This is a genomic window from Amycolatopsis sp. 2-15 (assembly GCF_030285625.1).
GTDB classification, from domain to species: Bacteria; Actinomycetota; Actinomycetes; order Mycobacteriales; family Pseudonocardiaceae; genus Amycolatopsis; species Amycolatopsis carbonis.
Genome location: NZ_CP127294.1, coordinates 3,478,277 through 3,591,070, shown reverse-complemented (window position 1 = coordinate 3,591,070; position 112,794 = coordinate 3,478,277). Strand labels below are relative to the sequence as shown.

Sequence of the window (112,794 nt, the reverse complement as noted above, 5' to 3'; positions counted from 1 at the left end):
CTGAGTGTGGAAGAGGCAGCTCGCATCGACGGCGCCGGACCGCTGCGCACCTTCTGGTCCGTGGTGCTGCCGATGTCGAAGCCGGCGCTGATCACCATGACGATCCTGGCGTTCCAGGGTTCCTGGAACGAGCTGCCGCACTACATCGTGTCGCGGCAGGACCCGGCGCTGAACACGCTCACCACCGGCGTCGCCTCGCTCGTGTCCGGCGAGCTCGGGCAGGGCAACCAGTTCCCGCTCAAGCTCGCCGCCGCGCTGCTGATGACGGTGCCGGTGGCGATCGTGTACTTCGTCTTCTCGAAGCGCTTCACGCGAGGCACGTACGAGGGTGTCGACAAATAGCTAGGGCATGGTCCACGGCTGCTGCGGTAGCACGTGCCCGGTTTCCAGCAGCGACTTGAGGTTCGCGAGCACGGCCGGCCAGCCGCGACCGACGTCGCGCTTGGCCTGCTCGTCGGGCAGGTCCTCGTGGGTCACGGTGAGCCGCACGATCGCGTCGTACTGTTCGATGTCGTACGTCGCCCGCGACGGCGGAATCTCCGGGTTGCCCACGTCGTACCAGCTGGTCACGAGCCGCTTCGGCGGCACGGCCTCGAGCACGTCGCCGTAGACGTCGACGGTCCCGGAGCCGTCGAGCCGCACGTGCTCCCAGCGCGAGCCGACCTGCCAGTCGGATTCGTTGCGGTGGCCCCAGAACTGCCCGGTGAGCTCGGCGTCGGTGAGCGCGTGCCACACCTTCTCCGGCGTGCTCTCGATGTAGGTGACGTAGACGTAACTCGGCTTGTCGGTCATGGCTTCCTCTGCTCGGCGTTTGACGGCGCTCAGCGCGCGCAGCCGGGGGCGCTCGAATTTGTCCACCCAGCGTTCCTGCATCTCGTGCAACGGGACCGGATTGAGGTAGTGCAGCTTCTCCCGGCCACGGCGCACCGTGCTGACCAGGTTCGCCGCCTCGAGGACGGACAGGTGCTGCGTGACCGTCTGGCGCGTCATGTCCAGGCGGGCGCACAGCTCGTTGAGCGTCTGCCCGTTGTCCTCGTGCAGCTGGTCGAGCAGGTAGCGCCTGGTCGGGTCGGCCAGCGCCTTGAACACCGCGTTCAAATCCGATTGCACACCTACAGTAATGCAGTCGGATGACTGCATGTCAAGCCCTCGGGCATACTGACCTGGTGAAGAGCGTGGTCAAGGCCTGGACAGTGTCAGCGACCGGCAGCGGGCTGCCGTCGACCCTGCACGCGGTGATCACGCGTGGTGATCCGCTGGCGGCCACGCGCGCGGCGGGCACGTTGGTGCCCGCCGGCAAGGCCGGGCTGGTGCGCGGCGCGCTGGTCCACGGACTGGTGTCCGCCGGCTGGACGGCCGCGCTCGCCTACGTGGACCGCCGCCGGCCGCTCTCGGTCGCCGAAGGGGTGGCCGCGGGAGCGGCCATCGCGGTGCTGGACCTGGAGATCGTCGGGCGGCGCAACGCGGCGATCCGGGCGTTGCCGCGCGGGGCACAGTGGCTCGACCACCTGGCCTTCGGCGCGCTGACGGCCGTGGCGCTCAGAGCAGCTCGGGCAACAGCTGCGGGTCCGCCATCTCCGCGTCGAACGGGAACATCGGCCGCTCGATCCCGGCGTGCCCGAGGCGCAGCAGGTCTTGGTCGACGCCCCCGGGCGTGAGGGCGAGCAGCCAGTCGGCGGCCATGTCGTACAGCTCCGGTTCCAGGTAGCCGATTTTCACGATCACTACATCGGCTTCGCGCGGGCGCAGGCCGAGGGCGAGGAAGTCGGATTCCAGGTGGTACGGCTTGCGCCGCGCGGTGACGATCACGCGCAGGCCACTGACCGCGAACACCACCGCCGTGCCCGCGACCGGGTCTTCTGCGTCGATCGCCTCGACGCGTGCGGTCACCGGCACCGGGCCGTGCGGACCGGAGTCGACCTTTCCGCCCAGCTCGACGGAAACCGTCGCGCCGACGCCGGCTTCGACCGCCGTGGCGACGGCTTCCGGGTCCACGATGGCGGCGTAGAGCGTGGTCAGGTCGGAGTCCACCATGGCCGGAGTGCGCAGGAGGACGTCGAGGCTCCAGGACGTGTCTCCGGCGCCACCGGCGGTCGGGTTGTCGCCGGAGTCGCTGACGAAAAACGGCCGCGCGGTCGAAGCGACCGCCTGCTCCAGGCATTCGGCCAGGGTTCCGGTCGGGGCGACGAAGGCGAAGTCGCGGCGAGCGTCCCAATAGGACTTGGCGAGCCGCTCGGCCTGGGTGGCGATGACTTCCTCGTCGTCACCGCTCACCACCACGGCGGCCTGGCAACGGGGTTCGTCGGCCCAGGCGTAGCCGACCCAGATGGCGGCGTCGAGCACGCCGTCGAGCGCTTCGACCTCGTCGACGGCGGCGTAGACACTCTTGGCCGGTTCGAGGCGGGTACTGGTTTTCTCGCCGGGCAGAAGCACCGGCACCTGCACCCACGCCTTCTTCGGCTTGCCCCCGTGCCGCAGGCGAGCGGCGAGGTTACGGGCCGCGCGCTCGCGCGTGTCCCACGCGTCGGTGTGCGGGGCCTTGCGGTAACAGGTGATCAGGTCGAGCGCCGTCGCCAGCGCCCGCGAGACGTTGCCGTGCAGGTCCATCGACGCCGAGATGAGCACGTCCGGACCCAGGATCGCGCGGATCTCCGCGGCCAGCGCGGCTTCGACGTCCGTCCGGCCGACGACACTCATCGCGCCGTGGATGTCGAAGAACAACCCGTCGAGATTCCCCGCCGCGCGCACCCGGTCCAGGATCTCCCCCGACAGCTCCGCGTACGCCTCTTCGGTCACCGCGCCACCGGGTAGCGAACGGGCGTGCACGAGCGGCACCCACTCGACGTCGTCGGTCCACGAAGGACGGTCCTCGCGCAGGAACGGGTAGCGTGCCAGCAGTTCTTCGCCCCGGGTCACGTGGAAGTCGGCCACGGTAGAGCGGTGCGGGGAGAACGTGCTCGACTCGATGGCGATCCCCGTGATCCCGATCCGCACCTTCGTCATCGTTTGCTCCGTATCGCTTCGTCGAAGACCTCGTCCAGCACCAGCGCGCCCGCGCCGTACAGCCCGGCGTCGGGGCCGAAGCGCACCCGATCGATGCGCAGCTCCCTGGTGGCCAGGGGAAGACAGCGCTCGTAGAGCGCGCCGCGCACGGCCGCCACGAACGCCTCCGAACCCGACAGCGCGCCGCCGAGCAGCACCTCGTCTGGGTTGCCGAAGTTCACCACGGTGGCCAGCACCTCGCCGAGCTGCAGGCCCGCGCGCCGCACCGCCGTGGTCGCGTCGGGGTGCCCGTCCTCCGCCGTCGCCATGACCTGCGCGGTGCTGTTCACGTCGACGCCCTGCTCGCGCAGCTGCGCCACGAGGGCCGCGCCGCTCGCCACCGTCTCCAGGCAGCCGCGGTTTCCGCAGGTACACGGCCGATCCCCGGCCGCGGGCACGCGCACGTGGCTGATGTCGCCCGCGACGCCGGCGCGGCCGCGGTAGAGCCGGCCGGTCACCACGAGCCCCGAGCCGATGCCCGTGCCCGCCTTCACCACGAGCAGCGTGCGCCCCGGCGGCCCCGCGACGGATTCGCCGAGCGCCTGCAGGTTCGCATCGTTGTCCACCGTCACGGGCAGGTCGAAGTGCTCGCGCAACGCGTCGCGCACCGCGAACCCGCGCCAGCCCGGCATGCGGGAGGGCAGCGTGATCGTGCCCGCGCCGACGTCGACCGGCCCAGGGAACGCGACGCCGATGCCCAGCTGCCGGCCGGGGCACCGCGCCTCGGCCGCGACTTCCCGCACGGTGTCGGCGAAAGCCGCGACGACCTCCGCCGGTTCGCGGTTGATGTCCAGCGGCCGCTCGGCCACGTGCAGCAGGTTGCCCGCGATGTCGAGCGCGCCGATGCGCACGTGGCGCGAACCGACGTCGGCGGCCCAGACGTGGCCGAACCCAGCGTTGACCGACAACAGCTTCGGCCGCCGACCACCCGCGGAGCTGCCTTCGCCGGACTCGACGAGCACCCCGGCGGAGATCAGCGCCTGCGTCCGGACCGACACCGTCGACTGCGGCAGACCGAGCACGCGCGCGAGGTCCATCCGCGAGACGGCGTGCTCGTGAGCGACGAGCCAGAGCAGCCGCAGCAGACCGGCGGGGTCCTGGGCCACGGCTGTCACCTACTTATTTCATGTCTGATGTAACTGTCCGGAAACTTGCCCCCGAAATCACCTCTTGGCAATTTCCAACACGCATGCGACATTACACGGCAACCAAGAACACGCCCAATCCCTCGACATCGACTTACACCAAGGATGTTGGAAGTGATGCGGATGGCTCGACACCGGTGGCGCGCCGCGCTCGGGGTCACACTCGTCGCCGCGCTGGTGCTCTCCGGCTGCGCGACGAGCCGCGAGCAGCACGGCGGCGGTGCGGGCAAGCCCGTGACCGGCGGCACCGCGCGGTTCGCGCTGCCCCCGTCGGCGACCCCGAACTGGATCCTGCCGATCTCGATCCCCGGCTACGGCGCGAGCTACAACGGCGTTGTCCGGGCCGAGCTGTATGTGCCGCTGTACAACTACGACGGCACTTCCGGCTCGGTCACGCTCGACGATCCGTCCAGCGCGGCCAACACGCCGACCTATTCCGCCGACGGCAAGACCGTGACGATCACGCTCAAGCCGCTCACGTGGTCCACCGGCGATCCCCTGACCAGCCGCGACGTCGAGTTCTGGCTCAACCTGCTGCGCGCGGGCAAGGACAACTGGGGCAAGTACTCCGAAGGCCTGATGCCCGACAACATCAAGGCTTTCCACACCATCGACGACCACACGTTCACCCTCACCCTCGACAAGCCGTACAACGCCGACTGGTTCACGGCCAACCAGCTCAGCCTGGTCGTGCCGATGCCGCAGAAGGCGTGGGACCGCACGAGCGCGGCCGGGCCGGTCGGCGACTTCGACCGCGACCCCGCCGGCGCCAAGCAGGTCTTCGACTTCCTGGTGGGACAGGCGAAGCAGCTGGGCACGTACTCGACCAATCCACTGTGGAAGGTCGTGAACGGGCCGTTCACGCTCGCCGGGTTCACCGCGTCCGGCCAGGTGACGCTGAACAAGAACCCGAAGTACACCGGCCCGGACCCGGCGAAGCTCGACACCGTGCAGTTCCTGACCTTCACCAGCTCTTCGGCCGAGTACAACGTGCTGCGCGCCGGCGGCGTCGACTACGGCTACGTGCCGACCTCGAACCTCGGCCAGCGCCCGAAGCTGGAGGCGCAGGGCTACCGGATCGAACCGTGGAACGGCTGGTCGATCACGTACTCGCCGTTCAACTTCGCCAACCCTCAGCTGGGTGCGGCGTTCAAGCAGCTGTACGTGCGCCAGGCCCTGCAGCACGCCGTGGACCAGGACGCCATCACGTCGGTGATCTGGCGCGGCACCGCTCGCGTGGACTACGGCCCTGTGCCGCAGGACAACGACGTGAAGTACCTGTCCGCACGGCAGAAGACCAACCCGTACCCGTTCGACCTCGCCACGGCGCGCAAGCTGCTCACGGACCACGGCTGGAAGCCCGGCTCCGACAGCGTTCTCGAGTGCGCGGCGCCCGGCACCGGACCCACCCAGTGCGGTGAGGGCGTCAAAGCCGGCACGCGCCTGTCGCTCACCATGCTGACCGAGTCGGGCTCCGACGAGACCGACGGGACGATGCAGGAGCTGCGCTCGGAGCTGTCGAAGATCGGCGTGGAGATGAAGATCAACGCGCAGCCGCTGAACACCGTGCTGGCCAACGGAACCGCGTGCAAGCCGGAAGAGGCGTCGTGCTCCTGGCAGCTGTCGTACTTCGGCACGCAGGGCAGCTGGTACTTCCCCGCCAACCCGAGCGGTGAGGACCTGTTCGCCACCGACGCGGGCACGAACTTCGGCGGCTACGCCGACAAGCACGCCGACGACCTGATCACCGCGACCAACCTGGCCACGGGCAATCAGCCGATGCTCGACTACAGCACCTACCTGACCGAACAGCTGCCGGTGCTCTGGCTCCCCAACCCGCCGTACCAGGTGTCCGCGATCGACACCGCGCTGCGCGGGGTGAACCAGGATCCGCTGGCCGGGCTGCAGCCGCAGCGCTGGTACTGGACGAGGTGAGGACATGACCCGCTACCTCCTCAAGCGGCTCGTGCTGGCCGTGGTCGTGGTGCTGCTGGTCACCGTGGTCACGTTCGTGCTGCTGCACCTGCTGCCCGGTGGTCCGGCGCGCGGCGTGCTCGGCGTGCAGGCCACGCAGGAGCAGATCGACGCGTTCAACAAGGCCCAGGGTTTCGACCAGCCGCTGCCCGTGCAGTTCTGGGACTACCTGGTGCGCCTGCTTCACGGCGACCTCGGCGACTCGTACACGCAGAACTCCCCCGTCTCGACACTACTGACCGAGCGCGTACCGAAGACGCTGCTGCTCACCGCGATCTCGACACTGCTCGCGATCGTCGTCGCGCTGCCCGTGGGCGTGTGGCAGGCGGTGCGGCGCGGCAAGGCGGCGGACCACGTGGCCACAGGGGTGACGTTCCTGCTCTACGCGACGCCGGTGTTCTTCCTGTCACTGGTGCTGATCATCGTGTTCGCGCAGGTCCTCCCCTGGTTCCCGGCGCAGGCCGCGCAGGGCGACACGATCGGTGAGCTGCTCTCGCAACCCGGCTCGCTGGTGCTGCCGGTGGTGGCGGGCATGGGCGCGGCGCTGGCCGCGTTCAGCCGGTACATGCGAGCGTCCACTCTGGACAACCTCGCCGAGGACTACGTGCGCACCGCCCGCGCGAAGGGCACGCCGGAGCGCACGATCATCTGGCGCCACGTGTGGCCGAACTCGCTGACGTCCGTCGTGTCCATGCTCGGCTACTACGTGCCGGTGGTGTTCAGCGGTTCGCTGGTGGTGGAGTCGATGTTCAACTACCCCGGTGTCGGCCTGCTGTTCTGGACGGCCGCGCGCAACGCCGACTTCCCCGTGCTGCTCGGGGTGGTGCTGGTGATCGCCGTGGCGACCGTGATCGGCTCGCTGCTCGCGGACGTCGTGCAGCTCGTGATCGATCCGCGCGTGCGGGTGAAGGGAGCGCGGTCGTGACCGTCCTTTCGCGAGTGTTCGCGCGGCGCACGGCCCTCGTCGGTGCGATCCTGCTGCTGCTGGTGATCCTGTTCTGCTTCTTCGGCCCGCTGCTCTACGGCACGGACCAGTCGCACACCGACCTCTCCGCCGCGCGGCTCGGGCCCGGCAGCGGGCATCCCCTGGGCACCGACGACCTCGGCTACGACGTGCTCGGCCGGCTGATGGTGGCCGGGCGGACGTCGCTGATCATCGGCGTGCTGGCCGGGCTCATCGCCACCGCGATCGGCGCGGTGTGGGGCGCGCTCGCCGGCTACACCGGCGGCTGGCTCGACACGGTGCTCATGCGCGTGGTCGACACCGGCGTGGCGATCCCCGCGTTGTTCCTGCTGCTGGTGGCGGCCACGCTGGTCACCCCGAGCGTCGGGGTGCTGGCGCTGATCATCGGCTGCGTGTCGTGGCTGGTGCCGGCGCGGCTGATGCGCGCGGAGACGGTGAGCCTGCGCGAACGCGACTACATCCGCGCGATCACCGTGCTCGGCGCGAGCCGCACGAGGGTGGTGTTCCGGCACGTGATCCCCAACGCGATCGGCACGGTGGTGGTGAACGCGACGTTCCAGATCGCCGACGCCATCCTGCTCGTGGCCTACGTGAGCTTCCTCGGCCTCGGCGTGCCCGCGCCGGACACCGACTGGGGCGCGATGCTGTCGAAGGGCATCACCTACACGTTCGACGGCTCGTGGTGGCTGATCCTGCCGCCGGGCATCGCGATCGTGCTCGTGGTGTGCGCGATCAACTTCCTGGGCGACGGACTGCGCGACGCGTTCGCGGTGAAGGGACGGCGATGAGCGAGCCGGTGCTCGACATCCGAGACCTGCGGGTGTCCTATGGGGACGGTGACCCGGCGGTCGACGGGCTGTCGCTGACGGTCGAGCCGGGTGAGATCGTGGCGGTGGTCGGCGAGTCGGGCTCGGGGAAGAGCACGGCCGCGCTCGCGGTGCTGGGGCTGCTGCCCACGTCGGCTTCGGTGTCCGGGGCGATCGAGCTGGCCGGGCAGAACGTGCTGGAGCTGCACGGTGAACAGCTGCGGAAGCTGCGCGGCCAGGGTGCGGGCATGGTGTTCCAGGAGCCGATGACGGCGCTCAACCCGTTGCTGCGCATCGGTTTTCAGCTCGCCGAGACGATCCGCAACCACGACCCCAAGCGGCGCCGGCACAAGTACTACTACCCGCGTTGTGTGGAGCTGCTGAAACGCGTTGAGGTGCCGGAGCCCGAGGCGCGGCTGAAGCAGTACCCGCACGAGCTCTCCGGTGGGTTGCGCCAGCGCGTGATGATCGCGATCGCGCTGGCAGCGCGGCCCAAGCTGATCATCGCGGACGAGCCGACGACTGCGCTGGACGTCACCGTCCAGCAGCAGATCCTGGACCTGCTGAGGGACATCCGGGACACCGAGGGCACGGCGACGCTGCTGATCACCCACAACATGGGTGTGGTGGCGGACGTCGCCGACCGCGTGCTCGTGCTGCGGTCGGGCCGGCTGGTGGAAGAGGCATCGACGGCGGAGCTGTTCTCCTCACCGCAGGCCACGTACACGCGTGAGCTGCTGGCCGCCGTGCCGCGGCTGGGCGCGGGCGAGCACGCCGACGCGGTGGCCGCGCCGGAGAAGCCGGTGCTGGCGTTGACGGACATCGTGGTGGAGTACGGCGGGAAGCGGGCCGTGGACTCGGTGTCGCTGAGCGTCGGGCCGGGCGAGATCGTGGGGCTGGTCGGGGAATCGGGTTCGGGCAAGACGACGCTGGGCAACTGCGCGCTGGGCCTGGTGACGCCGAAGTCGGGCCGCGTCGAGGTGCTCGGCGGACCGTTGCCACGCGGTACCGGGCGTTCGGCGCGGGCGGTGCGGCGGCAGATCGGCGCGGTGTTCCAGGACCCGGCGTCTTCGCTGGACCCGCGGATGACGGTCGGCCAGACCGTGGCCGAGCCGCTGGTCATGCACACCTCCGCCGGCCGGTCCGAGCGGCGGCGCCGCGTGCGCGAGCTGCTCGACGCCGTGGAGCTGCCGGAATCGCTGATGGAGCGCTACGGCCACGAGCTGTCCGGTGGGCAGCGCCAGCGCGTGAGCCTCGCGCGGGCGCTCGTGCTGGGCCCGAAGCTGCTGATCGCGGACGAGCCGACGAGCGCGCTCGATGTGTCCGTGCAGGCCGTGGTGCTGGACGTGTTCAAGCGGCTGCACGAGGAGTTCGGGTTCGGCTGCCTGTTCGTGAGCCACGACCTGGCGGTGGTCGACAGCCTGTGCGACCGCGCCGCCGTGCTGCGCGGGGGCGAGCTGGTGGAGCAGGGGCCGGCCGCGCGGGTGCTGCGAGAGCCGTCGCACGCGTACACGCAGGCGTTGCTGCTGTCCTCGCCCGTGCCGGACCCCGCGGTGCAGCGGAGCCGCCGGGACGCGCTGACGGACGTGGATCCCGCGGCGTGAGCGAAGTGTGGGCCGGGGTCGACATCGGCGGGTCGAAGACGCTCGTGGTCGTGTGTGCTGCCGACGGCCGGGAGGTGGCGTCGGCGTCGGTCGATTCGGGTGCGCACCTCGGTGGTGCGGCGATCCTGGACCGGGCGGCCGCGCTGGTGTTGTCGCTGGCGCCCGGCGAGCTGGCGGGGGTCGGCGTCGGCGCGGCCGGTGTCGTCGAGCCGGAGACCGGGACGATCGTGGTCACCGGCGACTCGTTCACGGGCTGGGCGGGCACGGCCGTCAACGCGGGGCTGTCCGCCCGGCTCGGCGGCGTGCCGGTGGTGACGGAGAACGACGTGAACGCGTTCCTCCTCGGCGAACTGTCCACAACGGACCGGCACGTGCTCGGCGTCGCGCTGGGCACAGGTGTCGGCGGCGCGTTGTACGTGGACGGCGCCCTGCTGCACGGTGGCGGAACCGGCGCGGGCGAGATCGGCCACGTCGGCACCTACGGGCCGGCGCCCTGCACCTGCGGGCAGACCGGGCACCTGGAGGCGTACGCGTCCGGCCGGTCCCTGGCCCGCCGCTACACCGAGGCGACGGGCGTTTCCCTGCGCGCCGAGGCCGTCGCGGCCGCCGCTTTCGCCGGCGACGAGGCCGCGCTGGCGGTGTACACCGACGCCGGGCGCTTCCTCGGCGAGGCGATCACGCACGCGTGTGGCCTGCTCGGCATCGCGACAGCCGTGGTCGGCGGTTCCGTGACGAACTCGTGGCCGCTGCTGGAGAAGCCGATGCAGGAGGCGCTGACCGAGCACCCCCTGCTGTCGGGTTCTCCCGTCGAGGTGCGGCTGGCCCGGCGTGGCGCGAAGGCCGTGGCGCTGGGCGCGGTCTCGCTCGCCCGTTCTCCGCGGGCCTAGCGAACCTCGGCTTCCTCGCCCGGCTTGAGCAGGTGCAGCCGGGTCGGCGTGCCGGCGAACGCCTCCGCCAGCGTGTCGGCGCCCTGCGTGAAGTGCCCCCAGCCCTGAAAGTGCAGAGGCACCACGTCGGCGGCCCCCAGGATCTCCGCGGCGTCGGCGGCGGCCGCGCTCGGGAGCGTGAGGAAGTCGTCGATCAGCGGCGTGCGCGCCCCGCCCGCGAACAGCACGGCGATCGGCACCGGCCCGACGCGATCGGCGATCTCGCGGACCAGCGCCAGCGAAGCGTTGTCGCCGCTGACGTAGACCGTCGGCAGGCCTTCCGCGGACAGCAGGAAGCCGGTGACCTCGCCGACCTTGGACTCGGCTCCTTCCGGCCCGTGCAGCGCGGGCATCCCGGTCACGCGCACGCCGCCGACCTCGACGTGCTCCCAGTTCGGCAGCGCCCGGGCCGTGCCGCCCAGACGCTCGGCCCCGGACGTCGTGGTGAGGACGAGCGGCGCCGTCTCGAGGTACGCGCGGCCACCGTGGTCGAGGTTGTCCGAATGCTGGTCGTGCGAGAGCAGCACGGCGTCCACGGCGCCGACCTCGGCGGGGCTCGCCACCGGCCCGGTCGTCTTCACGAGCACGCGGTTGCCGATCGGGTACTCCCCCGGCTCGTCGAACGTCGGGTCGGTCAGGAACCGCACCCCGCCGTAAGTGATCAGCGACGTGGGTCCGCCCAGGTGGCGCAGCGAGAAAGTGGTCATGCCGCCATCCTGCCCCGGCGCACCGACGGGCGGTGAGTGGCAGTGAAGCCGTTCACCGATGAGATCCTGCCAGCTACGGTGGAGCCGTGCGGAAGATCGCGCTGGTGCTGTTCGACGGGGCCCGGCTGTTCGACACGGCGGTGGTCGACGAGGTGTGGGGCGCGCGCAGCGGGCCCGGTGCCGAGCTGCGCCGGTGCGCGGCCACGAAGGAGCCCGTGGAGCTGGCGGGCGGGGCTGTGCTGAAACCCGAGCGGACGTTCGCGTGGTTGCGCACGGCGGACGTCGTCGTGGTGCCGGGCCTGGCGAACGTCGACGCCGAGCCCGCGCCGGAGCTGCTGGCCGCGTTGCGCGCCGCGCACCGGGCCGGAGCGCAGGTGGCGGGATTGTGTCTGGGCGCGTTCGTGCTGGGTGCGGCCGGGTTGCTGGACGGACGACCGGCCGCCACGCACTGGCGCTTCACGAGCGAGCTCGCGCGGCGGCATCCGTCCGCCCAGGTCGACCCCGGCGTGCTGTACGCGGGCGGCGCCGGCGTGTGGACGTCGGCGGGCGTCGCGGCCGGCATCGACCTGTGCCTGCACCTCGTGCGAATCACGCAGGGCGCGGACGTCGCGGCGGCGATCGCCCGGGCCATGGTCACGGCGCCGTTCCGCTCGGGTGGGCAGGCGCAGTTCATCACCGTGCCCACGCCGCCCCGCGACGAGGAACCGCTGGCCGCCGTGCGGGAACGCGCGATGCGGGAGCTGAGGCGACCGCTGACGGTCTCCGAACTGGCGAGCTGGGCGGCGATGTCCGAGCGCACGTTCGCGCGCCGGTTCGTGGCCGAGACGGGCACTACGCCGGTGCGCTGGCTGCTGGATCAGCGCATCGCCCGGGCGCAGCAGCTGCTGGAGAGCTCCGACCTTCCGGTCGCCGCGATCGCCGGCTGTTGCGGGTTCGGCTCACCGGTGTCGTTCCGGCAGCACTTCACCCGCCACGTCGGCGTCGCGCCCAGCCGCTACCGCACGGATTTCCGGCCGGCGACGGCGTCAAGCGCCGCGAGCAGTACCGAAGTTCTGAACCGCGCCCACGAACTGGTCCGGAGCAAGTTTCACGACAAGTGACCACCTCGTCACCAAAAGTCGCCGACCTGAGGGAACCCCGAACCGGAGGTATGGTCTGCTCGTCGGCATAGGGAGGCGCCGACCGGGGCTGTGCGATGTAGCACACGGTGGGCTCGAAGCCTGCTGACATACGCCCACTTGGTCTATACCATTCAAATGTCAGTGATCCACTACCCTGCGGTGGTCCGGGATCACGGCGGCGCAGCCCACGAGGGGGACCCCATGCCCGCCATCAGGCGAAACATCGTGCCGCTCAGGTACTCCGACCCGAGCGTGGTCGCTTACGTCCGCAGTCCGACCGACTGGCTCGTGTCCAACTGCGGCTGGATCCGCGGCCGGTCCGGCGTGCTGCTGGTCGACACGTGTGGCACTGAGCGGGACACGCTCGACCTGGTCAAGGACGTCCGCAAGTACTCGACCGTCGAAATGCCGCTCACGCTCGTGCTCACCCACGCCCACGGCACGCACCACAACGGCGCCGGCGTGGCGTTGCGCAACGGCGGGCGCATCCTCGCCGCCGAGTCGGCCGTGTCCGCCGTGCGGGCGGGGCCGCAGCGGTACGAGGACACGTTCGACTACAAGAACTGGGGCACGCTCGAAGCGCCGAAACCCGAGGCCGTGCACGCCGTCACCACGCCGCGCGAGGTCGACCTCGGCGGGGTGGTCGTGGAGGTCGTGCCGTTCCCCGGCGTCGCGCACACCGACGGCGACCTGGTGGTGTTCGAGCAGAAGACCGGCACGCTGTTCACCGGCGACCTGCTCTCCGTCGGCTCCACGCCGATGGCGCTGCACGGCTCGATCCCCGGCTGGCTCGACGCGCTTTACTGGCTGGACAAGACTTTCCCGACCGTCCGCACGTTCGTGCCCGGCCACGGCGCGCTCAGCCACCCCGGCAGCTTCCCGGTCGCCGTGCTCCGCACGTATCTCAACTGGCTGCTCGACGCGACCACCCCGGAAACCCCCGACTTCGCCGAGCTGGCCACGATCGCCCGCCGCCGCTGGCCGAACTGGAGCAATCCCGAACGCCACGTCGGCAACCTCATGCGGGCGCACGCCGACCAGCACGGCCGTCCGCTTCAGGAGAAGACGGCATTGCGCGCGATCCTCGACGCGGTGGGCGGGAAGATCGACCTCGACGCGCGGCTGGGCCGGTAAGCGCTAAGACCCGGTCATCCGCCGCCGCAGCCCCGAAGGCGTCACCCCGTACTCCGCCCGGAACGCCCGCGAAAGCCACGGCTGGTCCGTGATCCCCCAGCGCGCCGCCACGGCCGCGATGCTGCGCCCCGCCAGCAGCGGGTCGGTCAGATCGCGCCGCACGGCCTCGAGCCGCAGCTTGCGGACGGTGCCACCGAACGTCTCGCCCGAGTCCTCGAACAGCCGGTGCAGCGAGCGCGGCGACATGTGCAGAGCCACGGCCACCGCGGCCGGCGACAGGTGCGGGTCGGGCAGGTGCACGCGGACGTGGTCGAGCACGCGCTCGCGCAGTGCCAGGTTCGCGTGGCCCGCCGGGAGGCCGGCGCCGCTGCCGAGCGTGGCCGCGAGCAGCGCCACGGCGGCCTCACGCAGGCGTACCGGTGAGCCGTCGGACAACTCCTCGCGCTGGTCGAGCGTGCTGCGCAGGCAGGAGGCGAAGACCTGGCCCACGCCGCTGCCGGTGATGAACGGGCGCTCCATCATCGCCTCGAGAGCGGAGTCCGGCAGGCCGAGCGCCTGGCGCGGAAAGGTCATCACCGCGCAGCGAAACGCCCCGCGCATCGTCAGCTGGTACGGCCGCCGCAAGTCGTAGAGCGCGAAGTCGCCCACCTCCAGCGGCACCCGCCGCCGGCCCTGCTCCACGAGCGCGCCGCCGCGTTCGATCAGGCAGATCTTCAGCAACTCGACGGTGCCCGTCCGGACCGTGCGGGAGGTGCGGCGAACGATCTGCGTGGTGCCGCGGACGTCGTAGATCCCGACGTCACCGAGCTGCACCGCGTCGAGAGTGCCGAGCGGGAGCAGGCCGTCCTGGCGTTCGGCGTACAGCCCGGCGAAAGCCCCGGCGAGCTCGTAACTCCACGCGTCGGCCTGCGAGCTTCGTCCCATCAGCATCTTCCAGGTCGTTCTGGGTGCAGTCGAGCCAGCATACGCCGAGGAACAACAACTCTGGCGCGCTACGACAACTGTTGTGTAGAGCTTCGGTCCACCCTGTGGTTCGCGCCGCAACGGGGCGGCGCTGAAGTGGCCGAGGAGTTTTGCAGGTGAAGCACGTACACGACGCGCTGTTCATCGGCGGCGAATGGATCGCACCGTCCACCGACGCCACCATCACCGTGCTGTCGGCGAGCACGGAGGAAGCCATCGGGCAGGTTCCGGAAGCCGGACCCGCGGACGTCGACAAGGCCGTGGCCGCGGCTCGTGCCGCGCTGCGCGACCCGCAGGGCTGGGCCCACTGGGAGCCGGCGAAACGCGCAGACCTCCTCGACCGCTTCGCCGCGGTGATGGCGGAGCGCAGCTCGGAGTTCGCCCAGCTGGTGAGCGCCCAGAACGGCATGCCGATCGTGAGCCCCGCGATGCAGGCGGAGACCGGTTACCCGGCCGGGCTCCTGCAGATGTAGGGCGGGATCATCCGCGAGCAGCCCGTGGAGGAGATCCGCCAGGGCGCGTTGGGCGGCAAGGCCGTGGTCCGCCGCGAACCGGTCGGGGTCGTCGCGGCGATCGTGCCGTGGAACTTCCCGCAGACGCTACTGTTCTTGAAGCTCGCTCCGGCGCTGGCGGCCGGCTGCTCGATCGTCGTCAAGCCCTCGCCGGAGACGGTGCTCGACACCTTCCTGCTCGCCGAGGTCCTCCAGGACCTGGACCTGCCGCCGGGGGTCGTGAGCATCGTGCCGGGTGGCCGCGAGCTCGGTGCGTACCTGGTGAAGCACCCCGGCGTGGACAAGGTCACGTTCACCGGCTCGACCGTGGCGGGCCGCGCGATCGCGTCGGCGTGCGGGGAATTGCTGCGCCCGGTCACGCTGGAGCTGGGCGGCAAGTCGGCCGCGATCATCGTCGATGCCGCGGACGTCGCCGGGAGCGTCGAGGGCCTGTTCGGGGCCACGATGATGAACAACGGCCAGACCTGCTTCCTCGGCACCCGCGTGCTCGCGCCGCGCAGCCGCTACAACGAGGTCGTGGACGTGCTCACGGACATGGCCTCGGGCCGTGATCGGCGACGCGCTCGACGAGCGCACCACGATCGGCCCGATGGTCAGCTCCGCCCACCGCACCCGCGTGGAGGGCTACATCGCGAAGGGCAAGGCCGAAGGCGGCCGCGTGACCACCGGCGGCGGCCGCCCCGACGGCCGCGACGTCGGCTGGTTCGTGGAGCCGACGATCTTCGCCGACGTGGACAACTCCGCCACGATCTCACGCGAGGAGATCTTCGGGCCCGTGCTGTCGGTGATCCCCTACGCCGACGAGGCCGACGCCGTGGCCATCGCCAACGACTCCGACTTCGGGCTCGGCGGCACCGTCTGGACCACCGACCCCGACCGCGGCATGGCGGTGGCGCGCCGGGTCGAGACGGGCACCATCGGCGTCAACACCTATCTGCCCGACCCGGTCGCGCCGTACGGCGGTGTGAAGGCCAGCGGTATCGGCCGCGAGCTGGGCCCGGAGGCGCTGGGCAACTACCAGCAGTTCAAGACGATCTACCGCGGCGCCTGACGCCACAACCGAGCCGGCCACCCCGGGATCGCGCCGGGGAGGCCGGCTCGGTGTCGCGGCTCTCGGCAAAAGCGGTCAGCCGAGGTACTTCTTCAGGTCGTCGAGCACGTGGTCGGCGCCGATCGGGCCGAGACCGAGGAACCACACCTCGTCGGAGACCCGAATGGCGTGCTGCGACTTCACGGCGCTCAGACCGGCCCACAGCCCGCTGCTCGTCACGGCCTTCTCGTCGGCGTTCGGGCCCGCGCCGTAGCTGGAGTAGAAGATCCAGTCGCCGTTGGCCTCGTCGATGCGCTCACGCGAGATCTGCTTGGCCAGCTCGTTGATGTGCTGGTTGTCCGGCCGCTGCAGGCCGACGTCCTTGAAAATCACACCGATGAACGACAGGTCGCCGTAGATCCGGATGCCCGTGGAGTGGAAGCGCAGCAAGGAGATCTTGGGGTTGCCCTTGATCCCGGCCTTCACCTCGTCGGCCTTCTTCTGGTACGCGTTCAGCGCCGCCACGGCCTTGTTCTCCTGGCCCAGCGCCGCGCCCACCAGCAGCAGGTTCTCCTTCCACGGGAAGCCCGGGCGGATGCTGAACACCGTCGGCGCGATCTTCGACAGCTGCGGGTACAGGTCGTTGGCGCGCAGCTTGCTGCCGAGGATCAGGTCCGGCTGCAGCGAAGCGATCTTCTCGAGGTTGAGGTTGTCGGTGTTGCCGATCGTCGGGATGCCCTTGGCGCGGTCTGCGAGGTAGCTCGGCACCCCGGTCTGGCCGGCGGTGGTGGCCATGCCGACGGGCGTGACGCCCAGCGCCAGCACGTCGTCGAGCTCACCGCTGTCGAGCACGACCACGCGGGTGGGCGCCTTCTCGATCTTCGTCTGACCCAGCGCGTGGGTGACCGTGCGCGGGAAGACGCCAGGGCCGACGTCGGCCTTCAGCTTGGCGGTCTCGGTGTCGGCGGTGGAGAACAGGCGGCCGCCGGTGGCGACGTCCTTGTCCCCCACACCCGAGGTGGTCGTGTTGGCGGGCTGGCTGCACGCGCCCAGGAGCGTGGCGGCGGCGAGGACGCCGACGACCTTGGTCCATCTGGCCATCGTGGGATGTTCCTTCCTAGGGCTGGGTGGTGGGGGCAGCGGCGCGGTGGCGGCCGATCGGGACGACCATGGGGGTGCCGGACACGGGATCGGCGATGATCCGGCAGGGCATGCCGAACACGTCCTCGACGAGCTCGGCGGTGAGGATGTCGCCGGGAGCGCCCTCGGCGGCGATCGACCCGTTTTTCATGGCGATGAGGTGATCGCCGTAGCGGGCCGCGAGGTTGAGGTCGTGGAGCACGATCACGACGGTGGTGCCGTCGTTGTGGTTGAGGTCCGCGAGCAGGTCGAGCACCTCGACCTGGTGGCTGATGTCGAGGAACGTCGTGGGCTCGTCGAGCAGCAGCAACGGAGTGCGCTGCGCGAGCGCCATCGCGATCCACACGCGCTGGCGCTGCCCGCCCGAAAGCTCGTCGACGGGCCGGCCGGCGAGCTCCACGGTGTCGGTGGCCAGCATCGCGCGCGCCACGGCGTCGTCGTCCTCGTCGTTCCAGCGGCGGAACACGCCCTGGTGCGGGTAGCGGCCGCGGCCGACGAGGTCGGCGACCGTGATGCCCTCCGGCGCCGTCGGCGACTGCGGCAGCAGGCCGAGCACCCGCGCGACGTCCTTGCTGCGCAAGGAGGAAATGCGCTCGCCGTCGAGGAACACCGCACCGGCCGAGGGTGCGAGCAGGCGCGCCAGGCCGCGCAGCAGCGTCGACTTACCGCACGCGTTGGTCCCCACGATCATGGTGACCTTGCCCTCGGGGATGCGCACCGAGAGGTCCTTCACCACGGTCACGGGCCCGTAGCCGAGCTCGAGACCTTCGGTGTACAGGGTGGGTGTCGTCGGTTTCACGCGCCTTCTCTCTCAGACTCGGCCGGCCCGGTTCGCCGTGGCGAGGAGGTACAGCAGGTACGGCGCGCCGACAGCCCCGGTCACGACACCCACCGGCAGCTGCGTGCCGAGCAGGTGCTGCGCGACGAAGTCGCCGAGCAGCGTCACGAGCGCACCGGTGAGGGCGGGCGCGACGAGGCCGACGCGGGCGCCGCCCACGAGCCGCGTCGCCACGGGGTTCGCCACGAACGCCACGAAGCTCACCGGTCCGGCCGCCGCCGTGGCGAACGCAGCGAGCGCGGTGGCGACGAGGAGCAGCAGCAGGCGCATGCGTTCCACGCGCAGGCCGAGCCCGGCCGCGGTGTCGTCGCCCAGCTGCAACCCGGTGAGCGCGCGGCTGAGCAGCAGCGCCGCCGGGCCGAGCACCACGAGGGCGATCGCGAGCGGCACGACCTTGTCCCAACTCGCGCCGTTGAGGTTGCCGGTGAGCCACACCAGCGCCTGCTGCGCCAGCGTCACGTCGGCCCACGTCATCAGGTACGACACGATGCTCGCGAGCACCGCGCCGACCCCCACGCCGATGAGCACGAGCCGGTAGCCGTTCACGCCGCCGCGGCGCGAGAGCACGTAGATGATCACGCCGGTGAGCAGCGCGCCGACGAACGCGGCGGCCGAGAGCACCGGACCCGACACACCGAACAGAACCAGGCAGATCACCGCGGCGGCGCTGGCCCCCTGTGTCACGCCGATCACGTCGGGGCTGGCGAGCGGATTACGCAGCAGGCGCTGGAAAAGCGCACCGCCGAGTCCGAACGCGACACCCACGAGCACCGCCGCCACGGCGCGCGGGAGCCGCAGCTCCGTGACCACGTAGGCACCGGCACCGGTCCCGTCGCCGAAGAGGATGCCGGGCAGCTGTCCCAAGGGGACGTTGAAGTCACCGACGGCCAGCGACAACGCGAAAACCGAGACCAGCAGCACGAAGACCACGATCGACACGAGCCAGACCCGCGCCGCACCCCGGCGGCGGGCGGCCGAGACCGCCTTCAGCGCGTCGGGGAGCGCCTGCGGCGGCTTCACACCTTCACCAGCTTCCGGCGCCGCACCAGCACGATGAACACGGGCGCGCCGATCACGGCGGTCACGATGCCCACCTGCACCTCGGCCGGGCGCGCGATCACGCGGCCGATCACGTCGGCCACGAGCAGCAGCAACGGCGCCAGCAAAGCGGAATACGGCAGGAGCCACCGGTGGTCGGGCCCGGTGATCAGCCGCGCGACGTGCGGCACGGTCAGCCCGACGAAGGCGATCGGGCCGGCGATGGCCGTCGCCGATCCACAGAGGACGACCACGGCGAGCGCGCAGATCGCCCGCGCCACAGCCACGTTCTGCCCGAGCGCACGGGCGACGTCTTCGCCCAGCGCCAGCGCGTTGAGCATCCGCGCCGCCACCAGCGCGAGCACCACGCCGACCACGATGAACGGCACGGCCTGCGTGATCGTCGACGCGTCGCGCCCGGTCAGCGAGCCCACCTGCCAGAAGCGGAACTGGTCGAACGTGGTGGTGTCGGTGAGCAGCAGCCCGCTCGTCACGGACTGCAGCGCCGCCGTCACCGCCGCGCCCGCGAGCGCCAGTTTCACCGGTGTGGCACCGACTCGGCCGAGCGCGCTGATCCCGTAGACGACCACCGCGGCGGCGGCCGCGCCGGCGAAACCGAACCAGACGTATCCGGTGACGGTAGTGATACCGAGCGTGCTGATGCCCAGCACCACGAACAGCGCGGCGCCCGCGTTCACCCCCAGCAGGCCCGGATCGGCGAGCGGATTGCGCGTGGCGCCTTGGATCACGGCTCCGGACAGTCCCAGTGCGACACCCGCGAGCACACCCACGAGCGTGCGCGGCAGCCGCAGCTCGTGCACCACGAGGTGATCGGGATTCGCGGCGTCGTAGTGGAACAAGGAGTCGAGGACGGTGCCGAACGACAGCCCGCGCGATCCGACGGCGATGCTCAGCACGGCGGCGAGCACGAGCGCCACCAGGAGCACCACGAGCCCCGCCGTCAGCGAGAGTGTTCTCGGGCGGGCTCTCTCGGCCACAGTCGGTTACCTTCACTCACAGGACATTTAGGCTTGGCTACCCTACCCCGGGCGCGGCGCCGCTGTCGTGTGGCCATCACCACGGTCGTCCCGTGTCATCAGTGCTACACCGCCGGGTGATTTCACCATGCTGGGCGAAACTTCCCCGCGAACGCCGAAAGGGGTCCGTCACCGCGGTGACGGACCCCTTTCACGGCAAGCTCAGCTCAGGCGTTGGCCTTCTTGCGCGGCGCGCGCTTGCGGGCCGGCTTGGCGGGAGCCTCTTCGACCTCGTCGATTTCGTCTTCACGCTCTTCGTAGGCCCGCACGATCTCCGCGGGAGCCGGCCCCGGTCGGAGACGTTGAAGCCGTTGGCCTCGGCCCACTCCCGCATGAGGCGGTTGCGCTCCCGATCGGCGGCGGACGACGTCGCCCTCGGCGCCTGCCCCGCGGCCATGCGCACCTTGCGCCCGCCGACACGGCGGGACGCGGTGACGTAGCGCGCCAGCTCATCGCGAAGCGCGGCGGCGTTGTCTTCGGACAGATCGATCTCGTAACTCACACCGTCGAGGCTGAAGGGGACGGTCTGATCGGCAATGCTGCCGTCGATGTCGTCCACCATCTCGACGTGAACCTTCTGCGCCATGGTTCGTCGTTCCTTCACCTTCTACAGGACGTGCCTGGGGGAACCCTATCGTGTCGACTAATGTCGCGCGGTGCTGGACACCCATTCCTCTCTGGACAGCGCGTACTCGACATCGCCGTGTTCCGCGCCTTCCAGGTATTCCGGCCACTCGAGGAAGAAGGTGCGCACGAGCCCGAGCCCCGCCTTCTCAAGCACCCGCCGGGAACGGGTGTTGACCGCCATCGTCGTCGCGACGACCCGCGCGGCACCGAGTTCGGCGAATGCCTTGCGGAGCACCGCTTGCAGCCCTTCCGTCGCGAACCCACGCCCCCACACCGCGGGCCGCAGGCGGTATCCGACTTCGGTACCGCCGCGGTCGAGACCGCGGCTCGTGGCCGGCCGCACCGAGAACCACCCGGCGAATTGGTCCGTCTCCGCAATTACGGCCGCGAAACAACCGTGTTCCGCGGGCAACGTCCGGTATTCCGCCAGGATCTCCGGAAGTGTCTCGCACTCCACGACTTCGCGCGCGATGGGCCGCCCGTCTTCGACGAAGCGCATCACCACGGCATCACCGTGCAGAGCGGCGAGCGCGCCGGCGTCTGCGGGCGTGAACCGGCGCAGCCGCAGTCGCGGCGTTTCGGTCCACGTCGACATGGCGGCGATTCGATCAGTGCGGGGGCCCTCGGCGCAAGGGGCATTCCCGGGTTGTGACCTGGCGGCGGAAATCGCCACCGGAATGGCACTGCCCGCACGGCTGCCTTCGCCGTGCCGCACTGCCCCCGTGACGGCCGAAGGCCACCGGGTTCGGAAACCCGGTGGCCTTCGGAACTGGGTACTACTGGTGTTCGGTCCTACGCGGTGTTCAGTGGTGCCCGTTCTTGACGACTGCACCCGTCTTCGGGTCCAGCGGGAGCTTGCCCGCCTGCGGCCACCAGAAGTTGAACATGTTCCACAGCCCGCCGGCGCGGGAGTCGAACGACGAGCCGCCGACACGACCGGTGAACCAGTTGTCCTCCACGAACTGCAGCACGGAGGTCTGGTCGGTGCGGGTGTGGTCGACGAAGTTCACCTTGCTGTAGGGCGAGATGACCTGCAGCGGCAGGCGCGGGCCATAACCGCAGCGGTCCGCGGTCGTGCCCAGCTTGGTGCTGGTGCCGGTGCAGACCGACTGGTCCTGCGCGGCGTCCTTCGACCCGTTGATGATCGTGGACTTCTGGTGGTCGTACCAGCCGTCCGAGTCGTCGTAGGCGAGGACGATCGCGGTGGACCGCCACTCCGGCGACTGCTGGATCTTGTTGATTTCGCTGACCACGAACTGCTGCTCGTCGAGCGGGTCGGAGTTGGCCGCGTGGGCGTCCTCGTAGGCCGGGGCCTTGAGGAAGCTCACGGCGGGCATCGAGCCGGCCTTCAGCGAAGCGTCGAAGTCGGTCATGTCGTACTGGTGGTTGGCCTGGTCGGTCTGACCGATGGCCTGCACCGAGGTCGGCGGCAGGTGCTTCGGGTTCGACGTCGACTTGTAGTACTGGAACGGCTCGTGGTGGGGGCTGTAGTCCACCACGGGGATGCCGCCCACGTTGTTGTGCTGCGCACCGCAGACCGCGAACCCGTTCTGGGTGCCGGTCGGCTTGAAACCACCCTGGAACCAGCCCCAGGTCACGTGGCGCTGGTTCAGCATGTCACCGATGTTCTTGCCCTGCATCGAGGCGAGGTTCTCGGTGGCGGTGTGGTTCTTGTCCGAACAGTCGTCGTATGCCGGGTCCGGGTCGTTGATGACCGTGCCGATCCCGTTCTTGTCGGGGGAAACGACGGCGTACGAGTCGGTGGTCGGCTGGTGCGTCACCGAGGTGAGCGCCTGCGCCCCGCCCGTCTGGCCGGAGATCAGGTTCAGCGCACCGGGGGACGACGGGCCGAAGGTCGTGTTGTAGGAGTTGTCGCTCATCGCGTAGTTCTGAGCGTAGTTCCACAAGCCGGTGACGGTGTTGCCGTCGTAGTAGTCCATGACCAGGCCCGGCTCGCCGAAGAGAATCGGCTGCCCCGTGCACTTGTCGGTCTCGGTCTTCTCGACGAACTTGTCCATCTTGCCGCCGTTGAACGCCGCCTGCTCAGCACCGTAGCTGTGGTTCTGGTCGCAGGTCAGCGCCTGGCCGGGGGAAAGGCGCTTCGGGTCGTAGGCGTTGGGGTTGTTGGTCAGCAGCTTCTTGTCGAGGCCGTTGACCTTCGGGGTGTTGCGCGCGGCCTTGAACGGCGTGCCGTCCTGGTTGGTCGCGTTGGGGTAGGTGCCGAAGTAGTGGTCGAACGAGATGTTCTCGCCGAAGATCACCACGACATGCTTGATCGGGGTGAGCGTCGGCAGCCACGACGCCGGCAGCGTGTGCAGCGCCTGGGCGTCGGCGGTCGACGCCGCGGAGCCGGTGACGATCGCCAGCGCGGCGGCCGAAGCGAGCGCTCCCGCGCCGATCAGCCGGCGTGAACGGCGACGCCGTCTGCCGATTCCTTTGTCCACTGGGGAATCCTCCTGATCTCGGTGACCTTGTGGTGGGAATTGCACTTTCGGGAAAACGGTCAGGCGAGCAACGCCCGGCCGTAGTGGTCGTCGGGACCGGTCACCCCGGGCAGCGCCAGGAAGTACCCGCCGCCGAACGGGGAGATGTAATCGACCAGCGGCTCGTCGACGAGCCGCTTCTGGACCGCCTCGAACTGACGCTCGAGGTCCTGCTGGTAGCAGGTGAAGATCAGGCCCATGTCCAGGTTGCCGTTGGTGTCCACGCCGCGGTCGTAGTTGACCGCGCGGCGCAGGATCCGGCTGGAATCCGTCTCCGGCTTCCGGGGGTTCGCCTTGCGAATGTGGCTCGTGAGCGGGATGACGGTGCCGACGGGGTCGTCGGCGTACTTCGGCACGTCCTGCTCGTCGGCGCCGTCCAGCGGCGCGCCGGTGTCGCGGCGGCGGCCGAACATGTTCTCCTGTTCGGTCAGCGACACGCGGTCCCAGAACTCGACGAGCATCCGGATCAGCCGCACGACCTGATAGGTGCCGCCCTTGGTCCACGCGGGCTCGCCGCTGCCACCGCCGAGCCAGACCAGCTTGTCGTACTCGGCGTCGGTCGGGTTCGAGGTGCCGTCCTTGAAGCCCATGAGGTTGCGCGGGGTGCCCGAAGGCCGCGGCTGCGAGGCGAAGCCGTTGATCTTCCAGCGCAGCTGCATGCCGCCGCGGGTGGCGCGGGTGATGTCACGCAGCGCGTGCAGCACGGTGTCGGTGTTGTCTGCCGAGAGCACGAGCGACAGGTCGCCGTGGCACTGGGCGGCGTCGAGATCGTCGTTGGGGAACATCGTCATCGGCTTGAGCTTCTTCGGCTTGAGCGCCGCGAGGCCGTAGCGGTCGTCGAACAGCGACGAGCCCACGCCGAGCACCACGCCGAGGTTGCCCGCCGGCACGACCGGGCCGAGCACGCCGGAGTCGGCGGGCGGCGCGGTGATGCCGAGCGCCGCGGGGGCGCCGCCGGTGGTGAGGAAACGCGCCCGGTCGGTGATCTCCTTGAACAGGTCCGTGAGCTCGGCCTTGTTGTCGGCGACGACGTCGAACGAGGCCACCACGCTCTGCGCGGGCGGCTGGCGCACGATCGCGGCCTGGCGGTCGCCGTGGAACGCGACGGAACCGGCGCCGGTGTCGGCGGCGCTCGCGGCGACCGAGCCGACCCCCACGCCCGCGGCGGCGGTCAGGCCGGCGCCGACGACGGTGCGGCGCAGGAACGTCCGGCGGGAGGACTCTCCGGGCTTGGCGGGCTGGGCGGGCTTGGTGGGCTTGGCGGTCACGAAACCCTCCGGGGTTCGGCGATGGCCGCGATCGGGGCGAGCCGCTCGGTGAGCTCGCTGACGTCGGCGTTGATCTTCTGGCGTTGCGGCGCGGTGAGCGCCGAGACGGGCGTCCACGAACCGTCGGGCTTGCAGGCGCCGTCGAGGGTGGTTTCGGTCCGCTGCATCCAGCTGTCCACACCGGACAGCTGCGGGTAACGCGGGGCGAGGACCGGGCGCAGGACGTCGAGCACGGTCTGCACGCCGTCGAGGTTCGCCCGCGTGGTGGCGAGGTTGGTGCCGCTGCCGTAGTCGGTCTTGGCGGTGAGCTCGAACTGCAGGGCGTTCTCCACGATCTCGTGGGCGCGCAGGCCGAGGTCGTTGGAATCCACCTGGCTCCGGGGGAAGGCGGCGCGCAGGTCCTGCACGTCGGAGGCCAGCTGGTCGACGACGCCGCCGAGCGAGCCCATGTCCTCGTTGTGCCAGAGGCCGTACTCGAGGCGGTGGAAGCCGGTGAAGTCCGGGTCGGACGTGCCGCCGGGCAGGCCGGCGGTCGTGCCGTTGATGGCGCCGTCGGAGTCGCCGAACGCGTCGTAGGCGGCGCCGAGGCGCTCGTAGGTCAGGTGTGCGGTGAGCCAGGTGGACTCGCTCGCGCCGCGGTCGCCACGGTGCACGGCGTCCTTGAGCGCGCCGACGTCGGTGGCCAGCGTGTCGAGGCCCTGGGTCACCTTGGCCTCGTAGACCTTGAGCGGTTGCAGGAGGTCGTTCTGCGTCACCGCCGCAACACCCGGGCCGCGCTCGGCGCCGCCACTGACGGTCGTCGTCGGGCCCACGATCGCGGAGGAGTCCTCTGGCAGGCACCGGAAGGCGTACGATCCGTTACCGAGTGTCACCGACATGGGCCGGGTCGTCCCCGTGCCGAGCCCCTCGACCTCGCCGTAGATCACCCCGCTCTTCGGGTCGATCAGATCGACCTCCGACGTGACGGCACCGGTGTTGTGGAGGTTGAAGATTTGCGGGCCCGCCTTGGGGTCCGTCCAGCCCTGACCACAGGCGGAGCGGGAGATCTGGATCTCCGGATCCTGCGCGGACGCCCCGTCCGGCCAGACCGCGAAGGCGATTCCCACGGCAGCAGCGACAACCACGACACCCGCGGCCCCCACCACCCAACGGGCACGTACAGACCCCGGCACGCGCACACTCCTGCCACTCGTTCGGACTACCGGGAGGGAATTATGCGTGCGGAACGTGAAGAAACAGGGGGTCGAGACCACCTCCCGCCCGGGAATTCACCAGGACTTCAACCAGAAACCGATGAAATCGGATATAAGGATCAAAGTTCCGGGCGGCGTTAAGTCCCGTTCGACACTTATGGTGGATTCCTGAGGCAGGCGCGGACGGCCGTGGTCGCTGTGTCTTTGGCCTCGGCTCCGCCGAGGCGCGCGAGATCGCCGCGAAGCCGGCGATCTCGCTGGTGGGTCGCCTCCGTGGGGGGTGAGTGAAGCGGTATCAGGAGTCTCGCTGTGGAGCTCGAAGATCTTCCACAACGTTCCCGCCGCGGCAGACCCGTTCCTGGCCCGGGCGCGGCTGCGGCGGGTGCTCGGTTCGGAGGCGGTGGCCGCGGCATTCGCGGAGCTGTTCACGGGCAAGGCGGCGGACTTCTGAAACTCGTTGCGCGCGTGTCGCGGACGCGGTTGGCTCGGGAGGTGACCCGGCGGCCGCCGTGGAGTTCCTGGTCACGGTTTTCGCGGCCACCACCATGCCCACGCCCGGCCCGGCGGAGGTGCGGCTCGGCGACGCGCTCGTGCTGGTCTCCGGTGTCTCGGCGGAGCGGGAGGCGTTCCCGGCGTTCTTGTACGTGTACGTGGCCGACGTCGCGGGCACGTACGCCCGAGCACTGGCCGCCGGAGCCACGTCGGTGGAGGAGCCGCGCGAGACTCCGTACGGCGATTTTCGTGCCATGGTGCGGGATCCGTCCGGTAACGTCTTCCAGCTCGCCGCGAGAAAGGCCTGAGGAAATGAAACCCGACGAGCTGCGGCGCCGCTTCGAAAAGCTCACCACCGCGCACCTCACGGACGGGTGCATCCGCGCGCGGCTGCAGGTGCGTTGCGCGCCGGCGGGTACGCGGGGTGCGGTCGGTGGGCGCGTGGCCGGGCGGGTGTTGCCGGCGCGGCACGCGGGCAGCGTGGACGTGTTCCTGGAGGCGCTGATGGGCGCCGAGGAGGGCGACGTGCTGGTGGTGGACAACGGCGGGCGCCTCGACGAGAGCTGCGTCGGCGACCTCGTGGCGATCGAGGCCGCGAAGGCGGGCGCGGCCGGCATCGTGATCTGGGGCCTGCACCGCGACACCGCCGACCTGCGGGTGATCGGGCTGCCCGTGTTCAGCCTCGGCTCCCTGCCGACCGGACCGCTCACGCTCACCGACCGCGCCGCGAACGCGCTGGAGTCCGCGCGCGTCGGCGAGTGGGAGGTGACGACGGACGACCTGGTGTTCGGCGACGACGACGGCGTGGTCTTCGTGCCCGCCGCAGAGGCCGACGACGTGTTCCGCCTCGCGGAGTCCATTCGCGACACCGAGCGGCGCCAGGCCGAGCTCATCCGCGGCGGCAAGACGCTGCGCGAGCAGGTGCGCTTCGCCGAGTTCCTGCGCGCCCGCGAGGCCAACCCCGCGCTGACCTTCCGCGAGCACCTGCGCGCCGTCGGCGGGGCCATTGAGGAGTGAGCGCCCGGTCGCCCTGGTCACCGGCGTCGGCCGGCGCGCGGGCATCGGGGCGGCCATCGCCGAACGCCTGTCCGCCGACGGCTGGCTCGTCGCGTGCACGCACTGGCAGGCCTACGACGCCCGCATGCCGTGGGGCCCGGATCCGGTCCAGGTCGGGGATTTCTCGGTGGAAGCGGACTTGGCCGATCCGTCGGCCGCGGCCTGGGTGTTCGACCGCGTGGCTGCTTCCCTGGGCGAGGCGACGGCTCTGGTGCTGGCGCACTGCGAGTCCGTCGACTCCGGTTTCCTCGACACGTCGCTCGAAAGCTTCGACCGGCACTTCGCGGTGAACACGCGCGCGAACTGGCTGCTGATGCGCGAGTTCGCGATGCGTTTCGCCGGACCCCACGGCGCCGGCCGCATCGTCGCCCTGACCAGCGACGCCGTGGTCCACAACGTCCCCTACGGCGCCAGCAAGGGCGCCCTCGACCGCCTGATCGTCGCCGCGGCCACGGAACTCGGCCCCCGCGGCATCACCGCCAACGCCGTCAACCCCGGCCCCACCGACACCGGTTGGATCGACGGCCCCCTGAGCACCACCCTCCGCACCCGCACGCCCCTCGGCCGCCTCGGCACCCCACTCGACTGCGCCAACCTCGTGTCCTTCCTCTGTGGCCCCGACGGCGCCTGGGTCACCGGCCAGCTCCTCACCTCCAACGGCGGCTTCTCATGACCACCAAGCTCCTCGCCTACGCCTGGGTCCCCCGCGGCGCCACAGTCCTCCTCCTGCGCCGCGCGCCCGGCACGTTCCTCGGCGAGCACTGGGAGCTCCCCGGCGGCACGGCCGAGCCCGGCGAAGCCCCGGAGACCACCGCGGTCCGCGAGGTGGCCGAGGAAACGGGCCTGCGCGTCCACCTCCTCGGCGAACGCGCCCGTCTCTCATGGCCCGACCTCGACGGCCGCCCGCTCACGATCCATGCCCGCGTCTACAACGCCACCGAACCCACCCCCGGCACGGTCACCCTCAACCCCGCCGAGCACGTCGACTTCACCTGGGCCACCCCGGAAACCGCGGCGGACCTGCGTCTCTCGCCCCACGTCCGCCGCCTGTTCGGCTAGGCCACGCCTGTACACCAGCACCCCAATGCGGCGTTCGGTGCGTCGGAACGGCGGCCGGCGGCGGAGCTAGGCCGCCGCGGCGTGGTCGCGGGCCAGGCGTTCCGCGAGGCGGCGCAGCAATGGCGCCGCGTTCGTCATGCAACGCGACGGGTCCGGTTCGAGGTCCGTGAGGGCGTGGACGGCGGTGAAGCCGGCCGCGCGCCAATCGGCCGGGGGCAGCAGGCAGCGGCCCGCCACGGCGACCGTCGGGACGCCCGCGCCCATGGCCGCACGCAGGACACCGACGGGGGCCTTGCCGTGCAGGGACTGGGTGTCCAGGGAGCCCTCGCCGGTGATGACGAGGCGGGCGTCGCGGACCGCTGCGGAGAAGCCCAGGAGGTCGAGCAGCAGCGAAATCCCCGGCCGCATCCGAGCGCCCAGCGCCGCCAGCGCCGCGAAGCCCACGCCGCCCGCCGCGCCGGCGCCCGGGGCCGAGGCGGACGAAGGGCCCAGCACCGAAGCCCACTGGCGCAGCCCGGCCTCGAGCACAGCAACGTCCGAAGGGCTCGCGCCCTTCTGCGGCCCATACACCGCCGCCGCGCCCGAAGGACCCAGCAGCGGGTTGTCCACGTCACACGCCAGCTCGATGTCCACAGCGGACACCCGAGATAAGTCCACAGTAGACACGGAATCCAGACCGATCCCGCCCGAAGGCACCGCAGTGCCGGAAGAATCCAGTACCCGTGCCCCCAGTGCCGTCAGCATCCCGGCGCCACCATCCGTGCACGCACTCCCGCCGACGCCCAGCACGATCCGCGAAGCGCCGGCCGCGCGGGCCGCCGCGATCAGCTCCCCCGTGCCGTAACTCGACGCGGTCAGCGGCGCCGGCAACCCGCCCGGCAGCCGATGCAGCCCGGAAGCCTCCGCCAGCTCCACCACGGCAACCTCCCCCCGCAGCGCGAAGAACGCCGTGATGCGCCGCCCCGTCGGCCCGGACACACGCACCGGCACCCGGCGGAACCCGGCGGCGACGGCGGCAGCCACCGTGCCGTCGCCGCCGTCGGCCACCGGGAGCTCGACCACCGGCTCGTCGCGGGACACCGCGAGCAAACCGGCGGCGACCGCCGAAGCGACCTGCGCCGCCGTGAGCGAACCCTTGAACTTGTCGGGCGCGACCAGCACCGTCATGACCGAGACCGGAACGCCCGCCAGTCACCGATCTCGGTGATGTCGCGCAGCTGCACGTGGGACGTCTGCGGCCGGCGCAGCAGCATCGCGAACGCCGAACTCCCGTCCGCCAGCTCGATCACGCCCAGCTCCAGTTCGGGCGGTTCCGCGGGCAGCACTCGATCCCGCAGCGCGTCCAGGGACACCTCGTACACCTCGCCCGCCACGGCCCCTCCACCGTGGGCGACCGGGACCAATGCCGGACACTGGCCGCCCACGGAGTAGAAGCGGTACTTCGGCGCGGTGGTCGTCGAGGCGACAAGAGGGGCGCCGTCGAGCAGGTGGTGCAGCGGTTCGCCGCGCATGGCGCCGCCGTTGAGGAACATCAGGGTCACAGCAAGTCCCTTCGTACGAGCTACAATACGGCCTTGACGACGTCGATTCCGAAGTAGACGGTGAACACCAGCGCCAGCACCGTCAGGATCCAGCCGGCCTCGCGCCACTTGCCCTTGCACGTCTTGATGAGCACGAACGCGATCAGACCCGCGCCGACGCCGTTGGTGATGGAGTACGTGAACGGGATCAGCCCGACCGTGAGGAACACCGGGATCGTGTAATCACTGTCCTGCCAAGGGATGTTGCGGCACTGCGCCACCATCATCCCGCCGATCACCACGAGCGCCGGCGCCGCGGCCTGCGCCGGGACGATGCCCGCGATCGGCGTGAACAGCAGCGTCGCGGCGAACAGCGCGCCGGTGACCACGCTCGCGAGCCCGGTCCGGGCGCCCTCGCCCACGCCGGCCGCCGATTCGAGGAACACGGTGTTGGGCGAGGAACCCGAGAGACCGCCGGCGATCGCGCCCGCGCCGTCGACGAACAGGATCCGGCCCATCCGCGGCACGCGGCCGTCCTTCGACAGCCCGGCCTCCGCCGACACGCTGGTGATCGTGCCCATCGCGTCGAAGAAGCCGGAGAGCACGAGGGTGAACAGGAAGATCGTCGCGGTCAACGCACCCGCTGAAGCGAAGCCGCCGAACAGGTCGATGTGGCCCAGCAGCCCGAAATCGGGTACCGCCACCACGTGGCTGGGCAATGTCGGGGTCGTCAGGCCCCAGTTACCCACGCTCAACCCGTCGTGCAGCACCACGGCGAGCACAGTGGACACCGCGATGCTGATCAGCACCGCGCCCGGGACTTTGCGCGACATCAGCACCGTCATCAGCAGCAGGCCGAAGCAGAACACCGCGATCGGCCAGCCATCCAGGTGCCCGTCGAAGCCGAGCCGAACGGGCACAGTGGACTCGGCCGAGTCCGGCGTCCGCGTGACGAACCCGGCGCTGACCAGGCCGACGAGCGCGATGTAGAGCCCGATGCCGACGGTGATCGCCATCTTGAGCGGCGCCGGGATCGCGTTCATGATCCGTTCCCGGATCCCGCTCACGGCCATCAGCACGATGCAGACGCCTTCGAGCACCACGAGTCCGAAAGCCTGCGGCCACGTCATCGCCGGCGCCATCTGGAACGCGACGATGCCGTTGATCCCGAGCCCCGCGGCCAGCGCGAGGGGCGCGTTGCCGACGAGTCCCATGAGGATGGTCATCACCGCGGCCGCCAGCGCGGTGGCCGTGGTGACCTGGGCGGCGCTGAGTTTCGCGCCGGTGATGTCGGCGGAAGCGCCGAGGATGAGCGGGTTGAGCAGCACGATGTAGGCCATCGCGACGAACGTGGTGATACCGCCGCGCACCTCGCGGCCCACGGTCGTGCGCCGGGCCGTGATGTCGAACAGTCTGTCCGTGATGGACTTGCGAGCTGGTCCTGGAGCCGGGGTCACAGCGTCGTCGATGTGTACCTGGGTCATGCGTCGTCCCCTTGCCGGTGGGTGTGCTCGACCGCGCTCCGCAGTCGGCGGGGCGTGGTGAGCCTGACGAGTTGTTTTTTTGTGGTGCTCCGGTCAGCACCGGGATGTGCCCGGGTACGGGCTTCCGGTGTCGGGCGAAACGGGGCCGGACCGGGGAGAACCGCCGGCCCGAGCGCCTAGTAGTCGACGCGGTCCGGCCGGTCCAGCCAGGCGTCGAACGGGGCGAAACCGTCCTTGAGGGACAGCCGGGAAACGGGTACTTCCCAGGTTTCGCGGGGCTTTTCGAACAGTTCGTAGAACGCGCGGTCGTCGAACCCGGCTTTGGCCGCGTCGTGGCGGTCGGCCGCGAAGACCACGCGGTCCACCCGCGCCCACAGCGCCGAGGCCAGGCACATCGGGCACGGTTCGCACGAGGACACGAGCACGCAGCCGGTGAGCTTGAACGTGCCGAGCGCCTGGCAGGCCGCGCGGATCGCGACCACCTCGGCGTGGGCGGTCGGGTCGAGCGAGGGCGTGACGCGGTTGACCCCGGTCGCGATGATCTCGCCGTCCTTCGCGACGAGCGCGCCGAACGGGCCGCCGCCGTCGGCGACGTTGCGGGTCGCGATGCGCACGCTTTCGGCGAGCCACTCGCGTTCGGCGTCGATGGACAGAGTCATTTCGCTTGTTCTCCCAACGTTTTCAAGTACCGGTGATGTGCTCGGGCCGGATCGGGACCCGCGGCAGTTCGAGGCCCGTCGCCGCGCGGATGGCGTTGGCGACCGCCGGCGTCGAGGAGATCGTGGGCGGTTCGCCGACGCCGCGCACACCGTAGGGCGCGTGCGGGTCGGGCCGCTCCAGCACGGCGATGCGCATCGGCGGCATGTCCAGCACGGTCGGGATGAGGTAGTCGGTGAACGACGGGTTGCGCACCTTCCCGTCCACCACCTGGATCTCCTCCATCACGGCCAGGCCGAGGCCCTGCGCCGAGCCGCCCTGGATCTGACCGATCACCGCGTCGGGGTTCATGGCCTTGCCCACGTCCTGCGCGCAGTCGAGCTGCACGACCTTGACCAAGCCCAGCTCCACGTCGACGTCCACCACGGCGCGGTGCGCCGAGAAGCCGTACTGCACGTGGGCGTCGCCCTGGCCGGTCTCCGGGTCGAGCGGATACGTCTTGCGGTGGTGGAACTCCCGCGTCTCCTCGACGATCTCCTCGCCGAGAAGGTCCACAAGCGACGCGACGACCTCACCGTCGGCGGCCACGATCTTGCCGCCGGCCAGCGACATCCCGGTCGCGGAGCGGCCCAGCCGGCGTTCGGCCAGCGAATACACCGCGTCGGCCACCGCTCGGCACGCGTTGCGCACGGCACCCCCGGTCACGTACGTCTGCCGCGAAGCCGAGCTCGACCCCGCATCGCCGACGCTCGTGTCGGCCGGGTGCACGGTCACGCGCGGCACGCCGAGCTCGGTGCGCGCGATCTGCTGCTGCAGCGTCACGAGCCCCTGCCCCACCTCGGCGGCGGCCGTGTGCACCATCGCCACCGGCTCGCCGCCGAGCACCTGCAGCCGCACGCGGGCGGTCGAGTAGTCGTCGAGGCCCTCCGCGTAGGAGATGTTCTTGATGGTCACGCCGTAGCCGACCCCACGCACCACGCCTTCGCCGTGGGTCACATTGGACGCTCCGCCGGGCAGGTCGCGGATGTCCGCGTCTTCACCCCGTTCCGGCGGCAACGGCATGTCCTTCAGCCGCTGGATCAGCTCGGCCACGGGAGCCGGGAAGTCGACGAGCTGACCGGTGACGTTCGTGGAGCCCTCGCTCATCGCGTTGCGGATCCGCAGGTCCGCCGGGTCCATGCCGAGCGCCGCGGCGAGTTTGTCCATTTGGGACTCGTACGCGTACGTCGGCTGCACCGCGCCGAGGCCGCGCATGGCGCCGCACGTCGGGTTGTTGCTGTACACGCCCCAGCCCTCGATCTTCGCGTTGGGCACGTTGTACGGGCCGACGGACAGCGTGGTGCCGTTGCCGACCACCACGGGCGTCTTCGACGCATACGCGCCGCCGTCGAAGTACAGCCGGGCGCGGACGTACACGAGATCGCCTTCGCGCGTGGCGCCGTGCTCGTAGTACATCTTCGCCGGGTGCCGGTGCACGTGGCCGAAGAACGACTCCTCGCGGTTGTAGACCATCTTCACCGGCCGCCCGGTGCGCAGCGCGAGCAGGCACGAGTGGATCTGCATCGACAGGTCCTCGCGCCCGCCGAACGCGCCGCCGACGCCGCTGAGCGTCAGCCGCACCTTCTCCGGCGGCAGGCCGAGTGCCCGCGCGGTCTGCTTCTGGTCCACGTGCAGCCACTGCGTGGCGAGGTAGAGGTCCACGCCGCCGTCGTCGTCGGGCACGGCGAGGCCGGACTCCGGACCGAGGAACGCCTGGTCCTGCATGCCGATCTCGTAGACGCCGGACACGACCACGTCGGCCTTCGTTTCCGGGTCGCCTTTGACGATCCGTTGGTAGCGCACGAGGTTCCCGCCGGGGTGCAGCTTCGGCAGGGTTTCGTCGTGGGCCGCACGCTCGGGGTCGGTGACCGGTTCGAGCACCTCGTACTCGACCACGATGTGCTTGAGCGCCTGCCGCGCGATCTCCGGGTGGTCGGCCGCGAGGATCGCCACCGGCTCGCCCTGGTAGCGCACGCGGTCCTCGGCCAGCGCCGGCGTGTCCTGGTACTTGAGGCCGTAGAGGTTCTCGCCGGGCACGTCCTCGTGCGTCAGCACCGCGTGGACACCGGGCTGCGCCAAGGCGCGGGAGACGTCGAGGCGCACGATCCGCGCGTGCGGATGCGGGCTGCGCAACGTGGCGCCCCACAGCATGTCCTCGTGCCACAGGTCCGAGGAGTACGCGAACTCGCCGCGCACCTTGAGCGTGCCGTCGGGCCGCAGCGGGCTCGTGCCGATGCCGCCGGTGACGGTGTCGGCCGGCTCCTGCGGCGACCGGGCCGGGGCCGGGCGCGTCATGCGTGCTCCTTCCGCGCAGCCGCGAGCCGGACCGCGTCGAGGATCTTCTCGTACCCGGTGCAGCGGCACAGGTTCCCGGCCAGGGCCTCGCGGATCTCGGCGTCGCTCGGTTTTTCGGTGCGCGCCACGAGATCGTGGGCAGTCACCAGGAGCCCGGGCGTGCAGAAGCCACATTGGACGGCCCCGCACTCCACGAAGGACTCCTGGATCGGGTCCAGCTGCTCGCCATCGGCGAGCCCTTCGACCGTACGCACCTCGCGCCCCTCGGCCTGCCCGGCCGCGACCAGGCAGGCACACGCCGGCACGCCGTCGAGGTACACCGTGCACGAGCCGCACTCGCCCTGCTCGCACGCGTTCTTCGAGCCGGCGAGGCCGAGCCGTTCGCGCAGCACGTAGAGCAGGCTTTCGCCTTCCCAGACGTTGTCCGCCTGGCGCGGCTCGCCGTTGACGATCACGTTCACGCGCATTCCGTGCGCCTCCCTCCGCAGTATTCGGTCCAGGCCCAGCCGAGCGTCCGCCGCGCCAGCACCGACAACGCGTGACGGCGGTAGTCGGCGCTGCCACGCACGTCGTCGATCGGCGCGGCCGCGGTGGCCACCAGCTCGCCGAAGCGGCGTTTCACCGAGTCGGCGAGCGCGCGCGGCCGGTCCCACTGGTCGTCGGCCGCCAGCTCGCCCGCGAGGAACTCCTCGGCGTCGAACGCGCGGCGCGGCGTCGGGGCGGCCGAGCCGACGCCCGTGCCCACGCGGCGTTCGGCCGGGTGCACCGCGAGGCCGAACGCGCAGACCGCGATCACCATCGCGTTGCGAGTCCCCACCTTGCTGAACTGCTGCGGCCCGCTCGCCGGTGCCAAGTGGACGGCCGTGATCAGCTCGTCTTCTTCGAGCACATTTCGCTTCACGCCGACGTAGAAATCCTTCGCCGTCACGCGCCGGGTGCCGCGCGTCGACGCGATCTCCACTTCCGCGCCGGCAGCGAGCAGCGCCGGGTGCGCGTCACCCGCGGGCGACGCGGCACCGAGGTTGCCGCCGACGCTGCCGCGGTTGCGGATCTGCGGCGAGCCCACCGTGCGGGCCGCCATCGCGAGACCGGGCAGCCGGTCGCCCAGCTCCGCGATGATCCGCGTGTACGGCGTCGCGGCGGCGATCCGGAGCCGGCCTTCCTCGACGTCGTAGCCGTACAGCTCGCCGACGCCGTTGAGGTCGAGCAGTGCCGACGGGCGGCGGTGGTCGAAGTTGATCTCCACCATCACGTCGGTGCCGCCCGCGATCGGCACGGCGTCGGGGTGCGCCGCCTTGGCCTCGAGGGCCTCGGCGAGCGTGGTCGGGCGCAGGAACTCCACTTCGGCCTCCGTCTCCGTCTGTTGCTCAGGACCAGGCCGGCCCGGCGGCCGGCGCGTCGTCGCGCAGCACGGTGCCCTCGATCAGCCCGTAGGGCCGGTCGGCGGCGTGGAAGATCGCACCGGGATTGTCGAGACCGAACGGCGACAGGTCGGTGAGGAAATGGTGCTTGTTCGGCAGCGACAGGCGCACCTCGACGATCTCGGGCACGGTCTCGAGCACGCGCGAACCCATCGCGTAGAGCGTCTGCTGCAGCGACTGGCTGTGTGTTCCGCCAAAGGCGTCGAGCAGCGAGGCCAGGGCCGTGTCGTACGCGCCCGCCCAGTCGACGTCATCGCCGGCGAAGCGCCAGCTCGCGTTGACGGCCGTGGCGAGGATGCGGTCCTTGGTCTCCGGCAGCGTCGTGTAGCCATCGCGAGGGAAACCCCAGAACTCCGAGCCGGTGGTGTTGAGCACCGTGAGGTCCTCGACGCCGCCGAGCACCCAGGCCTGCTCGCCGTCGTAGTGCACGGTCGTGGTGCGGGTGCCGCCGCCCGAGCGGGCGAACGAGTGGTGGGCGGGCTGCCCGCCGACCGTCAGCCGCTGCCACGGGTACGACTCCACACGGACGCGGGCGCCGTGGATGCTCTCCTGCGAGGTGACGAAGTGGCGCGCGAGGCGCAGCGCGTAGTCCTCGATCTCGCCGACGCCATCACGGGCGAACGCGAACACCGTGTTCTTCTGCGTGTCGGTGGCCAGCACCTTGTCGTTGGCGCCGGTGAGGTGGGTGTCGCTCATGTCGCCGGACAGCGAAACGCTGACGTTGAGGTCGGTGATCCGGTGCTCGTCGCCTTCGCGGTCGACGCGCACGACCCGGTTCTCCGCCTTTCCGTAGCGGTTGTCGCCCAGAACGATCGCCATGGTGTTCCTTCCCTTCGCTCGTCGGTCAGTACACACGCCGCGACGTGGCGCGGACCACGGCAGATCCACCGAAACCGGGTGGGCGTCGAGGGTGGTTTTTCGTAGGTTCCTCCAAACGACGGCGGCCTCGGCGTGTGCGCTACTTGAGCCGGAAGGAGGTGCCGCGTGCGGCTGGGTGCGCTGCTGGACACGCCGGAGCTCGGGCTGACCCTGCTCACCGGCGAGTCGGCGCTGGATCGCGAGTTCGGGCGCGTTTTCCAGGCGACGCTGCAGGACCCGACGCGGTACCTCAGCGGCGGGGAGATCGTGCTGTGTGGCATGCGCTGGCTGCCCGGGCCGGTCGAGGCCGAGGATTTCGTCGGCGTGCTGGCGGCGGCCGGCGTCGTCGCGCTGGGTGCCGGGACGGCGGAGGTCGGCGGGCCGGTGCCCGAGCACCTCGTGGAGTCGTGCCGGCGGGTCGGGCTGCCGCTGTTCGAGGTGCCGCTGTCGGTGTCCTTCGCGACGGTGACCGAGCGCGTGATCCTGGGCCTGGCCGCCGAGCGTTCCGCCCCCGCGCACGACTCGCACCGGCGGCTGGTCGCCGCCGTGACCAGCGGCGTTGGTCTTCCCGCCCTGGTTTCCGCGGGCGCCGCCGAGCTGGACGTGGACTGCTGGGTGCTGAGCGCGACCGGCCGGCTGATCGCCGGCACGGGCTCGCCGCCTTCCGATGCACGGCGTTCTGTGCTGGCCCGGCGTTTCCTGCGCGCCGAACGCCTGCCGTTGACCGTGCCCGGCGACGACGGCCCCGTCACTTTGCTCGCCGCCGCCAGCCGCTCGGGCCACCGCGTGGCGAGCTGGTTCCTGGTGGCCTCCGGCGACATCGGACGATGGGCTTCGGCCCGGCGCGAACTCGCGCTGGAGCTGGCGCCGTTGATCGGGCTGGAGCGCTCCCGCGTCGACGAAGCCAAGCGCATCGAGAACCGGGCGGCCGAGCCTCTGCTGCGCTTGGCCCTCTCCGACGACGCTTTCCCGGCCTCGCTGTCCGCGCGGCTCGCGGCACTGGACTTCCCGCCGTCGGCCCAGCTGGTGACCCTCTCGGCCGCAGTCGACGGCGGTGGTCCAGGCCTCACCCAGGTGCTGGTGGAGGAGCTACTGGCCTCGGTCCCCACCCCCACGCTGGTAGCCACCGTCGACGGCGAGACCTTCGGCCTGTTCCCGGCCCACGACCGGCTCGGCCGCCTCGCCGAGACCCTGCGCGAGTCCGTCCGCGCGGTCGAACCGGCCCTCGGCTCCGCTCGCCTGTCCGTGGGCCTCAGCCGCGCCCCCGACGCGGCCGGCCTGCGCTCTGGCCTCCAGGAAGCGCGGCACGCCCGCACGCTGGCCGCCCTTTCGCCGGGCCGCGCAGCCGTGCTGGCGGGTGACGAGGTGGCGTCGCACCTGCTGCTGCTGGCCGCCGTGCCTGACGATCTGCGCCGATCTTTCGGCGAGAAGGTGCTGGGGCCGGTGCTCGCTTACGACGCCGCTCACGGCTCGGAGCTTCTGGCGACCTTGAAGGCGTTTCTGGAGCACTCCGGCTCATGGACCCAGACGGCGGGGGCGCTGCACCTGCATGTGAACACCCTGCGGTACCGGATCTCACGGATCTCGGAGCTGACGGGCCGGGATCTGGGGCGGTTCGCGGATCGGGTGGATCTTTATCTGGCGGGGTGTTTCACGCAGGACTGGGGCTGGTCGTGATCAGCACTTCCCGCTCCCAGACGCGCTGGGTGTGCAAGCGCCAGTAGTGCTCGGCGATGGCGTCCGGGTCGAACGCCGTGCCTTTCTCCACGGTGCCGCCGACGGTGACCGTGGCGAAGTGCAGCGTGGGGTACTGCTCGGCGAACAGCGCCGTCACCGTGCGGAGGCCGGCTTTGCCCAGCGAAAGGCTGCTGTAGGCGGCTTTCGGCTCGGGCATGCCGCCGGTGGTGAGGAAAGTCCCGTGGCCGCGCTCGGCCATCTTGGGCGCGAGGTGCGCTGCGGCGGTGTAGGCGCCGAGGACGTTGACTCGCCACAGCTCGAGGTGCTCCTCCGCGGCGAGCTCCCCCGGCGTGTCTCGGCGGATGGCCGCGGCGTTGTAGACCACGGCGTCGGGCAGCCCCTGGTCTTCGTTCACCGCGTCGAGCGCCCGACGCAGAGACTCCTCGTCTCCCACGTCGGCCAGGTGGGTCACGGCGCCGACCCCGAGGTCCTTGGGCCGCCGCGCCACCGCCGCCACGCCGAACCCCTCCCGCGCGAACCGCCGCGCGACCGCCGCCCCGATCCCCGGCCCCGCCCCGATCACGACGATTCCTGCCATGAGTCGACCGTAGCGCGAGGGTTCTCACCTGCGAAAACAGCGGATCACCTTGCCGAGCTGATCCAAGAGCTACGGACGGCAGCACGTAAGGCTGCCGACGAATCCCAATTCACCGACCAGTTGGTTGGTACCCTCGCCGGATGGCGCGCGACGCGGAACAGACGAAGCAGCGGCTGCTCGAAGCCGCGATCAGCGAGTTCGCGGCATACGGGATCGCGGGGGCGCGGGTGGACCGGATCGCCGCCGCGGCCGGGTGCAACAAGGCGATGATCTACTCGTACTTCGGTAGCAAGGAGGGGCTGTTCGACGCCGCGTTCGATGAGCGGACGGGGGCGTTCTTCGAGGCGGTGCCGTTCGACGCCGGGGATCTCGCCGGGTACACCGGGCGGGCGTTCGACTACTTCGACGAGCACCCCGAGACATTGCGGCTCTCGACGTGGTACCGGCTCGAGCGGTCGGACGCCGAGCACCTCGCGGCCATCACCGAGGTCAACAACGTCCGGCTGCGGGAAATCGGGCGGGCGCAACGCGAAGGCGAGATCTCCGGGCACTTTTCGCCGGTGCAGCTGCTCGTGCTGATCCAAGCGCTTTCCGCGGCGTGGCACAGCACCAACCCGGAACTGGGGCCGCACCTGCCGAGCGCCCGCGCGGGGAGGCGGCGGACGCTCGTCGAAGCGGTTCAGGGATTGCTTGCACTGAAATAGCCGGCGCTGCTTTTCCCGCGAATCAAAGAAAAAACAACGGTGCCGGCCAGAACGAGAGACGCCGAGGCCGAGAGCGCCAGTAAGAACCAAGGCGCGGCGAACGGCGGAATTCCCGCGAAGGCCTCGATACCGATCACCGCGGTGAGCACGGCGTCGGCGGCCACGGCGAGCCAGACGACGCGCAGGCGGGCCCGCTCGGGCAACGCGGTGAAGCGCAGCAGCCACGCCAGCCCGGGCAGTACGAGGATCGCGTGCATCGCGACGGCGTGCAGCGGTTTCAGCGAACCCGCGCTGGTGTAGGCCAGCTCAGGTGACCCGCCCCTGGCCTCGACGACACCGCGGGCGATCATCACCGCGCCGGTGGCGAGGGCGACCATCAGCACCAGCAGGCCGAAGCGCACGGCGACCAGCATGCTCGGCGCCGGCTTTCCCGACAGCAGCTTTCCCGACAGCAGAGTGCCCGGCGAACGGAAAGCCGCGGCCGTGAAGCCCAGCGCCGTCACCACGATCACGCCGCCGCCGGCCGCGAGCGACATCGAGACCACCGTGTCGAAGCCGGTCTCGAAGTTGAAATGCGACGGGACCCCTCGCCACGCCTGCATCGTCACGAGCAGGACCTCCGCCACGCACGCAGCGAGGAACGCGCCCAGCAACCCGGCGCGCGCCCGCGGCCGCAACGTGAGGTACGACGTCGCCCACGCCACCGACGCCAGCGTGAGACCGAACGACAACCCGAACGTGACCGCTTTGCGCAGCGACACCGGCCCAACCCACGTGCCGCCGCTGGCCAGCAGCACCACCGCGTTCACGACGCCGCTCGCGAAGAGCACCGCCCCCACCACGTACGCGACGCGTTCCGCGCGCCTGCCGTCCCGCCAGATGCGGCTCACGGCGTCCATCACCGGCTGAGTCATGACGTCAGTTTGGTGCTGTGACAACGTTTCGTCGTCGGCTCGGTGTCGACACCCGCGTACGCAGATTTACGTACGCCGTCCACTGGGAAAACGCGAAAAAAGAGTACGTAAAGAACCCATTGCAATTCCGGGATAACGCGTGGGCGTCGCCACTCGGCAGGAGGATGCGACCGCCCTGAGTGAGTTCTACTCTGAAGACATGTACATAGCCTTGCTCGCCTACACGGCGCCTCGAAACGAAGTCGACTACGCACTGGCAGAACACGCGGAGTGGCTGCGCACGCACTTCTCCCGCGGATTGTTCCTGGTTTCCGGAAAAGGGGACACCGAGCACGACCAGGTCATCCTCACCCGTCCGTGTGTGCGCGGCAAGCTGGACGCCGTGCTCGCCACCGACCCGCTCGTCGTCCAGCACCTCGCGCACTACACCGTGATCGAATTCTCCGCCACTCGTACCGCCCACGAGTTCCACGCCATCAACGAGGCGCTCGCCTCCTGAAGTCGCCGGCCCGGGAGCAGGTGGCCTTCGGCGGTGTTGCCCGCCACCTGCCCGCCGTATCACCGTCGCGCGCTCGCCTATGATCGCGGTTACCGACGTTCCGGTACGGGAGAAGCCATGCACACGCCCGACCTCGTCTTCCGAGGCCGCCGCCTCACCAGCGATCGCGCGCTGGTGATGGCCATCATCAACCGCACCCCCGATTCGTTCTACGACAACGGCGCGACCTACCTCGAGACCCGCGCGCAGGACGCCATCCGCCGCGCGTGCGCCGAGGGCGCCGACCTCATCGACATCGGCGGCGTGCCCGCCGGCAAGGGCCCCGAGGTCACCGCGGCCGAGGAGATCGCCCGCGTGGTGCCGACGGTCGAGTGGGCGCGCGAGACGTACCCGGACCTCGTGATCAGCGTCGACACCTACCGCGCCGAGGTCGCCGACGCCGTCTGCCGCGCCGGCGCCGACATCGTGAACGACAACTGGGCGGCCTTCGAGCCGGAGATCCTCGACGTCGCGGCCCAGCACGGCGCGGGGTACATCTGCTCCCACACCAACGGCCTCACGCCGCGCACCGAAGCCGTGAAGCCGGTGTACGACGACGTGGTCGGCGCCGTGATCGACGGCACCACGGAGCTCGCGAAGCGCGCGCTGGAGCGCGGGGTGCCGCGTGAGGGGATCATGATCGACCCCTGCATCGACTTCGGCAAGAACTCCTACCAGTCGCTGGAGCTGATGCGACACACGCAGGCGCTCGTGGACACGGGCTGGCCGGTGCTGATGGCGCTGTCGAACAAGGACGTGATCGGCGAGACGCTCGACGTGCCCGTCGGCGAGCGCGTGATCGGCACGCTCGCGGCCACGGCCGTCGCGGCGCTGCACGGGGCCGCGATGTTCCGCGCCCACCAGGTCGTGGAGACTCGGCAGGTGGCCGAGATGGTGGCCAGTATCGCGGGCACGCGCCCGCCCGCGCACGTGGTGAGGTCCGTCTGATGCGTGAGATCTTCCCGGGCACCCGCGACCTGGCCGAGGCCGACCTCGAGGCGCTCTACGCCTACCGCGCGCCCGAAAAGTGGCTCGTGGTGAACTTCGTGTCGAGCACCGACGGTGCCGTCACGGTCGACGGCCGCTCGGCCTCGCTGTCCACGCCCGCCGACCGCGTGATCTACCGCTTGGGCAACGACCTCGCCGACGTCGTGCTGGTCGGCGCGGGCACCGCCCTGATCGAGGGCTTCCAGGGCATGCGCCCCGACGAGCACTCCGCCGAGCGGCGCCGCCGTCACGGTCTCGCCCCGATTCCACCGGTCGCCGTCGTCACCGGCGGTGGCTCGCTGCGCCCGGACGCCCCGGTGATCACCAACGCGCTCGTGCCCACCATCGTCATCACCCACGCCGCCACCGACCCCGACCTGCGCGCCGCCTGGACCGCCGCCGGCGCCGACGTGCTCGTGGCCGGCACGGACACCGTCGACCTTCGCTCCGCCGTCGACACCCTCGCCGCCCGCGGCCTCACCCGCATCGACTGCGAGGGCGGCCCGCACCTGTTCGCCTCCCTGCTCGCCGCCGACGCGGTCGACGAGTTCCGGCTCACGCTCTCCCCCTTCCTCGTCGCGGGCAGGGCCCCCCGCCCGACCTTCGGCGATGCCATCGACCCCGCGCGGCTCGACTTGGCTTCGGTGCTGGAGCAGGACGGAACGTTGATGCTGCGGTATTTACTGCGCCACTGATCCTCCACAGTGGACTTCAGGCCAGCAGCTCGAAATCCGCCTTCCCCAACGAAGTTCCGTTCACCTGGATCTCCAACGCGTGCGCGCCCGGGTGGTAGACGCGGGTGGTGATGACGCGGAACGAGTGGGCGCGGTCCAGGAGCAGCTCGGCGCCCGGATCAAGGACGCGGGTGGTGAGCTTGAAGACCTTCGGTGTGGTGGTGCCGTTGGCCTTGCGGTGGTGCACGACGTAGTCGACGACCAGGTTCACCGGGGAGTCGCCCGTGTTGCGCAGCGTGCCGGTGAAGCCCAGTTCGCCGCCGATGGACACCGAAGGCGCCGAGAGCACGAGACCGTCGAAGGTGATGCCGGCCGGTGGCGGGAAGCCGAGGAGCGCCAACGCACCCGGGTCGCCTTGTTTGATCAGGGTGCGCAGGCCGTGGCGGACGAGCTGCAGCGTCTGCTTCTCCTCGGAAGCGCTCATCCACCGGCCCGCGGCGGCCACCGCCACCTCGGGACGCGCGCGGCTCACGTCGTTGAGGTGGTTGGCGACCGAACGCCGCACGTACGCCGACGAGTCGCCGTGCAGCGCGTCGAGGATCGGCGCCGTGACGCCCGGCCGGGCGGTGATCGCACCCACCCGGCGCGCCCACGGCAGCAGCGGCCGCGTGCCCTCCGACGCCAGGCGGCGGACGTGCTCGGACGGGTCGGAAGTCCAGGTCAGCACCTTCGGCAGCGCCCGGTCGAGATCCGCGTCGAGCAGCGGCCGGATGGCGAACTCCGCAGTGAGCCGAGGGGTCAAGGCAGCGAGCAGATCCAATGCCGCGTCGAACGCGACCGGCCCGCCGTCCGCCAGAGCCCGCGCCGAAGCCGCCTCCGAGACGGGCCAGATCATCCAGCCGGAGAACGACTCGTCGGCCAGCGCCCGCCGCACCACGTCTTCCAGCTCGCGGTAGCCGCCCGGCAGGTCGGCCAGCAACGCGTCGCGCACGGCGTCGGTGCGTTGCCGCAGGCCCAGGCCACCCAGACGGACCCGGCGGAGCTCCCCGAACGCGACGCCCGCCGCCGCCGCCTTCATCGACGCGAGCAGCCCCCTGACGACCGCGTCGTTGAGCATCTCGTCGGCCAGCGGCATCCGCTTCTCCCTCCATCAAGCGCTACATTCGTTACGACGCTGTACCACCGCTTCGGCAGCAAGCAGGAGCTGCTCGTCGCGGTGGTCAACTTCGGCTTCACCCAGTATGTGGAGAGCACCGACAAAAACCGCGCGGAGGCCGATCCGGTCGAGCAGATCCGCGCCGGCTGGGGCCGCCACGTGGGCTACGGGCTGACCCACCCGCCGAGCCGTCGAGCGTCGGCGCGCCGGCCGTCGCGCCGACCACGTCGGGTTCCAGTGCTGGAGCTGAACCCGTTGAGGGGTTACCGGCGGCTCGCCGAAATGCGCCGACAGACCTATCGACGGCGGCTAGTCGAAGTGCCGTTGTGCGTGAACTCCCGCACGGCCTCGTCGGCCTTGTCGAACGCCGCCCGTGCCGTCGAAAGGTCCTTGGCCGCGCGGGTGGCACGTTCTTCGGCTTCGGCGAGGCGTTCGCGCAGTTCGGCCACGCGGGCGTCGGCCTGCTCGGCGATGCGTTCAGTGCGGACAAGGGTTCGTGAGGCTTCCGCGCGTTCGCGGGTCGCGGCGGAAGCCTTGCGTTGCCATTCTTCCCGGGCGGCGCGTTCGCGTTCGCGGTCCTCTTCGGACTTTTCAGGCCGGGACTTTTCCTTGGCCGGCGCGGGCTTCTTCGCGGATTTCTTGGCCGGAGCCGGAGCCGGAGCCGAAGCGAGAGCCGGAGCTGGAGCGGCCTTCTTCTTCCGCGGACCCGACCCAGCGGGCAACGACAGCCACTGATCCGCATCCTGGTGCGCCACCGACGTCAGCCGCCCGGCCAGCACGAGCCGTGCGACGTCCGGGTCCGCCACTACCGTCTCCAGCGTCTCCTCCACCTCACGCGCGACGGAGTCGCTCAGGTCCGGAGCGTCGCGCAGGACCCCGCGCACCAGCTCGGCCCGCCGTTGCGCCAGCTCTCGCAGCTGCTCACCGGCGAGGCTCGCGTGGGCGGCCCGCAGCCGGTCGCCCAGCTCGGCCAGCTCCTCCAGCGCCGAAGAGCCGTCCCGCGCCAGCCGGTTGACGAAGAAGGCCGCGGTTGTCGGCTTGCGCAGCGCCTGGATGCGGCTGGCGAGCTCGGCGTCGCCCGCCTTCTTGGCCGCACGGGCCGCGGCGGTGCGCGACGCGACGAAGTCGGCGGGCTCGCCCGCGTAGAGGTCGTCGGCGACGGAGTCGAAGTTCACCGCACCACGGAACCACACCGGTAGTCCGAACGCGACGTTTCACGTACGGTGGACGCCTCGGCAAAGCCGAAAGCCGCAGGTCAAGCGAGACAGGTCCAGGGACGGTGCCCATGACGCCATCGGGCAGGCTCGCGCTGACGGCCAGCCCCCTGGTCGCCGGCGCGCTGCAGGCGCTCCAGCGCGCGACCGGGCTGCCGGTCGCGATGGGCGGGCCCGTGTCGGCGGGCTCGCGGACCCTCGTGATCGACCAGCTGCGCGGCACGGCCACGGGCTCGCTGCAGCACCTCCGCGTCGACACCGGCGCCGGGCTGGGCGGCAAGGCTGTGGCGCTCGGGCGGCCGTCGACGGTCATCGACTACCTCAACGCGCAGGGCATCACGCACAAGTACGACCGCGCCGTCGCGCCGGAGCGGCTGCGGGCGATGGTCGCCCTGCCGGTGCGCGTAGGCGCGTCGACGCGCGCGGTTCTGTATGCGGCGACGCGTGACTCGATCACCTTCGGCGACCGGATCCTGCGCGCGGCGAGCGCTGTCGTCGCGCGGCTGGAGCGGGACATCGAGGTCGAGGAAGAAGTCCGGCGCCGCGTGGCGGCACCGCCGCTGGGCGAGCACCACGACCTGCGCGCCGAGCTCCTCGCGATCGCCGGTTCGATGCACGACGACGAGGCCCGCGCGCGGCTGCTCGAAGTGTGCGAACGCCTGCGTCCGGCCGAGGCACCGCCGGGGATCACGCTGTCGCCGCGCGAGCTCGACGTGCTGCGGCTCGTGAGCGAGGGCTGCACCAACGACGAGATCTCCGAGCGGCTCGGGCTGCTGCCCAACACGGTCAAGTCGTACCTCAAACACGCCATGCGCAAGCTCGACGTCAGCAACCGGATCCAGGCGGTGAACCGGGCCCGCGCGGCCGGTCTGCTCGGCTGAGCACCCTCTTTGTGGGGTGGCCGGGTGGACACCGCGGGGGCATCATCGCCGCACGGGCAGCGCTGCCCGTTCGACGCGAAGGGATCGGCACGTGTTCTACGACCTCGCTGTCCGCGATTTCCTCGACCGCGCGGAAACGGTGTACCCGGACCGGATCGCAGTGGTGGACGAACCCGACCAGCCCGCCGCCTCGTGGGGCGCGATCACCTACCGCGAGCTGGCCCGGCGGGCCCGCGCGCAGGCCGCCAACCTCGACGCGCTGGGCGTGCCCGTCGGCGGCCGCGTCGCGATCGTCTCGCACAACTCGGCTCGGCTGCTCACGTCGTTCTTCGGGGTTTCGGGCTGGGGCCGCATCCTGGTGCCGGTGAACTTCCGCCTCGCGCCGGCGGAGGTGCGCTACATCGTGGAGCACTCGGGCGCCGACGTCGTGATGATCGACCCGGAGCTCAAACCGCTGCTCGACTCTGTCACCGCGAAGCACGTGTTCGTGCTCGGCGAGCACGACGAGCAGATCTTCGGCGGCGACGGCGACCCGCGGCCGTGGCAGCCCGACGAATCGGCCACCGCCACGCTCAACTACACCTCGGGCACCACGGCGCGGCCCAAGGGCGTGCAGCTGACGCACCGCAACCTCTGGCTCAACGCCACCACGTTCGCCTTGCACACCACGCTCAACGACAACGACGTGCTGCTGCACACCCTCCCGATGTTCCACTGCAACGGCTGGGGCATGCCCTACGGCGTCACCGGCCTCGGCGCCCGGCACATCGTGCTGCGCAAGGTCGACGGCACCGAGATCCTGCGCCGCGTCGAGGAACACGGCGTCACGATCATGTGCGCCGCACCCGCCGTGGTCACCGCGGCGCTCGACGGCGCCGCGAAGTGGGACGGCGAGATACCCGGCCGAGACCGCGTGCGGATCGTCGTGGCGGGCGCGCCGCCGCCCACCCGCACCATCGAACGCGTGCGCGCCGAGCTGGGCTGGGAGTTCATCCAGATCTACGGCCTCACCGAGACGTCGCCGCTGCTCACGGTCAACCGCTTCCGCTCGGAGTGGGCGGACCTCGACACCCACGAGCAGGCCAAGCTCCTGGGCCGCGCGGGCGCGCCGGCGCTGGGCGTGCGCGTGTCGATCGACAACGACGGCGAGGTGCTCGTCCAGTCGAACATGAACCTCGAGGGCTACTGGGAGAACCCGGACGAAACCGCCCGCGTGCAGGCGGGCAACTGGTTCCACACCGGCGACGGTGGCCGCTTCGAGGACGGTTACCTCTCCATCGCCGACCGCAAGAAGGACGTGATCATCACCGGCGGCGAGAACGTGTCGTCCATCGAGGTGGAAGACGCCCTGAACTCCCACCCGGCCGTGCGCGAGGCCGCCGTGATCGGCATCCCGGACACAAAGTGGGGCGAGCTCGTCACGGCTCTGGTGGTCACCGACGGCACCCCCGTGACGGCCGAGGACCTGATCACGCACTGCCGCCGGCACCTGGCCGGCTACAAGTGCCCGAAGCGCGTGGACTTCCTCGACGAGCTCCCCCGCACGGCGACGGGGAAGATCCAGAAGTTCAAGCTGCGCAAGCCGTTCTGGGAGGGCCAGGACCGGCAGGTGAACTAGCCGCGCCTCACCCCCGCGGTCGCATCGGGCCGCACCGAGCGCCCCAATGCGGCGTTCGGTGCGCTCAACGCACCCAATGCGGCGTTCGGTGCGCTCAACGCACCCAATGCCGCATTGAGGCGCTGGGGCGGTGCCGGGCGAGTGCGACCAAAGCCGAGCCGTGCGCCGCGAAATCACGCGCGCGGTTCGGCCGGACGGTAGACGAGCTGCACCACGCCGTTGCCGAACACCTGCGACCGCTCCAGCGCGAAGTCCAGGTGCGGGCCGTCGGCCGGGAACAGGCGGCGGCCGGTGCCGACGACGACGGGGTGTTGCAGGAGGACCAGCTCGTCGACGAGGCCGCGGGCGAGCAGCCAGCGCACGAGCGTCGCGCTGCCGCTGGTGAGGATGGTGCCGCCGGGGGCGGCCTTGAGGTCGCGGAGCGCGGGTTCGAGGTCGCGCGGCAGCAAGGTGCTGTGCTGCCAGCCGACGGCGGTGAGCGTGGTGGACGCGACGTACTTGCGGACGTTGTTCAGGAACTCCGCGCCGGGGTCGTCCGCGCGGCCGGGCCACGCTTCGGCGAACCCCTCGTAGGTCACGCGGCCCAGCAGCATCGCGTCGGCGTCAGACAAGCCGGCGCCGACGATGCGTTCGAGCTCGGGCGTCCAGTGCGACAGCGACCAGCGGTCCGGCGCCTCGACGACGCCGTCGAGCGACACGAACAACGTGGACACGATCTTGCGCATCGGAGGGCTCCTCGTTCGGGGAGCCCCACTATCCCGGAGACGGCCGGGTCGCGCAGACAAACCGAACGATCAACCCACCTGCCGCACCAGCTCCAGCGCGCGGCCGAGCGTGGCCAGCTGAGCGTCGAGCGAATCGCCTGACGGATAGAGGCGCACCGTGTCGACGCCGGCGTCGCGCCAGACGCGCAGCCGGGCGCGCACCATGTCCTCGGTGCCGATGAGCGTGGTGCCCAGGACCATCTCGTCCGTCACCAGGGAAGCGGCGCCGTCGCGGTCGCCGGACTGCCAGCGGTCGCGGACCTCCGCGGCGACCTCGGCCCAGCCCTGGCGGCTGTAGGCGTCGTTGTAGAAGTTGGTGCTCGCGGAACCCATGCCGCCCAAGGAAAACGCTAGTTCCTTCTTCCGAGAGCCCACCATCGCACGCAGCTCGTCCTCGTCGGAGGCGAAGGCGACTTCCGCGCCCTGGCACACGTCGAGGTCGCTCCGCACGCGGCCGGACTTGGCGAGGCCGGCATCGAGGTGGCTGAAGTACGCCGCCGCGCCTTCGGGCACGAAGCTGGTGCCCAGCCAGCCGTCGGCGACCTCGCCGGTGAGCTCCAGCATCTTCGGCGACAGCGTCGCCAGGTAAATGGGGATGTCTTCATTGGGTTTGGACGAGAGCCGCATCGGCCGCGCCTCGCCGGGCAGCGGGATCTCGAAAGCCTTGCCGGAAAAGGAGACCTTCTCCCCCGCGAACGCGCTGCGCACGATCTCCACCGTCTCGCGCATCCGCGTGAGCGGCTTCGCGAACGGCACGCCGTGCAGCCCTTCCATCACCTGCGGCCCGCTCGGTCCGAGGCCGAGTGAAAACCGGCCGCCGGACATTTCGGCGAGTGTCAGCGCTGCCTGCGCCACCGCGACCGGCGTGCGCACGCCGACCTGCATGATCCCGGAGCCGAGCTGCAGCCGCGAAGTGCGCCCGGCCAGGAAGCCGAGCACCGACGGCGCGTCGGAACCCCACGCTTCGGCGACCCAGCACACGTCGAGACCGAGCTTTTCGGCCTCCAGCACGAACTCCAGCGTCTCCGCCCAGCCGGCCGACCCTTCGACCGTGGTCGCGGTGCGCATCAGCGCGCCGCCTCGACGCGGTCCTTGATCGCGGCGACGGTGGCGATCATCGCGTTCTCGAACTCGCGCATGCGCACGAAAACGATCTTCTGTTCCTTGTCCGGCATGCGGTCGATGGCGAACGACAGACCCGATCGCGCCGGCCCCATCTGCATCCACTGCGTGAGCTTCGTGCCGCCGTTCTCGGGCTCGAGCGTGAAGCGCCAGGTCGCCGTGGGCGTCTCCGGGTCCGCCACCGCCCACGCGAATACGCGCGGCTCCTCGCACTCGACGATGAACGACGTCGTCGACCACTCGCCGAGCGCGTCGTGCTTGCTGTAGCCCACGAAGGAGCCGCCGAGCTTCGGGCCGGTCGCCCCGCCGCACCACTCGACGCGCTGGAGCTCCGAGCTCATCTCGGGCATGCGCTGCACGTCGGCCACGAACGGCCACACCGCCTCGGGCGCGCCGTCGATCCACGTGGCCGCCTCGGCCGTGGGCTTGTCCGCGTACCGCGCGCCGGTCCACTCCATCGTGGTGCGCCTCCTCAGCTTCGACCGTCAAGATGCCTCTGACCACGATAGTTTCGTAATGAGACCCTCGTGTCAACGCGAGGTCGACTCAGCGCGCGGCTTCCTGCTTCGCGAAGCGCGCCTCGACGTCGGGCCGGTGCGCGATCTTCTCGGGGAAGCCGGGGCCGCGGCGCATCCGCGTGTCCTCGGCCGTGAGCGGCTCGCCGCAGTGCGCGCAGACGACCTCGGCGTGGGTGTCGTGGCCGCACTTCTCGTGGTGCGTCGTGATCGGCGGGCCGGCCTCGCCGGCGAGCCAGCGGTCCCCCCACGCCGTCATCGCGGTGAGGACCCCGAAGAAGTCCTTGCCCTTGTCGGTGAGCACGTAGTCGTAGCGCACCGGCTCGGTCTGGTACGCGACCTTCTCCAGCAGCCCCTCGTCGACCAGCCGGCGCAGCCGGTCGGCGAGGGTGTTGCGCGCGATGCCGAGCGCCTGCTGGAACTCATCGAAGCGCGTGACGCCGTAGAACGCGTCGCGCAGCACGAGCGGCGTCCACCAGTCCCCGAGCAGGTCCATGGTCCGCGCGATGGAGCACGGCCACTGCGCGAAGGAAGTCCGTTTCATGGACGGCAGAGTACGCCGTCTCAGTCTGAAACTCAGCTGTTGGAAGCTGTGATCAGGCGATTTCCACGCGGTGGCCGACGGTCACGTCCACGTGATCGGGCACCTCGTCGCTCGTCGCCGACCGAGAGCGTGCCCGCGGGCTCCACCAGCAGCACGGCCGCGCCTTCCTTCGACGACGGTTTGTGGAAGGTCCCGCGCGGGACCACGAACACGGAGCCGCGCGACAGCGTGACCACGCGCTCGCCCGCGGGCTCACGCAGGCCGATCTGGATCTCGCCGTCGAGGACAAGGAAGAACTCGTCGGTGTTCTCGTGGACGTGCCACACGTGCTCGCCGGAGAAGCGGGCGAGGCGGACGTCGTAGTCGTTGATGTTCGCGACGATGCGCGGGCTCCACACGGCGTCGAAGCCGTCGAGCACGGTCTGCAGATCGATGGGCTGGCTCATGCGATCGATCGTCGTCCTGTCGCCCGGCCACCGGGAGTGCTAGGAATAGCATATGTCGCAAGGATCCTCGCACCGCGTGGTGATGGTCGTGGACGACGGCTCGAACCCGTTCGAGATGGGCGTCGCGACGGAGCTGTTCGGCCTGCGCCGCCCGGAGCTCGGGCGGGAGTGGTACCAGTTCACGCTGGCCTCGGCGCGCGAGCACGTGGGCATACACCTGGGGATGTTCACGCTCTCGGGCGTCGCGGGGCTCGACGCGGTCGACGAGGCGGACACGGTGATCGTGCCGAACCGGCCGGACCCGCAGGTGCCGGCGGACGCCTCGGTGCTGTCGGCGATCCGGCGGGCGCACGCGCGCGGGGCACGGCTGATTAGTTTCTGCACCGGCGCGTTCACACTTGCCGAGGCAGGCGTGCTGGACGGGCTGCGCGCGACGACGCACTGGCGATGGGCTGCCGAGTTCACCGAACGCCACCCCGCCGTGCGGCTGGAGTCCGACGTCCTGTTCGTCGACGAGGGCACGGTCCTCACGGCCGCGGGCAGCGCGGCGGCGATGGACCTGGGCCTGTACGTGATCCAGCGCGACCACGGCGCCGAGATCGCCAACGCCGTGAGCCGCCGGCTGGTCTTCCCCGGCCACCGCGACGGCGGGCAACAGCAGTTCGTGGAACGGCCGGTGCCCGTGGTGCCGGACGCCTCGCTCGCACCGGTACTGGAGTGGGCCCGCGGCAACCTCGACCGCGCGCTGACCGTCGCCGACCTGGCCGCGCGCGCGGCGACCAGCCAGGCCACGCTGCACCGCAGGTTCCGCAGCGAGCTCGGCACGACGCCGCTGGCCTGGCTGACGACGGAACGCGTGAGCCTCGCCTGCCGATTGCTCGAACGCGGCGAACTGCGGCTCGACCGCGTCGCCACCGACTGCGGGTTCGGAACGGCGGCCAACCTGCGCGCCCAGCTGCGACGGCACACAGGGCTGAGCCCGTCGGAGTACCGGCGGCGGTTCGGACCGGCGGCTTGATCAGTTCTCGAGCTCGCGCAGCGCGGCGGCGATCGCGTCGCGGTGGACGGGCGGTGGGTAGGTGGCGGGGTCGGCCGCGGTGAGGGCGGTGAGGCCTTCGACCAGGGCGATGAGGCGTTTCGCGGTCCGTTCGCGGCGTGGGTGGGCCCAGCGGGGGCGGCAGGCGCCGACGAGCCGCGTCACGCGGGTGACGAACGAGCGGTTGTGCGCGCGGTGACGGGCGGCCAGCTCGGGGTCGGCCAGGGCGGCGGCGAGGAAGCCGACCCAGACGCGTGCCTCGTCGGCGGCTTCTTCGGTGAGGGTGGCGGCGTGGCAGAGGACGTCACGCAGCACCGTGGTGGGTGCGCCGCCGGCGGCTTCGGTGGCGTCGGCGCGTTCGGCGGTGCGCTGGTGCAGCAGGTCGCGCGCGTGCAGGAGCAGGGCCCGCTTGGTCGGGAACGCGTGCATGACCAGGCCCGTGGTGCAGCCCGCGCGTTCGGCGACGGCGCGCACGGTGAGGCCTGGCAACCCGTCGCCGGCCAGCACCTGCCACACCGCGCCGGAGAGCAGTTCGCGCTGGGCGCCGACGTCACGCTGTCTTGGCATGCGAGGCTCCGTTCCGTAACATCGGTTACGGTAACAGCTGTTCCGAAAACCGCTCTTGAAAACCTGGGGGTACGGGTGGTCGAGATTCTGCGTTCCGAGTGGGACGCGCCGGAGGCGGTGGCGCTGCGCGCGGCACAACGGGCCGAATTGGACACCCGGTACGCGACCAGCGATCACGAAGCCGGGCCGGTGCCAACCGCCGAAAGTATGGCTGTTTTTGTCATCGCATGGTCCGAAGGCATCGCGGTCGGCTGTGGTGGCCTGCGGTTCCTGGGGCCGGGCGTGGCGGAGATCAAACGGATGTACGTCGTGCCGGCCTCGCGCGGAACCGGCGTTTCGACGGCGTTGTTACGGGCGCTCGAAGCGGAGGCCGGCTCGCACGGCATCACTCGGCTGCTGCTGGAAACCGGCGTCCGCCAGCCGGACGCGATCCACTTCTACCAGCGGGAAGGCTACGAACCGATCCCGGCATTCGGCGAGTACGGAAGTGATCCACTGGCCCGGTGCTTCGCCCGATTACTCCATTCGGGGCAGTCGTTGGAAAACCGGTCCGCAACTCCTGTTAAGCCCCGGTGAAAATGTCTGGTCGGCCAACTACGGATTTATTGTGGATGGACGAAACCTCGCCGTCTCGGCAGATTTGGCACAGGCCCTCACAAAAGGCGGCCGTCTTCGGCTAGCTTGACGGAAGAGAGGGTTCGCAAGCGATACGGGGAGCGACGATGGGGAAACACCGGCCACGCCGGAGGTCTGTCCGCGGCAAGGCGGCAGCCGCCCTCGCCGGTGGCGCGCTCGTGGTGCTGCCGACGGTGGCCGCGTCGGGTCTTCCTGCTCCGCTCGCCGCCCCGGCCCCGACAGCCTCAGGCACCTCGCTGCCGCCGCTGGCCGTGCCGTGGGTCCCGCCGAACATCGTGCTCCCGCCGGTCGCCGTGGACGGCAGCCTGCCGCAGCCGCCGACTCCGTTGCCGCTGACCGTGCCGGGCTTCCACGTGAGCACGGGTTCGGCCACGCCGTCCGGTCCACTGGGGATTCCGGGCAGCATGCTGAAGGCGTACCAGAACGCGGCCGACATCATGTCCCGCGAGCAGCCCGGCTGCCACCTCGACTGGCAGCTCCTCGCGGCCATCGGCCGCATCGAGTCCAACCACGCGCGCGGCGGTTACGTCGACGCGCAGGGCAACACGCTCGAACCGATCCTCGGCCCGGTGCTCGACGGTTCCGGCCCGTTCGCCGCCATCCGCGACACCGACGGCGGCCGGTTCGACGGCAACGCGGCGTGGGACCGCGCCGTGGGCGCCACGCAGTTCATCCCGTCGACCTGGGCGGGCTACGCCTCCGACGGCAATGGCGACGGCGTGTCCAACCCGAACAACATCTACGACGAAACCCTCGCCACGGCACGCTACCTGTGCTCCGGCGGCCTGGACCTCTCCAGCGACGCGACGCAGCGCGTGGCCGTGCGCCGCTACAACAACTCGCAGTCCTATGTGGACACGGTCATGGCCTACGCGGCGGCCTACCGCGGCGGTGTGTCGCAACTGCCGGACAGCCAGGTCCCCATCGGCGCGCCCCCGGGCCCGGACGCCATCGCGGCCGCCGCCGGCAGCCCCCTGGGCGACCCGGCCCCGCCGCCGCCCCCGGTCGTCACGCCGCCGGGCTCCCCCACGCAGCTCCCGCCGTCGACGACGCCGAGCTCGCCCACCACGACTCCGACGGACCCCAGCACCACCCCGTCGGACTCCAGCGACACGCCGCCGTCCGACAGCTCGACCCCGCCCTCGGACAGCTCGACCCCACCTTCGGACAGCTCGACCCCGCCCTCGGGGAGCTCGACCCCACCGGCCGACTCGACGCCGCCGAGCACCACCACGCCGACCACCACCACGTCGTCGTCCAGCACGGACTCGTCCACCTCCACGGTCTCGGACACCACCCCACCCCCGGAGACGACGAGCACCACGCCGACCAGCTGATTCCCGGGCCGTGAGTGGCGGGCCGTGCCACCCACGCGTCAGGAAGCGCGAGCCTCGTCGTAGGCGTCGCGGGCTTCCTCGACCGCCGGGAGCCGGCGTTCGACCCAGTGGGCCAGGCCCCAGACCTGTTCGGCGGCCTCGCGGCCCATCGGGGTGAGCGAGTAGTCGACGCGGGGCGGGATGACGGGCTTGGCGTCGCGGTTGAGGAAGCCGTCGCGTTCGAGGGTTTGCAGGGTCTGCGCGAGCATTTTTTCACTCACGCCGCCGATTTCGCGGCGAAGCTCGCTGAAGCGGTACGAGCGTTCGAGCAGCGCGGCGAGCACGAGGATGCCCCAGCGGCTCGTCACGTGCTCCAGCACGATGCGCGACGGGCAGGTCGCGCGGTTGACGTTGGGCGCCTCGGGCAGTGCTTCGGTCATGCCATCCTCCTCATTACTCGAACACCAGTACCTTACTCTGAAGTGGGTACTTTCCGATAGAAAGTAACAGTCCTACGGTGAGCGTGGAAGTTCCACCGACCCGAAGGAAGAACATGAGCATCGTCATCACCGGCGCCACCGGACTGCTGGGCCGGCAGGTCGTCACCGACCTCCTCTCGGCCGGCGTGCCCGCGGGTGAGATCACGGCCGTGGCGCGCAGGGCGGAGAAGGCGGCCGACCTGGGTGTGCGCGTGCACGTCGGCGACTACGACCGGCCGGAGACGCTGGCCGGGGCGTTCGCCGCCGGGGACCGCGTACTGCTGGTGTCCGGCACGGAGCAGGGCAAGCGCGTCGGCCAGCACACCGCCGTGATCGAGGCCGCAAAGGCTGCCGACGTCGCACAACTCGCGTACACGGGGGTCTTCGGCGGCCCGGAAGCCGACTTCACCCTCGCCGACGACCACCGCGCGACCGAGCAGCGCATCCTCGACTCGGGGCTGCCGTACACGTTCCTGCGCAACAACTGGTACTCCGAAATGGCGGTCCCCGACGTCGCCGGCTCGCTCTCCCGCGGTGCCGTCGTGAACAGCGTCCCCGCCGACGGGCGCATCGCCACCGCGCCACGCGCGGACTACGCCGCGGCCGCCGCCGCGGTCCTGCGCACCGACGGCCACCTGGGCCTCGCCTACGAGCTCAGCGGCGACAACACGTGGACCTACGGCGAGTTCGCCGCGGAGCTCGCTCGCCTCGGCGGCCACGCGGTGGTCCATACCACTGTCCCCGGCGCGGAGTACGAAGCGATCCTCACCGGCGCCGGCGTCCCGGCGTTCATGGCAACGATCCTCGTCGATGTCGACGACGCCATCTCCCGCGGCCGCCTCGCCGGCACCCCCGGCGAGCTGGCGAAGCTGCTCGGCCGCCCGACGACACCGATCACCGAGACGATCGCGAAGCTCCTCGGCTGAAGCCACGCGGCAGCCGCCGCGGCCGAGTATCGTTCGGCGCGGCGGCGATCCCGGCGCCGCACAGACGGGCGATCGGATGCCTGGCACCGGGAGTTCCCGGCATCCGCGCCCGTACCAAGCCCGGCCATGCACCTCTCGAACCCGATCAACCGGGACACCCCGGCTAAGCTGCACGCGGTCCGAGCCCGAGGAGCGAACGTGTCCTGGAACCCCCAAGCGCTGCCCGATCTGTCCGGTCGCACCTATGCCGTGACGGGCGGGAACGCGGGGATCGGCTACTTCATCTCCGAGCAGCTCGCCGGCGCCGGCGCGCACGTCGTGATCCTCGGGCGCACCCCGGCCCGGCTGACGACCGCGGCCGACGCGATCAAGAACCACCACCCCCACGCCGAAATCAGCACGATCCGCCTGGACCTGGCCGACCTCGAGTCCGTCGCGGAGGCCGCCGACTCGCTCAACCGGCTCGGGCGCGTCGACGGGCTGGTCGAAAACGCCGGCTCCACCTCCCCCGGCCGCAAACGCCGGACGACCCGACAGGGATTCGAGCTCGCGGTCGGCACCAACCACCTCGGCCACTTCGCCCTCACCGCGCTCGCGATGCCGGTGCTCACGGCGTCCGGCGCCCGCGTCGTGCCGATGGGCAGCCTGATCACCCGGCTGCAGCCGTTCGACCTCGACGACCTGCAGACCGAACGCAAGTACTCCGAGTTCCGCGCCTACGCCCAGTCCAAGCACGCCGTGCAGTCCTTCGGTTTCGAACTCGACCGCCGGCTGCGCGCGGCCGGCTCGAAGGTCACGTGCGTAGTCGCCCACCCCGGCTTCAGCCTCGGCAGCGCCAGCCCGCGCCGCGACGGCATCACCGACCCGCAGCCCCTGATGCGCCTGTTCGCGCCCATCACCCAGGGCAAGGACCGCGGCGCCTGGCCCGCCGTCCGCGCCGCCGTCGACCCGGAAGCCACCGGGGGCCAGTTCTACGGCCCCGCCCGCGGCGGCGTCGGCCGCCCCGTGCCGAAGACGGCCGTCAAGGTCGACCGGGACCCCGACCGCGCGGCCCGGCTGTGGAGTCTGTCCGAAAAGCTGACGGGCACCACGTTCGACGTCCACTGATCAACTCGGCGGCGCAAACCCTGGCTCCGGTGCAGCATTGCAACCAACCTCGGATCGCTGCCCACGCGCCGGCGGGAATCGACCTGCGGTGCAAAGGCGCCCCACGGCTTGATCCAACAGCGCGGCCCAGAACGCCGGCCGGTTCGCAACAACGCGCCGCGCCGGAGAAACCCGCCGGAGCCCTCCGCACCAGCTGATCAAGCCGGCGGCTCGAGGCCCGAGTCGAGCGCATCCATCGCCTGGTTCAGCAACACCACCAGATCCGGGTCACTCCCCGGATACCAGCACTTGAACGCCGCCCGGTTCGCCGCGAACGCGGCCTCCACCGTGAGCCGCACGTAGAGGTCGTCCACCGCGAGGCCGGTCCGCGCCGCGATCGACTCGAGGGCGGCCTCCTCGACGAGCTTGTTGACGTGGGCGAGCCGCCCCCACAGTTCGGGATATTCGCGCAGCATCAGAGCCCGCTCGCCGAAGGTGGGGTCGGCGGAAGCCTCCGTGAAGCGCTCGGTGAAGACCGCGCGCAAGGTCGCGAGTGGACGTTCCGACGCGGGCCGCGCGGCAACGCCCGAGCGGACGCCGTCGGGGGTGAGCGCCAGCGAGAAGACCGCGGCTTCCTTGCTGTCGAAGTAGTTGAAGAACGTGCGCGCCGACACGCCGGCCTTGGCGCAGATCTGGTCGACCGTCACCTCGTGCGGCCCGCGCGAGCGGTAGAGCGCGACGGCCGCCGCGCGGATCGCCTGTCGTGTTGCTTCCTTCTTGCGCTCGCGAAGTCCCGCCTTTGTCACCTTTCTTACACTACTGCACTTTTGCAGTACTGCAAGATAATGTGACGGCCATGGCGGAAGAACTGGCCAAGCCCTCGATCACCCGCACCCTCGCCGAGAACCTTTGGTTCCCCGTTGTCCTTTTTCTCGGTTTTGCCGTGGTTTATCTCGCCGCCTTCCACCGGCCGCAGCCGCACGAGGTGCCGGTGGCCGTCGCCGACCCGGCGGCCGCGATCCGCGTGCAAAGCCAGCTCGACAAAGTGAGCCCCGATGGGTTCCACGTGGTCGCCGTGCCCGACGCGCAAGCGGCCCGCGAAGCCGTGCTCGACCGCACCACCAGCGGGGCCTTCGCACCGGACTCAACACACCCCGTGCTCTACGTCGCCAAAGCCAACGGCTTCACCCTCCAGTCACTGCTCACCCAGACGTTCACACCCCTGGCCAACGGGAAGCTCACCGTCGTCGACCTCGCGCCGACCGTCGCCGGCGACCCGCTGGGCAATGGACTGTTCTACCTGCTGACCGCGTGGAGCCTGCCGAGCTACTTCATCGTCATGATGCTGCTGCGCGCGGTCGGGCTCAGCCGCCGCGCGCGGATGCTCACGTTCGTCGGCTGGGCGGCGTTCCTGTCGGTGGCGGGCTTCCTCATCGCCCACGCCATGGACGTGATCCCGGGCGACCCGGTCGCGATCCCGCTCGCGTTCCTGGCGAGCCTCGTGGTTTCCCTGGTCTCCCAAGGCCTCGTGCCGATCTTCAAGCAGTTCTTCCCCGGCGTCGCGGTCACGCTGTTCGTCATCTTCAGCTCCGCGTCCAGCGGCGGCATCATCCCGCCGCAGATGCAGCCCGCGCTGTTCCGCGCCCTGCACCCGATCCTGCCGATGGGCAATCTTAACGACGCACTGCGCGGCGTCTTCTACTTCCACGGCACCGGCGTCGCAGGACACGTCCTGGTGCTGTGTGCCTGGCTCGCGCTCGGTATCGCCCTGAACGCGGGTCACGCGCTGCGGGTTCGCCGGCAGTCCACTACGGAAACCCAGCCGCCGGTGGAAGATCCCGTGCTCGAGATGCCGCGGCCCACGGCCCTCCCGACCCACGGCCACCGCTTCGGCGAGCTCGTGCCCATGCTGATCGGCACCGTGCGCTCCACCACCGGCGAGCGCGTCGGCGGCGCGATCCTCACCGTCACCGACGGAAAAGGCCGGCAGCTCGTGCGGACCACCGCCGACGCCGAGGGTGCCTTCGCCGTCGGCGGACTGCCTGAGCAGTTCGTGGACCTCGTGGTGACCGCGCCCGGCCGGCAACCCACCGCACGCCGGACGTTCTTCCGCGAAGGCGTTTTCCGCCGCGAAGACTTCGTGCTCGCCCCGGAGCCGGCTCTTACGCCGTCCAGCCACCGTCCACAGTGAGCGTCGAGCCGGTCGTGTATGAAGACGCGTCCGACGCCAGATACACCGCCGCACCACCGAGTTCCGGCGGCGACGCCACGCGGTTCTGCGGAATGTTCGCCAGGATCCGCTCGCCCCACTTGCTGGCGACGAGGCCCTCGGACAGATCGGTGTGGAAGTAGCCCGGCGCCAGCACGTTCACACGCACACCCTTCGGCGCCCACTCCACGGCGAGCACCCGCGACAGCGCCTCGACACCACCCTTGCTCGCGGCGTAGGCGGCGATGCGGTCGAAACCGGTGCGCGCGTGCACCGACGACACCGTGATGATCGACCCCGCACCCTGCGTGAGCATCTGCCGCCCGGCGGCGCGGGCGCAGTAGTACGTGCCTGACAGGTTCACGTCCAGCACATGTGCCCAGACGTCGTCACTACCCTGCTCGCTGCGCCGGAAGGTCGGGCTGATCCCGGCCGCGGTCACGCACACGTCCAAGCGCCCGTGGTCGGAGACGATCCGGGAAACGGCACTGTCCGCAAAGGACGGATCTGAAACCGAACCCGGCAGCACCAGAGCCCCGCCGACCTCCGCCGCCAACGACGTGAGGTCGTCCTCGGTCCGCGAGGTTACGGCCAGCGTCGCTCCGGCCGAGGCCAAGGCGACCGCGATCGCCCGGCCCAGGCCCTTGCCGGCGCCCGTCACCCAGGCGACCTTTCCCGTCAGGTCGAACTCGTTCATCCGCGCAGATTCCTTTTCAGCACCTTGCCCGACGGCGTCCGCGGCAGCTCGTCGAGAAACACCAGGTCCGCCGGCACCTTGAACTTCGCCAGCCGCTCCCGGCAGAACGCCACCAGCGCGTCCCGGTCGCGCGCCGCACCCGGGCGCAGCACTACGAATGCCTGCGGCACCTCACCCCACCGTGGATGGCCCATGCCGACCACCGCCGCCTCGACGACGTCCGGGTGCTCGTAGAGCACGCGCTCCACCTCCGGCGTCGCGATGTTCTCGCCGCCGGACACGATCATGTCCTTCTTGCGGTCCTCGACATACAGATAGCCGTCCTCGTCGAGCCGTCCGACGTCGCCGGTGTGGAACCAGCCGTCGCGGAACGCCTTGGCCGTCGCGGCCTCGTCGCGCCAGTACCCGATGCTCACCTTGGGCCCGCGCAACGCGATCTCACCCAACTCGCCGGTGGGCAGCGGCGCCCCGGCCTCGTCGACGATCCGGACTTCCAGGTGCACCACCGGCCGCCCGACCGAACCGACCTTGGCCAGCATGTGCCCCGGGTCGTTGAAGGTGTCGCCCGACACGGTTTCGGTGAGCCCGTACGCGTCGGAGAACCACGCTTTCGGGAACGCGGCGAGGATCTTCTCCACCAACGGCACCGGCATCTTCTCCCCGCCGCCGATGATGAACCGGATCGACGACGTGTCGCGCTCCAGGATGCCGGGCAGCTGCAGGATCGCGTTCATCATCGAGGGCGCCAGCCAGATGTTGGTCGGCCGTTCGCGTTCGATCGTGTCCACGACCTCGGCCGCGTCGAACTTCCGCAGCACGATCAGCGAACCGCCCGCGTGCAGCGTGCCGACGCCGGGCAGGTCGAACCCGCCGACGTGGTACAGCGGCCCGCACACCAACGTCACGTCCTGGGCGGTGATGCCGAACTCGACGAGGTGGCCGAGGTTCTTCCACGCCAGGTTCCCGTGCGTGATCTGCACACCCTTCGGCCGCGAGGTCGTGCCGGACGTGTACATCAGCCGCTGCAGGTCGTCGGCGCCGACCGACGCCGGCGTCACCGCACGGCCGAAGTTCGTGTCCACCAGGTCCTCGTACGACGTCCAGCCCGAAACACTGCCGCCGAGCAGCAGCCGCTGCTTCAGACCGGGCAACGGCAGAGCGTCCACAGCGGACTGGAACTCCGGCTCCGTCAGCAACGCCACCGCACCCGAGTGTTCGAGGATGTAGCGCCATTCCTCGGGTGAGAGCCGGTAGTTGAGCGGAAGGAACGCCGCCCCGATCCGGTTCACCGCGAAAACCGCCTCCAGGAACTCGAGGTGGTTGTACAGCAGCAGCCCGACGACGTCACCGCGGCCGATGCCCAGCTCCGCGAGCCCGGACGCCAGCGCGTCGACGCGGGCGAGCAGCTCACGGTTCGTCAAAGACCGCGAACCCTGGCTGAGCACGACTTTGTCCGGGTATCGACCGGTGTTGTGGTCGAGGATCGTGGCGAAGTTCGACATCAGCGCTCCTGTGCGTGGAAGCTGTGCAGCTCGCCTCCGGCCGATCCCCAGTGGATGGTGCTGATCATGCCGCCGTCGGCGACCAGGTCGGTGCCCGTGACGTAGTCCGCGCCCGGCCCCGCCAGGAACGCCACCACGCGCGCGATGTCGTCCGGCTCGCCGATGCGGCCCAGCGGCGTGTTGGCCACCGTGGCCGCGCGGATGTTCTCGTTGCCCAGCGTGTCGCGGTTCAGTCCGCTGTGGACGACGCCGGGACTCACGGAGTTGATGCGGATCCCGTCGGCGGCCAGCTCGGCGGCCAGCTGCTTCGTCAGCGCCAGCACCCCACCTTTCGCCGCCGTGTACGACGAAAAGCCATATCCGGTGTGCCCGGCGATCGACGCGATCTGCACGATCGAGCCGCCACCACCCGCCGCCATCGCCGGAATCACCTGCTTGAGCAGGATGAAGTACCCGGTGAGGTTCACGTCGAGCACCCGCCGCCACTCGTCCACGCTGGACTCAAGCAGCTTCTTGCGGATGATGATTCCCGCCGCGTTCACCAGCACCTTCGGCGGGCCGAACCGGTCGACGGCCTGGCGCACCGCGTCGGCCACGGCCTCCTCGTCGGTGACGTCGACCGCGAACGCGGCCGCGGCCACGGGAAGTTCCTTCGCCGTGCGCTCGGCCGCCGCGCCGTCGGAGTCGAGCAGCACGAGCGGCCGGCCGTCCTCGGCGAGGCGCAGCGCGCAGGCGCGGCCGATCCCGGAGCCCGCCCCGGTGACGACCGCGAAGCCTGTCTTGTCCACAGTGGATCTCCTTCCGCGGGGCACTCAGCCCATCGCGTAACCCCCGTTGACGTCGACTACCGCACCCGTCATGTAGCTCGCCGCAGGCGAGGCCAGGAAGGCCGCCACGCGCGCGATCTCTTCGGGCCGCGCCAGCCGGCCGAGCGGGTTGTAGTCGTCGGAATACCCCTTGCCCACGATCATGTCCGTGTCCACCACGCCCGGCGCCACGGCGTTGGCGACGATCCCGTTGCGGGCCTCGGTTTTCGCGAGCCACTTCACCACGGCGTGAACGGCACCCTTGCTGGCCACGTAGTGCGGGCCGGCGAGCACGCCGCCGACCTTGCCCGCCACGGAACCGATGCACACGACGCGCGCGTTGTGGCCACGCAGGAACGGCAGTGCGCCGCCGATGCACCACAGTGTGCCCTTGACGTTCACCCCGAGCACCGCGTCCACTTCGGACTCCGAGACCTCGTCGAGCCGCATCGTCTCGCCGTAGATCGCCGCGCACGTCACCAGCGCGTCAAGCCGTCGGCCCGGCCCCGCCGCCTCGGCCATGGCCGAGGCGGCGGCGGTGCGGTCGGTGACATCGACCACCAGTCCGGCGGCGGAACCGCCGGCCTCGGTGATCTCGGCGACGGTCTCGGCGGGATCCCGGGCGTCGAGCACCGTGACGTGGGCCCCGGCAAGTGCGAGCTCCACCGCGATCCGGCTGCCGATCCCGCGCGCCGCGCCGGTCACGACCGCGCGCGCCCCGGCCAGGGTCGCCGGGCCGCGCGGGTCGAGTACTCCGTGGCTCACGCCGACTTCTGCTCGTGCGCCGCCAGTTCCTCCATCAGCACGGGAACCCCGAGGGTGCAGGTGTGGATTCCGAGCACGCTCGTGAGCTCCAGCACCTCCATGATCTCCTCCTTGGTGGCCCCGTACCCGAGGGCGTTGCGGATGTGCTGGCGCAGCCCGGGCTCGTAGAGGTGCGTGGTGGACGCGTCGATCGCGGTGTAGATCAGCTCCTTGACCTTCGGCTCCAGCACCCCCTTGCGCCACGGCACGGCCGAAAAGTTCAGGTACGCCTCGAAGAAGTCCGGGTCCAGGCTCAGCAGCCCTTCCCAGAACGTGTTCCAGTACCCGCGCTCGGCGAGAAAGGTCTCCCGCAGCTTGTTCTGCCGGTCGACGTCAGTCCCGTTCTCGGACAACGGTTCCTCCCCTACTTCGCGGCCAGCTCGGCGCGGCGCTTGGCGGTGGCTTCCTGGTCGATCTTCAGGTTCTCCGGGTCACCGTGCGGGTCGCCGGAGATCACCACGCCGTAGTCGCGGTACGCGCCCTCGATGGTCACGTACTCGTCGCGCACGTCGCGGCGCACGCGTTCGGGGTCACGCTGCAGCGGCGAACCCCAGCCCCCACCACCGTTGGTGAGGTAGCGGAACACCGCGTTGGGCTTGGTGTGCCACACCGGCGTGCTGGCGAAGTAGAAGTACTCGCCGTCCGGATCCACGGTCTTGGTCTTCGGGTCGAGCATCCCGGCGACCGGCGTGGCGCCCGCGTAGACCTCGGGTTCGGTACCGATGAGGTCCTTGTCCTTGGTGACGTTCTTGTAGTCCGGGTGGAACACCCAGGTCGCGCCGAGCGCGCCGGCCTCGCCGCCGTAGACCCCGACACCGCTCGCGGTCTTGGTGTGCAACGGGCTCGACCAGTGTTCCGCGTCCGTCAGGTACAGCGTGTCCTTGAGCACGGCCGCACCACCACGGTTGTCGCCCGCGCCGCCGCTGTCCGGCGCGTACTCCTTGCGCAGCACCACGGCCGGCAGCTCGGACTCGATGGCTTCCGTGGCCGGGTCCAGGTTGTTGGCCTGGTAGACCACGGAGTAGCTGTCCGCGTCGCCCGCTTCCGTCGCGCCCCACGGCCCGTGCTCGCCGCCGCACTGGGCAGTGGTGACCCATGGGGTTCCGTCGGCGAGCACACCGTTGGCGTTGTGGATGTTCAGCGAGCCGTAGTCACCGCCGACGGCCTTGCGGCCCAGCGCCTTCTCCAGCGCACGGAACACCGCGAGCAGCACCGGTCCCGTGCTTTCCCAGTACAGGAACACCGCGCCGTCGGGCGGGGTGGCGCTGATGAACGTGCCGGCCGGCAGCACGATGTCGATCGGCCGGTAGGCGCCCGAGGTGAACGGCGTGGCCGGGTCGATGAGGAACTTCAGCGCGACGCCGACGGCGGTCTTCGTGTCGAGGATGCCGGCGTTGATCGACGTGCGCGCCTGCGGCGAGGTGCCCGAGAAATCGAGTTCCATCCGGTCGGCGGCCTTGGTGATCTTCAGCCGGATCTTGTATTCGACGGTGTCGTCGACGCCGTCGCAGTCGATGCCTTCCTCGGCCTCGTACACCCCGTCGGGCAGCTCCGCCAGCGCGTTGCTCATGGACTCGGCCGACACGTCGGTGGAGTAGCGGATCGCCCCGAGGTACGCCTCGGCGCCGTAGCGCTCCACGCTCTCCAGGATCAGCTTCTCGCCGAGCAGCAGGTTCTGGTAGATCGTTTTGATGTCCGGCAGCAGCAGCGCGCAGAAGCGGGCGTTGTCGAAGATCAGGTTGAACGCCGACTTCACCGGCTTGTCGTTCTTGTACAGCTGCATCGGCGCGATCACGAGGCCGTTCTCATACACGTTGTGCTTCGTGCCGGAGAAGCCCGCCGGAACCACGCCGCCCATGTCGAGCTGGTGCGCGCGCAGTGTGACGAGGGAGATCAGCTTGCCCTCGTGGAACACCGGGCGGATGAAGCAGATGTCGTTCACGTGATTGCCCGCGCGGTACGGGTCGTTGCAGATGATCACGTCACCCGGCTCGAGGTTCTCCGGGCCGTACTCCTCGATGGTGTTGCGCACGGCCTCGGACATGGTTCCGAGGAACATCGCGAGGCTGTTGCTCACCGAGGACATCGGGTAGTTCTGCTCCGGCGGGCCGGAGATCGTCGCCGCGAAGTCGTACCAGTCACGCAGGATGAGCGAGAACGCGTTGTTGAGCAGGCCGGTGCACATGTGCTGCACGATGTAGCGCATGCGGCTCGACAGGACCGACGCGGTGAAGCGGTCGGAGCCGTACAGCTCGGCGAACTGGGCGTCGTCGAGGTCCTTCAGAGAGGTCATGGTTCACGCCTTCCGGATGCGCAGCTCGCCGTAGGTCCCGACGGTCGCGACCTGACCCGGGACGAGGAACGTGGTGGACAGCGGTTCGCGGACGACCGCGGGGCCGGGAACCTGGTCGCCGACGCGGAGGTCGGCGCGCTGGTACTCGCCGGCGTCGAGGACGTCGTCGGTGAGGTAGCGGATCTTCAGCGTGCGCGTGGGCTGCAGGGTCTCGCCCGCGGCGCGCTCCGGGATCTTCGGGTACTCGACCTTGTCGGCCTTCGCGACGGCCTGGACGCGGTAGGTCACGCCCTGCACGGGCAGCGCCTCGAACTTGTTGCCCGAGCGCTCGGCGTAGGCCTCGTGGAAGTTCGCGACCATCGTCGCGACAGCGTCCGCGTCGATCGTGCCCGCGGGCACGCCGATGAACGGCGTCTCCCACGTCTGGCCGGCGAGGCGGCCGTCGAAGCTGCGGACGAACTCGATGTTGTCGCGGTCCTTCTCCTGCAGGCGTTCGCGCAGCCGCTCTTCCATGGAGTGGTAGACCTTGTCGACCTGCTCGGCCGCTTCCGAGGTGAGCAGCGTGTAGGCACTGCGGCTGTCGGCGTAGACGAGGTCGGAGCTGACGAGACCCAGCGCGGAGAACAGGCCCGGGTGCGGCGGCACGATGACTTCGGCCGCGTGCACGAGGTCGAGCACCGCCGGCAGCAGCATCGGGCCGGCGGCGCCGTACGCGACGAGGCTGTAGTCGCGCGGGTCGACACCGTGCTGGATGGCGATGTTCACGACGCCCTCGGCGATGTTGTTCACGCCGATGTTGAACGCGTAGCTCACGCGCTGCTCGAACGACAGCTTCGAGTCGAGCGCTTCGAAGGCTTGCCGGGACAGGTCCGGGTCGAGCTTCATGCGGCCGCCGGCGAACCCGTCGGGGTCGATGATGCCCATCAGCAGGCAGGTGTCGGTGGTCGTCGGCTGCTGGCCGCCGAGGCCGTAGCACGCGGGGCCGGGGTCGGCGCCCGCGCTGCCCGGGCCGACCTTGAGCTCACCGGCCGGGTTGATCGTGACGAGGCTGCCGCCGCCGGCGCCGATGCTGGAGACCTCGTTGGACAGTGCGTTCACGATCAGGTCGTGTTCGAGCTCGAACGTCGTGTTCACGAACGGCTTGCCGTCACTGACCATGCTGATGTCGCACGAGGTGCCGCCGACGTCCGCGCACAACAGGTTTCCGGCGCCGATCAGACCGCCGAAGTGGGCGCTGGACACGGTTCCCGCCGCGGGACCGGCGAACACGATGCGGAACGGGTGCTCCATCGCGACGTCGGAGCGCACGAGCTGCGCGGCGCAGTCGGCGAAGTTGAGGTCGCCGGTGAAGCCGAGGTCGCGCAGGCCGGAGTCGAGGCGCTTGGTGTACGCGTCGTACGTCAGCCGCATGAAGACGTCGACGACCGTGGTCGACGCACGCGCGAACTCCTTGGCGAGCGGGGAGACCTCGCTTGAGATCGACACCGGGATGTCGCCGAGCTCCTCGTGCACGAGCTGACGCAGGCGCTCTTCGTGATGGTTGTTCACGTAGGCGTTGATGAGGCAGATGGCCACACCTTCGACGCCGCATTTGCGCAGCACCGCGAGTTCTTCGCGGGCGTGGTCCTCGTCGAGCTGGATCAGGATGCCGCCGTCGGCGGTGAGCCGCTCGCGGATGCCGCGCCGGAGGTACCGGGGCACGAGCGGCCGGTTCGCGTCGCCGTAGGAGCGGCGCCACGCGGGGTTCGTCAGGCCTTCGACCGGGCGCCAGGTGCGGCCGATGTCGAGGATGTCCCGGTGTCCCAGCGTGGTCAGGAAAGCGATCTTCGGCAGCCGCCGCGTGATGATCGCGTTGAGGCCGTGGGTGCTGGCGTGGTTGAAGACCGCGGACGTGCTCACGCCGACCTCTTCGGCACCGCGCAGCACACCGCGTTCGGTCGTGCGCACGTCCGTGGCGACCTTGACGGTTTTGATCTCGCCATCGGCGATCGCCACCACGTCCGTGAACGTGCCGCCGACGTCTACTCCGATCATGGAACTACCCGCCTTTCGGTGATTCGTGGTCAGTTGACGTCGAGGCCGTCGGAGGTGAGGACGATGGGGCCGAGCAGCGGGCCGGTTTCGCGGCTCACCGATTCGAGCGTTTTCTGGTGCTTGACGACGGTGAACCAACCGCCTTCCGAGAGCACCGGGTAGCGGCGGAAGTCCGCTGCGGTGGAACCGGGGAAATCCCGCTCGAGGTTCACGCCGAGCGCCTGCAGATCGGCGTCGGTGACCTCTTCGCGGGGTACCGAAAGTCCTTCGGGGACGGATGATTCGACTGCGCCCATGGGCCATCACTCCGGTGTGTTGTGCCGCTGCCGAGTTTCGTGTACCAATCGGTCTAAGAAACCGTGATGGGAAGCACTGTAGGACCCTGATCGCGGCCTGACAAGCCCGGACCGGGTGAGGTGAGGAGCTTCAGTGATGACGGAACGGCTACACGTCGAAACCACCGGCCGGGTCGCGACGGTCCGCCTGGACCACCCGCCCCTCAACGCCTTCGACACCGAGATGCGCCACGCGCTGGCCGACACCGCGGCGCGCTTGGCGGACTCCGACGACGTCCACGCGGTGGTGCTGTACGGCGGGGAGAAGGTGTTCGCGGCGGGCGCGGACATCAAGCAGCTCGCGGGGTTCTCGTTCGAGGAGGTGCTCGGCTGGAACCGCGCGCTGCAGAAGGCGTTCACGCGGTTCGCCGAACTCCCGATGCCGGTTGTCGCGGCCATCAACGGTTACGCACTCGGCGGCGGCATGGAGCTCGCGCTCACGGCCGATTACCGCGTCGCTTCGGCAACCGCGGTACTGGGACAACCCGAGGTACTGCTCGGTATCATCCCGGGTTCCGGCGGCACGCAACGGCTGGCGCGCTTGATCGGCCCGTCCCGGGCGAAGGAACTGCTGATGACCGGACGGCGCGTGCGGGCTCCGGAAGCGCTCTCCCTCGGGCTCGTGGACCGGGTCGCGCCGGATCCGCTTGCCGCGGCTCTGGAGTACGCGCAGGTTCTCGCGGCCGGGCCCCGGTTCGCCATCCAGGCGGTGAAAGAAGCCGTGGACCACGGGCTGGATTCCTCGATCGCCGCGGGCCTGGCCCTGGAGCGCTCGCTCATCGCCGGCCTGTTCGCCACGCGCGACCGTGACACCGGCATGGCGTCGTTCCTGCGCGACGGACCGGGCAAGGCCACATTCGATCGCGACGCCTAGAGTGGTGTGTCTGCCAGCAGCGGAGGGGAAACATGCCGAGACCACCGGGACACGGCCCCGGCTACGAGGTCAAGCGCCAGGAGATCATCGACCAGGCCGCCGCGCTGTTCGCCAAGCAGGGCTACGCCGCCACCGGGATCGCCGAGATCGGTCAGGTCGCGGGCCTCGCGAAGGGCGCGCTGTACTACTACATCGGCTCCAAGGAGAACCTCCTGGTCGAGATCCAGGACCGCGTGCTGCGCCCGCTGCTCACCGCCGCCCGCCGCATCGCCACCCTCGACGAGGACCCGGTCCTGCGGCTGCGCCTGCTGTCCGAGACGCTGCTCGACATCATCCTCGCGCGCCTCGACCACATCTGGGTGTACGAACACGACTACCGCCACCTGCGCGGCGCCAACCGCGCCCGCCTGCTGCGCCAGCGCCGTGAGTTCGAGCGCATCGTGCTCGATCTGCTGAGCGCCGCCATGGACTCCGGCGCGTTCCGGCGGCTGGACCCGCGGCTGGCCATGCTGCAGTTCCTGAACCTGCACAACCACACCTACCAGTGGGCCCGCCCCGATGGCCCGTGGGACGCGGCGTTCCTGTCGCGGGAGTACTGCGCGACGTTGATCTCGGGGTTCTGCAGCCCCGGCTACGACGTGGCCGACCTGGAGCAACGCGTGGCCGCGTTCCGGGCGCGCGTCCCGGCCTGACCCCCGCACCCCAATGTGGCGTTCGGTGCGTTGAACGCACCGAACGCCACATTGGGGTGCTTGCGGCGAGGCGCAGTCACGCGCGGGCCGATTCGCGGACCGCCGCGGCAATGCGTTCCTTCGACGGCAGCCAGACCCGTTCCAGCGAAGGTGCGTACGGCGCCGGCGTCCCCTGCGCGCCCACGCGGATCACGGGTGCGTCCAGCGTCCAGAAGCCCTCGCGGGCGGCCACGGCGGCCAGCTCGGCGCCCACGCCGAAGTCGCCGACCGCCTGGTGCGCCACCACGAGCCGGCCCGTCTTGGCCAGAGACTGCAGGACCGTGGCGGTGTCCAGCGGTGCGATTGTTCGCAGGTCGATCACTTCCACGCTGATCCCCTCGGCCGCGAGCTCGGCAGCCACGTCAACGCAGTCGTGCACCAGCTTCGAGTACGACACCAGCGTCACGTCCGTGCCCGACCGGCGGATGGCGGCGCGACCCAGCGGAACGAGGTGCGTGGGCGGCGGCTGCGGGCCCTTCCGCCCGTACATCAGCCGGTTCTCCACGAACACCACCGGATTCGGATCGCGGATCGCGGCCCGCAAGAGGCCGTAGGTGTCCGCCGGGGTCGACGGCATCACCACGGTCAGGCCGGGAATGTGGGCGAGCAGCGCTTCGAGGCTTTGTGAATGCTGGCTCCCCGACGACTTCCCCGCCCCGAACTGCGTGCGCACGACCATGGGCAGGCTGACGGCGCCGCCGGTCATGAAACGGAGCTTCGCGGCCTGGTTCATGAGCTGGTCCAGGCACACGCCGACGAAGTCGAAGTACATCAGCTCCACCACTGGCCGCAGGCCCGCCATCGCGGCGCCCACGCCGGCGCCGATGATGGCGCTTTCCGAGATCGGCGTGTCGCGCACGCGGCCGGGGTACTTGTCGGCGAGTCCCCTGGTCAGGCCGAAGACGTTGCCGCCGGCACCGACGTCGATGCCGGCCACGAACACGGACTCGTCGTGAGACAGCTCGTACTCCAGCGCTCCGCGGATCGCGTCCATCGTGCGGAAGACCTCGCCCGTCGCCTCCGCGGGCTCGGGCACCGGTTCACGCGGGACGCCGACGTAGTGGTGCAGCGTATCCGGCGACGGTTCGTCCGCGGCGCGCGCGGCCTCGATCGCCGCCTCGATCCGGGCGTCCACCTCGGAATCGATCGGGGCGACGTCCGTGCCCAGCTCACGCAGCCGCGCGGCCAGCCGCACCAGCGGGTCGCGTTCCTTCCACTCCGCCAGTTCCTCCGGCTCCCGGTACTTCTCCGGGTCGCCCTCGTAGTGGCCGTGCCAGCGGTACGTGTCGGCCTCGACCAGCACGGGTCCGCCGCCCTCACGGAGCTCACACACCAAGCCGTCGACGAGCGACGCGACGGCGACGACGTCGTTGCCGTCCACGTGGTGGTAGTCCATCGCGTACCCCGGCGCGCGGTCGGCGAGCGACGCGCGCGTCTGCGTGGCGATCGGCGAGAACTCGGCGTACTTGTTGTTCTCGCAGAAGAAGATGACCGGAAGCCGCCACACCGAAGCGAGGTTCGCCGCTTCGTGGAACATGCCCTGGGCCACGGCGCCGTCGCCGAAGAACGCCAGCACCACACCACCCTGAGCACGCAGCTGTGCGGCCGTGCCCGCGCCGACGGCGATCGGCAGCCCGGCCGCGACGATCCCGTTGGCCCCGAAGATCCCCTTGCGCGGATCCGCGATGTGCATCGACCCGCCGCGGCCCCGGCACGTGCCGGTCTCCTTGCCCATCAGCTCCGCGAACATGCCCTCGACGTCGAGTCCTTTCGCGATGCAGTGGCCGTGCCCGCGGTGGGTGGACGTGATCACGTCCCGGTCGTCCAGCGGCCGGCACGCGCCGACCGCCGAGGCTTCCTGCCCGATGGACAGGTGCAGGAAGCCGGGGATCTCGTTGTTCCGGTACAGCCTCGACGCCCGGTCCTCGAACTGCCGGATCAGCCGCATCCGCCGGTACATCTCGGCCAATGCGCTCGGGTCACCGTCGAATGCCGTTGCCAGGTCGCTCACCCGGGTGGAAGTCATCACGCTCCTGCCCTTGCCGTTCAGCGGTTTTCTCCCCGGCCCTTGACATCGCGCCGGGAACCACGATTCTTGTACCGACTGTTCGAAAAAACAACTCCAGTTCGGAGGTGGTCGCGTGCACGCGCTGCGCTGGCACGCCAAGGGCGAGCTGCGCCTCGACGACGTGCCGGAACCGCCGGCACCGGCGCCGGGTCAAGCGGTGATCGCCGTGTCGTACTGCGGGATCTGCGGCACCGACCTGCACGAGTTCGCGCACGGCCCCAACCTCATCCGCACGGGGCCGCACCCGTTGACCGGTCTTGAACCGCCGTTCACCCTCGGCCACGAGATGAGCGGCACGGTCGTGGCGCTCGGCTCGGACGTGCCCGGGGTGACCGTCGGCACGCGTGTGGCCGTCGACCCGTGCCTGCGCTGCGGGGTGTGCCGCTGGTGCACTCACGGCGAGTACCACATCTGCGCCAAGGGCGGCTCGATCGGCCTCGCCGCCGACGGCGGGTTCGCGTCGAAGGTCACCGTGCCGGTCGAGGGCCTCGTGCCGATCCCCGACGGCGTCTCCGACGAGCTCGCCGCCCTGGCCGAGCCGCTCGCGGTCGGCCTGCACGCCATCCGCCGGGCAAACGTCCAACCGGGTGACCACGTGCTCCTGCTCGGCGCGGGTCCGATCGGGATCGCCGCGCTGCTGGCCGCGAAGCTCGCGGGCGCGGCCGGCCTCTACGTGAGCGAGCCCGTGCCCGACCGCGCGCGCAAGGCCGCCGAGATCGGCGCGACCGAGGTGTACGACCCGGCGAGGACCGACGTGCGGCGCGAAGTCTTCCTGCGCACCGGCCGCGTCGGGCCCGACGTGGTGGTGGAGGCGACCGGCCGTCCGGAGCTGGTGGAGCTGGCCGTGAACACCGTGCGCCGGGGCGGGCGCGCGGTGCTGTGCGGGATCAGCGGCGCCAGCGCGTCGCTGCCGATCACGCAGATCGTGCCGTTCGAGCGCACAGTGCTGGGCTCCCTCGGCTACAACTTCGACATCCCGCGCGTGCTCGACCTCATGGCCACGGGCCGGCTCGACGCGACGCCGATGCTCACCGGGGTGCGGCCGCTCTCCGCCGGGCGTGACGCGTTCGCCGAGCTCGAAGCCGACCGCGGCAGCCACCTCAAGATCCTGCTGAAGCCGGAGGAGCACTGATGGACTTCGACCTGCCCGAGGAAACCGTCGCGCTGAAGCAGCTCTGCCGGGATTTCGCCGCGAAGGAGATCGCGCCCTACGCCGCCGATTGGTCGGAGCGCAGCCACTTCCCCACGGAGGTGTTCCACGACCTGGGCAAGCTCGGGCTCATGGGCATGCTCGTGGACGAGAAGTACGGCGGCGCCAACGCCGGCTTCGTGTCCTATGTGGCCGCGATGGAGGAGCTCGGCGCGGCCGACCAGTCGATCGCGTCGGCGTGGAACGCGCACTCGACCATCGCCAGCCTTCCACTCGCCACGTTCGGCACTCACGAGCAGAAGGAACGCTGGCTGCGGCCGCTCGCCTCAGGAGAAGCGATCGGCGCGTTCGGCCTCACCGAACCCACGGCCGGCTCGGACGCTGCGGGAATCCGCACCCGCGCCCGACGTGCCGACGGCGGCTGGCTGCTCGACGGCACGAAGATGTTCATCAGCAACGCCGGCACCGAGATGAGCCTCGGCGTCACCGTGCTGGCCCTGACCGGCGAGAACGACAGCGGCGCCAAGCGCTACGGCACGTTCTTCATCCCCGAAGGCACCCCCGGCTACACCAAGGGCCAGCCGCTGAAGAAGCTCGGCTGGCACGCGCTCGACACGCGCGAGCTGGTGTTCTCCGGCTGCTGGGTGCCCGACGACCACCTGATCGGCGAGGAAGGCAACGGGCTGCGCCAGTTCCTGGAAGTCCTCGACGGCGGGCGCATCAGCGTGGCCGCGCTGTCGTTGTCGCTGGCGCAGAAAGCCCTCGACCTGGCGGTGCGCCACGCGGGCGAACGCGAGCAGTTCGGCCAGCCGCTCACCCGGTTCCAGGCCGTGGGGCACAAGCTCGCGGACATGGCCACGGAGATCGCGGCGGCGCGCTGGCTCGTGTACAACGCGGCGTGGCTCGGTGACCAGGGCCGCCCGTTCAGCACCGCTGCGGCGATGGCGAAGCTGTACGCGTCGGAGGTCGCGAACCGCGCGGCCAGCCAGAGCGTGCAGATCCACGGCGGCTACGGCTTCATCCGCGAGTCCACGATCTCGCGGTTCTACGCCGACGCGAAGATCCTCGAAATCGGCGAAGGCACGAGCGAGGTGCAGCGCAACGTCATCGCCCGGGCTCTGGCCCGCGGCACCGCTTGACCTGCAGCTCGATGCCGTCGAGCAGCCGGTCGAGGCCGAAGTCCCAGGCCTCGGCCGCCTGTTCGCCCGCGCCCTGGTCGAAGCCGCCGCCGAGCCACGCGCGGTTCATCGCCGGGTGCGCGGTGAGGTCGAAGTACTTGCCCCAGAAGGAAGACCGCTGGTCCCACCACGCGTCGTTCGACTGGCCGGTGCTGCGTTCGAGGTGGATGCTCTCGGCCTCGAGCGCCGCGTTGGCGTCGACGTAGGCCGTGATGCTGTTGGCGGCGGCCACGGTTTCGCGCGGCGCGAGCCCCAGACCGTCCACGGTGGACAGCACGTACTCCTGGCCGGCGAGCTGGCCCGGGCCGAGCGCCGGGCGCACCCGCGACATCTCGCGCAGCCACGGGTGGCGGCGGTGGGCTTCGCGCGTGCGCTCGGAGTAGAGCCGGATCTGCGCGCGCCAGTCACCCGTCCGGGGCTGCCCGGGGCCGGGCAGACCACGCTCGACGAGCACGTCGTCCACCATCAGGTCGACGAGCTCGGTCTTGCCGGGCACGTAGGTGTAGAGCGTCATGGTCCCGGCGCCGAGCTCCTTGGCGACGCGGTGCATCGACGTGGCCACGAGCCCGTCGGCGTCGGCGACCGTGATGGCCGCGGCCACGATCTGCCCGACGGTGAGCGTCGGGCGGCGCCCGCGCGCGGGTTCGGCGGCGGGCGTGGCACGTTCGCGCCACAGCAACGCCAGCGTGCGGTCGATCTGCTCGGCCTCCGCGGCGCGGTCGTCGCGGTTCTGCTCGACGGTCATCGTCGTTGCCCCCTGCCCCGGCGCTGATCGGTTGCCGGGATCCTACCTGCCGGTTCGGGACCTTCGACCCATCCGCGAGCGCCCGGGCGCGGCTACGCTGGGTGGGGATCGGAGGTGTTCGAGTGACCGAGCGCAAACCCCCCGGCGTGTCCTTCGGCTCGTGGGTCGACCGCCTGATCTCCGCCGCCCAGTCGCGCGGCGAGTTCGACGACCTGCCCGGCGCAGGCAAGCCGCTGCCACCCGCGACCGGGCGCGACGCCGCCACGGACTGGGCCCTGCGCCGCGCCCGCGAAGGCGACCTGGACACGGGCTCGTTCCTGCCGCCGTCACTCGCGATCCCGCGCGAAATCCAGGACCTGCCGGCGAAACTGGCGTCGGTGCGCACCGAGAAGCGCGTGCGCGAGATCGTGGAAGACCTCAACGAGCGCATCCGCGAAACCCACCGCCGGCCGCAGGAAGGCCCGCCGCTGCGCGCGAAGCCGTTGGACGTCGACGAAATCGTGGAGAGCTGGCGCGTCACCCGGTGAACGCCGAGAGCGGTGCCAGCGGCAGCGTGATCGAAGACGCGGGCGTCTTCACCTGGTAGATGCCGCCGAGCAGGCGGGGCAGCTGGGTCAGCGTCGGCGTGAGGTGCGGGGTGTCGGCCGTCGTCAGGACAACGCGGATGCGGTGGCCGGCCGCGAGCTGCGCGAACGTGGGGAACACCTCCACGTCGTAACGCGTGATTTCGTTCGGTACCACCCACTTCTCCGACTGACGGGTGTACGGGTGGTAAGGCATCAACAGCTTCCCGTCGGGGCTGTACCAGCTGCGTGCCGAGTCCGTCTCGCGTTGCGAACCGATCAACGCGCCTTCGGTGAGCGGCTTGGACGAACCGTCCGGGCCGACGTCGGTCACGGTCACCACCCACATCGTGTCCAGGGTGTTGGCCTGCGCGGAGATCGACGCGGTGATCGGCCCGGCGAGCACGCTCGGCTGTGTCAGCGGCGCGGACGTGTAGACGAGCGAACCGGGGCCGTGTTCGCGATCGAGGTTCGTGGTGTCGCACGCGGGGTTGGGCAGGAACCCGCCCAGCCACTGGGCGGTGGACCGCGTGCAGGTGCTCGACGTCGGAGTCCAGGTGATCCAGTCGGTGCCACTGCCCGAGGGCGGGCTGGTGGTCAGCGTGCCGTCGTTGGCCGAGCGCGGTGCGGTGCCAGTGCGGCCGTCGCCGAGATAGTACGTGGTCGATGATGGGCCGGTGAACGGGTACGTCGTGGTGTCGACCCACTTGTCGGTGCCGAACACGTTGGTGTGCAAGGGTTTCGTGGTGTCGGTGATCCCGGTGTCGACACCTTTGAGCCAATGGTCGTACCAGGCCAGCTCGATCGGGTGGAGGTCGATCGCGCCGGTCGGGTCGTGGTACCAGGGGCCCATCAAAAGCTGGTAGCGGCTGGTCGCCGTCTGTCCGGCGGCCATCGGCGCGGTCACGGGCCGGCCGGCCCACGCGTTCTGCAGTGCCGCGTAGTTCATCAGGGCACCGCGCTGGAAGAGGTCGTTCCAGCCGCCGACGAGGTACGCGGGAATGCCGTTCGCGACGACGTCACTCAGCACGTTGGCGGGGTTGCGCGACTGCCAGTAGTCCTCGTCGAACGCCTGCTCGCCGCAGGTGAACTCGCCCGTGAGCAGGGGCAACGTGCCCGCGCCGAGCCCGCCGAGGTGCTGCAGCTCGATGGCCAGCGCCGCCAGCAGTGCGGCGGGTGAGCCGCTGTTCAGCGCGTCGAGCACGGGCTGGGTGACCGTGCGCGGCCCGGTGAGCAGCTCCCACAGCGGCATGAACTCGGCGTTGGGCAGCCCACCCATCGCGGCGAGGTCGCGGTAGAGATCGTTGCCCGCGACGACGGGGAAGATCGCCTTCAGCGGGGAGCCAGGGCCGACGGCAGCCGCGGTGGTCAGTTGGTTGATGTCGACGTACGAGCCGCCGTTGAGCCCGACGTTGCCGTCGCTGCCGGGCAGCGCCGCGGCCCACCGGACCAAGGCGGCGCCGTCCTGCCGTTCGATCGGCGCGAACGGCACCCACTGCCCGCCCGAACCGCCGGTGCCGCGGACGTCGGAGATCACCGCGACGTAGCCGCGCTGCACGAAGTAGGACAGGTCTTCGTGCAGGTCAGCACGGCCGTACGGCGTCTGCGCGAGCAGCACGGGGAACGTACCGCGCGCGTCGGGCCGCAGGACGTCGGCCTTGATCACGGTGCCGTCGGCCATCGTGACGGGCACGTCGTTCGTCTCGGTCACGGAGTACTGGGCCGGGCCTGGTGACCAGGCGGCCGCTTGGGCCGGCGAGACGAGCTGGGTCAGGAAGAGGACGAGCAGGCCGAAGAACGCCGTCGAAGGCCGCATGCGGCCAGTCAACGCCGGCGCTGGTGGCCGGGGCACCGCCGCCGGGGTGAGCCGCCGTCGACCGTTCGTGGGCGGCAGTTTTCCGGCCAGGGCAACGGATCCGATGCGTTTTGACGACGCCGGCACCCATCGGTGGCCGTCGAGCGCCCGCCGAGTCCTACCTGTCGGCTGCAAACTGTTGACAGCAGACAGGTCGCTACCTATCGTTCTCGCATCCGAGTCCCCCCGGTTCTGCCTGGAAGGCGGAAATCATGGAAAACCGCACGTCAGCGGTCGGTGACACCGCCACCGCCGGCACGGCGGGCGTCGACCGCCGGGTCGTGGCCGCCGGTCTGGTCGGCTCGATCGTCGAGTACTTCGACTTCGGCATCTACGGCTACCTCGCGACCGTGCTCGCCGTCGTCTTCTTCGCCTCCGGTGTCGACCCCACCGCGTCCCTGCTGGCCACGTTGGCGACCTTCGCCGCCGCGTTCGCGCTGCGTCCGCTGGGCGGCCTGATCTTCGGCCACCTCGGCGACCGGCTGGGCCGCAAGCGCATGCTGGCCACCACGGTGCTCGCCATGTGCGCCGCGACGTTCGCCGTCGGCGTGCTCCCCACGTACGCGGCGATCGGCAGCACGGCCGCGTTCCTGCTGGTCACGGCCCGGTGCGTGCAGGGTGTCGCGGCCGGTGGCGAGGTCGGTGGCGCCGCGTCCTACGTCGCCGAGTACGCCCCGGCGCACCGTCGAGGCTTCCTCTGCTCCACTGTCCAGTTCGGCGCGCTCGGCGGCGCGCTGCTCGCGTCGGCCGTGGTCACGACGCTGACGACCGTGCTCACCAAGCAGCAGATGACCGACTGGGGCTGGCGCCTGCCGTTCCTGCTCAGCCTGCCGCTGGGCGCCGTCGGCGTGTGGATCCGGCTCAAGCTCGAAGACTCGAAGCAGTTCCACAACCTGGCCGCCCAGGGTGCGGTCGCGAAAGCGCCGGTGCGAGAGCTGTTCACTTCGCACCGCGGGGCGCTCGTGCGCACGCTCGGCCTGTCGATCCTGCTGTTCGCCCTGTACTACGTGGTCTACGTCTACGCGTCGATCCACTTGCAGCGCGTGGGCGGGTTCAGCCCGAAGCAGGCGTTCTGGTCGACCACCGTCACGCTGATCGTCTCGTGTGCGGCGATGCCGTTCTTCGGCGCGCTGTCCGACCGGATCGGGCGCCGGCCGGTGTTCCTCGGCGCGACGATCGCGACGCTGATCCTGACCGTGCCGGTGTTCATGGTGATGAACGCGGGTCACTACGTGCCGGCACTGCTCGCCCAGATCGTGCTGGGGCTGCCCGAATCCGCGCTGATGGCGGTGGCGTTCTCGACGTTCGCGGAGCTGTTCACCACCCGCGTGCGCTACAGCGGCATCGCGCTCGGGTTCAACCTGGCCAGCACGGCCGTGGGCGGCACCGCGCCCTACATCTGCACCTGGCTGATCGCCCGCACGGGCAGCAGCCTGGCCCCGGCCGGATTCCTGCTCGTGACAGCGTTGATCACACTTGCGGCAGCAGTGCGGATGAAGGAAACCCGCGGCACCGCGCTGCGCGACAGCTGAACCACGACAACCGAAGAAGGCAGGACATGGCGACACCGCCCCCTCTGGAACGACGCACCGACACCTACGCCGGCCGCAGCCTCGACGTGCTGCGCGCCATGGTGCGCGACGGGCAGCTGCAGCCAGGGCAGCGGCTCAACGAGGTCGAGCTCGCCCGCGCGCTCGGCATCAGCCGGGGTCCGCTGCGCGAGGCGATCCAGCGGCTGGCCAGTGAGGGCCTGCTCAACGTCGTCCCCCACCGCGGTGCGTACGTGCGCACGTTCGACGCCGACGAGCTGCGCGACCTCTACGAGCTGCGCACCGCGCTGGAGACCCACGCCGTTCGGCTCGCGGCACGGCGCGCGGACAACGAGGACCTGCGGGACCTCGACGACCTCCTGCGGGCCACCGAGGAGGTCCTGGAGTCCGATGTGGACACCGCGTATCCCGGCGAGCTCGATTTCCACCACCGCGTGGTCGCATTGTCGGGCAACCAGTCCATCCTGCGTGCCTTCGCCGACGCCAACAACCAGATCCAGCTCGCCCGGTCCCGATCCGGGCGCCAGCCGCGCCGGGCCCGCGACGCCTTCAAGGAGCACCGCGAGGTCCTGCGCGCACTCGCCGGCGGCGACGCCGAGCTGGCCGCGCGCCTGATGGACGAGCACCTGCAGCATTCGCTCGAAAACGCCCTGTCCCTGTTCGAAAACACCGTGCCCGACAGCCCGAGCGGGCTCGCGGGCCGGCTGGAAGACGAGGAGTTGTAAGTCCTGTGACAAGCTCTCTGGGTGCCCGGCTGCGCGAGCGGGTGGCGACGCGCGACCAGGCGCCGTTGCTCCTGGCAGGCGCGCCCAACGCGCTCACCGCCCGGGTCGCGGAAGAGACCGGGTTCGAAGCCGTCTACCTCTCCGGCGCCGGGATCACCAACACCTACCTCGGTGCCCCCGACGTCGGCCTGCTGTCGCTGCCGGAGCTGGCGGGCCACGTCGAGGCGACGCGCGACGCGGTCACCCTGCCGCTTGTGGTCGACGCCGACACCGGTTTCGGCAACGCGCTCGGCGTGCAGCGCACCGTGCGCACGCTCGAACGCGCCGGCGCCACCGCGATCCAGCTCGAAGACCAGGTCTCCCCCAAGCGGTGCGGCCACTTCACGGGCAAAGAGGTGATCGAAGCGTCGGAGATGGTCGGGAAAATCCAGGCCGCGGTCGACGCTCGCGCCACCGAGGACTTCCTGATCGTGGCGCGCACCGACGCCCGCGCCGTGGTGGGGCTCACCGCCGCGTGCGAGCGCGCGAACCTCTACCGCGAAGCCGGCGCCGACATCCTGTTCGTCGAGGCGCCCGGTTCACCGGAGGAGCTGGCCGAGATCACGCGGACCGTGCCCGGCCCGCACATCGCCAACATGGTCGAGGGCGGGCTCACGCCCATCCTGCCGCTGGAAGAGCTGCGCACACTGGGTTTCTCGGTCGCCCTCTACGCCAACACGGCCATGCGGGGCGCCGTCGCCGGGATGCGGATCGCGTTGCGCCACCTCAAGGAACACGGCGACACCACCGAGATCGGCGACAAGATCATCAGCTGGGCCGACCGGCAGAACCTGGTGCGCAAGCCGCTGTTCGACGCCCTCGACGAGAAGTACGCGGGAAGGACCACCGAATGAAGCCCTACGATCTGCGACTCCACGACGGCCGGGTCGTGCTGCCCGGCACCGGCCTGAGCGAGGTCGACGTGTGCGTGCGCGACGGGAAGATCGCCGCGATCTGCGCGCCGTCCGACGAGCTGCCCGCCGCCGAGACCGTCGACGTCACCGGCCGCTGGGTCCTGCCCGGCGCCATCGACGCCCACGTGCACCTGGGCCAGGACCTCTCCGTGCCCAAGACCGTGGAGGACGCCGCACTGGAGACGGCTTCGGCCGCGGCGGGCGGCGTCACCACGATGCTGGCGTACCTGATGAGCCCGCAGCCCTACGACGAGCTGTTCCCGGCCGCGCGCGACCTGATGGCCGAGCACGCGCACACCGACTTCGGCTTCCACTTCTGCGTGGTGACGCCCGAGCACATCGAGAACATCGGGCACTACGCGCGTGACCTCGGTGTGTCGAGCTTCAAGGTGTTCACCAACTTCCGCGGCAACGAGGGCGCGTACCTCAACCTGCCCGGCAACGACGACTCGTTCCTCTTCGACGCCCTGCAGGCTGCCGCCGACTCGGGCGCGATGATCGCCCAGCACGCCGAAAACATCGAGCTCGTGTGGCGGCTGCGCGAGCGGCTGAGCAAGGACCCCGACGCCGGCCTGGACGCTTGGCACGCCGTGCGTCCGCCGTATGTGGAGGCCGAAGCCGAGGGCCGGGTCGCTTACTTGGCGAGCGTGGTGGGCGCATCCAGCTACGCGGTGCACGTGACGAGCCGGGAAGCGCTCTCCGCGTTGGAGCGCCAGCGCGCGGAGTACCCCGACGTGTTCGTGGAGACGTGCCCGCACTACCTCACGCTCGGCATCGACTCCGGGCTCGGCTCGCGCGGCAAGGTCAACCCACCGCTGCGTACGCGTGACGACCGGGAAGCGCTGTGGGAGGCCGTGGCCGACGGGCGCGTCGACGTGATCGGCTCCGACCACGTGCCGCGGCATTTCAGCGCGAAAGACAAGGATCTGTGGAGCGCGTCGGCCGGTTTCCCTGGCACGGGCACGCTTTTGCCGCTGCTGCTGAGTGAAGGGCACTTCAACCGGGGTATCCCGGTGGAGCGGCTCGTCGACCTCACTGCCACGCGTCCGGCGCAGCTGTTCGGCCTGTGGCCGCGCAAGGGCGCGATCCGGATCGGCGCGGACGCCGATTTCGCCGTGGTGGACCCGAACCGGCCGAGCACGGTCGCGGCGGCGACCCAGCATTCCGGTGCCGCGTATTCGGTGTGGGAGGGCTGGGAGTCGAAGGTGAGCGTGCAGCACACCATTCTCGGTGGCGAGTTCACCGTGCGCGACGGTGCGGTGCAAGGTCCGCGCGGGCAGTTCCTCGCGCGGCGCAACAGTGGCCGTGCCGCGCTGGCTTTCGGTGCGAAGAAGGAGGTTCCGGCGTGAGCGACCGTCCGTGGTCCGACGTGATCACCGCCGACGACGAGGCTCGCTACGAGGCCGCGGGGTTCGGCAAGCCCGCCGGCTTGGGCGAGCGTCCGGCGTTGCTGATCATCGACGTGCAGTACCGCACCGTCGGGAACTCGCCGAAGCCGTTCTTCGAGTCGGTGGCCGAGGACTACCGCACGAGCTGCGGGCAGGCCGGCTGGGACGCGGTGGCGAACATCAGCCGGTTGCTGACGACGTTCCGCGCCGAGGGCTGGCCGGTGCTCTACCCTTATGTGGCCCCGAAAGCGTCGTACGATTCGGGGCGGCTCGGGGCGAAAGTGCCGTCCATCATGGACGTTCCTTTGCAGGGGTACGAGTTCGTCGCCGAGGTCGCGCCGGCCGAGGGTGACGTGCTGCTGCCGAAGCGGCACCCGAGCGCTTTCTTCGGGACACCGCTGGTGAGTTACCTGATCGACCGGGCGGTGGACACGCTCGTGGTCACCGGCTGCACCACCAGCGGGTGCGTGCGGTCCAGTGTGGTCGATGCGTTCGCGTACAACTTCCGCGTCGCCGTTCCGCACGACGCCGTGTACGACCGCACGCCGACCGTGCACCAGGCCAACTTGTTCGACATGGCGCAGAAGTACGCGGACGTCGCCAGCACGGACCGGATCCTCACCTCGCTTTCGGAGCTCTCGGCATGACGGACGTCGACGTGATCGTGGTCGGGGCCGGCGGTGGCGGCCTCACCGCCGCCCTGGCGGCCCACGACGCGGGCGCCGGCGTGGTCGTGCTGGAGAAGGCCGAGCACGCAGGCGGGAACACCGCGTTGTCCACGGGTTCCGTCCCCGGCGCCGGCACGCGCTTCCAGGCCGCGGCAGGCATCGACGACTCGGCCTCCCGCCTCGCGACGGACCTGCTCGCCCAGTCCGGCAGCCACGACGCCGACGACCTGGCCCGCCTGCTCGCCACGGGTTCGGCCGCGCTGGTGGAGTGGCTGATCGACACGCACGGCGTCGACCTGCGCTTGATCACCGACTACAAACACGTCGGCCACTCCGTGCCGCGGCTGCACGCCCCGCCTTCACGCAAGGGCCGCGACCTCGTCGCCGACCTGCTGCGCGCGGTGCGGGCGACGGACACCGAGGTGCTCGTGCACACACCGGTGGCCGCGCTGCTCCACGACGACGAGGGCCGCGTCACCGGCGTGCGCGTCTCCGGCCCGCGCAGTGGCACTTACGACATCACCTCCCATGCCGTCGTGCTGGCCGGCAACGGTTTCGCAGCCAACCGCGACCTGCTGCGCGAGTGGGCCCCGGCCATCGCCGGCTTCGAGTACTTCGGCTCCCACAGCAGCACGGGCGAATCGCTGCAGTGGGCCCTGGACCTGGGTGCCCGGCTGGGCAACCCGACGGCTTACCAGGGTTACGCGGCCGTCGCCTACCCCCACGGCTCCATCACGTCGTGGACCACGGTGGAAATGGGCGGCGTCCTCGTGAACGGCGCCGGCCAACGCTTCGGCGACGAATCCCGCGGCTACTCCGGCTACGCCGACGCCGTGCTCGGCACACCCGGCCCCTGGCACGTCGTCTTCGACACGACGATCCGCGACTACGTGGCCGGCCACGAGCAGGAGTTCGCGGAACTCGTCGCCCTGGGCGGCGCCCGCGAATGCGCGACGGTAGCGGACCTGGCCACCTTCTGCGGCGTCTCCCGTTCCGCCCTCACCACCACCCTGGCTTCCGCCGCATCGGCGGCCTCCGGCGACACCAAGGACACCTGGGGCCGCACCGATTGGGGCTTCGGCCCGCTGCACCCGCCCTACGTCGCCGTCCGCTCCGTGCCCGGCCTCTTCCACACCCAGGGCGGCCTCCTCGTCGACGCCCACGCCCGCCCGACCACTGACACCGGCCCCATCCCGGGCCTCTACGCCGTCGGCGGCGTCGCCACCGGCATCAGCGGCCACACCGGCGGCGCCGGCTACAGCTCCGGCAACGGCCTCCTATCCGCCCTCGGCCTCGGCCACCTCGCCGGCACCCACGCCGGGTCCCTGGCGCGATGAGGAGTTGCTGCGTGGTGCGGAGTCGCCCTGCGGTGTGAAGTTCCCCCGCAGTGTGAGGTCCCCCGCGGTGTGAGGTTCCCCCGCGGTGCGGAGCTGCCCCGCGGTGCGGAGTTCCCCTCCGGCGCGAAGCTGCCCTGCGGCGCGAAGCTGCCCTGCGGCGCGAAGTTCCCCCGCAGTGTGAGGTCCCCCGCGGTGTGAGGTTCCCCCGCGGTGCGGAGCTGCCCCGCGGTGCGGAGTTCCCCTCCGGCGCGAAGCTGCCCTGCGGCGCGAAGCTGCCCTGCGGCGCGAAGTTCCCCCGCCCTGCCGAACTGCCCTACGGCGCGAAGCCGCCCCGCGGGCGCGAAGTTCCCCCGCCCTGCCGAACTGCCCTACGGCGCGAAGCCGCCCCGCGGGCGCGAAGTTCCCCCGCCCTGCCGAGCCGCCCTACGGCGCGAAGCCGCCCCGCGGGCGCGAAGTTCCCCCGCCCTGCCGAACTGCCCTACGGCGCGAAGCCGCCCCGCGGCACCGAGCCGCCCTCGGATGCCATGCCGCCCTGCGGTTCCTCGCGCCCGCCCGGCCGGCCCGGTCGCGTAGCCGGGCCATCGCGAACCTCGGCTGGGAGCAGTGGAGACCTTCCGGCCGTCTCACCGTCTTCCCTACCTCACCTCTCGATGTGCACCACCTCCACCACCCCTCGTGACGCAGCCCGTAGCGAACGATTGCCCAAGACTCGCGCGATACTCCTGTGTGGACAGTGCAGCCGGCCACACTGTCCACAAGAGAGCGCCCGCACCAGGAACTAAGTGACCCACCTCCATTCGTGGCGGCCAGGCGTGAGGATTTCCGTCGCCAGGTGGGCTTGGGTGGCGGAGAGGAAACCGGCGAGGTAGGCGAGCCCGGCGGCGGTGATGATGTCGATGGTGCCGTTGCGGAGAGCGGTGAGGGTGGTCGGCAGGTGGGCAGCGAGGGCGGCGTGAAGAGCCGAGACAGCTTCGGTTTCAGCGTGGGACAGGGCTAGACGTCGGGAGATCTCGGTGGCCGTGTGAGCAGTGGAGGACTTCATGTCAAAAACTGTATCGAACACCTGATCGACAACGCAGTCGCTGAATCGGGTGGTCTCGGCGCGGTCACCGGATCAGCGGCGACAACGCGACTGACCCACTTCGAGTCGGCCACGGGACTCGACCGACCCGGTTCGGTTCGACTCGGCCAGCCCTAACAGCCCATTGGGCCGTTAGCCCACGAGTCCGGCTACTCTGGGTAGACCATGTCGAAGGGATGGCGACCGTGATGCGTCGGGTTCGTCGGGCGGCCGCCCTGGTTGCTGCGTTGCTGTTGTTGTTCGGGGAGCCCTGGTCGGTGTTCGTGCTGTTGCCGGGGTGGCCGGTGGCGGGGACGGTCGCGGGGACGGTGGTGTTCGCGGGCGCGATGGTGGCGTTCCCGGTGCTGATGTTCCAGGGCCACGGGCCGCGGCAGAGTGATGCGGCGGCGCGGGCCGGGGACGTCATGCTGGGGACCGTCTGGGTGCTGTTCACGTGGAGCGTCCTCGGGCACGTGTTGCGGCTGGCGCTGCTGGCCGCGGGTGTCGACGACCCGGCGCGCCCGCGGATCGTGGCGGCGGCGAGCCTGGCGGTGTCGGTGGTGCTGCTCGTGGTCGGCAACCGGGTCGCGATGCGAGTGCCGCCGGTGAAGGAAGTGGACGTGGTGATCCCGCGGCTGGGCGCGGGCGTCGACGGGTTGCGCATCGCCGTCATCACCGACACGCACTACGGCCCCCTCGACCGCACCAAGTGGTCGGAAAAGCTGGTCGCCGCGGTGAACCGGCTGCAGGCCGACGTCGTCTGCCACGCGGGCGACCTCGCCGACGGGTCGGTCGCCAAGCGCCGCAAGCAGGTCGACCCCCTGGGCGGCGTCCAGGCCGGCCTCGGGCGCTTCTACATCACCGGAAACCACGAATACTTCGGCGAAGCGCAGGCCTGGCTCGACCACATGGCGAGCCTCGGCTGGGACACCCTGCACAACCGCAGCACCCTCGTCGAACGCGGCGGCGACCGCATTCTCTTCGCCGGCATCGACGACCCCACCGGCGCGGCCTCCGGACTGCCCGGCCACGGCCCCGACCTGCCCGCCGCCCTCGCCGGCGCGGATCCCGACGTCCCCGTCGTCCTCCTCGCCCACCAGCCCAAACAGGTCAGGCAGGCCCGCGAAGCCGGCGTCGACCTGCAGATCTCCGGACACACCCACGGCGGCCAGATCTGGCCCTTCCACCTGCTCGTCCGGCTCGACCAGCCCACTCTCTCCGGCCTCACCCCCCACGGCCCCCGCACCCAGCTCTACAACAGCCGTGGTTCGGGCTTCTGGGGTCCGCCGTTCCGCGTGTTCGCCCCCAACGAGATCAGCCTCCTCACCCTCCGCCGCGCAGCCTGACCGGGCGAGCAACACCACGCCGGACGAGCCCTTCGGCCAGACCGGCAACCCGCCACGCGGACTGACCGGCGCGGGCCCGCCGACCCCGACCAGGCGCGCGAGCTGAACATCACCGACTCTCGACCACCCGGACCCGGCCAACGTCAGGCCGGACGAGGACTTCGGCCCGACCCCCGCGACCCACCGCGCCACCCCGACCATCCCCGCCCGCGCCGACCTCAACCCGACTACCAGGCCCGACCTGAACCCCCGGGCCGTTAGGCCAGGCAAGGACTTCGGCCCGACCCCAGGAACCCACCGGGCCACCCCGACCATCCCCACCCCCGCCGACCTCAACCCGGCCACCCAGGCCCGGCGTGAACCCCGACCGCCAGGCCAGCGCGAGCGCTTCGGCCCGACCGGCGATCGTCTCGTCACCCGGCGGGCCCGTCTTCGCAGACCGCAATCCCGGCCAAGCGCCGCCGACCGCCCTGACCCGAGCAACGCCAAGCCCCGGATAGCGCTCAGGCACGCCGCACGCGACCTCGTCACGCCCAGCCTCGTCTCACTTCACCCGCGCTGACCTCCCACCATCTCCCACCGACTAATTTTTTTGTCTTGACGACAATAACCATCGGTGACAGCCTTCTCCACGACAAACGCAATCGAGGTGCCGAGAGAAGCCCGCCATGACCACCGTCGAACAGAGACCGGCCACCCAACCGAGAAGCACCGACAAAACCCCGCTCACAGCAGGAATCGCGGCCGGACCCGTCTACCTCGTGACCGCCCTCGCCCAAGCCCTCACCCGCCCCGGGTTCGACCCCGCGCGGAGCGACGTCAGCCTTCTCGCCATCGGGCCCGGCGGCTGGATCCAAGTGGCCAACTTCGTCGTCACCGGCCTGCTCGTCATCGCCTGCTCAGTAGGGCTCAAGAGCAGGCTGATCGCCACCTTCGGCGCCGGCCTGATCGCCGCCGGGATCTTCGTGGCCGACCCCGCCAACACGGCGATCAGCTGGCACGGAGCGCTCCACATCGTCACGGCCGGCATCGGCTTCCTCGCCTTCACCGCCGCGTGCCTCGCCCGCAAATCGCTCTACTCCCGTGTCACCGGCATCGCGTTCCTCGCCGGGTTCGCCGGCGTCGCCACCGGATCGACCAGCCCGGCGGTGGTGATCGGGTTCTGGGTGGCCGTCGCGCTCGCGTTCGCCTGGCTCGCCGTGACAGCGGTCCAGACCAAGCGCACCATCAACCACTGAAGGAGGCAAAACCCATGCCCACCACGATTTCCGCCGACGGCACCACCCTCGGCTACACCCGCCTCGGCACCGGGCCTTCGCTCGTGCTCGTCGACGGGGCGATGTGTTACCGCGGCTCGACGCCCAACGACGCCATCGCGAAAGAGCTCGCCGGCCGCTTCACCGTCTTCACCTTCGACCGCCGCGGCCGGGGCGAGAGCGGGAACACGCTGCCCTACGACGTGGAGCGCGAAGTGGAAGATGTCGCCGCCATCGTCAAGGAAGCGGGCGGCGAAGCCGGTCTCTTCGGGATCTCCTCGGGAGCAGTGCTCGCACTCGAAGCGGCCCACCGCGGCTTGCCGACGAACAAGCTCGCCGTGTACGAGCCGCCGTTCGTCGTCGACGGGTCACGCAAGCCCCTCGAACGCGACTACACCGAGAAGCTCGAGCAGGCCGTCGAAAACGACAACCGGGCGGAAGCCGTCCGCCTCTTCATGCGCGTCGGCGTCGAACTGCCCGCCCCCATGGTCGCGATGATGCGCCTCATGCCGGCCTGGCCGAAGCTCAAGCGAGTCGCCCACACCCTCCCCTACGACAACGCCGTGATGGATGGTTACCAGGCCGGCCGACCCCTCCCGGAAGGACGCTGGTCCGGCATCGCCGCGCCGACACTCGTCATCGACGGCGGCAAGAGCCCCCAGTGGATGCGTACCGGCGTCTCACAGCTCGCCCAGGCGCTGCCGGGCGCCACCTACCGCACCCTCCCGGGCCAGACCCACCTCGTGAAGGCCAAGGCCCTCACCCCCGTGCTTGCGGAGTTCTTCACACCTCGCTGACACCGCGACAAGCCGTACGGCAAGCTGACCGGGTGGCCACGCGAGCGCTGATCTTCGACTTCGACGGAACGCTGGCCGACACCGAAGCCGCGGTGCTGCAGTCGTGGCAGGAAATGTTCCGCGACCACGGCACGGAGCTCCCGCTGGAGGTCTGGCACACGGTGATCGGCACGCAGAACACGGCGGCCACGATGTTCGAACTGCTGGCGCAACGCGTCGCGAACATCGACCCCGAGCAGCTGCGCCCGGGGATGCGCGCCCGCGTCCACCAGCTGCTGGAAGCCGAGGGCCCGCGCGAAGGCGTGCTCGGCTACCTCGACGAAGCCGCGAACCGGAACCTCAAGCTCGGCGTCGCGTCCAGCTCGTCCGGCACCTGGGTCCACGGCCAGCTGGCCCGCCTCGGCCTCGCCGAACGGTTCGGCTCCGTCGAGACCGGGGACCGCCACGCGGCCAAGCCGCGCCCCGACACCTACCTCGCCGCGCTGGCCACGCTCGACGTCCCGGCCGACCAGGCGATCGCCTTCGAGGACTCACCCCACGGCGTCAGCGCCGCCAAGGCCGCCGGCATCCCGACGGTCGCCGTGCCGAACGCCATCACCACCGTGCTCGACTTCGGCCACGCCGACCTGGTGCTGCCGTCATTCACAGCCAAACCGCTGGCCGAGGTCCTCGACCTGTTGGGCTAGACCACTTCGGACAGCCGGTCGAGGAACGCCCGCTGCCCCTTCACGAGCTTCACCCGCGCGGTTTCCAGCCCGAACCACTCGACGCGGTCCACCTCCGGGAACTCCTGCTTGCGCCCCGAGCGCGGCGGCCACTCCAGCTCGAAGGTTCCCGGCACGACCACCGCCGGGTCCAGGTCCGCCTCCACGGCCCACGCCGTGACGACCTTGCCCGACTGCCGCACGTCGCCCAGGGGGAGCCAGGAGCCGTCGGGCGCAGGCAGGCCGAGCTCCTCCGCGAACTCGCGCCGCGCGGCGGCCACCGGCTCCTCGCCGTCCTCGAGCTCGCCCTTGGGCAGCGACCACGCCGCCTCGTCCTTCTTCGCCCAGAACGGCCCGCCCATGTGCGCGAGCAGCACCTCGACCTCGTCGCGCCGGCGGAAGAGCAGCAGCCCGGCGCTGTGTTTGGCAGCCATCGCGACAGTCTGCCGGAACCGTCCGAAAAAAGTTTCCGCACCCGTGTCGATCCGCGGCGAGCCCGCTCGACGCATCGGCAAAAGGGAAAAACACTCGGAGGGAACCGGAAATGACCACCATCACCCGCACCCAGGCCGCCACTTCCACCGCGTCCACCGCGTCGGCCACGAAGCCGCAGCTCGTCGAGCGCGTCCGCCCGATCGTGCTGGGCCTGTTCCGGGTCGTCACGTCGGCCCTGTTCCTGATCCACGGCCTGGCCGGCTTCGGTTTCTTCGGTGGCATCGACGGCCACGGCGGGGCCATGCCGTTCGGCAGCTTCCCCGGCTTCTGGGCCAGCGTGATCGAGGTTGTCGGCGCCGTGCTGATCCTGCTGGGCGTGGCGACGCGACCGGCCGCGATCGTGCTGTCCGGCGTGATGGCCTACGCCTACTTCACCGTCCACGCGCCGATGGGCCTGCTGCCGATGCAGAACATGGGCGAGCCGGCCGCGCTGTACTCGTGGATCTTCCTGACGATCGCCTTCACCGGCCCGGGCGCCTTCGCCCTGGGCAACCTGCGCCGCCGAGCCGGGAAAGCCCGTCAGTAGCCCGCAGCCGCCAGGTCGTTGTGCTTCATCACGTGCTCCATGAGGATCGTCAGCACCTGCTTGGTGGACTCCCGCTCACGGGCGTCGCACAGCAACAAGGGAACGTCCGGGTCGAGGTCCAACGCGGCCCGGACTTCTTCCGTGCCGTAGCGGTACGCGCCGTCGAAGCAGTTCACGCCCACGATGAACGGCAGGCCGCGCCGCTCGAAGAAGTCCACCGCGGCGAAGCACGATTCCAGCCGCCGCGTGTCGGCCAGCACCACGGCGCCCAGCGCGCCCTCGGCCAGCTCGTCCCACATGAACCAGAACCGGTCCTGCCCGGGCGTGCCGAACAGGTAGAGGATCAGTTCGGAGTTGATCGTGATGCGACCGAAGTCCAGCGCGACGGTGGTGGTGGTCTTCTGCTCCACGCCCGAGAGGTCGTCGACACCTTCGGAAGCGGTGGTGATCACCTCTTCCGTGCGTAGCGGGGGGACCTCGCTGACCGACCCGACCATCGTTGTCTTGCCGACCCCGAACCCGCCGGCGATCAGCACTTTGACCGCGGTCGCGGTCAGCGCGCGCCGGGGTTCAGAGTTTCCGGATGCCATCGAGAACCGCCTGGAGTACGTGTTTGTTCGGGGCTTCGGTCGGTGGTGCCGCGGTGCGGAACAGCACCAGGTTCTGCTCGATCAGATCACTCAGCAGAACCTTCACCACAGGCAGGGGCAGGTCCACGTGCGCGGCCACCTCGGCGACCGACGTCGGTTTCTGGCACAGGCTCAGGATCTGCGCGTACTCCGGCTCGATCGCGGCCACCTCGCGCGCGGTCCGCATGGCGACCACGAGCGTGATCAGGTCCAGCCCGAGCGTGTCCGAGCGGGTGCGCCCGCCCGTGACGGCGTAGGAGCGGACCAGCGGCCCGGCCTCGTCGTCGAACCAGGACTCGTGCCGGCCGCTCATGGCGAGGTCCGCTGGACCACTCCGGCCCGCGGTGCCGCCGTGAGCACCGCGCCGACCCGCTTCACCATCAGGTTCATCTCGTACGCCACGAGCCCCATGTCCGCGTCGGCGCTCGCCAGCAGCGCGAGGCACGCGCCGCGGCCGGCGGCCGTCACGAAGAGGAACGCGTGGTCCATCTCCACCATCGTCTGCCGCACGTTGCCGCCGCCGAAGTGGCGCCCGGTGCCCCTCGCGAGGCTCTGGAACGCCGAAGCGACGGCCGAAAGGTGCTCACCGTCCTCTTCGGACAGGTTGCTCGACCGGCCGATCAGCAGCCCATCGGACGAGAGCACCACTGCCCGCTCGGCACCGGCGACCCGCTTGACGAGGTCGTCGAGCAACCAGTCGAGCTCGTTGACGCCGTTGTTGGCCATCAGTCGCGATCTCCGTACCTGTTGTCGTCGTAGTCGACTTCCGTCTCCCGGGCGCGCCGGGTGCCCTGCTGGAACGCCGTGAGGCGGTTGCGGGCGAGTTCCGGCGTGTCCTCCCGGGCGTCCTGGAGCTCGTGCGCCGGGCGGTCCTCGCGCAGCTGGGGCACGAGGTTCTGCTGACGCCGGCGCTGGGGCAGCGGCGGACGTCCGGGGGCTTCCGGCCGGTAGGGCTGCTGCGGCCGGCCGTTCTCCGGCGCGGGCCGCGGCTCGTGCGCGGGCCACGCCGGCTGGGGCGGACGAGGCGGCCGGGCGGTGCGCGGCGGAGCGGGCTGCTCGACCGGCGGCGCAGGCGGTTCGTACGCGGGCTGTTCCACCGCCGCGACCGGAGCCGCTTCGGGGCGCAACCGCGCGGCTCGCCGGCCGACGCGGCTCAACCGCACCGGGTCCTGCACCGGCTGTTCGGGCACCGGCACCAAGGCCGGTTCCTCGGCGACGTCCGGCGTCGCCTCGCTCAGCGGGGCCAGCAGATCCCTGCGCACCAGCACGATCGCGCGGGTGCCGCCGTAGGCCGACTCCCGCAGGTGCACGGAGATGCCGTGGCGCGACGCGAGCCGCGCGACCACGAACAGGCCCAGCCGGGGCTCGTCCGACAGCGCCATGATCCCGAAGTCCGGCGGGTCGGCGAGCATCGCGTTGAACTCGTCGGCCTGTTCCTTCTCCAGCCCGAGGCCCTGGTCCTCGACCTCGATCACCACGCCCTTGCCGACGACGTTGCCGCGCAGCTCGACGCGCGCCTCGGGCGGCGAGAACGACGTCGCGTTGTCGATCAGCTCCGCCAGCAGGTGCACGAGGTCGCCGACCACCGGGCCGCGCACGGCCACCGAAGGCAGCGCCGCCGTCTTCACACGCGAGAAGTCCTCGGTCTCGGCCGCCGCGCCACGCACCAGCTCGGCCAGGCCGACGGGGTTGCGCCACTGCCGGCCGGGCTGCCCGCCGCCGAGGATGATCAGGTTCTCGGCGTTGCGGCGGGCGCGCGTGGAGAGGTGGTCGAGCTGAAAGAGCGTGTCCAGCTGGTCCGGGTCCTCCTGCTTGCGCTCGGCCGCGTCGAGCACCTTCAGCTGCCGGTGCACGATCACCTGGCTGCGGTGGGCGATGTTGAGGAACACCGTCTTGGTGCCCTCCCTCGTCTTCGCCTCTTCGACGGCCGCGGCGATGGCCGCCTGCTGCGCCTTGTTGAACGCCTCGGCGACCTCGCCGATCTCGTCGTCACCGTGGTCGAGGAAGTGCCCGCCCTCTTCGAGGTCCACGGGCTCGCCCGCCCGCACGCGCTCCACCAGCTCCGGCAGCCGGACCTCGGCCGCGTCGAGCGTGTCCTCCCGCAGCCGCGCGAGGCGCGCGATGAACCGGCGCGACAGGCGCAGCGCGATGAGCACCACGATGATCGCGAGGAGCACCGCGGCGGCGCCCGCGATGATCGAGTTGGTGAGGGTGGTGTCGGCATCGGCGATCGCCGCGTTGGTGGCGGCCGAGCTCTGCGTCACGAACATCGTCATCAACGTCGTGGCGACCTGGTGCGCGGCGTCGCGCCACTGCTGCTGCGGCACCGGCAGCTGCTTTTCGCCCGCCAGGAACGCGTTTTCGACCTGGGTGACGGTGCGCCAGTCCGGCCCGGCCACGAGCTTGTCGTAGCTCGCGCGCACCTGCGGCAGCATCTGTGGCACGGACTGTTCCAGCTGCGCGTGGTAGGCGCCGATCTGCCCGATGTACGCGCGCTGATCGTCACCGCTCAGGCCGCCCGAGGCGAGCCCGGCGGCCGAGAGGGCGTCGCTGCGCTGCATCTCCTCGGCGGCGTTGAAGATCGGGATCGCCGACAGCCGCGCGAACGCGTTCTCCGCGCCGCGCGCGGCCTGCGCGAGCCCGGCGACGCCCTGCGTGAACTGGTCGATGATCTGGTTGTAGAAGGTGAACGTCTGCAGCAGCGGCAGCTGCCCCGCGTCCACCTGCTGGCGCACCTGCGGCACCTTCGAGTACAGCCCGGCGAACGTGGTGATGTTCTGCTTCACGCTCGCGGGCACGGTGTTGTCGTCGGCGAAGTTGCCTTCGAGGATCGAGCTGATCTGCGCGGCCGCCGCGTCGGTCTTGGGCCGCGCGGCCTGCAGCGCCTGACGCGCGTCGGCCTGTCCGGCCAGCAGGCTCATCGACAGCTGCCGCTCCTGCTCGGCGGCGAGGATGAACGGGATGCCCGGGCCTTCCGAGGTGCGGATCTTCTGCGCGTAATCCCGCGCCTGCAGGGCGTCGGTGATCAGGTAGCCGGCGAGCGCGACGCCGACGAGCAGGAGAGCAAGACTCGGAATCAACGCGATCGCGAGCACGCGTGACCGAATCGACGAGCCGCGGCTGCGACGAACAGAATTCTGCTTCACCGTGGTCCGTTTTCCTTCCGGCAGTACAAGGTATTCGGGTCTCCCAGGGTTTTCCCACCCGGTTCCGACCAGCCGGATCAACTCACCGTGGTCCATCGCCCGCGACGACGTTAGGCAGGCCGGAGAGCAACGTCAAGTCCGGATGCGAAACGTGATCACGTTCTGGTGAGTCACTCACAACTCCCAGCAGGGCTTTGGAAAATCCGCCACGGGATGGGTGAGCTTCGTCGCAGGAGGAATGGGCCGGACGGCGGTGCCAGCGTGACCTGCGGCGCGCTATTCGCGAGGTGAACGGCGTGTGAGGAAGCCGAAATCATTCGGTGAGGTCGATCACGGAACGCGCGGACGGTCCGTGACGATCACCCTACGCGCGGCCCTTGGCTCCACGCGAGAACGAAAAGGCGTGAAATGGACTACACGGGCCGCGGAATCGCTGCCCGCATCGGCGCGATTACCACTTTTCAGCGCCGAACGCCGTTCGGACGCGAGCCGCCGTCGCGGTGCAGGACCAAGCGCGGCACGTCGGGCCAGTCGAGGTCGTCTTCGTGGCCTGCCTCGCGAGCCGCGCCGCCGCGCCGGCCGCGGCGGACGAGATCGTGCAGAATCTCCCGGCACGCCCAGCCGAGCACGACCACGGAGCAGACCAGCACCAGCACGAGCACGGACTCCACCGGGAAGCGCACGAACAGGTCGCCGAATTCGGCGAGCAGAATTCCGATGATCACCCCGACCAGGAGTGTGCCGACATACGAAAGTGACACCTCGCGAACCCGTGCGCCGGCCATCGCCGCCCCCTTCGCCCGGCAACCGCGCCGACGTTTCCCTTGCCGCACGTGCCCGGGATCGCGCCGGTCCGCGGTACGCCCACCAGCGGAAAAGCAAGGTCCGATCATAGCGGGCAACCACGCGGAACTGCCCCGGTCGCTCACCCGAAGGGGCTATTGGTGCAGCCATTCAGCCGCGAAACCACGATTCTCCGTGAATTCGGTTCGCCTTTTCGTTCAGCTCAGCTCACGCAAGGCCGTGACGGCGCGCAGCACTTCCGCGTATCGCGTGTAGAGCGGCGCGAGCCCGAACCGCAGCACGTCGGGTGGGCGGAAATCGCCGAGCACGCCGCGTTCGTGCAACGCCGCCATGGTCCGTTGCGCGTCCGGTACGCGCACCGAGATCTGGTGGCCGCGGGCGTGGTCGCGCGGCGTCGGGACGTCGGCGCCGGGCAGCAGTTCGTCGAGGCAATGCAGGAAGAAATCGCCCAGTGCCAAGCCTTTCGCCCGTAACACGGCGAGATCGACGTCGTCCCACACGTCCAGCGCGGCGTCGAGCGCGAGCAGCGACAGGATGTCCGGAGTACCCGCGCGCGCCCGCGAAATCCCCGCGCCCGCGCGATAGCCGGCCTCCATCGCGAACGGATCGGCGTGCCCGGCCCAGCCCGCGAGCGGTTGGTCGAAGGACTCCTGCCACCGGCTCGCGACGTAGACGAACGCGGGCGCGCCCGGGCCGCCGTTGAGGAACTTGTAGGTGCAGCCCACCGCGTAGTCGACCTCGTGCTCGTCGAGCCGCACCGCGATCGCGCCGACGCTGTGGCAGAGGTCCCAGACCACGGCGGCGCCGGCCGCGTGCACGGCGGCGGTGATCGCACCCATGTCGTGCAGCCGGCCCGACACGTAGTCGACGTGGTTCACGAGCACCGCGGCTGTCTCCTCACCGCAAGCGGCGGGCAGCTCGGCGACCGGCACGCGCCGCACGGCGTGTCCGGTGAGGCGCCCGACCTGCGTGGCGACGTAGCCGTCGGTCGGGAAGGTCGCGGCGTCGAGCAGGATCTCGCCGCGGCCCGGGTTCGCGCGCACGGCCGCGACGAGCACCTTGAACAGGTCGACGCTCGTCGAGTCGGCGACCACGACCTGCCCGGGCGCGGCGCCGACGAGCGGCGCGATCCGCTCGCCGACTCGCTCCGGCGCGTCCCACCAGCCGTCGGTCCACGAGCGGATCAGCCGGCCGCCCCACTGCTCGCGGACCACGTCGGCGAGCCGCTGCGCGACGTGCCGCGGCGGGGCGCCGAGGGAATTGCCGTCGAAGTACGCGACGGCCGGGTCGAGGTCGAACTCGGCGCGCTTGGCGGCCAGCGGGTCGGCGGCGTCGAGGGCGGCCGCTTCTTCGGCGAGGGTCATGCCGGGAACTCGTCGACGAGGGTGTTCCAGAACATCAGCTCGTAGCTCTGGAACAGCCGGGCGTAGGTGCGCGCGGTGTCCGAGTCGAGCCGGCCGGCGTCGAGCCCGGCCTGGATCGCGGCCAGCGCCTGCTCTTCAATTTCCGGGACGTCGGCGGCGAAGAAGTCGAAGAACGCGCACGCGTCGTCGTCGAATCCGTAGTGCTCACGCATCCCTGCGGCGATGGCGGCGCAGTACCGGCCCCACGCGGCGAAGTTCGCGAAGATCGCGATAGCGACTTCAGCCGCTTCGCCATTCAGCGCCAGCCACGCGAAATACGCGGGGTACGCCTGACAGCCCGCGCGCGGCAGCTCGGTCCCCGGGTCGTCTCCGGCGGCGGCCGCCAACGCGTCGAGTTTTCCCAGCGCGAGCTGCTCCCCCGGCGCGAGTCCGCCGAAGAACTCGCGCGCCCGCGGTTCGTCGGTGCGCGCGGCCAGCGCGTGGAAGCTGCGCCAGTCACTGCGCACGATCCACCGTTCCTCGGCGGCGATCGCGGCGAACACCGCCCGCGGCGCGGAGCCGGACGCGACGAGCGGCACGAGCCGGTTGTCGTCGTCGCGCGGTGCGAGCTCGCGCTGGATTGCGGCCAGCAGTTCCCGAGCGGACTGATCTCGAGCGGGCACAGGCTCTCCTTCGGTGGGGGCTTCCATTCAAGCAGGATCCGCTGAAGTGGATCTTTTCCTCGGCCGGTGGGGAATCGACCGTTTTGCGTAGTTCACGGTCAGGCCCACGCAGGCCCGCAGTGGCCGCGATTCTCTATCCACACCGGCCGGGAGCCCCTACAGTGGTCGGTCACCAGCACCACCGGAGGAGGGCCAGCGTTGACCACCCCGCAGTCCGCAGCCGCACAGGCCGAGGGTCAGACGATCCCCCGCCTGCTGCACCGCAACGCCACCGAGTACGGCGAGCACCCCGCCGTCACCTCGCTCGACATCGAGGGTCACCCGACGCTGAGCTGGAGCGACTTCCGCACCGCGATCGCCGAGTTCTCGCGCGGCCTGGCCGGACTCGGCCTCGGCAAGCGCGACCGCATGCTGATCATGGCCGCGAGCAGTCCCGACCACCTGGTCGCCGACCTCGCCGCCGTGCACCTGGCCGCGATCCCGTGCACGGCCTACGCGACGCTGAGCCCGGACCAGATCCGCTACGTCGCCCGCCACAGCGCCGCGCCCGTCGTCGTCCTCGGCGGCGCTGGTGAGCTCGAGCGCTGGCTGCCGGTGCTCGATGATCTGCCCGCACTACGACACGTCGTCGTGATGGACGCGGCCACGATCCCGGCCGGCGACGAACGGTTCGTTTCGTTCGCCGAAGTGCGAGAGGCCGGACGCGCGGCGCTCGCCGAGGACCCCGCCGCGTTCGAAGCCGTGTGGCAGGCCATCCAGCCGGACGACCCGCTCGCGATGATCTACACCTCCGGCACCACCGGCGACCCCAAGGGTGTCGTGCTGTCCCATCGCAACGCCGTCCACGAAGGACTCGCGGTGCAGGGGCTGCACGACGCGCCGATGCACGCGAAGAACATCGCCTACCTGCCGCTGGCGCACATCGCCGAGCGTGAGCTGTCGATCTACATGCCGCTGCTGTGGGCCGGCCACGTGCACACCGTCGCCGACGCCGCCGGTGTCGTCGCCGCGCTCGGGCGGGTGCACCCGGAGAGCTTCTTCGGCGTGCCGCGTGTGTGGGAGAAGATGGTGGCGGGCATGAAGAACATGCTCGGCGGCGTGCCCGAGGACCGGCGCGAGGCGCTGCTCTCGGCCAACGCCCTGCTGCAGGAGGGCTACAAGCTGCGCTCCGACGGCAAGGAGGTACCGGCCGAGCTCGCCGAGCGCATCGCGAAGACGGATGAGGCGGTTCTCGCCCCTGTGCGCACACTGCTCGGTCTGGACAAGGTGCTCGTCGCCTCAAGCGGCGCCGCGGCCCTGCCGGTGGAGGTCCTGTACTTCATCGCCGGCCTGGGCGTGGAGATCCAGGAGGTCTGGGGTCTGTCCGAGACGACCGGCGCGGCCACGTCGAACAGCGCCGGCGGCTTCCGCGCCGGCACCGTCGGCAAGCCGCTCGAGGGCGTCGAGGTGAAGGTGGCCGAAGACGGCGAGCTGCTCGTGCGCGGCCCCATCGTGTTCCTGGGCTACCTGCAGGAGGACGGCTCCATCGCCGACGCGACCGACGCCGACGGCTGGTACGCCACCGGCGACATCGGCACCATCGACGAAGACGGTTTCGTGCGGATCACCGACCGCAAGAAGGAACTGATCATCACCTCGAGCGGCAAGAACGTCGCCCCCACCCGCATCGAGGGCCTGCTCAAGGAACACCCGCTCATCGGCCAGGCCGTCGCCATCGGCGACGACCGCCCCTACATCACCGCCCTCATCGTCCTCGACGACGAGATCGCCCCCGGCTGGGCCGCGGGCCACGGCATCGAGGCGTCCGGCATCGACGAGCTGGCCGCCCACGAACAGGTGCTCGCCGAGATCGAACTCGCGGTGGAATCCGCCAACAGCCGCCTGGCGCGCATCGAGCAGATCAAGCGCTACCACCTGATCACGCAGGCGTGGACCCCGGAAACCGGCGAGCTGACGCCCACGCTGAAGCTCAAGCGCCGCGTGATCAACGAGCGCTACGACGCCGCGATCAAGGACCTGTACCCGGCCGCCACCCCGGCGTCCTGATCACCGGCCCCGGGCGGTTCCGATGAACACCGCCCGGGTTGGGCCGTCAGGCGATCCGGCTGCTGTCCGTCCACTTGCGAAGCCGCGGCGGCACCCGCTTTTCGAGGCCGTAGTTCTCCAGATGCGCCGAGAACACCTCGTCAAAGGCGTTCTGCACCGTCTCCGCGTCCCACGCCTGCCGCTCCAGAATCGGCTGCTTCAGGAACGGCTGCCCCATCACATGCAGCTGCGGCCCGTTGCACCGGATCATCTGCCCGGTGATCCCCGCCGACCCGTCCCCGAGCAGGAACAGCACCACCGGCGCGATCCGGGACGGCGTCCGCTCCGGCGGGCAAGCCCTCAACGCCCGCTCCGACTTCCACACCATCCTCGTGTGCGCCACCGGGCACACGGCGTTCGCCCGGATTCCGTGCTCCTCCAGGTCCAGCGCCCACGAATACGTGAGCGAAGCGACCGCACCCTTCGAAGCCGCGTACACGCCGAGCTTGCGCTGCCCCAGCGAAGCGCCGGAGGAAATATTCACGATGGACCCGTGGATCCCCCCGGCGACCATCGCCTTGATCGCCGCCAGGCCCGTGTACATCACGCCCAGGACGTTGACCTCGACCAGCTCCCTGGCCTGCTCGACGTCGTCGTCCCACGGCAGGGCCTCGTAGTTCAACCCGGCGTTGTTGACCAGGCCGTCGATCCGGCCGAACTCGCCCACGCACAGGTCCACGATGGCCTGGGCCTGCGCCGGGTCGGCCACGCTGTGTCCACTCGCGACGGCCCGGCCGCCGTGCTGCCGGATGTTCTCCGCCGTGCGCTCGGCGAGGCCGGCTTCGACGTCGTTGACCACCACGGCCCCGCCCGCGCGGGCCACTTGCACGGCGAACGCCTCGCCGAGTCCCCGGCCGGCGCCGGTGACGACCACGGCCTTGTCCTGCATCAGCCTGTCCATAACCTTCTCCCCACTGCCCGGCGCCGGCGGGGCGAGGGATCGCTCCACCGGGCTCTTTTCCAGTGTTGGGCCATTCGGCGCACCAAACAGGGCGATCGCGACGAACGGTGGCCGTGCTGCGCCGAGCGAGTGAAGGTCGATCAGCCCTCCGGTACCTCCGGACTGGTCAGCACCGACCCCGAGTGGGTCCCGGCCACCGCCCCCTGAACGGCCCAACCGGGGAGAACGTTCGGATACTCTGTTCGCCCGCGCGTAATCGACGGCATACTGATTGTTGTCCCGTTGTCCGGGAACTGTGACTCCCTCTGGGTCGCCGTCACAGCCCAGGCAGAATGCCCACCGGACACGTTCACCCGATCGGGGAGGGGGAAGTGGTCACCCTGTGACGACCCACGCCACGCCACGGCTGACGGCGCCACTGCGGAACGTCGAATACCGCGTTCTGTGGGCGGCCGAGGCCATCTCGAGCGCGGGCGACCAGCTGGCGAAGGTGGCGCTCGCCATCCTCGTCTACAACCGCACCGGCTCAGCCCTCTGGGCCGCCGTCGTCTACGCCCTCACATTCCTCCCCGCGCTGGCGGGCGGGCTCGGGCTGTCCTTCCTCGCCGACCGCTACCCGCGGCGCGCGGTGCTGAGCGCGAGCGCCGCGGTGCAGGCGGTACTCGTGGGGCTCATGAGCCTGCCGGGCATGCCACTCGTCGTGCTGTGCAGCTTGCTCGTGGCCGTGCAGCTGGCCGCGTCACCCGCCAACGCGGCGCAGAACGCCATCACGCGCGAAGTGTTCACCGACGACGAGATCTACCTGCGCAGCCAGGACCTGCGCGGGATCACCACCAACACGGTGATGCTGCTGGGGCTCGCGGGCGGCGGGCTGCTCGTGACGTTCGTGGGTGTGTCGTGGGCGCTCGCGATCGACGCCGTGAGCTTTGCTGTCGCCTCGGTCATCGTGCGCGTGTGGGTGCACGATCGCCCGGCCGCGGGTGGCGAGCAGTCGACGTGGTTCGGGGCCACGCGGTATGTGTTCGGGCAGCGCAGACTGCGGGTGCTGATCGCGCTGTCGTGGCTGGTCGGGCTCGCGGTGGTCCCCGAAGGGCTCGCGGCTCCGCTGGCGCAGCAGCTCGGCGCGTCGTCCGCGGCCGTGGGCTGGCTGCTGGCTGCCGACCCGCTGGGGTTCGTGGCTGGTGCCTACTTGCTCTCGAAGTTCGCGTCCGCCCAGGTCAGGCTGCGCCTGCTAGGCATCTTCGCGACGACGTCGCTGGCCCTGCTCGCCCTGTTCCTGCTCCAGCCGAACCTGGTGCTGGCTCTCGTGCTCCTCGCACTGGCGGGTGCGATGGGCGCGTACATCATCACGGTCACCGCGACGTTCGCCACCTGGGTGCCGAATGAGCTTCGCGGCGGCGCCGGCGGGCTCTACCGCACCGGGCTGCGGGTCGCGCAGGGAGTCGGGGTCGCGCTGGGTGGGGTGGTCGCCCAGGTGACCGGGTCCGCGGTCACCGCCATCGCGCTCGCCGGTGTGCTCGGCGTGGCGCTGGCCATCCCCACCGCCTTCTCGTGGACCCGGGTGCGGCACGCGGTCGCGGCCGAGACCGGGGTCTGAGTCGTGGCCGGCTCATTCACCGGCCGGGGCGATCCGGTGCTGGGATCCGGATCGAAGCCTCGGGGTGCCCTGTGTTGCCAGGCATCATGTTGCCGGGCCCCGTGCTGTCGGGCTTCGTGTTCTCAGGCTTCGCGGTCACGCATCGCGGCTCTCCTCTGTTCACGCTGTCACGAACTCTTGGCTGCCGGTCACCGGAATCACGCCTCGCGGTCACGCACGGTGGAACACCTCCTGGAACTGAGAGCTGACAATTTCCGGGCAAACAGACAAGAACGATTCAGGCTTCGCGGTCGCGCATGGGGAAAACACCTCCTGGAGGGCACAGCTCAGAGACTGGCGTTGCAATTCGCATTCAGGGTTCACCAGCCATCGGGGGAAGGCACCTCCAGGTAAGAGGCGCACGGTTGGACGGAACACGAATTCAGCCCTCGTGGAGGGCTCACCGCCGGGAAGTCGGTGAGTGCGATGATACCGGTAAGCGATAACAGCACCACAGTGGATACCACCAGACCCGAACGACCCGAGAGACCGGAGGAGGCCGAGCCCGATGCCCGAGAACGGACACGCGCACGGTGAACCGACGGACTCCAAAGACGGGGTACCCACACCCTCTCATGATCACGCCCCGAAGTTCCAAGATTCTTCCGGGAAACACGCGGTGATGCACAAAAAGCGACCACTCGGTCGCAGGGGGTCGGCAAACGGTTCAGTGAGTTGATTTCCAGCAATCCCGTGCGGTCGTGGGATCTGTGGACCAAGCCGCGGGCGATGATCGTTTTCCTGTTTTCCTGGGAAGCGCTTGCCGTTGGCCTGCTGACGTTCGGGATCGTCACCGGCGGGCCCACCACCGCCCTGGACTGGGGCCGGTTCGGCATCCTGGCCGTGTGCGCCACGGTGCACATCCAGCTCACGCGCCGGCAGGAGGAGCGGCGGCGCAACCGCGTGACGGCCGTCCACATCGACCTGTCGGGGATCTGGGTGTTCCCCGGCGCGCTGCTGCTACCGATCCACTTGACGCTGCTGCTGATCGTCATCGTCCGCGTGCAGCGGTGGTTCAACTCGCGGCGCCCTCCGCACAAGTTCGTGTTCACCTCGTTCACGCACGCCGTTTCGGCCCTGGCGGCGCACGAGCTCTACCAGACGTTCGCCTCGGCGGAGCTGGAGAACCTCACGCCGAACAACTCGCTCAAGCTCTTCGGCATCCTGATGCTGGTCGGCTTCTGCTACGCGGCACTGCAGGCGATCGTCATCGGCAGCCTGCTCGCACTGGGCGGAACTTCCGCGCCGACGCTGAGCAACGTGCTGGGCACGAAGGACGACAACCTGCTGGAGCTCTCGACCATCGGCCTCGGCACGATCGCCACGATCCTGCTGGTGAACTTCCCGCCGGCGATCGTGATCCTGGTGCTCATCACCGTGCTCGGCAACCGGCTCGCCGAGATCAACCAGCTGCAGTCCGAGGCCCGCACGGACCCGAAGACCGGCATCTTCAACGTGCGCGGATGGTCCGAATCAGCCGATCGCGCCCTCGCCCGCGCCGCACGCGGCAACGAAATGGTGGCGCTGCTGATGATCGACCTCGACCACTTCAAGTGGGTCAACGACACCTACGGCCACCCCGCAGGCGACGACGTCCTGCGCACCGTGGCCCAGACCCTCGACGACATCACGCGCCCCAAGGACATCATCGGCCGCTTCGGCGGCGAGGAATTCCTGATCCTGCTGCCGGACGTGGACCAAACGGCCGCCAAGGTCGCGGCCGAACGGATCCGTCTCGCGATCGCCGAACAACAGATCGTGACCACCGACAAACGCGGCGGGCGCGCCCGCATCACCGGTCGGACCACGTCGATCGGAGTTGCACTGCTCGGGCCGAACGGATCAACGGTGGAACAGTTGCTGCACGCGGCCGACGCCGCCGTGTATGCCGCGAAGGAAGGCGGCCGGAATCAAGTCCGGTTCGCCGACGCGGATCCACCGCCCCGCGTGGCCTGAGCCCAATCACCACCCGCCCCCAATTGCGATTAATCGCATTGGACGAATCGGCCCCCTAAACCGGACGGTGAATTCAGCCGCAGCTCGCTCTCCGTGACCGGAAGTCGCGAAAAAGGGACTGTGATGCAATTCACCACCCCCCGAAATGCCGTGCCAGGCCCGAACCCGGGGAGATCCCCCACCCCTTCCGGGGGGCAGCCCCATGCCGCCACCCGGGCGGGGCTGGCACCCTTGAGCGCATGCCCGCCCCCGACGACCGGCCTCCGGCCGCCGCTCGCGTCCGCCGTCCCTGGTCGACCTCGGGCTGGCTGCTGCTGGTGCTCTTCGTCGTCTTCGGCTTCGGGCTCATCGCTTCGCGCCCGGCGTCGCCCCCGGACCAGGGACCGCCGGAGGGCGACGTGCTGGCCGCGCAGAACGCCATCGCCGCGCTGACCCACCCCGGCCCGCAGCCCACCGCGCTCGCGCTCCTGCCCAAGGACTTCACCGCCGTCAGCGGCGTGACTCCCGGCGCGCTGCAGGCGCGCGACGGGACCGTTCGCGCCGTCCACGTCGACGGCGGGTGCTCCACGCCGTGGGGCGACGACAACACCAAGTGGGACTACGCGGTGCCGTGCAAGGCCCACGACCTGGGCTACGACCTGCTGCGCTACGCGGACAAGAAAGGCCACCCGCTCGACCAGAGCGTGCGGGCCTCGCTCGACGCGCGGCTGTCGCAGGACATGCACCACGCGTGCGTGGTGAACCCGATGGGCTCGGCAGGCACCTGCCAGGTCGTCGCCACGCTCTACTCGGCCGGGCTCGTCGTGAACTCGTGGCACCAGCGCTGGGGACCGCCGGTCACCGACCCGATCGGGCCGATGGTCGCCGGCGTCCTGGTGATCGGCTGTCTGCTCGTGTTCCGGCTGCGCGGCTGGCACACGGCCCGGCGCACCACGCCGCGGCCCGCCCGCGCTGCCACCGGCCCCCCCACGCGCTGGGCCGTGCTCGGCATCGCCTCGGCCGTGCTGCTCGTGCTCGGCGAATCGGCGACGGCGCTGGCCGACTGGGCGGGCGCGCCCGAGTCCGCGTGGTGGCCGCTGACGTGGCTCGCGCAGCTCACGCCGCTGCTGTTCTTCGCGGGCGGCTACGCGAACGTCACCGGCTGGCCGGTCGAACGCGACCACGGCTACCGCCACTACCTCGCCGAACGCGCGAGCCCGCTGCTGCGGCCGGCGTTGATCTTCGCCGTGGTCGCCCTGCTCGTGCCGCTGGCACTGGAGCTGCTCGGCATCCCCGCCGGCACGAACGCGACGGTCATGCGGATCGCGCTGCACCCGCTGTGGCTGCTGGGCGTGTACCTGCTGACGATCGTCTGCGCGCCCGTGCTGCTCACGCTCTACCGGCGCACGCGCTTGTGGTCGGTGGCCGGGCTGGTGCTCCTCGTCGTCGCGGGCGAGGCCGCCGCGGCGTGGTCCGGCTCGCCGCTGCCCGGCTACGGCGCGACGCTGGCGCTCGCGCTGCTGGCACAGCAGGTCGCGTTCGCCCACGCCGACGGCGTGCGCCTGTCCCGGCCGGTGCTGGCGGGCGCCGCCGTGGCCGGGGTGGGCGCGCTGGCCACGGCCGCCTTCGCGCTCGGCGCGTCGCCGATCCTGCTGGGCAGCCCGGGAGCGCCGGCCGCGTTGTCGGCGCCGCCGTGGGAGGTCCTGCTGCTCGGCGTGACCCAGCTCGGCCTGGCGGGCCTGCTCGGCGGAGGGCTGGTGCGCGTCGCGGCGCGGCCGCGGGTCAGCCGCGCGGCCGGGTTCGTGCTGCGGGCGCCGATGAGCCTGTACCTGGCGTTCCTGGCGGGGATGCTGCTGCTGGTCGCCGTCGTCTACCTGCCCGGCCCGATCGCCGACGGACTGAGCTGGCTCGTGAAACCGCGCACCGCGATGGCGATCGCGCTCCTGCTGGTGCCGGCGGGGCTCGTGTTCTGGTGGTTCGAACGCCACCCGCGCGGCCACGGCGAACCCGCGCCGCCCCCGCCGAGACCGCGCACGGCCACCGGCTGGCGGCCGGTGCTGCTGACGAGAGCCGCCGCCGCGCTCGGTATCGGCTACGCGACGCTGGGCGTGTTCGGGCTCGCGCTGGCGCGCTTCGGTGACGTCGCCGCCGACGCCGACTTCCTCGGCCTGCACCTCGACCCCGTGCAGAGCCTCGTGCACCTGCTGCTCGGCGTGCTCCTGCTGCACACCGTCCGCACGGGTGCCACCGCGTCGGCGGGCACGTGGTTCGTGTGCGCGCTCGCGTGCGGGCCGGCGCTGATGGTCACCTCGGCCGGCACGCCGACCGTGGTCCTGCACGCGGCGACGGCGGTGTTCGCGCTGGTCGCGGCCGTTTCGTGCCTGATTCCCGGCCGCCGCGCTGCGAGCGCGACTTCTTGACGAGAAACTCGAACCGCGACACGCACACCGCCGGTCGGGCGAACGCGCCCGATGTGGCGGACCATGGGTGGTGCAGGCCACACCAGCCGGGGGAGGTGCGAACCCGCCGCAACCCCGCCCCGGCACCATGCGTCTTCAAGGTCCGGGGTACCGGACAGTGCTGAGCAGACGGACGAGCAGAAGGAGCGGACCGCGTGGATCACCCGCCTCGGAACGGGCAAGGTGGCCGACGCCCCGCCCGCCCCTGGCAGGACCCGCCGGGGAGCGCGAGCGGACGCCGGGTGCCGCCACCCGCGCGTGACCGGGCGGAACCGCGTGGCCCCCGCGACGCCGAGCATCGCCCCTCGCGGCCGCCGCAGCGCCGGTCCGGCCCGCCGCCGCGGCGCTCGAGCCGGCGCGGCTCGCACCGGGGCGCCAAGATCACCCTCGCCGTGGTATCGCTGCTGGTCATGGCCTTCACCGGCTACGCGTGGGCGTCGCTGCAGGGCCTGGTCAACGGCCTGAACTACGCCGACGTGATCAACCCGCAGTCGGGCGGCGACCAGCCCGCGGACGGCGCGCGCGACATCCTCCTGGTCGGCCTCGACAGCCGCACCGACGCGCAGGGCAACCCGCTCTCCCCGCAACTGCTCGCCCAGCTGCGCGCGGGCGAGGCCGACGGCGAGCTCAACACCGACTCGCTGATCTTCGTGCACATCCCGAACGACGGCAGCAAGGCCGTCGCGATCTCGCTGCCACGCGACTCCTACGTGAACATCCCCGGCTACGGCGAGCACAAGATCAACTCCGCATACGCCCGCGCGATGCTCCAGGCCCGCAAGGACCTGCAGCAGCAGGGCGTGACGGACCCGAAGGAGCTCGACGTCAAGGCCAACCAGGCCGGCGCGAAGGAGCTGATCACCACTGTCGAGGCGCTCACCGGCTCGACGATCGACAACTACGCGGCCATCAACCTGCTCGGCTTCAGCGACATCACGCAGGCCATCGGGGGCGTCGACGTCTGTCTCAACAACAACGTCGACGACTCCTACTCCGGCGCGAAGTTCACCAAGGGCGTGCACACGATCTCCGGGGTGCAGGCGCTGGAGTTCGTCCGGCAGCGTCACGGCCTGCCACGCGGCGACCTCGACCGAGTGGTGCGCCAGCAGGTGTTCATGGCCGGCATGGCGCGCAAGGTGCTCTCCGCCGGCACACTCACCGACCCGGGCAAGCTCAACGCGCTCATCGACGCCATCAAGAAGTCGGTGGTCCTCAACCAGAACTGGGACATCTTCAGCTTCGCCCAGCAGATGAAGGGCCTCACCGGCGGGCAGCTCGAGTTCCGCACGATCCCGGTGGAGAACGTCGCGTACAAGACGCCCAGCGACGGCGATGCCATCAAGGTCGACCCGCAGGCCGTGGAGAAGTTCGTGCAGGGCCTCGCCAGTCCGCAGCCCGGCCAGCAGGCCGCCGCGCCGCCGGCGAACGACGCGAACAAGGGCATCACCGTCGACGTCCGCAACGCCTCGGGCCGCACGGGCCTGGCCGCGAGCGTGTCGAAGCAGCTCAGCGGCAAGGGCTTCACCGCGGGCGACACGGCCAACGCGACCTCGCGCAAGACCACCGTGATCTGGGTGCCCGCCGGCGGCGAGGACTCCGGCAACGCCGTGGCCGACGCCCTCGGCACCCAGGCGACGGTGCAGGAGGACAAGAGCGTCGACGCCGGTCACGTGATGGTGTTCCTCGGTTCGGACTACCAGCCGAGCGCCGACAACGCCGGCTCCGGTGCGCCGGCCGGCTCGGCCAACGCGCCCGCGTCTTCACCCGCGGCACCCCCGCCGGCCGCCGGCGACGACCAGAAGCCGATCACGGCCAACGGCGTTCCCTGCGTCAACTGACCTGTTCAGCGCACCGCGGTTCGTCCGTTCGGAGCAGTCTGCGAAATCGTCACCAAAGACTTGGCCGAAACCGCGTAAGGAAAAGCGCACTGCCCACTTTCATACACGTGAGACGCGCACGCGTTCGCAGTCACGAGAGCGGACGCCGCGTGTGAGAGCGTGAGCAGGGCAGGGGACGAGGAAGTGGTGATCGACGCTGAGCACTACCAGCGGATACTCGGTGACGAGCTCCGCAAGCTCCGGCGCAGGCGAGGCTGGACGCGCAAGGAGCTGAACACGCGTCTGCAGAGTGAGATCTCCCTGCAGACGCTGGCGACGTACGAGCTGGGCACGCGGCAATGTTCCGTGGTGCGCCTGGTCGAGCTGTGCGTCGCGATGGACGAGCTGCCCCAGGACCTGCTGGCCAAGGTGCACCGGCGCGTGTTCGTGGAAGAGCCCGGACGCGTGCGGGTGGACCTGCAGCGAGTGGTGGCCGAGGCCTCGCCCGAACTGCTGCCGCTGCGCCGCTGGGCCGAGGACCGGCTGCGCCGCGGTGCCCCGGGAGCCGGCGCGACCACGTTGAGCTCGGGCCCGGCCGAAGTGTCACTCGACCTGCCCGCGCTCGAGCGGATGGCCGAGCTGTGCGACCTGCCGGTGGTCGACCTGATCAGCCACCTGCGCAAACTCGCGCCCGTCTGAGCCACGGGCGGAGCCGACCCGGGCCGTTTCGCCGGTCCCGGCCGGGGGCTTTCGCGTTGTCGAGGGTCGCGAAAGCCCCCGCCCTCATCCCTGACCCGAGCGCGCCCACCGCCGTCCGTGGGCTTGTTCGGCGCGCCTTCCTGCCCTCCCCACAAGCTGCGAAGGGGACTTTCGCGCCTCCTCCCCTGCCGCGAAAGTCCCCTTCGTACCCCTGCTTGCTTCAGCCGAGCAGTTCGTAGTCCTCCCGCCGGACCGTGCGCGTGTCGAGCCAGTACCGCCACGTGAAGCCGGGCCAGATGGTGCGGTTCACGCCCTTCGCGTCGAGGTACCAGCTCTTGCAGCCGCCCTGCGTCCAGATGCCCTTCGAGAGCTTGCGCTGCACGTCGGTGTTGAACGCCTCCTGCACCTGCGGGCGCGGGTCGATCGCGCGGTCGCCCGCCAGCCGCAGCGCCTGCGCGATGTAGGAGATCTGAGACTCGATCATGAACACCACGGAGTTGTGGCCGAGTCCGGTGTTCGGGCCGAGCAGGAAGAACAGGTTCGGGAAGCCGTTGACGGTGATGCCGAGGTGCGTCCGCATCCCCTCGGTCGCCCATTCCTTGGCCAGGTTGCGCCCGTCGCGGCCGACGATCTCGAGCGTGTCGAACGCGTCCGTGACGTGGAAGCCGGTGCCGTAGATGATCACGTCGACCTCGTGCTCCACGCCGGCGGCGTCGACCACGCTGTGCTCGCGGACCTCGGCGACACCTTCGGTGACCACGTCGACGTTGTCCCTGGCCAGGGCCGGGTAGTAGTCGTTGGAGATCAGCACGCGCTTGCAGCCCATGGTGTAGTCGGGCGTCAGCTTGGCACGCAGAGCCGGGTCGGCCACGGCCTGGTCGATGTTGCGCTTGGCGATCCGCTGGCCGAGCTGCATCACCCACGGCTGGCCGTTGAAGCCGATGGCGCGGGCTTCGAGCATCCAGTACAGGACGTCGCGGTAGGCGCGCTGCGCGAGCGGCACCGCCTTGAACAGGCCGCGGGCCCAGCCGGGCATGTCGTGGTCGGCCTTCGGCATCACCCACGGCGGGGTGCGCTGGAAGAGCGTCAGGTTCGCGACCTGCCCGACGATCTGCGGCACGAACTGCACCGCGCTCGCACCCGTGCCGATCACGGCGACGCGCTTGCCGGCGAGGTCGACGCCGTGGTCCCACTGCGCGGAGTGGAATGCCGAGCCGGCGAAGTTCTCGATGCCGGGCAGGTGCGGGATCTGCGGCCGGTGCAGCGCGCCGACACCCGCGACCAGGGCCTTGGCCACGAATTCGTCGCCTGACTTGGCGGTGACGTGCCAGCGGTTCTCCTCGGCGTCCCAGCGAGCGCCGGTCATCTCCTGGCCGAAGCGCAGGAAGCGGCGCAGGCCGTACTTCTCCGTGACGCCGCGCAGGTAGCTCCAGATCTCGGGCTGCGGCGAGTAGGCGCGCGACCAGCCGGGGTTCTGCTCGAAGGAGAACGAGTACATGTGCGACGGGATGTCGCAGGCACAGCCGGGGTAGCTGTTGTCGCGCCAGGTCCCGCCGACGTCGTCGGCCTTCTCGAGGATCACGAAGTCTTCGCGGCCGTCCTTGCGCAGCTGGATGGCCATGCCCAGGCCGGAGAACCCGGTCCCGACCACGATCACCCCGATCTCGGTGCGGTTGCCCATGCGCCCTCCCGTTTAGTGTTACCCGAAGTCCATCCTACTTTGAGTAGGTTACTGGCGGTAGAGTGTTCTCGTGACCACCGCGAAACGCAAGCGCGTGCCCCGGGCCGAACGCGAACGGCAGATGATCGAGGTCGCCGAACGGGTGTTCACCGAGCGCGGCTACGGGGCGGCGTCGATGGACGAGATCGCCGAGCTCGTGGGTGTGTCGAAGCCGATGCTGTACGAGTACTTCCACTCCAAGGAAGGCCTGCTGCTGGCGTGCATCCGGCAGTCGCGGGCGGCGCTGCGCGAGGTGACCGAGCAGGCGACGGTGGGCGCGGTTTCCGCCGAGGACGCGCTGCGCCGCGGGCTGCTGGCGTTTTTCGTCTTCATCCGCGAGCGCCGGGAGGCCTGGTCGCTGCTGCGGCACGAGATGGCGCTGATCGGCACGCCGGCGGCCGACGAGATCGAGCAGACGCGGCGGCAGCAGACGGACCTGATCGTGGCGGTGATGGGCGAGTACTTCGACGACGAGCTCCGCGCCGAAGCGTCGGCCGAGTTCGTGGTCGGCGCGTGCGAGCGGCTGGCGATCTGGTGCGAGCGCTTCCCGGACGTGACGCCCGAGATCGCGACCGACTACGCCATGGACATGCTCTGGTCCGGACTGTCACGACGCGCCCACTGAGGTGCGCGTGAAAATGCACGCGCATTAGGCCATTCGGTCGTCACTCAGTGCGAATCCCCTCCCGTGTCTTGTGACACAGAGTTTCTTTACGGTATCGAGAACCCTGTAGAAAGACTGATGGACAGTCGCGGGTTGCGCGGGGGCGCAGAAATCGCGTCATGAGTGTGCGGTGGCCGAGTCTCGGCCAGTGACGCATGCTGATGGCGAGAGGGGTGAGGTAGTAGTGGAGACGATCACAGCGACGTACGCGCACGAAAACGACGACTGGACGATCACCGTCAGCGGCCGTGGCGAGGAACGGACCGCGAAGGCGCCCGGCATCATCGCCGCGCGTGACCGCGCGGACCAGCTCGTCGACGAGCTCGCCCCGGACGGGCGACCCACGGTCGTGCACCTGCTCAACGGGAGCGCCCTGGAGTTCACGAGCTCGTACATGGCCGCGCGGCTCACCCTGCCGGACATCGAGCCGCTGGAGGTGCCGCCGTCGGGATCTTCGAAGCCGGCTGCCGCCGTCGCTCCTGCCGCGGCCAAGCCTCAGCTCCCGCCGAGCAAGCAGCTGCCGAAGGAAGTCGAAGACCGCAAGGCCGAGGAGACGCCCGACGTCCCCACCTCGAAGCCGACGGTCTCCCCGCGCGCCTGACGTTCCTTCACGCCGGTTTGGCGCTTTGTCGACCTTCCGCACCCTGATACGTCTGAGCGGACCCGGCTTCCCGGGCCCGCTCAGACGCGTCAGCGGAACAGCTTGCGGACCAGCAGCGCCAGGATCAACGCCCCGACGCCGATGAGCGGGTACTTGACCTTGGGGTCGTCCAGCTTCGCGCGGATGCCGTTCTTGGCCTGGTCCGCGAGCTTCTGGGGGTTGGCCTTGGTGCCCAGCTGGTCGAGCGTCGCCGCCAGCGCCGTCCTGGCCTGCTCGATCTCACGCTCGATGGTCTCGGGGTCGCGAGCCACGTGCCCTCCTCGCCGCGTCGGACTGTAGGCGCCCACGTTAGAGGACGACACCCCCTCCACCGCCACTGACCACGCCGAGCCACCCCGAACGTGGCGCGCGCTACGATTCCCCAGGCTTTCCCCGGGGCCGTAGCCCAATTGGCAGAGGCACACGGTTTAGGTCCGTGCCAGTGAGAGTTCGAGTCTCTCCGGCCCCACTCGCCCGAAGCATCGGTAGCCCGTTCGAGTCGTTTGAGCTGCGATTTTGCGACTCGAAGGGGTTACCGATCGGAACTCGCGAAGTGTGGCACCGAGCCCGCAAAGTAGACAGATCATGCCGGGTCGGCGGGTTCTGTGGTGTCTCAGCGGTCGGCGTGCTGGTTGTGCTGCAGCTCGACCAGCCGTAACAAGCCGGCGACCAAGGACGACTCCGCCTGACACGTGGTGATCTCCGGGGAGGCGTCGGTGTTCGGTGGGCGCAAGCGGCAGGAAGAACTTGAAGCGGCACAACGCGAGAACCTGTACCTGCGCGGCGAGCTCCAGCGGCTGGGCGCGCTCGGTTCGGTCGCCGTCCAGCAGGAGGTCGCCGCTCTGACGCAGCGGCTCCACGCCGACCAGGTCCGTCACCAGCAGCAAACGTCGGCCATGAACGCCGAGTCCGCCCAGCTGCAGACGCAGCTCGCGACTCTGCGGGCCGAGGTGGTCGAGACCGACGACGCCCGGCTGATGCAGGAGGTGGGGGTCTATCAGTATCGGCACGTGCTCTCCGACGCCGAGGCCTACAAGGCCGAGCTCGAACGGCTGAAGGTCGCCATGAAGGACATGACCCGGACGAAGTCCGCCGTCGAAGCATCGAGCAGCTTCCACTACAACAACTCTCTGGCCCAGGGGCGCAAGGAGTGCGGCGAGCACCACCGCGACACCGGACCGGCCGGTCGGCGAGACCGAGTTCGTCCGCGACCTCGCCGCGGCGGCGACCGGGATCGAGTTCGCCGCCGCCATCGTCGGTGCCACCGATCTGCGCGAGCCCACCGCGGCCGCCGCGCTGGACGCGCACCGGGACGCGGGCGGCGGGCGGTTCCGCGGGATTCGGCAGAGCATCGCCTGGGACCCGGATCCAGCCGTCACGCACCCGCGGCGGGAGCCACCGGCCGGCTTGTACGCGTCGGCGGCGTTCCGCCGCGGGTTCGGCTGCTCGGGCCGCGCGGCCTGACGTTCGACGCCTGGTGTTATCACCCGCAGCTGGGCGAGGTCACCGACCTGGCCCGCGCCTTCCCGGACACCCGGATCGTGCTGGACCACTGCGGCGGACCGCTGGGCGTGGGGCGGCACGCGGACGCTTTCCCGGTGTGACAACGGAACCTGGCCGAACTGGCCCGGTGCGACAACGTGGTCGTCAAGCTGGGCGGCCTGGGCATGACCAGCATCGGCCACCGCTTCTTCGCCGCACCGAACCCTCCGGACTCGGTACGGCTGGCGACCGTGCTGCGGCCCTGGGTGCACACCGTGATCGAACTGTTCGGGGCGCGACGGTGCCTGTTCGAGAGCAACTTCCCGGTGGACAAGGCGTCCTACGGCTACGGCGTGTTCTGGAACGCCTGCACCCGCCTCACCGACGGCGCCGGAGCGGACGAACGGGCCGTGCTGTTCGCCGGCACCGCCCGGGAGATCTACCGGATCCCGTCAGCCGGTGCAGCGAGCCAAACCCCGTGAGCTGCCGACGAAACCGCGCCCCCGCGACATCAGTCAGTGCGGGATGATGCTGGACACGATCGACGCCCCGGTGCGCGCGCTCGCCGACGGCGCTCCGGGTACGAATCGGCGAGGTACTCCCCTGACCGAAGCCGCAAAAGCCCACCAGCTCAGCGAAAGCGGGCACGCGCCCGGCAAGCTCGTGCTGGT

Annotated in this window: 109 protein-coding genes, 1 tRNA gene and 4 pseudogenes (2 of these 114 only partly in view); 57 read left to right on the top strand and 57 right to left on the bottom strand. The window is 70.4% G+C overall.

All coding sequences use genetic code 11. The features are described 5' to 3' along the window. Both QRX50_RS17690 and QRX50_RS17685 read left to right on the top strand, forming a co-directional pair. Positions 1–4, top strand: the 3' end of a protein-coding gene (locus tag QRX50_RS17690; RefSeq protein ID WP_285973032.1) for an ABC transporter permease family protein. It extends 407 nt beyond the left edge of the window; only the last 4 of its 411 coding nucleotides appear in the window; the start codon falls outside the window, past its left edge; its stop codon occupies positions 2–4. Positions 5–6: 2 nt separating this feature from the next. Then, positions 7–342 carry an ABC transporter permease subunit gene (locus QRX50_RS17685; RefSeq protein ID WP_285973031.1) on the top strand — a complete coding sequence of 112 codons (336 nt, stop codon included), beginning with the start codon at positions 7–9 and terminating at the stop codon, positions 340–342. On the opposite strand, the gene QRX50_RS17680 is transcribed toward QRX50_RS17685, so the two are convergent. Next, positions 343–1,110, bottom strand: coding sequence for an ArsR/SmtB family transcription factor (locus QRX50_RS17680; protein ID WP_285973030.1), 768 nt, complete (start codon positions 1,108–1,110; stop codon positions 343–345). It lies immediately after the preceding gene. Positions 1,111–1,166: 56 nt separating this feature from the next. Here QRX50_RS17680 and QRX50_RS17675 point away from each other — a divergent pair, with 56 nt between their 5' ends. Further along, entirely contained in the window at positions 1,167–1,658 is a 492-nt protein-coding gene (locus QRX50_RS17675) for a hypothetical protein (RefSeq protein ID WP_285973029.1), read from the top strand. Here QRX50_RS17675 and QRX50_RS17670 read toward each other — a convergent pair. Next, complete coding sequence (locus QRX50_RS17670) at positions 1,540–3,003, bottom strand: M81 family metallopeptidase (protein WP_285973028.1); 1,464 nt, start codon at positions 3,001–3,003, stop codon at positions 1,540–1,542. The genes QRX50_RS17675 and QRX50_RS17670 overlap by 119 nt on opposite strands. Then, the gene (locus tag QRX50_RS17665) at positions 3,000–4,148 is read right to left on the bottom strand and encodes an ROK family transcriptional regulator (RefSeq protein ID WP_285973027.1); all 1,149 of its coding nucleotides are present in this window, start codon (positions 4,146–4,148) and stop codon (positions 3,000–3,002) included. The genes QRX50_RS17670 and QRX50_RS17665 overlap by 4 nt, the downstream gene beginning before the upstream one ends. Positions 4,149–4,310: 162 nt before the next feature. Here QRX50_RS17665 and QRX50_RS17660 point away from each other — a divergent pair, with 162 nt between their 5' ends. The 5 genes from QRX50_RS17660 to QRX50_RS17640 are packed head-to-tail and all read left to right on the top strand — an operon-like array spanning position 4,311 to position 10,422. Further along, positions 4,311–6,122 carry a peptide ABC transporter substrate-binding protein gene (locus tag QRX50_RS17660; protein WP_285973026.1) on the top strand — a complete coding sequence of 604 codons (1,812 nt, stop codon included), beginning with the start codon at positions 4,311–4,313 and terminating at the stop codon, positions 6,120–6,122. A gap of 4 nt (positions 6,123–6,126) precedes the next feature. Further along, positions 6,127–7,086, top strand: coding sequence for an ABC transporter permease (locus QRX50_RS17655; RefSeq protein WP_285973025.1), 960 nt, complete (start codon positions 6,127–6,129; stop codon positions 7,084–7,086). Beyond that, on the top strand, positions 7,083–7,913 hold the full coding sequence (locus QRX50_RS17650; RefSeq protein WP_285973024.1) for an ABC transporter permease: 831 nt from the start codon (positions 7,083–7,085) through the stop codon (positions 7,911–7,913). Before QRX50_RS17655 ends, QRX50_RS17650 begins: the two co-directional genes overlap by 4 nt. Beyond that, positions 7,910–9,535, top strand: coding sequence for a dipeptide ABC transporter ATP-binding protein (locus QRX50_RS17645; RefSeq protein WP_285973023.1), 1,626 nt, complete (start codon positions 7,910–7,912; stop codon positions 9,533–9,535). Before QRX50_RS17650 ends, QRX50_RS17645 begins: the two co-directional genes overlap by 4 nt. Then, positions 9,532–10,422 carry an ROK family protein gene (locus QRX50_RS17640; RefSeq protein WP_285973022.1) on the top strand — a complete coding sequence of 297 codons (891 nt, stop codon included), beginning with the start codon at positions 9,532–9,534 and terminating at the stop codon, positions 10,420–10,422. The genes QRX50_RS17645 and QRX50_RS17640 overlap by 4 nt, the downstream gene beginning before the upstream one ends. Here the strand turns inward: QRX50_RS17640 and QRX50_RS17635 are convergent. Continuing rightward, on the bottom strand, positions 10,419–11,168 hold the full coding sequence (locus tag QRX50_RS17635) for an MBL fold metallo-hydrolase (protein ID WP_285973021.1): 750 nt from the start codon (positions 11,166–11,168) through the stop codon (positions 10,419–10,421). The genes QRX50_RS17640 and QRX50_RS17635 overlap by 4 nt on opposite strands. 86 nt (positions 11,169–11,254) lie before the next feature. Here QRX50_RS17635 and QRX50_RS17630 point away from each other — a divergent pair, with 86 nt between their 5' ends. Further along, complete coding sequence (locus QRX50_RS17630) at positions 11,255–12,268, top strand: GlxA family transcriptional regulator (protein ID WP_285973020.1); 1,014 nt, start codon at positions 11,255–11,257, stop codon at positions 12,266–12,268. Positions 12,269–12,490: 222 nt separating this feature from the next. Continuing rightward, positions 12,491–13,423: an MBL fold metallo-hydrolase gene (locus tag QRX50_RS17625; RefSeq protein WP_285973019.1), complete on the top strand. Its 933-nt coding sequence runs from the start codon at positions 12,491–12,493 to the stop codon at positions 13,421–13,423. A 3-nt stretch (positions 13,424–13,426) separates the two neighbouring features. Here the strand turns inward: QRX50_RS17625 and QRX50_RS17620 are convergent, their stop codons facing one another. Next, positions 13,427–14,353, bottom strand: a complete 927-nt coding sequence (locus tag QRX50_RS17620) for an AraC-like ligand-binding domain-containing protein (RefSeq protein ID WP_285973018.1) — start codon at positions 14,351–14,353, stop codon at positions 13,427–13,429. A gap of 149 nt (positions 14,354–14,502) precedes the next feature. Between QRX50_RS17620 and QRX50_RS17615 the strand changes: the two are divergent. Further along, positions 14,503–15,378, top strand: a pseudogene (locus QRX50_RS17615) (aldehyde dehydrogenase family protein); the annotation flags it as partial. A 67-nt stretch (positions 15,379–15,445) separates the two neighbouring features. Further along, positions 15,446–15,949 carry an aldehyde dehydrogenase family protein gene (locus QRX50_RS17610; RefSeq protein WP_285973017.1) on the top strand — a complete coding sequence of 168 codons (504 nt, stop codon included), beginning with the start codon at positions 15,446–15,448 and terminating at the stop codon, positions 15,947–15,949. Positions 15,950–16,024: 75 nt separating this feature from the next. Here QRX50_RS17610 and QRX50_RS17605 read toward each other — a convergent pair whose 3' ends face one another. From QRX50_RS17605 to QRX50_RS17565, 9 genes and pseudogenes are all read right to left on the bottom strand, one after another. Then, entirely contained in the window at positions 16,025–17,029 is a 1,005-nt protein-coding gene (locus QRX50_RS17605) for an ABC transporter substrate-binding protein (protein WP_220243623.1), read from the bottom strand. Between the two features lie 16 nt (positions 17,030–17,045). Further along, positions 17,046–17,867: an ABC transporter ATP-binding protein gene (locus tag QRX50_RS17600; RefSeq protein WP_434533281.1), complete on the bottom strand. Its 822-nt coding sequence runs from the start codon at positions 17,865–17,867 to the stop codon at positions 17,046–17,048. 12 nt (positions 17,868–17,879) lie between these two features. Next, the gene (locus QRX50_RS17595) at positions 17,880–18,926 is read right to left on the bottom strand and encodes a FecCD family ABC transporter permease (protein ID WP_285973016.1); all 1,047 of its coding nucleotides are present in this window, start codon (positions 18,924–18,926) and stop codon (positions 17,880–17,882) included. Further along, a complete protein-coding gene (locus QRX50_RS17590; protein WP_285973015.1) occupies positions 18,923–19,942 on the bottom strand; it encodes a FecCD family ABC transporter permease in 1,020 nt (339 codons plus the stop codon). Before QRX50_RS17590 ends, QRX50_RS17595 begins: the two co-directional genes overlap by 4 nt. Positions 19,943–20,148: 206 nt before the next feature. Next, positions 20,149–20,567, bottom strand: a pseudogene (locus tag QRX50_RS17585) (histone-like nucleoid-structuring protein Lsr2). A 57-nt stretch (positions 20,568–20,624) separates the two neighbouring features. Continuing rightward, positions 20,625–21,281 (bottom strand): GNAT family N-acetyltransferase, encoded by a 657-nt coding sequence (locus QRX50_RS17580; protein ID WP_353074123.1) that lies wholly within the window; start codon positions 21,279–21,281, stop codon positions 20,625–20,627. 130 nt (positions 21,282–21,411) lie between these two features. Then, the gene (locus tag QRX50_RS17575; RefSeq protein ID WP_285973014.1) at positions 21,412–23,052 is read right to left on the bottom strand and encodes a phospholipase C; all 1,641 of its coding nucleotides are present in this window, start codon (positions 23,050–23,052) and stop codon (positions 21,412–21,414) included. Positions 23,053–23,111: 59 nt separating this feature from the next. After that, a complete protein-coding gene (locus tag QRX50_RS17570; protein ID WP_285973013.1) occupies positions 23,112–24,359 on the bottom strand; it encodes a Dyp-type peroxidase in 1,248 nt (415 codons plus the stop codon). Continuing rightward, positions 24,356–25,465, bottom strand: coding sequence for an EfeM/EfeO family lipoprotein (locus QRX50_RS17565; RefSeq protein ID WP_285973012.1), 1,110 nt, complete (start codon positions 25,463–25,465; stop codon positions 24,356–24,358). Before QRX50_RS17565 ends, QRX50_RS17570 begins: the two co-directional genes overlap by 4 nt. 367 nt (positions 25,466–25,832) lie before the next feature. Here QRX50_RS17565 and QRX50_RS17560 point away from each other — a divergent pair, with 367 nt between their 5' ends. The 5 genes from QRX50_RS17560 to QRX50_RS17540 are packed head-to-tail and all read left to right on the top strand — an operon-like array spanning position 25,833 to position 28,159. Then, the gene (locus QRX50_RS17560; protein ID WP_285973011.1) at positions 25,833–26,003 is read left to right on the top strand and encodes a hypothetical protein; all 171 of its coding nucleotides are present in this window, start codon (positions 25,833–25,835) and stop codon (positions 26,001–26,003) included. A 58-nt stretch (positions 26,004–26,061) separates the two neighbouring features. Continuing rightward, positions 26,062–26,352 (top strand): VOC family protein, encoded by a 291-nt coding sequence (locus tag QRX50_RS17555; protein ID WP_285973010.1) that lies wholly within the window; start codon positions 26,062–26,064, stop codon positions 26,350–26,352. 4 nt (positions 26,353–26,356) lie between these two features. Continuing rightward, a complete protein-coding gene (locus tag QRX50_RS17550) occupies positions 26,357–27,061 on the top strand; it encodes an RraA family protein (RefSeq protein ID WP_285973009.1) in 705 nt (234 codons plus the stop codon). Further along, a complete protein-coding gene (locus tag QRX50_RS17545) occupies positions 27,051–27,773 on the top strand; it encodes an SDR family oxidoreductase (protein WP_285973008.1) in 723 nt (240 codons plus the stop codon). Before QRX50_RS17550 ends, QRX50_RS17545 begins: the two co-directional genes overlap by 11 nt. After that, positions 27,770–28,159, top strand: coding sequence for an NUDIX hydrolase (locus QRX50_RS17540; RefSeq protein WP_285973007.1), 390 nt, complete (start codon positions 27,770–27,772; stop codon positions 28,157–28,159). The genes QRX50_RS17545 and QRX50_RS17540 overlap by 4 nt, the downstream gene beginning before the upstream one ends. Positions 28,160–28,225: 66 nt before the next feature. Here QRX50_RS17540 and QRX50_RS17535 read toward each other — a convergent pair whose 3' ends face one another. From QRX50_RS17535 to pucL, 8 genes are all read right to left on the bottom strand, one after another. Beyond that, a complete protein-coding gene (locus tag QRX50_RS17535) occupies positions 28,226–29,326 on the bottom strand; it encodes a glycerate kinase (RefSeq protein ID WP_285973006.1) in 1,101 nt (366 codons plus the stop codon). Beyond that, complete coding sequence (locus QRX50_RS17530) at positions 29,323–29,700, bottom strand: allophanate hydrolase-related protein (protein WP_285973005.1); 378 nt, start codon at positions 29,698–29,700, stop codon at positions 29,323–29,325. The genes QRX50_RS17535 and QRX50_RS17530 overlap by 4 nt, the downstream gene beginning before the upstream one ends. Positions 29,701–29,720: 20 nt before the next feature. After that, positions 29,721–31,163, bottom strand: a complete 1,443-nt coding sequence (locus QRX50_RS17525; RefSeq protein WP_285973004.1) for an NCS2 family permease — start codon at positions 31,161–31,163, stop codon at positions 29,721–29,723. A gap of 176 nt (positions 31,164–31,339) precedes the next feature. After that, positions 31,340–31,822, bottom strand: a complete 483-nt coding sequence (locus QRX50_RS17520) for a nucleoside deaminase (protein WP_285973003.1) — start codon at positions 31,820–31,822, stop codon at positions 31,340–31,342. Between the two features lie 22 nt (positions 31,823–31,844). Then, positions 31,845–34,154, bottom strand: a complete 2,310-nt coding sequence (gene pucD / locus QRX50_RS17515; RefSeq protein WP_285973002.1) for a xanthine dehydrogenase subunit D — start codon at positions 34,152–34,154, stop codon at positions 31,845–31,847. Further along, positions 34,151–34,621, bottom strand: a complete 471-nt coding sequence (locus QRX50_RS17510; protein WP_285973001.1) for a (2Fe-2S)-binding protein — start codon at positions 34,619–34,621, stop codon at positions 34,151–34,153. The genes pucD and QRX50_RS17510 overlap by 4 nt, the downstream gene beginning before the upstream one ends. Next, positions 34,612–35,496 (bottom strand): FAD binding domain-containing protein, encoded by an 885-nt coding sequence (locus tag QRX50_RS17505; protein ID WP_285973000.1) that lies wholly within the window; start codon positions 35,494–35,496, stop codon positions 34,612–34,614. Before QRX50_RS17505 ends, QRX50_RS17510 begins: the two co-directional genes overlap by 10 nt. 25 nt (positions 35,497–35,521) lie before the next feature. Continuing rightward, on the bottom strand, positions 35,522–36,394 hold the full coding sequence (gene pucL / locus QRX50_RS17500) for a factor-independent urate hydroxylase (RefSeq protein ID WP_285972999.1): 873 nt from the start codon (positions 36,392–36,394) through the stop codon (positions 35,522–35,524). A gap of 165 nt (positions 36,395–36,559) precedes the next feature. Between pucL and QRX50_RS17495 the strand changes: the two genes are divergently transcribed. Further along, positions 36,560–38,110: a helix-turn-helix domain-containing protein gene (locus QRX50_RS17495; RefSeq protein ID WP_285972998.1), complete on the top strand. Its 1,551-nt coding sequence runs from the start codon at positions 36,560–36,562 to the stop codon at positions 38,108–38,110. Here QRX50_RS17495 and QRX50_RS17490 read toward each other — a convergent pair. Then, positions 38,085–38,708, bottom strand: coding sequence for an SDR family NAD(P)-dependent oxidoreductase (locus QRX50_RS17490; RefSeq protein WP_285972997.1), 624 nt, complete (start codon positions 38,706–38,708; stop codon positions 38,085–38,087). The two genes, QRX50_RS17495 and QRX50_RS17490, sit on opposite strands and share 26 nt — an antisense overlap. A gap of 140 nt (positions 38,709–38,848) precedes the next feature. On the opposite strand from QRX50_RS17490, the gene QRX50_RS17485 reads away from it, so the two are divergent. After that, positions 38,849–39,412 (top strand): TetR family transcriptional regulator, encoded by a 564-nt coding sequence (locus tag QRX50_RS17485; protein ID WP_285972996.1) that lies wholly within the window; start codon positions 38,849–38,851, stop codon positions 39,410–39,412. Here QRX50_RS17485 and QRX50_RS17480 read toward each other — a convergent pair. After that, positions 39,388–40,311, bottom strand: coding sequence for a hypothetical protein (locus QRX50_RS17480; protein ID WP_285974489.1), 924 nt, complete (start codon positions 40,309–40,311; stop codon positions 39,388–39,390). The two genes, QRX50_RS17485 and QRX50_RS17480, sit on opposite strands and share 25 nt — an antisense overlap. Positions 40,312–40,525: 214 nt before the next feature. Between QRX50_RS17480 and QRX50_RS17475 the strand changes: the two genes are divergently transcribed. The 3 genes from QRX50_RS17475 to QRX50_RS17465 all read left to right on the top strand — a co-directional run bounded on the left by QRX50_RS17475 (position 40,526) and on the right by QRX50_RS17465 (position 42,546). Beyond that, positions 40,526–40,825, top strand: coding sequence for a YciI family protein (locus QRX50_RS17475; protein WP_285972995.1), 300 nt, complete (start codon positions 40,526–40,528; stop codon positions 40,823–40,825). Between the two features lie 117 nt (positions 40,826–40,942). Then, positions 40,943–41,812 (top strand): dihydropteroate synthase, encoded by an 870-nt coding sequence (gene folP, locus QRX50_RS17470; RefSeq protein WP_285972994.1) that lies wholly within the window; start codon positions 40,943–40,945, stop codon positions 41,810–41,812. After that, the gene (locus QRX50_RS17465; protein WP_434533347.1) at positions 41,809–42,546 is read left to right on the top strand and encodes a pyrimidine reductase family protein; all 738 of its coding nucleotides are present in this window, start codon (positions 41,809–41,811) and stop codon (positions 42,544–42,546) included. The genes folP and QRX50_RS17465 overlap by 4 nt, the downstream gene beginning before the upstream one ends. Before the next feature lie 16 nt (positions 42,547–42,562). Here the strand turns inward: QRX50_RS17465 and QRX50_RS17460 are convergent, their stop codons facing one another. Next, positions 42,563–43,660, bottom strand: coding sequence for a DNA alkylation repair protein (locus QRX50_RS17460; protein WP_285972992.1), 1,098 nt, complete (start codon positions 43,658–43,660; stop codon positions 42,563–42,565). Positions 43,661–43,977: 317 nt separating this feature from the next. After that, positions 43,978–44,856, bottom strand: coding sequence for a hypothetical protein (locus tag QRX50_RS17455; RefSeq protein ID WP_285972991.1), 879 nt, complete (start codon positions 44,854–44,856; stop codon positions 43,978–43,980). A gap of 110 nt (positions 44,857–44,966) precedes the next feature. Between QRX50_RS17455 and QRX50_RS17450 the strand changes: the two genes are divergently transcribed. Together QRX50_RS17450 and QRX50_RS17445 are read left to right on the top strand one after the other, a co-directional pair. Next, entirely contained in the window at positions 44,967–45,776 is an 810-nt protein-coding gene (locus QRX50_RS17450; RefSeq protein WP_285972990.1) for a helix-turn-helix transcriptional regulator, read from the top strand. A gap of 91 nt (positions 45,777–45,867) precedes the next feature. After that, complete coding sequence (locus QRX50_RS17445; protein WP_285972989.1) at positions 45,868–47,394, top strand: AMP-binding protein; 1,527 nt, start codon at positions 45,868–45,870, stop codon at positions 47,392–47,394. Between the two features lie 173 nt (positions 47,395–47,567). Here the strand turns inward: QRX50_RS17445 and QRX50_RS17440 are convergent, their stop codons facing one another. The 5 genes and pseudogenes from QRX50_RS17440 to QRX50_RS17420 form a co-directional block, all read right to left on the bottom strand. Continuing rightward, a complete protein-coding gene (locus QRX50_RS17440; protein WP_285972988.1) occupies positions 47,568–48,119 on the bottom strand; it encodes a dihydrofolate reductase family protein in 552 nt (183 codons plus the stop codon). 69 nt (positions 48,120–48,188) lie between these two features. Beyond that, the gene (locus QRX50_RS17435) at positions 48,189–49,226 is read right to left on the bottom strand and encodes an LLM class flavin-dependent oxidoreductase (protein ID WP_285972987.1); all 1,038 of its coding nucleotides are present in this window, start codon (positions 49,224–49,226) and stop codon (positions 48,189–48,191) included. Beyond that, positions 49,226–49,738 (bottom strand): SRPBCC family protein, encoded by a 513-nt coding sequence (locus QRX50_RS17430; protein ID WP_285972986.1) that lies wholly within the window; start codon positions 49,736–49,738, stop codon positions 49,226–49,228. The genes QRX50_RS17435 and QRX50_RS17430 overlap by 1 nt, the downstream gene beginning before the upstream one ends. 88 nt (positions 49,739–49,826) lie before the next feature. Further along, positions 49,827–50,339 (bottom strand): winged helix-turn-helix transcriptional regulator, encoded by a 513-nt coding sequence (locus QRX50_RS17425; RefSeq protein ID WP_285972985.1) that lies wholly within the window; start codon positions 50,337–50,339, stop codon positions 49,827–49,829. Between the two features lie 52 nt (positions 50,340–50,391). Beyond that, positions 50,392–50,785 (bottom strand): annotated as a pseudogene (locus QRX50_RS17420) (cupin domain-containing protein). Positions 50,786–50,837: 52 nt separating this feature from the next. Here QRX50_RS17420 and QRX50_RS17415 point away from each other — a divergent pair. After that, positions 50,838–51,803 carry a helix-turn-helix domain-containing protein gene (locus QRX50_RS17415; protein ID WP_285972984.1) on the top strand — a complete coding sequence of 322 codons (966 nt, stop codon included), beginning with the start codon at positions 50,838–50,840 and terminating at the stop codon, positions 51,801–51,803. On the opposite strand, the gene QRX50_RS17410 is transcribed toward QRX50_RS17415, so the two are convergent. Next, complete coding sequence (locus tag QRX50_RS17410; RefSeq protein WP_285972983.1) at positions 51,804–52,388, bottom strand: TetR/AcrR family transcriptional regulator; 585 nt, start codon at positions 52,386–52,388, stop codon at positions 51,804–51,806. It abuts the gene before it with no gap. 75 nt (positions 52,389–52,463) lie between these two features. Between QRX50_RS17410 and QRX50_RS17405 the strand changes: the two genes are divergently transcribed. Together QRX50_RS17405 and QRX50_RS17400 are read left to right on the top strand one after the other, a co-directional pair. Next, a complete protein-coding gene (locus QRX50_RS17405; protein ID WP_285972982.1) occupies positions 52,464–52,964 on the top strand; it encodes a GNAT family N-acetyltransferase in 501 nt (166 codons plus the stop codon). Positions 52,965–53,110: 146 nt separating this feature from the next. Beyond that, positions 53,111–54,361, top strand: a complete 1,251-nt coding sequence (locus QRX50_RS17400) for a lytic transglycosylase domain-containing protein (protein WP_285972981.1) — start codon at positions 53,111–53,113, stop codon at positions 54,359–54,361. 38 nt (positions 54,362–54,399) lie between these two features. On the opposite strand, the gene QRX50_RS17395 is transcribed toward QRX50_RS17400, so the two are convergent. After that, on the bottom strand, positions 54,400–54,780 hold the full coding sequence (locus tag QRX50_RS17395) for a winged helix-turn-helix transcriptional regulator (protein WP_285972980.1): 381 nt from the start codon (positions 54,778–54,780) through the stop codon (positions 54,400–54,402). 113 nt (positions 54,781–54,893) lie between these two features. Here QRX50_RS17395 and QRX50_RS17390 point away from each other — a divergent pair, with 113 nt between their 5' ends. Both QRX50_RS17390 and QRX50_RS17385 read left to right on the top strand, forming a co-directional pair. Beyond that, positions 54,894–55,745 carry an NAD(P)H-binding protein gene (locus QRX50_RS17390; RefSeq protein WP_285972979.1) on the top strand — a complete coding sequence of 284 codons (852 nt, stop codon included), beginning with the start codon at positions 54,894–54,896 and terminating at the stop codon, positions 55,743–55,745. 198 nt (positions 55,746–55,943) lie between these two features. Next, a complete protein-coding gene (locus QRX50_RS17385) occupies positions 55,944–56,852 on the top strand; it encodes an SDR family NAD(P)-dependent oxidoreductase (RefSeq protein ID WP_285972978.1) in 909 nt (302 codons plus the stop codon). A 197-nt stretch (positions 56,853–57,049) separates the two neighbouring features. Here the strand turns inward: QRX50_RS17385 and QRX50_RS17380 are convergent, their stop codons facing one another. Continuing rightward, positions 57,050–57,637 (bottom strand): TetR/AcrR family transcriptional regulator, encoded by a 588-nt coding sequence (locus tag QRX50_RS17380; protein ID WP_285972977.1) that lies wholly within the window; start codon positions 57,635–57,637, stop codon positions 57,050–57,052. Between the two features lie 50 nt (positions 57,638–57,687). Here QRX50_RS17380 and QRX50_RS17375 point away from each other — a divergent pair, with 50 nt between their 5' ends. Then, positions 57,688–59,022: a carboxypeptidase regulatory-like domain-containing protein gene (locus QRX50_RS17375; RefSeq protein ID WP_285972976.1), complete on the top strand. Its 1,335-nt coding sequence runs from the start codon at positions 57,688–57,690 to the stop codon at positions 59,020–59,022. On the opposite strand, the gene QRX50_RS17370 is transcribed toward QRX50_RS17375, so the two are convergent. From QRX50_RS17370 to QRX50_RS17335, 8 genes are read right to left on the bottom strand one after another with little or no spacing between them, the layout of a single operon-like run. After that, the gene (locus tag QRX50_RS17370; RefSeq protein ID WP_285972975.1) at positions 58,994–59,737 is read right to left on the bottom strand and encodes an SDR family NAD(P)-dependent oxidoreductase; all 744 of its coding nucleotides are present in this window, start codon (positions 59,735–59,737) and stop codon (positions 58,994–58,996) included. The two genes, QRX50_RS17375 and QRX50_RS17370, sit on opposite strands and share 29 nt — an antisense overlap. After that, entirely contained in the window at positions 59,734–61,239 is a 1,506-nt protein-coding gene (locus QRX50_RS17365; protein WP_285972974.1) for an acyl-CoA synthetase, read from the bottom strand. Before QRX50_RS17365 ends, QRX50_RS17370 begins: the two co-directional genes overlap by 4 nt. Further along, entirely contained in the window at positions 61,239–62,027 is a 789-nt protein-coding gene (locus QRX50_RS17360) for an SDR family NAD(P)-dependent oxidoreductase (protein ID WP_285972973.1), read from the bottom strand. The genes QRX50_RS17365 and QRX50_RS17360 overlap by 1 nt, the downstream gene beginning before the upstream one ends. 24 nt (positions 62,028–62,051) lie before the next feature. Then, entirely contained in the window at positions 62,052–62,810 is a 759-nt protein-coding gene (locus tag QRX50_RS17355; RefSeq protein ID WP_285972972.1) for an SDR family NAD(P)-dependent oxidoreductase, read from the bottom strand. Next, on the bottom strand, positions 62,807–63,202 hold the full coding sequence (locus QRX50_RS17350; RefSeq protein WP_220243675.1) for a carboxymuconolactone decarboxylase family protein: 396 nt from the start codon (positions 63,200–63,202) through the stop codon (positions 62,807–62,809). The genes QRX50_RS17355 and QRX50_RS17350 overlap by 4 nt, the downstream gene beginning before the upstream one ends. A gap of 11 nt (positions 63,203–63,213) precedes the next feature. After that, complete coding sequence (locus QRX50_RS17345) at positions 63,214–65,142, bottom strand: hydantoinase B/oxoprolinase family protein (protein ID WP_285972971.1); 1,929 nt, start codon at positions 65,140–65,142, stop codon at positions 63,214–63,216. A 3-nt stretch (positions 65,143–65,145) separates the two neighbouring features. Next, positions 65,146–67,176 carry a hydantoinase/oxoprolinase family protein gene (locus QRX50_RS17340; protein WP_285972970.1) on the bottom strand — a complete coding sequence of 677 codons (2,031 nt, stop codon included), beginning with the start codon at positions 67,174–67,176 and terminating at the stop codon, positions 65,146–65,148. Between the two features lie 29 nt (positions 67,177–67,205). Then, entirely contained in the window at positions 67,206–67,472 is a 267-nt protein-coding gene (locus QRX50_RS17335) for a hypothetical protein (RefSeq protein ID WP_285972969.1), read from the bottom strand. A gap of 136 nt (positions 67,473–67,608) precedes the next feature. On the opposite strand from QRX50_RS17335, the gene QRX50_RS17330 reads away from it, so the two are divergent. Continuing rightward, a complete protein-coding gene (locus QRX50_RS17330; protein ID WP_285972968.1) occupies positions 67,609–68,385 on the top strand; it encodes an enoyl-CoA hydratase/isomerase family protein in 777 nt (258 codons plus the stop codon). A 32-nt stretch (positions 68,386–68,417) separates the two neighbouring features. Continuing rightward, on the top strand, positions 68,418–69,077 hold the full coding sequence (locus tag QRX50_RS17325; RefSeq protein ID WP_285972967.1) for a TetR/AcrR family transcriptional regulator: 660 nt from the start codon (positions 68,418–68,420) through the stop codon (positions 69,075–69,077). Positions 69,078–69,153: 76 nt separating this feature from the next. Here the strand turns inward: QRX50_RS17325 and QRX50_RS17320 are convergent, their stop codons facing one another. Next, positions 69,154–71,142 carry an alpha-ketoacid dehydrogenase subunit alpha/beta gene (locus QRX50_RS17320; RefSeq protein WP_285972966.1) on the bottom strand — a complete coding sequence of 663 codons (1,989 nt, stop codon included), beginning with the start codon at positions 71,140–71,142 and terminating at the stop codon, positions 69,154–69,156. A gap of 115 nt (positions 71,143–71,257) precedes the next feature. Here QRX50_RS17320 and QRX50_RS17315 point away from each other — a divergent pair, with 115 nt between their 5' ends. Both QRX50_RS17315 and QRX50_RS17310 read left to right on the top strand, forming a co-directional pair. Further along, on the top strand, positions 71,258–72,316 hold the full coding sequence (locus QRX50_RS17315) for an alcohol dehydrogenase catalytic domain-containing protein (RefSeq protein ID WP_285972965.1): 1,059 nt from the start codon (positions 71,258–71,260) through the stop codon (positions 72,314–72,316). Further along, positions 72,316–73,473: an acyl-CoA dehydrogenase family protein gene (locus QRX50_RS17310; protein WP_285972964.1), complete on the top strand. Its 1,158-nt coding sequence runs from the start codon at positions 72,316–72,318 to the stop codon at positions 73,471–73,473. The genes QRX50_RS17315 and QRX50_RS17310 overlap by 1 nt, the downstream gene beginning before the upstream one ends. On the opposite strand, the gene QRX50_RS17305 is transcribed toward QRX50_RS17310, so the two are convergent. Next, positions 73,439–74,257 (bottom strand): TetR/AcrR family transcriptional regulator, encoded by an 819-nt coding sequence (locus QRX50_RS17305; protein WP_285972963.1) that lies wholly within the window; start codon positions 74,255–74,257, stop codon positions 73,439–73,441. The genes QRX50_RS17310 and QRX50_RS17305 overlap by 35 nt on opposite strands. Before the next feature lie 122 nt (positions 74,258–74,379). Between QRX50_RS17305 and QRX50_RS17300 the strand changes: the two genes are divergently transcribed. Beyond that, positions 74,380–74,784, top strand: coding sequence for a DnaJ family domain-containing protein (locus QRX50_RS17300; protein WP_285972962.1), 405 nt, complete (start codon positions 74,380–74,382; stop codon positions 74,782–74,784). Here the strand turns inward: QRX50_RS17300 and QRX50_RS17295 are convergent. Beyond that, positions 74,774–76,636: a CocE/NonD family hydrolase gene (locus QRX50_RS17295; RefSeq protein WP_285972961.1), complete on the bottom strand. Its 1,863-nt coding sequence runs from the start codon at positions 76,634–76,636 to the stop codon at positions 74,774–74,776. The genes QRX50_RS17300 and QRX50_RS17295 overlap by 11 nt on opposite strands. Before the next feature lie 251 nt (positions 76,637–76,887). Here QRX50_RS17295 and QRX50_RS17290 point away from each other — a divergent pair, with 251 nt between their 5' ends. The 6 genes from QRX50_RS17290 to QRX50_RS17265 are packed head-to-tail and all read left to right on the top strand — an operon-like array spanning position 76,888 to position 83,296. Continuing rightward, positions 76,888–78,207 (top strand): MFS transporter, encoded by a 1,320-nt coding sequence (locus QRX50_RS17290; RefSeq protein WP_285972960.1) that lies wholly within the window; start codon positions 76,888–76,890, stop codon positions 78,205–78,207. A gap of 26 nt (positions 78,208–78,233) precedes the next feature. Continuing rightward, positions 78,234–78,950, top strand: coding sequence for a GntR family transcriptional regulator (locus QRX50_RS17285; protein ID WP_285972959.1), 717 nt, complete (start codon positions 78,234–78,236; stop codon positions 78,948–78,950). A gap of 5 nt (positions 78,951–78,955) precedes the next feature. Then, positions 78,956–79,843 carry an isocitrate lyase/PEP mutase family protein gene (locus QRX50_RS17280; protein ID WP_285972958.1) on the top strand — a complete coding sequence of 296 codons (888 nt, stop codon included), beginning with the start codon at positions 78,956–78,958 and terminating at the stop codon, positions 79,841–79,843. Continuing rightward, positions 79,840–81,252 carry a dihydroorotase gene (locus QRX50_RS17275; protein ID WP_285972957.1) on the top strand — a complete coding sequence of 471 codons (1,413 nt, stop codon included), beginning with the start codon at positions 79,840–79,842 and terminating at the stop codon, positions 81,250–81,252. The genes QRX50_RS17280 and QRX50_RS17275 overlap by 4 nt, the downstream gene beginning before the upstream one ends. Continuing rightward, positions 81,249–81,938, top strand: coding sequence for an isochorismatase family protein (locus QRX50_RS17270; RefSeq protein WP_285972956.1), 690 nt, complete (start codon positions 81,249–81,251; stop codon positions 81,936–81,938). The genes QRX50_RS17275 and QRX50_RS17270 overlap by 4 nt, the downstream gene beginning before the upstream one ends. Continuing rightward, a complete protein-coding gene (locus QRX50_RS17265) occupies positions 81,935–83,296 on the top strand; it encodes an FAD-dependent oxidoreductase (protein WP_285972955.1) in 1,362 nt (453 codons plus the stop codon). The genes QRX50_RS17270 and QRX50_RS17265 overlap by 4 nt, the downstream gene beginning before the upstream one ends. 778 nt (positions 83,297–84,074) lie before the next feature. On the opposite strand, the gene QRX50_RS17260 is transcribed toward QRX50_RS17265, so the two are convergent. Next, positions 84,075–84,338: a hypothetical protein gene (locus QRX50_RS17260; protein ID WP_285972954.1), complete on the bottom strand. Its 264-nt coding sequence runs from the start codon at positions 84,336–84,338 to the stop codon at positions 84,075–84,077. A 227-nt stretch (positions 84,339–84,565) separates the two neighbouring features. Between QRX50_RS17260 and QRX50_RS17255 the strand changes: the two genes are divergently transcribed. The 4 genes from QRX50_RS17255 (at position 84,566) to QRX50_RS17240 (ending at position 88,441) form a co-directional block, all read left to right on the top strand. Further along, positions 84,566–85,702, top strand: a complete 1,137-nt coding sequence (locus QRX50_RS17255) for a metallophosphoesterase (RefSeq protein WP_285972953.1) — start codon at positions 84,566–84,568, stop codon at positions 85,700–85,702. A 668-nt stretch (positions 85,703–86,370) separates the two neighbouring features. Further along, complete coding sequence (locus tag QRX50_RS17250; RefSeq protein WP_285972952.1) at positions 86,371–86,940, top strand: DUF998 domain-containing protein; 570 nt, start codon at positions 86,371–86,373, stop codon at positions 86,938–86,940. A gap of 14 nt (positions 86,941–86,954) precedes the next feature. Beyond that, positions 86,955–87,755: an alpha/beta fold hydrolase gene (locus QRX50_RS17245; RefSeq protein ID WP_285972951.1), complete on the top strand. Its 801-nt coding sequence runs from the start codon at positions 86,955–86,957 to the stop codon at positions 87,753–87,755. A 32-nt stretch (positions 87,756–87,787) separates the two neighbouring features. After that, the gene (locus QRX50_RS17240) at positions 87,788–88,441 is read left to right on the top strand and encodes an HAD family hydrolase (RefSeq protein ID WP_285972950.1); all 654 of its coding nucleotides are present in this window, start codon (positions 87,788–87,790) and stop codon (positions 88,439–88,441) included. Here the strand turns inward: QRX50_RS17240 and QRX50_RS17235 are convergent. Beyond that, positions 88,438–88,893 carry an NUDIX hydrolase gene (locus QRX50_RS17235; RefSeq protein WP_285972949.1) on the bottom strand — a complete coding sequence of 152 codons (456 nt, stop codon included), beginning with the start codon at positions 88,891–88,893 and terminating at the stop codon, positions 88,438–88,440. The two genes, QRX50_RS17240 and QRX50_RS17235, sit on opposite strands and share 4 nt — an antisense overlap. 110 nt (positions 88,894–89,003) lie before the next feature. Here QRX50_RS17235 and QRX50_RS17230 point away from each other — a divergent pair, with 110 nt between their 5' ends. Beyond that, a complete protein-coding gene (locus tag QRX50_RS17230) occupies positions 89,004–89,480 on the top strand; it encodes a DoxX family protein (protein WP_285972948.1) in 477 nt (158 codons plus the stop codon). Here QRX50_RS17230 and QRX50_RS17225 read toward each other — a convergent pair. The 7 genes from QRX50_RS17225 to QRX50_RS17195 all read right to left on the bottom strand — a co-directional run bounded on the left by QRX50_RS17225 (position 89,474) and on the right by QRX50_RS17195 (position 96,085). After that, on the bottom strand, positions 89,474–90,070 hold the full coding sequence (locus QRX50_RS17225; RefSeq protein ID WP_285972947.1) for a GTP-binding protein: 597 nt from the start codon (positions 90,068–90,070) through the stop codon (positions 89,474–89,476). The genes QRX50_RS17230 and QRX50_RS17225 overlap by 7 nt on opposite strands. Continuing rightward, positions 90,051–90,422, bottom strand: coding sequence for a DUF742 domain-containing protein (locus tag QRX50_RS17220; RefSeq protein ID WP_285972946.1), 372 nt, complete (start codon positions 90,420–90,422; stop codon positions 90,051–90,053). Before QRX50_RS17220 ends, QRX50_RS17225 begins: the two co-directional genes overlap by 20 nt. Continuing rightward, positions 90,419–90,835, bottom strand: a complete 417-nt coding sequence (locus QRX50_RS17215; protein WP_220243702.1) for a roadblock/LC7 domain-containing protein — start codon at positions 90,833–90,835, stop codon at positions 90,419–90,421. Before QRX50_RS17215 ends, QRX50_RS17220 begins: the two co-directional genes overlap by 4 nt. Beyond that, on the bottom strand, positions 90,835–93,255 hold the full coding sequence (locus QRX50_RS17210; RefSeq protein ID WP_285972945.1) for a sensor histidine kinase: 2,421 nt from the start codon (positions 93,253–93,255) through the stop codon (positions 90,835–90,837). Before QRX50_RS17210 ends, QRX50_RS17215 begins: the two co-directional genes overlap by 1 nt. 461 nt (positions 93,256–93,716) lie before the next feature. Continuing rightward, positions 93,717–94,040 carry a hypothetical protein gene (locus tag QRX50_RS17205; RefSeq protein ID WP_285972944.1) on the bottom strand — a complete coding sequence of 108 codons (324 nt, stop codon included), beginning with the start codon at positions 94,038–94,040 and terminating at the stop codon, positions 93,717–93,719. 216 nt (positions 94,041–94,256) lie between these two features. Beyond that, positions 94,257–95,423, bottom strand: a complete 1,167-nt coding sequence (gene kynU, locus QRX50_RS17200; RefSeq protein ID WP_285972943.1) for a kynureninase — start codon at positions 95,421–95,423, stop codon at positions 94,257–94,259. Beyond that, positions 95,420–96,085, bottom strand: a complete 666-nt coding sequence (locus QRX50_RS17195; RefSeq protein WP_285972942.1) for a transcriptional regulator — start codon at positions 96,083–96,085, stop codon at positions 95,420–95,422. The genes kynU and QRX50_RS17195 overlap by 4 nt, the downstream gene beginning before the upstream one ends. A 198-nt stretch (positions 96,086–96,283) precedes the next feature. On the opposite strand from QRX50_RS17195, the gene QRX50_RS17190 reads away from it, so the two are divergent. After that, positions 96,284–98,131, top strand: a complete 1,848-nt coding sequence (locus QRX50_RS17190) for an AMP-dependent synthetase/ligase (protein ID WP_285972941.1) — start codon at positions 96,284–96,286, stop codon at positions 98,129–98,131. Positions 98,132–98,177: 46 nt separating this feature from the next. Here the strand turns inward: QRX50_RS17190 and QRX50_RS17185 are convergent, their stop codons facing one another. After that, positions 98,178–99,071, bottom strand: coding sequence for an SDR family NAD(P)-dependent oxidoreductase (locus tag QRX50_RS17185; RefSeq protein ID WP_285972940.1), 894 nt, complete (start codon positions 99,069–99,071; stop codon positions 98,178–98,180). Positions 99,072–99,453: 382 nt separating this feature from the next. Between QRX50_RS17185 and QRX50_RS17180 the strand changes: the two genes are divergently transcribed. From QRX50_RS17180 to QRX50_RS17160, 5 genes are all read left to right on the top strand, one after another. Beyond that, positions 99,454–100,668, top strand: coding sequence for an MFS transporter (locus QRX50_RS17180; RefSeq protein ID WP_285972939.1), 1,215 nt, complete (start codon positions 99,454–99,456; stop codon positions 100,666–100,668). A gap of 768 nt (positions 100,669–101,436) precedes the next feature. Then, on the top strand, positions 101,437–102,663 hold the full coding sequence (locus tag QRX50_RS17175; RefSeq protein ID WP_285972938.1) for a GGDEF domain-containing protein: 1,227 nt from the start codon (positions 101,437–101,439) through the stop codon (positions 102,661–102,663). A 239-nt stretch (positions 102,664–102,902) separates the two neighbouring features. Further along, the gene (locus QRX50_RS17170; protein WP_285972937.1) at positions 102,903–105,062 is read left to right on the top strand and encodes a phospholipase A2; all 2,160 of its coding nucleotides are present in this window, start codon (positions 102,903–102,905) and stop codon (positions 105,060–105,062) included. 194 nt (positions 105,063–105,256) lie between these two features. Then, positions 105,257–106,939 carry an LCP family protein gene (locus QRX50_RS17165; RefSeq protein ID WP_434533280.1) on the top strand — a complete coding sequence of 561 codons (1,683 nt, stop codon included), beginning with the start codon at positions 105,257–105,259 and terminating at the stop codon, positions 106,937–106,939. Positions 106,940–107,122: 183 nt separating this feature from the next. Then, complete coding sequence (locus tag QRX50_RS17160; protein ID WP_285974487.1) at positions 107,123–107,617, top strand: helix-turn-helix domain-containing protein; 495 nt, start codon at positions 107,123–107,125, stop codon at positions 107,615–107,617. A 220-nt stretch (positions 107,618–107,837) separates the two neighbouring features. On the opposite strand, the gene QRX50_RS17155 is transcribed toward QRX50_RS17160, so the two are convergent. Further along, positions 107,838–109,298 (bottom strand): flavin-containing monooxygenase, encoded by a 1,461-nt coding sequence (locus tag QRX50_RS17155; protein ID WP_285972936.1) that lies wholly within the window; start codon positions 109,296–109,298, stop codon positions 107,838–107,840. A gap of 70 nt (positions 109,299–109,368) precedes the next feature. On the opposite strand from QRX50_RS17155, the gene QRX50_RS17150 reads away from it, so the two are divergent. Both QRX50_RS17150 and QRX50_RS17145 read left to right on the top strand, forming a co-directional pair. Beyond that, entirely contained in the window at positions 109,369–109,962 is a 594-nt protein-coding gene (locus QRX50_RS17150; protein ID WP_285972935.1) for a TetR/AcrR family transcriptional regulator, read from the top strand. A 223-nt stretch (positions 109,963–110,185) separates the two neighbouring features. Beyond that, on the top strand, positions 110,186–110,602 hold the full coding sequence (locus QRX50_RS17145) for a hypothetical protein (RefSeq protein ID WP_285972934.1): 417 nt from the start codon (positions 110,186–110,188) through the stop codon (positions 110,600–110,602). 89 nt (positions 110,603–110,691) lie between these two features. On the opposite strand, the gene QRX50_RS17140 is transcribed toward QRX50_RS17145, so the two are convergent. After that, on the bottom strand, positions 110,692–110,913 hold the full coding sequence (locus QRX50_RS17140) for a DUF3618 domain-containing protein (protein ID WP_285972933.1): 222 nt from the start codon (positions 110,911–110,913) through the stop codon (positions 110,692–110,694). A 123-nt stretch (positions 110,914–111,036) separates the two neighbouring features. On the opposite strand from QRX50_RS17140, the gene QRX50_RS17135 reads away from it, so the two are divergent. From QRX50_RS17135 to QRX50_RS17120, 3 genes and pseudogenes are all read left to right on the top strand, one after another. Further along, positions 111,037–111,110, top strand: a tRNA-Leu gene (locus tag QRX50_RS17135). A 427-nt stretch (positions 111,111–111,537) separates the two neighbouring features. Then, positions 111,538–112,605 (top strand): annotated as a pseudogene (locus tag QRX50_RS49525) (amidohydrolase family protein). After that, positions 112,583–112,794: the 5' portion of a zinc-binding dehydrogenase gene (locus QRX50_RS17120; RefSeq protein WP_285974792.1), read on the top strand. 7 nt of this gene lie beyond the right edge of the window; the window shows 212 of its 219 coding nt (coding positions 1–212); it begins with the start codon at positions 112,583–112,585; its stop codon lies beyond the right edge, outside the window. The pseudogene QRX50_RS49525 and the gene QRX50_RS17120 overlap by 23 nt, the downstream one beginning before the upstream one ends.

Coding starts and splice junctions, on each gene's coding strand:
- QRX50_RS17670 (WP_285973028.1), bottom strand. CDS start 3,003: ATGACGAAGGTGCGGATCGGGATCACGGGGATCGCCATCGAGTCGAGC.
- QRX50_RS17660 (WP_285973026.1), top strand. CDS start 4,311: ATGGCTCGACACCGGTGGCGCGCCGCGCTCGGGGTCACACTCGTCGCC.
- QRX50_RS17655 (WP_285973025.1), top strand. CDS start 6,127: ATGACCCGCTACCTCCTCAAGCGGCTCGTGCTGGCCGTGGTCGTGGTG.
- QRX50_RS17645 (WP_285973023.1), top strand. CDS start 7,910: ATGAGCGAGCCGGTGCTCGACATCCGAGACCTGCGGGTGTCCTATGGG.
- QRX50_RS17635 (WP_285973021.1), bottom strand. CDS start 11,168: ATGACCACTTTCTCGCTGCGCCACCTGGGCGGACCCACGTCGCTGATC.
- QRX50_RS17625 (WP_285973019.1), top strand. CDS start 12,491: ATGCCCGCCATCAGGCGAAACATCGTGCCGCTCAGGTACTCCGACCCG.
- QRX50_RS17620 (WP_285973018.1), bottom strand. CDS start 14,353: ATGCTGATGGGACGAAGCTCGCAGGCCGACGCGTGGAGTTACGAGCTC.
- QRX50_RS17605 (WP_220243623.1), bottom strand. CDS start 17,029: ATGGCCAGATGGACCAAGGTCGTCGGCGTCCTCGCCGCCGCCACGCTC.
- QRX50_RS17550 (WP_285973009.1), top strand. CDS start 26,357: ATGAAACCCGACGAGCTGCGGCGCCGCTTCGAAAAGCTCACCACCGCG.
- QRX50_RS17540 (WP_285973007.1), top strand. CDS start 27,770: ATGACCACCAAGCTCCTCGCCTACGCCTGGGTCCCCCGCGGCGCCACA.
- QRX50_RS17535 (WP_285973006.1), bottom strand. CDS start 29,326: ATGACGGTGCTGGTCGCGCCCGACAAGTTCAAGGGTTCGCTCACGGCG.
- QRX50_RS17525 (WP_285973004.1), bottom strand. CDS start 31,163: ATGACCCAGGTACACATCGACGACGCTGTGACCCCGGCTCCAGGACCA.
- QRX50_RS17520 (WP_285973003.1), bottom strand. CDS start 31,822: ATGACTCTGTCCATCGACGCCGAACGCGAGTGGCTCGCCGAAAGCGTG.
- pucD (WP_285973002.1), bottom strand. CDS start 34,154: ATGACGCGCCCGGCCCCGGCCCGGTCGCCGCAGGAGCCGGCCGACACC.
- QRX50_RS17510 (WP_285973001.1), bottom strand. CDS start 34,621: ATGCGCGTGAACGTGATCGTCAACGGCGAGCCGCGCCAGGCGGACAAC.
- pucL (WP_285972999.1), bottom strand. CDS start 36,394: ATGGCGATCGTTCTGGGCGACAACCGCTACGGAAAGGCGGAGAACCGG.
- QRX50_RS17490 (WP_285972997.1), bottom strand. CDS start 38,708: ATGGCAGGAATCGTCGTGATCGGGGCGGGGCCGGGGATCGGGGCGGCG.
- QRX50_RS17485 (WP_285972996.1), top strand. CDS start 38,849: ATGGCGCGCGACGCGGAACAGACGAAGCAGCGGCTGCTCGAAGCCGCG.
- QRX50_RS17480 (WP_285974489.1), bottom strand. CDS start 40,311: ATGGACGCCGTGAGCCGCATCTGGCGGGACGGCAGGCGCGCGGAACGC.
- QRX50_RS17475 (WP_285972995.1), top strand. CDS start 40,526: ATGTACATAGCCTTGCTCGCCTACACGGCGCCTCGAAACGAAGTCGAC.
- folP (WP_285972994.1), top strand. CDS start 40,943: ATGCACACGCCCGACCTCGTCTTCCGAGGCCGCCGCCTCACCAGCGAT.
- QRX50_RS17460 (WP_285972992.1), bottom strand. CDS start 43,660: ATGCCGCTGGCCGACGAGATGCTCAACGACGCGGTCGTCAGGGGGCTG.
- QRX50_RS17450 (WP_285972990.1), top strand. CDS start 44,967: ATGACGCCATCGGGCAGGCTCGCGCTGACGGCCAGCCCCCTGGTCGCC.
- QRX50_RS17440 (WP_285972988.1), bottom strand. CDS start 48,119: ATGCGCAAGATCGTGTCCACGTTGTTCGTGTCGCTCGACGGCGTCGTC.
- QRX50_RS17435 (WP_285972987.1), bottom strand. CDS start 49,226: ATGCGCACCGCGACCACGGTCGAAGGGTCGGCCGGCTGGGCGGAGACG.
- QRX50_RS17430 (WP_285972986.1), bottom strand. CDS start 49,738: ATGGAGTGGACCGGCGCGCGGTACGCGGACAAGCCCACGGCCGAGGCG.
- QRX50_RS17425 (WP_285972985.1), bottom strand. CDS start 50,339: ATGAAACGGACTTCCTTCGCGCAGTGGCCGTGCTCCATCGCGCGGACC.
- QRX50_RS17415 (WP_285972984.1), top strand. CDS start 50,838: ATGTCGCAAGGATCCTCGCACCGCGTGGTGATGGTCGTGGACGACGGC.
- QRX50_RS17410 (WP_285972983.1), bottom strand. CDS start 52,388: ATGCCAAGACAGCGTGACGTCGGCGCCCAGCGCGAACTGCTCTCCGGC.
- QRX50_RS17400 (WP_285972981.1), top strand. CDS start 53,111: ATGGGGAAACACCGGCCACGCCGGAGGTCTGTCCGCGGCAAGGCGGCA.
- QRX50_RS17395 (WP_285972980.1), bottom strand. CDS start 54,780: ATGACCGAAGCACTGCCCGAGGCGCCCAACGTCAACCGCGCGACCTGC.
- QRX50_RS17390 (WP_285972979.1), top strand. CDS start 54,894: ATGAGCATCGTCATCACCGGCGCCACCGGACTGCTGGGCCGGCAGGTC.
- QRX50_RS17375 (WP_285972976.1), top strand. CDS start 57,688: ATGGCGGAAGAACTGGCCAAGCCCTCGATCACCCGCACCCTCGCCGAG.
- QRX50_RS17370 (WP_285972975.1), bottom strand. CDS start 59,737: ATGAACGAGTTCGACCTGACGGGAAAGGTCGCCTGGGTGACGGGCGCC.
- QRX50_RS17365 (WP_285972974.1), bottom strand. CDS start 61,239: ATGTCGAACTTCGCCACGATCCTCGACCACAACACCGGTCGATACCCG.
- QRX50_RS17345 (WP_285972971.1), bottom strand. CDS start 65,142: ATGACCTCTCTGAAGGACCTCGACGACGCCCAGTTCGCCGAGCTGTAC.
- QRX50_RS17340 (WP_285972970.1), bottom strand. CDS start 67,176: ATGATCGGAGTAGACGTCGGCGGCACGTTCACGGACGTGGTGGCGATC.
- QRX50_RS17335 (WP_285972969.1), bottom strand. CDS start 67,472: ATGGGCGCAGTCGAATCATCCGTCCCCGAAGGACTTTCGGTACCCCGC.
- QRX50_RS17330 (WP_285972968.1), top strand. CDS start 67,609: ATGACGGAACGGCTACACGTCGAAACCACCGGCCGGGTCGCGACGGTC.
- QRX50_RS17325 (WP_285972967.1), top strand. CDS start 68,418: ATGCCGAGACCACCGGGACACGGCCCCGGCTACGAGGTCAAGCGCCAG.
- QRX50_RS17320 (WP_285972966.1), bottom strand. CDS start 71,142: ATGACTTCCACCCGGGTGAGCGACCTGGCAACGGCATTCGACGGTGAC.
- QRX50_RS17310 (WP_285972964.1), top strand. CDS start 72,316: ATGGACTTCGACCTGCCCGAGGAAACCGTCGCGCTGAAGCAGCTCTGC.
- QRX50_RS17305 (WP_285972963.1), bottom strand. CDS start 74,257: ATGACCGTCGAGCAGAACCGCGACGACCGCGCCGCGGAGGCCGAGCAG.
- QRX50_RS17295 (WP_285972961.1), bottom strand. CDS start 76,636: ATGCGGCCTTCGACGGCGTTCTTCGGCCTGCTCGTCCTCTTCCTGACC.
- QRX50_RS17290 (WP_285972960.1), top strand. CDS start 76,888: ATGGAAAACCGCACGTCAGCGGTCGGTGACACCGCCACCGCCGGCACG.
- QRX50_RS17285 (WP_285972959.1), top strand. CDS start 78,234: ATGGCGACACCGCCCCCTCTGGAACGACGCACCGACACCTACGCCGGC.
- QRX50_RS17275 (WP_285972957.1), top strand. CDS start 79,840: ATGAAGCCCTACGATCTGCGACTCCACGACGGCCGGGTCGTGCTGCCC.
- QRX50_RS17265 (WP_285972955.1), top strand. CDS start 81,935: ATGACGGACGTCGACGTGATCGTGGTCGGGGCCGGCGGTGGCGGCCTC.
- QRX50_RS17260 (WP_285972954.1), bottom strand. CDS start 84,338: ATGAAGTCCTCCACTGCTCACACGGCCACCGAGATCTCCCGACGTCTA.
- QRX50_RS17255 (WP_285972953.1), top strand. CDS start 84,566: ATGCGTCGGGTTCGTCGGGCGGCCGCCCTGGTTGCTGCGTTGCTGTTG.
- QRX50_RS17250 (WP_285972952.1), top strand. CDS start 86,371: ATGACCACCGTCGAACAGAGACCGGCCACCCAACCGAGAAGCACCGAC.
- QRX50_RS17245 (WP_285972951.1), top strand. CDS start 86,955: ATGCCCACCACGATTTCCGCCGACGGCACCACCCTCGGCTACACCCGC.
- QRX50_RS17235 (WP_285972949.1), bottom strand. CDS start 88,893: ATGGCTGCCAAACACAGCGCCGGGCTGCTGCTCTTCCGCCGGCGCGAC.
- QRX50_RS17230 (WP_285972948.1), top strand. CDS start 89,004: ATGACCACCATCACCCGCACCCAGGCCGCCACTTCCACCGCGTCCACC.
- QRX50_RS17225 (WP_285972947.1), bottom strand. CDS start 90,070: ATGGCATCCGGAAACTCTGAACCCCGGCGCGCGCTGACCGCGACCGCG.
- QRX50_RS17220 (WP_285972946.1), bottom strand. CDS start 90,422: ATGAGCGGCCGGCACGAGTCCTGGTTCGACGACGAGGCCGGGCCGCTG.
- QRX50_RS17215 (WP_220243702.1), bottom strand. CDS start 90,835: ATGGCCAACAACGGCGTCAACGAGCTCGACTGGTTGCTCGACGACCTC.
- QRX50_RS17205 (WP_285972944.1), bottom strand. CDS start 94,040: ATGGCCGGCGCACGGGTTCGCGAGGTGTCACTTTCGTATGTCGGCACA.
- kynU (WP_285972943.1), bottom strand. CDS start 95,423: ATGACCCTCGCCGAAGAAGCGGCCGCCCTCGACGCCGCCGACCCGCTG.
- QRX50_RS17185 (WP_285972940.1), bottom strand. CDS start 99,071: ATGGACAGGCTGATGCAGGACAAGGCCGTGGTCGTCACCGGCGCCGGC.
- QRX50_RS17175 (WP_285972938.1), top strand. CDS start 101,437: ATGATCGTTTTCCTGTTTTCCTGGGAAGCGCTTGCCGTTGGCCTGCTG.
- QRX50_RS17170 (WP_285972937.1), top strand. CDS start 102,903: ATGCCCGCCCCCGACGACCGGCCTCCGGCCGCCGCTCGCGTCCGCCGT.
- QRX50_RS17155 (WP_285972936.1), bottom strand. CDS start 109,298: ATGGGCAACCGCACCGAGATCGGGGTGATCGTGGTCGGGACCGGGTTC.